The organism is Gordonia sp. GONU (assembly GCF_024733855.1).
Lineage (GTDB): Bacteria > Actinomycetota > Actinomycetes > Mycobacteriales > Mycobacteriaceae > Gordonia > Gordonia amicalis.
Window position 1 is genome coordinate 111,156 of the sequence record NZ_JANRHB010000004.1, and the last position, 115,343, is coordinate 226,498.

General features: G+C 67.7%; 108 protein-coding genes, 3 tRNA genes, 1 other RNA gene and 1 riboswitch (1 of these 113 only partly in view). Of the genes, 48 read left to right on the forward strand and 64 right to left on the reverse strand.

Going from position 1 to position 115,343, the window contains the following annotated elements:
- Positions 1–207 precede the first annotated feature (207 nt).
- The gene (locus tag NWF34_RS05660; RefSeq protein WP_081712496.1) at positions 208–1,707 is read left to right on the forward strand and encodes a bifunctional phosphatase PAP2/diacylglycerol kinase family protein; all 1,500 of its coding nucleotides are present in this window, start codon (positions 208–210) and stop codon (positions 1,705–1,707) included.
- Between the two features lie 84 nt (positions 1,708–1,791).
- Here the strand turns inward: NWF34_RS05660 and NWF34_RS05665 are convergent, their stop codons facing one another.
- Entirely contained in the window at positions 1,792–2,208 is a 417-nt protein-coding gene (locus NWF34_RS05665; protein ID WP_024500415.1) for a cytochrome c oxidase subunit 4, read from the reverse strand.
- 2 nt (positions 2,209–2,210) lie between these two features.
- A complete protein-coding gene (locus NWF34_RS05670; RefSeq protein WP_024500416.1) occupies positions 2,211–3,302 on the reverse strand; it encodes a cytochrome c oxidase subunit II in 1,092 nt (363 codons plus the stop codon).
- Between the two features lie 332 nt (positions 3,303–3,634).
- Here NWF34_RS05670 and asnB point away from each other — a divergent pair, with 332 nt between their 5' ends.
- Positions 3,635–5,560, forward strand: a complete 1,926-nt coding sequence (asnB, locus tag NWF34_RS05675) for an asparagine synthase (glutamine-hydrolyzing) (RefSeq protein ID WP_024500417.1) — start codon at positions 3,635–3,637, stop codon at positions 5,558–5,560.
- A 143-nt stretch (positions 5,561–5,703) separates the two neighbouring features.
- On the opposite strand, the gene NWF34_RS05680 is transcribed toward asnB, so the two are convergent.
- From NWF34_RS05680 to NWF34_RS05695, 4 genes are all read right to left on the reverse strand, one after another.
- Positions 5,704–6,018 (reverse strand): multidrug efflux SMR transporter, encoded by a 315-nt coding sequence (locus tag NWF34_RS05680; protein WP_024500418.1) that lies wholly within the window; start codon positions 6,016–6,018, stop codon positions 5,704–5,706.
- A gap of 10 nt (positions 6,019–6,028) precedes the next feature.
- Positions 6,029–6,096, reverse strand: a riboswitch (guanidine-III (ykkC-III) riboswitch).
- 117 nt (positions 6,097–6,213) lie between these two features.
- Positions 6,214–7,185, reverse strand: coding sequence for a carbohydrate kinase family protein (locus NWF34_RS05685; protein WP_198362465.1), 972 nt, complete (start codon positions 7,183–7,185; stop codon positions 6,214–6,216).
- Positions 7,186–7,307: 122 nt separating this feature from the next.
- Positions 7,308–7,661, reverse strand: coding sequence for an iron-sulfur cluster assembly accessory protein (locus tag NWF34_RS05690; protein ID WP_006434950.1), 354 nt, complete (start codon positions 7,659–7,661; stop codon positions 7,308–7,310).
- 154 nt (positions 7,662–7,815) lie between these two features.
- The gene (locus NWF34_RS05695) at positions 7,816–8,910 is read right to left on the reverse strand and encodes a glycerate kinase (RefSeq protein WP_096274969.1); all 1,095 of its coding nucleotides are present in this window, start codon (positions 8,908–8,910) and stop codon (positions 7,816–7,818) included.
- 148 nt (positions 8,911–9,058) lie between these two features.
- Here NWF34_RS05695 and NWF34_RS05700 point away from each other — a divergent pair, with 148 nt between their 5' ends.
- The 3 genes from NWF34_RS05700 to NWF34_RS05710 are packed head-to-tail and all read left to right on the forward strand — an operon-like array spanning position 9,059 to position 12,349.
- The gene (locus NWF34_RS05700; RefSeq protein WP_006434948.1) at positions 9,059–9,745 is read left to right on the forward strand and encodes a DUF3043 domain-containing protein; all 687 of its coding nucleotides are present in this window, start codon (positions 9,059–9,061) and stop codon (positions 9,743–9,745) included.
- A gap of 3 nt (positions 9,746–9,748) precedes the next feature.
- Positions 9,749–11,527 carry a nicotinate-nucleotide--dimethylbenzimidazole phosphoribosyltransferase gene (gene cobT / locus NWF34_RS05705; RefSeq protein ID WP_096274103.1) on the forward strand — a complete coding sequence of 593 codons (1,779 nt, stop codon included), beginning with the start codon at positions 9,749–9,751 and terminating at the stop codon, positions 11,525–11,527.
- Positions 11,528–11,551: 24 nt separating this feature from the next.
- Positions 11,552–12,349 (forward strand): adenosylcobinamide-GDP ribazoletransferase, encoded by a 798-nt coding sequence (locus tag NWF34_RS05710; RefSeq protein WP_096274105.1) that lies wholly within the window; start codon positions 11,552–11,554, stop codon positions 12,347–12,349.
- A gap of 79 nt (positions 12,350–12,428) precedes the next feature.
- On the opposite strand, the gene NWF34_RS05715 is transcribed toward NWF34_RS05710, so the two are convergent.
- Both NWF34_RS05715 and gcvT read right to left on the reverse strand, forming a co-directional pair.
- Positions 12,429–13,535 carry a branched-chain amino acid aminotransferase gene (locus NWF34_RS05715; protein WP_024500421.1) on the reverse strand — a complete coding sequence of 369 codons (1,107 nt, stop codon included), beginning with the start codon at positions 13,533–13,535 and terminating at the stop codon, positions 12,429–12,431.
- A gap of 89 nt (positions 13,536–13,624) precedes the next feature.
- Positions 13,625–14,728 carry a glycine cleavage system aminomethyltransferase GcvT gene (gcvT, locus tag NWF34_RS05720; protein WP_096274107.1) on the reverse strand — a complete coding sequence of 368 codons (1,104 nt, stop codon included), beginning with the start codon at positions 14,726–14,728 and terminating at the stop codon, positions 13,625–13,627.
- 88 nt (positions 14,729–14,816) lie between these two features.
- On the opposite strand from gcvT, the gene NWF34_RS05725 reads away from it, so the two are divergent.
- The 6 genes from NWF34_RS05725 (at position 14,817) to NWF34_RS05750 (ending at position 21,899) form a co-directional block, all read left to right on the forward strand.
- Positions 14,817–16,370, forward strand: coding sequence for a leucyl aminopeptidase (locus tag NWF34_RS05725; RefSeq protein ID WP_096274109.1), 1,554 nt, complete (start codon positions 14,817–14,819; stop codon positions 16,368–16,370).
- Between the two features lie 217 nt (positions 16,371–16,587).
- Positions 16,588–18,360: a 2-oxoglutarate dehydrogenase, E2 component, dihydrolipoamide succinyltransferase gene (gene sucB / locus NWF34_RS05730; RefSeq protein ID WP_096274112.1), complete on the forward strand. Its 1,773-nt coding sequence runs from the start codon at positions 16,588–16,590 to the stop codon at positions 18,358–18,360.
- 25 nt (positions 18,361–18,385) lie between these two features.
- The gene (locus tag NWF34_RS05735) at positions 18,386–19,282 is read left to right on the forward strand and encodes a TIGR01777 family oxidoreductase (RefSeq protein ID WP_096274114.1); all 897 of its coding nucleotides are present in this window, start codon (positions 18,386–18,388) and stop codon (positions 19,280–19,282) included.
- On the forward strand, positions 19,279–19,995 hold the full coding sequence (gene lipB, locus NWF34_RS05740; protein ID WP_096274117.1) for a lipoyl(octanoyl) transferase LipB: 717 nt from the start codon (positions 19,279–19,281) through the stop codon (positions 19,993–19,995). The genes NWF34_RS05735 and lipB overlap by 4 nt, the downstream gene beginning before the upstream one ends.
- Entirely contained in the window at positions 19,992–21,089 is a 1,098-nt protein-coding gene (gene lipA, locus NWF34_RS05745; protein ID WP_096274119.1) for a lipoyl synthase, read from the forward strand. Before lipB ends, lipA begins: the two co-directional genes overlap by 4 nt.
- Positions 21,090–21,155: 66 nt before the next feature.
- A complete protein-coding gene (locus tag NWF34_RS05750) occupies positions 21,156–21,899 on the forward strand; it encodes a DUF4191 domain-containing protein (protein WP_096274121.1) in 744 nt (247 codons plus the stop codon).
- An 89-nt stretch (positions 21,900–21,988) separates the two neighbouring features.
- Here NWF34_RS05750 and NWF34_RS05755 read toward each other — a convergent pair whose 3' ends face one another.
- Positions 21,989–22,492 carry an RDD family protein gene (locus NWF34_RS05755; RefSeq protein ID WP_096274970.1) on the reverse strand — a complete coding sequence of 168 codons (504 nt, stop codon included), beginning with the start codon at positions 22,490–22,492 and terminating at the stop codon, positions 21,989–21,991.
- 325 nt (positions 22,493–22,817) lie between these two features.
- On the opposite strand from NWF34_RS05755, the gene glnA (NWF34_RS05760) reads away from it, so the two are divergent.
- Together glnA (NWF34_RS05760) and NWF34_RS05765 are read left to right on the forward strand one after the other, a co-directional pair.
- Positions 22,818–24,251: a type I glutamate--ammonia ligase gene (gene glnA / locus NWF34_RS05760; protein ID WP_096274123.1), complete on the forward strand. Its 1,434-nt coding sequence runs from the start codon at positions 22,818–22,820 to the stop codon at positions 24,249–24,251.
- 285 nt (positions 24,252–24,536) lie between these two features.
- Positions 24,537–24,722 (forward strand): hypothetical protein, encoded by a 186-nt coding sequence (locus NWF34_RS05765; protein WP_006434935.1) that lies wholly within the window; start codon positions 24,537–24,539, stop codon positions 24,720–24,722.
- 27 nt (positions 24,723–24,749) lie between these two features.
- Here the strand turns inward: NWF34_RS05765 and NWF34_RS05770 are convergent, their stop codons facing one another.
- From NWF34_RS05770 to glnA (NWF34_RS05785), 4 genes are all read right to left on the reverse strand, one after another.
- Complete coding sequence (locus NWF34_RS05770) at positions 24,750–25,409, reverse strand: heme oxygenase (biliverdin-producing) (protein WP_096274125.1); 660 nt, start codon at positions 25,407–25,409, stop codon at positions 24,750–24,752.
- Positions 25,406–26,356 (reverse strand): endonuclease/exonuclease/phosphatase family protein, encoded by a 951-nt coding sequence (locus NWF34_RS05775; protein WP_096274128.1) that lies wholly within the window; start codon positions 26,354–26,356, stop codon positions 25,406–25,408. The genes NWF34_RS05770 and NWF34_RS05775 overlap by 4 nt, the downstream gene beginning before the upstream one ends.
- 28 nt (positions 26,357–26,384) lie before the next feature.
- Positions 26,385–29,396 (reverse strand): bifunctional [glutamine synthetase] adenylyltransferase/[glutamine synthetase]-adenylyl-L-tyrosine phosphorylase, encoded by a 3,012-nt coding sequence (locus NWF34_RS05780; RefSeq protein WP_258324372.1) that lies wholly within the window; start codon positions 29,394–29,396, stop codon positions 26,385–26,387.
- 67 nt (positions 29,397–29,463) lie between these two features.
- Positions 29,464–30,804: a type I glutamate--ammonia ligase gene (gene glnA / locus NWF34_RS05785; protein WP_096274971.1), complete on the reverse strand. Its 1,341-nt coding sequence runs from the start codon at positions 30,802–30,804 to the stop codon at positions 29,464–29,466.
- A 328-nt stretch (positions 30,805–31,132) separates the two neighbouring features.
- Here glnA (NWF34_RS05785) and panB point away from each other — a divergent pair, with 328 nt between their 5' ends.
- The 3 genes from panB to NWF34_RS05800 are packed head-to-tail and all read left to right on the forward strand — an operon-like array spanning position 31,133 to position 34,530.
- Positions 31,133–31,987 carry a 3-methyl-2-oxobutanoate hydroxymethyltransferase gene (gene panB / locus NWF34_RS05790; protein WP_006434930.1) on the forward strand — a complete coding sequence of 285 codons (855 nt, stop codon included), beginning with the start codon at positions 31,133–31,135 and terminating at the stop codon, positions 31,985–31,987.
- A 24-nt stretch (positions 31,988–32,011) separates the two neighbouring features.
- On the forward strand, positions 32,012–32,977 hold the full coding sequence (pip, locus tag NWF34_RS05795; protein WP_096274132.1) for a prolyl aminopeptidase: 966 nt from the start codon (positions 32,012–32,014) through the stop codon (positions 32,975–32,977).
- Positions 32,978–33,036: 59 nt separating this feature from the next.
- Complete coding sequence (locus NWF34_RS05800) at positions 33,037–34,530, forward strand: CYTH and CHAD domain-containing protein (protein WP_096274134.1); 1,494 nt, start codon at positions 33,037–33,039, stop codon at positions 34,528–34,530.
- Positions 34,531–34,648: 118 nt separating this feature from the next.
- On the opposite strand, the gene NWF34_RS05805 is transcribed toward NWF34_RS05800, so the two are convergent.
- The 6 genes from NWF34_RS05805 to cobC form a co-directional block, all read right to left on the reverse strand.
- On the reverse strand, positions 34,649–36,067 hold the full coding sequence (locus NWF34_RS05805) for an RNB domain-containing ribonuclease (protein ID WP_024500426.1): 1,419 nt from the start codon (positions 36,065–36,067) through the stop codon (positions 34,649–34,651).
- 54 nt (positions 36,068–36,121) lie between these two features.
- Positions 36,122–36,537: RNase P RNA component class A (rnpB, locus tag NWF34_RS05810), an RNA gene on the reverse strand.
- A gap of 67 nt (positions 36,538–36,604) precedes the next feature.
- On the reverse strand, positions 36,605–37,222 hold the full coding sequence (locus NWF34_RS05815) for a histidine phosphatase family protein (protein WP_035761026.1): 618 nt from the start codon (positions 37,220–37,222) through the stop codon (positions 36,605–36,607).
- A 157-nt stretch (positions 37,223–37,379) separates the two neighbouring features.
- Positions 37,380–38,117 (reverse strand): zinc ribbon domain-containing protein, encoded by a 738-nt coding sequence (locus tag NWF34_RS05820; protein ID WP_024500428.1) that lies wholly within the window; start codon positions 38,115–38,117, stop codon positions 37,380–37,382.
- Between the two features lie 92 nt (positions 38,118–38,209).
- Positions 38,210–39,349: a Nif3-like dinuclear metal center hexameric protein gene (locus NWF34_RS05825; protein ID WP_096274136.1), complete on the reverse strand. Its 1,140-nt coding sequence runs from the start codon at positions 39,347–39,349 to the stop codon at positions 38,210–38,212.
- On the reverse strand, positions 39,327–40,421 hold the full coding sequence (gene cobC / locus NWF34_RS05830) for an Rv2231c family pyridoxal phosphate-dependent protein CobC (RefSeq protein ID WP_096274138.1): 1,095 nt from the start codon (positions 40,419–40,421) through the stop codon (positions 39,327–39,329). Before cobC ends, NWF34_RS05825 begins: the two co-directional genes overlap by 23 nt.
- A 30-nt stretch (positions 40,422–40,451) precedes the next feature.
- Here cobC and NWF34_RS05835 point away from each other — a divergent pair, with 30 nt between their 5' ends.
- A complete protein-coding gene (locus NWF34_RS05835) occupies positions 40,452–41,138 on the forward strand; it encodes an HAD-IA family hydrolase (RefSeq protein WP_198362466.1) in 687 nt (228 codons plus the stop codon).
- 53 nt (positions 41,139–41,191) lie between these two features.
- Positions 41,192–41,671, forward strand: coding sequence for a low molecular weight protein-tyrosine-phosphatase (locus tag NWF34_RS05840; protein WP_096274142.1), 480 nt, complete (start codon positions 41,192–41,194; stop codon positions 41,669–41,671).
- Between the two features lie 23 nt (positions 41,672–41,694).
- On the opposite strand, the gene NWF34_RS05845 is transcribed toward NWF34_RS05840, so the two are convergent.
- Positions 41,695–42,699, reverse strand: a complete 1,005-nt coding sequence (locus NWF34_RS05845) for a putative zinc-binding metallopeptidase (protein WP_024500431.1) — start codon at positions 42,697–42,699, stop codon at positions 41,695–41,697.
- Between the two features lie 37 nt (positions 42,700–42,736).
- Between NWF34_RS05845 and NWF34_RS05850 the strand changes: the two genes are divergently transcribed.
- Positions 42,737–43,759, forward strand: coding sequence for an SURF1 family protein (locus NWF34_RS05850; RefSeq protein ID WP_198362467.1), 1,023 nt, complete (start codon positions 42,737–42,739; stop codon positions 43,757–43,759).
- Here the strand turns inward: NWF34_RS05850 and NWF34_RS05855 are convergent.
- The gene (locus NWF34_RS05855; RefSeq protein WP_096274972.1) at positions 43,737–44,714 is read right to left on the reverse strand and encodes a cobalamin biosynthesis protein; all 978 of its coding nucleotides are present in this window, start codon (positions 44,712–44,714) and stop codon (positions 43,737–43,739) included. The two genes, NWF34_RS05850 and NWF34_RS05855, sit on opposite strands and share 23 nt — an antisense overlap.
- A 72-nt stretch (positions 44,715–44,786) precedes the next feature.
- On the opposite strand from NWF34_RS05855, the gene NWF34_RS05860 reads away from it, so the two are divergent.
- Both NWF34_RS05860 and NWF34_RS05865 read left to right on the forward strand, forming a co-directional pair.
- The gene (locus NWF34_RS05860) at positions 44,787–45,614 is read left to right on the forward strand and encodes a spermidine synthase (RefSeq protein WP_096274146.1); all 828 of its coding nucleotides are present in this window, start codon (positions 44,787–44,789) and stop codon (positions 45,612–45,614) included.
- Positions 45,615–45,720: 106 nt separating this feature from the next.
- On the forward strand, positions 45,721–47,745 hold the full coding sequence (locus tag NWF34_RS05865) for a protein kinase (protein WP_096274149.1): 2,025 nt from the start codon (positions 45,721–45,723) through the stop codon (positions 47,743–47,745).
- 104 nt (positions 47,746–47,849) lie between these two features.
- On the opposite strand, the gene NWF34_RS05870 is transcribed toward NWF34_RS05865, so the two are convergent.
- On the reverse strand, positions 47,850–48,674 hold the full coding sequence (locus NWF34_RS05870; RefSeq protein ID WP_096274151.1) for a maleylpyruvate isomerase family mycothiol-dependent enzyme: 825 nt from the start codon (positions 48,672–48,674) through the stop codon (positions 47,850–47,852).
- Between the two features lie 164 nt (positions 48,675–48,838).
- Between NWF34_RS05870 and NWF34_RS05875 the strand changes: the two genes are divergently transcribed.
- The 4 genes from NWF34_RS05875 to NWF34_RS05890 all read left to right on the forward strand — a co-directional run bounded on the left by NWF34_RS05875 (position 48,839) and on the right by NWF34_RS05890 (position 51,939).
- Positions 48,839–49,822 carry a YafY family protein gene (locus NWF34_RS05875; protein WP_096274973.1) on the forward strand — a complete coding sequence of 328 codons (984 nt, stop codon included), beginning with the start codon at positions 48,839–48,841 and terminating at the stop codon, positions 49,820–49,822.
- A gap of 55 nt (positions 49,823–49,877) precedes the next feature.
- Positions 49,878–50,954: an NAD(P)H-binding protein gene (locus NWF34_RS05880; protein ID WP_096274153.1), complete on the forward strand. Its 1,077-nt coding sequence runs from the start codon at positions 49,878–49,880 to the stop codon at positions 50,952–50,954.
- Positions 50,955–50,994: 40 nt separating this feature from the next.
- A complete protein-coding gene (locus NWF34_RS05885; RefSeq protein WP_096274155.1) occupies positions 50,995–51,702 on the forward strand; it encodes a CPBP family intramembrane glutamic endopeptidase in 708 nt (235 codons plus the stop codon).
- Between the two features lie 165 nt (positions 51,703–51,867).
- A tRNA-Val gene (locus tag NWF34_RS05890) sits at positions 51,868–51,939 on the forward strand.
- Positions 51,940–51,993: 54 nt separating this feature from the next.
- Here NWF34_RS05890 and NWF34_RS05895 read toward each other — a convergent pair.
- From NWF34_RS05895 to NWF34_RS05905, 3 genes are all read right to left on the reverse strand, one after another.
- A complete protein-coding gene (locus tag NWF34_RS05895; RefSeq protein ID WP_096274157.1) occupies positions 51,994–52,476 on the reverse strand; it encodes a peroxiredoxin in 483 nt (160 codons plus the stop codon).
- The gene (locus NWF34_RS05900) at positions 52,473–52,901 is read right to left on the reverse strand and encodes a DUF3052 domain-containing protein (RefSeq protein ID WP_005200172.1); all 429 of its coding nucleotides are present in this window, start codon (positions 52,899–52,901) and stop codon (positions 52,473–52,475) included. The genes NWF34_RS05895 and NWF34_RS05900 overlap by 4 nt, the downstream gene beginning before the upstream one ends.
- A gap of 199 nt (positions 52,902–53,100) precedes the next feature.
- Positions 53,101–53,721 (reverse strand): hypothetical protein, encoded by a 621-nt coding sequence (locus NWF34_RS05905; protein ID WP_258324429.1) that lies wholly within the window; start codon positions 53,719–53,721, stop codon positions 53,101–53,103.
- Positions 53,722–53,863: 142 nt separating this feature from the next.
- Here NWF34_RS05905 and aceE point away from each other — a divergent pair, with 142 nt between their 5' ends.
- The 6 genes from aceE (at position 53,864) to NWF34_RS05935 (ending at position 62,447) form a co-directional block, all read left to right on the forward strand.
- The gene (gene aceE / locus NWF34_RS05910; protein WP_258324373.1) at positions 53,864–56,767 is read left to right on the forward strand and encodes a pyruvate dehydrogenase (acetyl-transferring), homodimeric type; all 2,904 of its coding nucleotides are present in this window, start codon (positions 53,864–53,866) and stop codon (positions 56,765–56,767) included.
- Positions 56,768–56,843: 76 nt separating this feature from the next.
- Positions 56,844–58,118: a CdaR family transcriptional regulator gene (locus NWF34_RS05915; protein WP_258324374.1), complete on the forward strand. Its 1,275-nt coding sequence runs from the start codon at positions 56,844–56,846 to the stop codon at positions 58,116–58,118.
- Positions 58,119–58,313: 195 nt separating this feature from the next.
- On the forward strand, positions 58,314–59,222 hold the full coding sequence (locus tag NWF34_RS05920) for an ACP S-malonyltransferase (protein ID WP_258324375.1): 909 nt from the start codon (positions 58,314–58,316) through the stop codon (positions 59,220–59,222).
- 130 nt (positions 59,223–59,352) lie between these two features.
- Entirely contained in the window at positions 59,353–59,655 is a 303-nt protein-coding gene (gene acpM, locus NWF34_RS05925) for a meromycolate extension acyl carrier protein AcpM (RefSeq protein ID WP_006434904.1), read from the forward strand.
- Positions 59,655–60,923 (forward strand): KasA/KasB family beta-ketoacyl-ACP synthase, encoded by a 1,269-nt coding sequence (locus tag NWF34_RS05930; RefSeq protein WP_258324376.1) that lies wholly within the window; start codon positions 59,655–59,657, stop codon positions 60,921–60,923. Before acpM ends, NWF34_RS05930 begins: the two co-directional genes overlap by 1 nt.
- A gap of 72 nt (positions 60,924–60,995) precedes the next feature.
- Positions 60,996–62,447: an acyl-CoA carboxylase subunit beta gene (locus tag NWF34_RS05935; RefSeq protein WP_258324377.1), complete on the forward strand. Its 1,452-nt coding sequence runs from the start codon at positions 60,996–60,998 to the stop codon at positions 62,445–62,447.
- A 198-nt stretch (positions 62,448–62,645) separates the two neighbouring features.
- Here NWF34_RS05935 and NWF34_RS05940 read toward each other — a convergent pair whose 3' ends face one another.
- From NWF34_RS05940 to NWF34_RS05960, 5 genes are all read right to left on the reverse strand, one after another.
- Positions 62,646–63,164: a DUF3145 domain-containing protein gene (locus NWF34_RS05940; RefSeq protein WP_258324378.1), complete on the reverse strand. Its 519-nt coding sequence runs from the start codon at positions 63,162–63,164 to the stop codon at positions 62,646–62,648.
- A gap of 127 nt (positions 63,165–63,291) precedes the next feature.
- Entirely contained in the window at positions 63,292–64,110 is an 819-nt protein-coding gene (locus tag NWF34_RS05945) for a serine hydrolase (RefSeq protein WP_258324379.1), read from the reverse strand.
- A gap of 48 nt (positions 64,111–64,158) precedes the next feature.
- Positions 64,159–65,289, reverse strand: a complete 1,131-nt coding sequence (locus NWF34_RS05950) for an NDMA-dependent alcohol dehydrogenase (RefSeq protein ID WP_258324380.1) — start codon at positions 65,287–65,289, stop codon at positions 64,159–64,161.
- A 258-nt stretch (positions 65,290–65,547) separates the two neighbouring features.
- A complete protein-coding gene (gene fadD5 / locus NWF34_RS05955; RefSeq protein ID WP_258324381.1) occupies positions 65,548–67,152 on the reverse strand; it encodes a fatty-acid--CoA ligase FadD5 in 1,605 nt (534 codons plus the stop codon).
- 85 nt (positions 67,153–67,237) lie between these two features.
- Positions 67,238–68,044 carry an enoyl-CoA hydratase-related protein gene (locus tag NWF34_RS05960; protein ID WP_258324382.1) on the reverse strand — a complete coding sequence of 269 codons (807 nt, stop codon included), beginning with the start codon at positions 68,042–68,044 and terminating at the stop codon, positions 67,238–67,240.
- 199 nt (positions 68,045–68,243) lie between these two features.
- On the opposite strand from NWF34_RS05960, the gene NWF34_RS05965 reads away from it, so the two are divergent.
- Positions 68,244–69,455, forward strand: a complete 1,212-nt coding sequence (locus NWF34_RS05965) for a TetR/AcrR family transcriptional regulator (RefSeq protein WP_258324383.1) — start codon at positions 68,244–68,246, stop codon at positions 69,453–69,455.
- A gap of 252 nt (positions 69,456–69,707) precedes the next feature.
- Here NWF34_RS05965 and NWF34_RS05970 read toward each other — a convergent pair whose 3' ends face one another.
- The 5 genes from NWF34_RS05970 to NWF34_RS05990 all read right to left on the reverse strand — a co-directional run bounded on the left by NWF34_RS05970 (position 69,708) and on the right by NWF34_RS05990 (position 73,557).
- A complete protein-coding gene (locus NWF34_RS05970; protein ID WP_258324384.1) occupies positions 69,708–70,553 on the reverse strand; it encodes a hypothetical protein in 846 nt (281 codons plus the stop codon).
- 42 nt (positions 70,554–70,595) lie between these two features.
- Positions 70,596–71,039 carry a pyridoxamine 5'-phosphate oxidase family protein gene (locus tag NWF34_RS05975; protein ID WP_258324385.1) on the reverse strand — a complete coding sequence of 148 codons (444 nt, stop codon included), beginning with the start codon at positions 71,037–71,039 and terminating at the stop codon, positions 70,596–70,598.
- Positions 71,040–71,161: 122 nt separating this feature from the next.
- Positions 71,162–71,914, reverse strand: coding sequence for an isocitrate lyase/phosphoenolpyruvate mutase family protein (locus tag NWF34_RS05980; RefSeq protein ID WP_258324386.1), 753 nt, complete (start codon positions 71,912–71,914; stop codon positions 71,162–71,164).
- 52 nt (positions 71,915–71,966) lie between these two features.
- Positions 71,967–72,614, reverse strand: coding sequence for a dihydrofolate reductase family protein (locus tag NWF34_RS05985; protein WP_258324387.1), 648 nt, complete (start codon positions 72,612–72,614; stop codon positions 71,967–71,969).
- A gap of 82 nt (positions 72,615–72,696) precedes the next feature.
- Positions 72,697–73,557: an SDR family oxidoreductase gene (locus NWF34_RS05990; protein WP_258324388.1), complete on the reverse strand. Its 861-nt coding sequence runs from the start codon at positions 73,555–73,557 to the stop codon at positions 72,697–72,699.
- Between the two features lie 111 nt (positions 73,558–73,668).
- Between NWF34_RS05990 and NWF34_RS05995 the strand changes: the two genes are divergently transcribed.
- From NWF34_RS05995 to NWF34_RS06040, 10 genes are all read left to right on the forward strand, one after another.
- Positions 73,669–74,058 (forward strand): helix-turn-helix domain-containing protein, encoded by a 390-nt coding sequence (locus NWF34_RS05995; RefSeq protein ID WP_258324389.1) that lies wholly within the window; start codon positions 73,669–73,671, stop codon positions 74,056–74,058.
- A gap of 313 nt (positions 74,059–74,371) precedes the next feature.
- Positions 74,372–75,502 carry a site-specific integrase gene (locus NWF34_RS06000; RefSeq protein ID WP_258324390.1) on the forward strand — a complete coding sequence of 377 codons (1,131 nt, stop codon included), beginning with the start codon at positions 74,372–74,374 and terminating at the stop codon, positions 75,500–75,502.
- Positions 75,503–75,966: 464 nt separating this feature from the next.
- Entirely contained in the window at positions 75,967–76,167 is a 201-nt protein-coding gene (locus NWF34_RS06005; protein ID WP_258324391.1) for an excisionase family DNA-binding protein, read from the forward strand.
- Between the two features lie 85 nt (positions 76,168–76,252).
- A complete protein-coding gene (locus NWF34_RS06010) occupies positions 76,253–76,528 on the forward strand; it encodes a DUF6011 domain-containing protein (RefSeq protein WP_258324392.1) in 276 nt (91 codons plus the stop codon).
- On the forward strand, positions 76,521–76,844 hold the full coding sequence (locus tag NWF34_RS06015) for a DUF2742 domain-containing protein (RefSeq protein ID WP_258324393.1): 324 nt from the start codon (positions 76,521–76,523) through the stop codon (positions 76,842–76,844). The genes NWF34_RS06010 and NWF34_RS06015 overlap by 8 nt, the downstream gene beginning before the upstream one ends.
- Entirely contained in the window at positions 76,841–77,947 is a 1,107-nt protein-coding gene (locus tag NWF34_RS06020) for a helicase RepA family protein (RefSeq protein WP_258324394.1), read from the forward strand. Before NWF34_RS06015 ends, NWF34_RS06020 begins: the two co-directional genes overlap by 4 nt.
- 515 nt (positions 77,948–78,462) lie before the next feature.
- Positions 78,463–78,717, forward strand: coding sequence for a transcriptional regulator (locus tag NWF34_RS06025; protein WP_258324395.1), 255 nt, complete (start codon positions 78,463–78,465; stop codon positions 78,715–78,717).
- Between the two features lie 10 nt (positions 78,718–78,727).
- Entirely contained in the window at positions 78,728–78,988 is a 261-nt protein-coding gene (locus NWF34_RS06030; protein ID WP_258324396.1) for a hypothetical protein, read from the forward strand.
- Positions 78,988–79,254, forward strand: coding sequence for a hypothetical protein (locus NWF34_RS06035; protein WP_258324397.1), 267 nt, complete (start codon positions 78,988–78,990; stop codon positions 79,252–79,254). The genes NWF34_RS06030 and NWF34_RS06035 overlap by 1 nt, the downstream gene beginning before the upstream one ends.
- Positions 79,255–79,600: 346 nt before the next feature.
- Positions 79,601–81,328 (forward strand): HK97 family phage prohead protease, encoded by a 1,728-nt coding sequence (locus NWF34_RS06040; protein WP_258324398.1) that lies wholly within the window; start codon positions 79,601–79,603, stop codon positions 81,326–81,328.
- A gap of 63 nt (positions 81,329–81,391) precedes the next feature.
- Here the strand turns inward: NWF34_RS06040 and NWF34_RS06045 are convergent, their stop codons facing one another.
- From NWF34_RS06045 to NWF34_RS06080, 8 genes are all read right to left on the reverse strand, one after another.
- Positions 81,392–81,652, reverse strand: coding sequence for a hypothetical protein (locus tag NWF34_RS06045; RefSeq protein ID WP_258324399.1), 261 nt, complete (start codon positions 81,650–81,652; stop codon positions 81,392–81,394).
- Between the two features lie 467 nt (positions 81,653–82,119).
- Positions 82,120–82,569, reverse strand: a complete 450-nt coding sequence (locus NWF34_RS06050) for a hypothetical protein (protein WP_258324400.1) — start codon at positions 82,567–82,569, stop codon at positions 82,120–82,122.
- The gene (locus NWF34_RS06055; protein WP_258324401.1) at positions 82,566–82,829 is read right to left on the reverse strand and encodes a hypothetical protein; all 264 of its coding nucleotides are present in this window, start codon (positions 82,827–82,829) and stop codon (positions 82,566–82,568) included. The genes NWF34_RS06050 and NWF34_RS06055 overlap by 4 nt, the downstream gene beginning before the upstream one ends.
- Before the next feature lie 263 nt (positions 82,830–83,092).
- A tRNA-Asn gene (locus NWF34_RS06060) sits at positions 83,093–83,165 on the reverse strand.
- A gap of 159 nt (positions 83,166–83,324) precedes the next feature.
- A complete protein-coding gene (locus NWF34_RS06065) occupies positions 83,325–84,923 on the reverse strand; it encodes a regulator (protein ID WP_258324402.1) in 1,599 nt (532 codons plus the stop codon).
- 75 nt (positions 84,924–84,998) lie between these two features.
- The gene (locus NWF34_RS06070; protein WP_024500454.1) at positions 84,999–85,697 is read right to left on the reverse strand and encodes a cysteine hydrolase family protein; all 699 of its coding nucleotides are present in this window, start codon (positions 85,695–85,697) and stop codon (positions 84,999–85,001) included.
- Between the two features lie 33 nt (positions 85,698–85,730).
- The gene (locus NWF34_RS06075; RefSeq protein ID WP_258324403.1) at positions 85,731–87,152 is read right to left on the reverse strand and encodes an allophanate hydrolase; all 1,422 of its coding nucleotides are present in this window, start codon (positions 87,150–87,152) and stop codon (positions 85,731–85,733) included.
- Positions 87,153–87,216: 64 nt separating this feature from the next.
- Positions 87,217–87,912, reverse strand: coding sequence for a GntR family transcriptional regulator (locus tag NWF34_RS06080; protein ID WP_024500456.1), 696 nt, complete (start codon positions 87,910–87,912; stop codon positions 87,217–87,219).
- A gap of 137 nt (positions 87,913–88,049) precedes the next feature.
- On the opposite strand from NWF34_RS06080, the gene NWF34_RS06085 reads away from it, so the two are divergent.
- A tRNA-Ile gene (locus NWF34_RS06085) sits at positions 88,050–88,126 on the forward strand.
- Between the two features lie 11 nt (positions 88,127–88,137).
- On the opposite strand, the gene NWF34_RS06090 is transcribed toward NWF34_RS06085, so the two are convergent.
- The 6 genes from NWF34_RS06090 to NWF34_RS06115 all read right to left on the reverse strand — a co-directional run bounded on the left by NWF34_RS06090 (position 88,138) and on the right by NWF34_RS06115 (position 95,347).
- Positions 88,138–88,941, reverse strand: coding sequence for an alpha/beta fold hydrolase (locus NWF34_RS06090; protein ID WP_024500457.1), 804 nt, complete (start codon positions 88,939–88,941; stop codon positions 88,138–88,140).
- Positions 88,942–88,978: 37 nt separating this feature from the next.
- Entirely contained in the window at positions 88,979–89,512 is a 534-nt protein-coding gene (locus tag NWF34_RS06095; protein WP_024500458.1) for a dihydrofolate reductase family protein, read from the reverse strand.
- Positions 89,513–89,602: 90 nt separating this feature from the next.
- Entirely contained in the window at positions 89,603–91,528 is a 1,926-nt protein-coding gene (dnaG, locus tag NWF34_RS06100) for a DNA primase (protein ID WP_024500459.1), read from the reverse strand.
- Between the two features lie 487 nt (positions 91,529–92,015).
- Positions 92,016–93,281: a deoxyguanosinetriphosphate triphosphohydrolase gene (locus NWF34_RS06105; protein WP_051349693.1), complete on the reverse strand. Its 1,266-nt coding sequence runs from the start codon at positions 93,279–93,281 to the stop codon at positions 92,016–92,018.
- A gap of 43 nt (positions 93,282–93,324) precedes the next feature.
- A complete protein-coding gene (locus NWF34_RS06110; RefSeq protein ID WP_024500461.1) occupies positions 93,325–93,813 on the reverse strand; it encodes a cold-shock protein in 489 nt (162 codons plus the stop codon).
- A gap of 148 nt (positions 93,814–93,961) precedes the next feature.
- Positions 93,962–95,347: a glycine--tRNA ligase gene (locus NWF34_RS06115; RefSeq protein ID WP_006434883.1), complete on the reverse strand. Its 1,386-nt coding sequence runs from the start codon at positions 95,345–95,347 to the stop codon at positions 93,962–93,964.
- A gap of 164 nt (positions 95,348–95,511) precedes the next feature.
- Between NWF34_RS06115 and NWF34_RS06120 the strand changes: the two genes are divergently transcribed.
- From NWF34_RS06120 to NWF34_RS06130, 3 genes are all read left to right on the forward strand, one after another.
- On the forward strand, positions 95,512–97,044 hold the full coding sequence (locus tag NWF34_RS06120) for a M28 family peptidase (RefSeq protein ID WP_258324405.1): 1,533 nt from the start codon (positions 95,512–95,514) through the stop codon (positions 97,042–97,044).
- Between the two features lie 78 nt (positions 97,045–97,122).
- Entirely contained in the window at positions 97,123–97,494 is a 372-nt protein-coding gene (locus NWF34_RS06125; RefSeq protein WP_024500463.1) for a helix-turn-helix transcriptional regulator, read from the forward strand.
- On the forward strand, positions 97,491–97,922 hold the full coding sequence (locus NWF34_RS06130) for a Fur family transcriptional regulator (RefSeq protein WP_006434880.1): 432 nt from the start codon (positions 97,491–97,493) through the stop codon (positions 97,920–97,922). Before NWF34_RS06125 ends, NWF34_RS06130 begins: the two co-directional genes overlap by 4 nt.
- 95 nt (positions 97,923–98,017) lie before the next feature.
- Here the strand turns inward: NWF34_RS06130 and NWF34_RS06135 are convergent, their stop codons facing one another.
- The 14 genes from NWF34_RS06135 to hrcA all read right to left on the reverse strand — a co-directional run bounded on the left by NWF34_RS06135 (position 98,018) and on the right by hrcA (position 112,164).
- Complete coding sequence (locus tag NWF34_RS06135) at positions 98,018–98,419, reverse strand: hypothetical protein (RefSeq protein ID WP_024500464.1); 402 nt, start codon at positions 98,417–98,419, stop codon at positions 98,018–98,020.
- The gene (locus tag NWF34_RS06140; RefSeq protein ID WP_006434878.1) at positions 98,416–99,237 is read right to left on the reverse strand and encodes an isoprenyl transferase; all 822 of its coding nucleotides are present in this window, start codon (positions 99,235–99,237) and stop codon (positions 98,416–98,418) included. The genes NWF34_RS06135 and NWF34_RS06140 overlap by 4 nt, the downstream gene beginning before the upstream one ends.
- Positions 99,218–100,048 (reverse strand): DNA repair protein RecO, encoded by an 831-nt coding sequence (gene recO / locus NWF34_RS06145; RefSeq protein ID WP_006434877.1) that lies wholly within the window; start codon positions 100,046–100,048, stop codon positions 99,218–99,220. The genes NWF34_RS06140 and recO overlap by 20 nt, the downstream gene beginning before the upstream one ends.
- A gap of 277 nt (positions 100,049–100,325) precedes the next feature.
- Positions 100,326–102,182 carry a pyruvate kinase gene (locus NWF34_RS06150; protein WP_024500465.1) on the reverse strand — a complete coding sequence of 619 codons (1,857 nt, stop codon included), beginning with the start codon at positions 102,180–102,182 and terminating at the stop codon, positions 100,326–100,328.
- Between the two features lie 52 nt (positions 102,183–102,234).
- Entirely contained in the window at positions 102,235–103,653 is a 1,419-nt protein-coding gene (locus tag NWF34_RS06155) for a YhgE/Pip domain-containing protein (RefSeq protein ID WP_024500466.1), read from the reverse strand.
- Between the two features lie 73 nt (positions 103,654–103,726).
- On the reverse strand, positions 103,727–104,656 hold the full coding sequence (gene era, locus NWF34_RS06160; RefSeq protein ID WP_024500467.1) for a GTPase Era: 930 nt from the start codon (positions 104,654–104,656) through the stop codon (positions 103,727–103,729).
- The gene (locus NWF34_RS06165; protein ID WP_006434872.1) at positions 104,649–104,993 is read right to left on the reverse strand and encodes a hypothetical protein; all 345 of its coding nucleotides are present in this window, start codon (positions 104,991–104,993) and stop codon (positions 104,649–104,651) included. The genes era and NWF34_RS06165 overlap by 8 nt, the downstream gene beginning before the upstream one ends.
- Positions 104,990–106,417 carry a hemolysin family protein gene (locus NWF34_RS06170; RefSeq protein WP_024500468.1) on the reverse strand — a complete coding sequence of 476 codons (1,428 nt, stop codon included), beginning with the start codon at positions 106,415–106,417 and terminating at the stop codon, positions 104,990–104,992. Before NWF34_RS06170 ends, NWF34_RS06165 begins: the two co-directional genes overlap by 4 nt.
- A gap of 2 nt (positions 106,418–106,419) precedes the next feature.
- Complete coding sequence (gene ybeY / locus NWF34_RS06175) at positions 106,420–107,001, reverse strand: rRNA maturation RNase YbeY (protein WP_006434870.1); 582 nt, start codon at positions 106,999–107,001, stop codon at positions 106,420–106,422.
- Positions 106,998–108,086: a PhoH family protein gene (locus tag NWF34_RS06180; protein ID WP_024500469.1), complete on the reverse strand. Its 1,089-nt coding sequence runs from the start codon at positions 108,084–108,086 to the stop codon at positions 106,998–107,000. Before NWF34_RS06180 ends, ybeY begins: the two co-directional genes overlap by 4 nt.
- Before the next feature lie 169 nt (positions 108,087–108,255).
- Positions 108,256–109,050: a S9 family peptidase gene (locus tag NWF34_RS06185; RefSeq protein ID WP_024500470.1), complete on the reverse strand. Its 795-nt coding sequence runs from the start codon at positions 109,048–109,050 to the stop codon at positions 108,256–108,258.
- Complete coding sequence (locus tag NWF34_RS06190) at positions 109,047–109,796, reverse strand: 16S rRNA (uracil(1498)-N(3))-methyltransferase (RefSeq protein WP_024500471.1); 750 nt, start codon at positions 109,794–109,796, stop codon at positions 109,047–109,049. Before NWF34_RS06190 ends, NWF34_RS06185 begins: the two co-directional genes overlap by 4 nt.
- Positions 109,793–110,959: a molecular chaperone DnaJ gene (dnaJ, locus tag NWF34_RS06195; RefSeq protein ID WP_024500472.1), complete on the reverse strand. Its 1,167-nt coding sequence runs from the start codon at positions 110,957–110,959 to the stop codon at positions 109,793–109,795. Before dnaJ ends, NWF34_RS06190 begins: the two co-directional genes overlap by 4 nt.
- Positions 110,960–111,129: 170 nt before the next feature.
- On the reverse strand, positions 111,130–112,164 hold the full coding sequence (gene hrcA / locus NWF34_RS06200; RefSeq protein ID WP_024500473.1) for a heat-inducible transcriptional repressor HrcA: 1,035 nt from the start codon (positions 112,162–112,164) through the stop codon (positions 111,130–111,132).
- Positions 112,165–112,269: 105 nt separating this feature from the next.
- On the opposite strand from hrcA, the gene NWF34_RS06205 reads away from it, so the two are divergent.
- Positions 112,270–112,773, forward strand: coding sequence for a type II toxin-antitoxin system VapB family antitoxin (locus NWF34_RS06205; RefSeq protein WP_024500474.1), 504 nt, complete (start codon positions 112,270–112,272; stop codon positions 112,771–112,773).
- Positions 112,774–112,848: 75 nt separating this feature from the next.
- Here NWF34_RS06205 and hemW read toward each other — a convergent pair whose 3' ends face one another.
- The gene (hemW, locus tag NWF34_RS06210; protein WP_258324406.1) at positions 112,849–114,060 is read right to left on the reverse strand and encodes a radical SAM family heme chaperone HemW; all 1,212 of its coding nucleotides are present in this window, start codon (positions 114,058–114,060) and stop codon (positions 112,849–112,851) included.
- Positions 114,061–114,458: 398 nt separating this feature from the next.
- Here hemW and NWF34_RS06215 point away from each other — a divergent pair, with 398 nt between their 5' ends.
- On the forward strand, positions 114,459–115,343 hold the 5' portion of the coding sequence (locus NWF34_RS06215; RefSeq protein ID WP_024500476.1) for a nitrite/sulfite reductase. The gene runs 858 nt beyond the window's last position; the window shows 885 of its 1,743 coding nt (coding positions 1–885); the start codon lies at positions 114,459–114,461; its stop codon lies beyond the right edge, outside the window.

The window sequence follows — 115,343 nt, forward strand, 5'->3', positions numbered from 1 at the left end:
CGAATGAGCCGCTCGACGGGATGAGCGTTCCTTCGCCCGTTGAGCGTTCCTGCGCCGGTTGCGCGTTCCTTCGCCGGTTGAGCGTTCCTTCGCCGGTTGAGCGTTCCTTCGCCGGTTGAGCTTGTCGAAACCCCCCTCTCCCCTCCCCCACCGGGCCTTCTGGCCTCGCTCCGACGGCCGCCCCCCGGATATGGCACGGTGGACACCATGCGCCGGTTACGTCATCGTGGTTCCGGCCTGTCCCAGATCACCCGTGGGATGGGCACTCTGGACGCCGAGATCTATGACACGATCGCCCGCTCGCCGAGTCCGCTGCTCGACTCCACGATGCCGGTGCTGACCCACGCGGCTGATCACTCGAAGCTGTGGATGGCGATCGCCGCCGGATTGGCCGTCTCCGGCCGGCCGTCACTTCAGCGCGGAGCGGCCCGAGGTATCGCCTCGCTGGCCGTTACCAGTCTCGTGACCAACCAGGCCGCCAAGCGAATTCGACGCCGACCACGTCCGCATCCGGGACTCATCCCCGACCCTCGACGCGCCCGCAGACAGCCGACGTCGAACTCCCTGCCCTCCGGACACTCCGCGAGCGCTGCGGCCTTCGCGATCGGTGTCGCCGTCGAGAACCCACCCGCGGGCCTCGTGCTGTCCGGGCTGGCCGCCCTCGTCGGACTCTCCCGGGTCGCCACCGGCGCCCACTACCCCGGCGACGTGGTCGCCGGGCTGAGCATCGGGGCCGCCGTCGCGACACTGGGCACCCGTGTCGTGCCGCCGATCGCCCGGCCATCCCTGTCGCTCGCCGATCCGACACTCGTCGAGGCCGAACCTCGACCCGACGGTGCCGGTCTCGTCGTGGTGGTGAACCCGGCTTCCTCGGACGGGCGCGGACGTCGTGTGCTTAAGGACATCCAGACGGCGCTCCCCGCCGCCGAGATCGTCGAACTCGACGACAAGGACGATGTCGCCGCGGTGTTCGCCGATGTCGCGACGCGCGCGTCGATCATCGGCGTCGCGGGCGGGGACGGCACGGTGGCGTGCGCCGCAGGCGCGGCGGTCGACGCGGAACTGCCGCTCGCGGTGTTCCCGGCGGGCACCTTCAATCACTTCGCGCGTGACATCGGTTGCGGGACAGTCCAGGACACCGTCCACGCCATTGCCTCCGGGTCGGTGTCCAAGGTCGACGCGGTGTGGCTCAACGATTCTCGACTGATCCTGAACACCGCCAGCATCGGCGCCTATCCGCATTTCGTCCGCATCCGGGAACGCCTGCGGCGGCGCATCAGCCGTCCACTCGCCACCGCCACCGCGATCATCCGGGTGCTCCGCGAGGACGCCAACGTACGGATCGAGGTCGACGGCCAGGTGCTCGACGTCTCCCTGTTCCTCCTCGGGAACTCGATCTATCAACCCACAGGATTCCTGCCCACACGACGCCTACGGCTCGACGACGGGCTCCTCGATGTCCGGATACTCGAGATGGGACATCGCTGGGCAACCCTGCGGCTGCTGGGATCTCTCGCCGCCGGCCGCCTGGAACGGTCCCGGCTGTACCACGAGATGCAGGTACCCGAGTTCCGGTTCACGGCCGTCGACGGTCCGGTGGCGGTCTCCCACGACGGCGAGGTCGAGGAGAGCTACTCGACCGCGCACTTCCGCGCCGACTACCGCCGGCTGAAGGTGTACGGCCCGGTTCGCTCCAGGCGGATCTGAAGGGCTCGCCCGGACACGAGACAAGAAAAGACGACGCCCCACCGCATGGGTGGGGCGTCGTCTGTTGTCGGTTCTACCGAAGGCTCAGTGCTTCTCGGGTCCGACGTGGTACTCGAAGACGAGTCCGGCCGCGGTACCCAGGATCACCGCCACGGCGAAGATCGCGAGCCAGAAGTTGCCGGATGCGAACCCGACCGCGAAGGTCGAGGCGCCCAGGGCGATCAGGATCGGCCACCACGAGTGCGGGCTGAAGAAGCCCAGCTCGCCGGCGCCGTCCTCGATCTCGGCATCCTCATAGTCCTCGGGGCGGATCTCGACGCGCCGCGACACGAACCGGAAGAACGTGCCCGCGATCAGCGTCAGACCCCCGGCGAAGAACAGGCCGACGACGCCGACCCACTCGATGCCCTTGCTGGTGAACGCGGTGAACAGCGTGTACGCGACGCCGGTCAGCACGAAGAAGGCTGTCAACATCTCGAAGAGGCGTGCTTCGATCTTCATCGTCAGCTCTCCTTCTTGGTGCAGTTGGCGAGGGTCGGGTCATCCGGGTTGCCGGTGGCACCCACCGAACCGTCGGTCTTGCGACGGGTGTCGAACGGAACCGTGGTGACGGCTTCCGGTGCCTGGCAGATCGACGCGAGCGCCTCGGCGTTGGTGGCCTCCGGATTCGACTGGCGGAATCGGATGTAGCTGTCGAAGTCCTGCGGTGAGACCGCGCGGACCTCGAAGTTCATCATCGAGTGGTAGGTGCCGCACATCTCGGCACAGCGGCCGACGAAAGCTCCGGTCCGGTCGAGCGAGCCGATCTGGAAGATCGGGTCGGTCGAGTTCTCCTTCGGGAACGGCATCACGTCGCGCTTGTACAGGAACTCCGGCACCCAGAACGAGTGGACGACGTCGCCCGAGGCGAGATTGAACTCGATGCGCTTGTCGGTCGGCAGGACCAGGACCGGGATCTCGCTCGACGAGCCGACGGTCTCGATCTTGTCGAACCGCAGGTAATCGCGGATGTCGTCGTCGCGCCCACCGGCCGGACCGGGCAGCTCGCCGCCGTGCTCACCCTCGACAGCCGGCTCGGGCTCGACCTCGCCGCCCTTCTGCTGCTGCAGTTCGAACGGGTTGCCGTCGGCCTCGAAGCCGTCGTAGGTCGAACCGTCGCTGAAGACGACCTTGTTGTAGCCGAACTTCCAGTTCCACTGGAAGGCGGTGACATCCACCACGACCTTGGAGTCGTCGTTCTTACGCTCGACGTCGTTCTGCACGATCACGGTGAAGTAGAACAGCACCGCGATGATGACGAACGGGATCGCCGTGTAGGTGAGCTCCAACGGAACGTTGTACGCGGTCTGACGCGGGAACACGCCCTTCTTGGCGTCGTTCGCGCGGTGGAACGTGATCGTCCAGAAGATCAGTGCCCAGACCAGAATGCCCATGACGAGTGCGGCGATGACGGACCAGGTCCAGAGATCGACCATCTTCTTACCCTCGGGCGTGACGCCCTCGGGCCAACCGAAACGCATCGCCTCATTGGCGTCGCATCCCGACATCAGCAGCGCGCCGAGTCCGAGAGCGACGACGATTCCCAGTCGCTTCATCGTCTGCGACGCGGATGAGACACGCCGCGCTCGGGGCCGTCCACCGTGTGCCAATTTCACGCCTTCCTGCTCGCTCACCGGCGCCCTTGCGCCGCAGTGAGTGCATGCCACATGACCTGCACAGGGCAAGTACCCGTCGTGGACACACAACGAAGTCTTGCACCTAGTACTACGCAGCGTAGACCAACCCGGCGAAGCTTTCGTGATCGGGGTTTGATCCGGCCGTGTCCGAGCACTCCAGGTCGGAATCCCGCTGGTGGCTCAGGCATACTCGGACCCGACCCGACGCCCGTCGGGACCTGTACTCGCGACGAGATTGGGGAGAAGCCAACGTGTGTGGTCTGCTCGGCCTTCTGACATCCGACCGGACGGCCGCCGAGGTCGTCGACGCGGTGGCGGTGGCCTCGCACTGCATGCGGCATCGTGGCCCCGACGAGCCCGGCACCTGGCACGACGAGAACATCGTCTTCGGCTTCAACCGACTCTCCATCATCGACATCGAGCACTCTCACCAGCCGCTCCGCTGGGGCCCGCCGGAGAACCCCGACCGCTACGCACTGGTCTTCAACGGCGAGATCTACAACTACCTGGAGATCCGCGCCGAACTGGCCGAGGACGAGGGTGCGACCTTTCGTACCGAGGGGGACGGGGAGGCCATCGTCGCCGCGTTCCACCACTGGGGTCCCGACGCGGTACGCCGCCTCCGCGGCATGTTCGCCTTCGCCATCTGGGACACCGAGAACCGGTCGCTGTTCCTGGCCCGCGACCCGTTCGGCATCAAGCCGCTGTTCGTGGCATCGGGACCCGGTGGCCTGATCTTCGGCAGCGAGAAGAAGTCCCTCCTCGACCTGATCGAGCGCGTCGGCCTGTCCAAGGACCTGGACCCGCGGGCGGTCGAGCACTACACGGTGTTGCAGTACGTCCCGGAGCCCGAGACCATCCACGCCTCGATCCGCCGGCTCGAGTCGGGCTGTCACGCCACCGCCTCCCCCGGCAGTCCGCTCTCCATCCGCCGCTACTTCACGCCGCAGTTCGGGGTGCGTCCCGTCACCGACGCCACGCGCCAGAAACGCTATGACGAGATCGCCGACGTTCTCGCGGACTCGGTCGCCAAGCACATGCGTGCCGACGTCACCGTCGGCTCGTTCCTGTCCGGCGGCATCGACTCGACGGCCATCGCCGCGCTGGCGATCCGCCACAACCCCGACCTGATCACCTTCACCACCGGGTTCGAGCGCGAGGGTTATTCGGAGGTCGATGTGGCCGCCGAGTCGGCCGAGGCGATCGGCGCGAAGCACGTCGTCAAGGTCGTCGGACCGTCGGAGTTCATCGAGGCGTTGCCGTCGATCGTCTGGTATCTCGACGACCCGGTCGCCGACCCGGCCCTCGTCCCGCTGTACTTCGTCGCCGCCGAGGCACGCAAGCACGTCAAGGTCGTGCTGTCCGGGGAAGGCGCCGACGAACTCTTCGGTGGTTACACCATCTACAAGGAACCGCTGTCGCTCGCGGCCTTCGACCGTCTCCCCCGCCCGCTGCGTCGGGCGGCCGGCAAACTGTCCGACCGCATCCCGGAGGGCACTCGCGGCAAGAGCCTGCTGCACCGCGGCTCGCTCACGCTCGAGGAGCGCTACTACGGCAACGCCCGCAGCTTCGACGACGCCAGGCTGCGTGCGGTACTCCGCGACTATCGCCCGGAGTGGACCCACACCGACGTCACCGCGCCGATCTACGCGATGAGCGAGGGCTGGGATCCGGTTGCCCGCATGCAGCATCTCGATCTGTTCACGTGGCTGCGCGGCGACATCCTGGTGAAGGCCGACAAGATCACGATGGCCAACTCGCTCGAGCTGCGCGTGCCGTTCCTCGACCCGGAGGTCTTCGCGATCGCCGAGCAGCTGCCGCACGACGAGAAGATCTCGCACGGCACCACCAAGTACGCGCTGCGCAAGGCGCTCGAGCAGATCGTTCCGGCGCATGTCCTGCACCGCAAGAAGCTCGGCTTCCCGGTCCCGATCCGCCACTGGCTGGCCGGCACCGAGATGTACGACTGGGCGCACGACACGATCACCGAGAGCCAGACCGACCACATCTTCGACAAGAACGCCGTGATCGCGATGCTGAACGAGCACCGGGAAGGCGTGGTGGACAACAGCCGTCGCCTCTGGACGGTGCTGATCTTCATGATCTGGCACGGCATCTTCGTCGAGGGCTCGATCGTGCCGGAGATCGTCGACCACACCTACCCGGTCCGCCTCTAGCGCCCGCCCTCCCCGGTCCCGAAAAACGCCCCGGAAAAGCGCCCCTGGAAACGACCCTCTCCAGGCTCGCCGACGACATATGGACGTCGGCGAGCCTCAGGAGGGCGCTTGCCAGGGGCGCTTTTCAGTGATCGGGCGCGAGGTCAGTGCGCCAGTTTGAGGCCGATGACCCCGCCGACGATCATGAGCAGGAAGAACACCTTGATCGCCGAGACCGGCTGCTCACCGGTGGCCATGGCGAAGATGACGGTCAGCACCGCACCGATACCGACCCAGACGGCATAGGCGGTGCCCACCGGGAGGTCACGCATCGCGAAGGCCAGACCGCCCATGCTGGCGGCGAGGGCCACGAAGAAGACCACGGACGGCACCATCTTGGAGAAGCCGTCGGACTTGCCGAGCGCGGTGGCCCACACCGCCTCGAGAACACCGGACAGCACGAGTATCAACCACGACATGACAGCCTCCTGCGGGCCGTCTTGTCGCACACCGGGTACAGCACCCCTCGTCCGGGAGTCCAGGAGAGCGGACTCTGCCTCCACGTTGTCACATCACCGATCACGACGGCAATGTCAGACCGGTCACCGACCACTGACGAGCGAAAACGGGTGGTGCAGACCATTGCCCGCACCACCCGTCAGCGAAAGACGTTGTCAGAAAGCCGCTTTGATCTCGGCGGCGGCATTGGCGCCGTAGGCACCCTCGATGCGTGCGAGTGCCGACTCGACGTCCCAGGTCCAGTCCTGCGTCGACACGGTCTCGAGGACGAGGACGGCAACCATCGAACCAACCTGTGCGGCGCGTTCGAAGCCGAGACCCTTGGACAGCGCCGACAGGAAGCCGGCCCGGAAGCCGTCGCCGACGCCGGTCGGGTCCACCTTCTCGGTCTCCGGAACGACCGGGACATGGAGACGGGTCCCGTCGCGCTCGACGATCTCGACGCCGTCCTTGCCGAGGGTCGTGACGCGCACTCCGACCATCTCCGCGACCTGCGTCTCGGACAGGCCGGTCTTCTGGCGCAGCAGGCCCCACTCGTACTCGTTGGTGAACAGGTAGGCGGCGCCGTCGATCAGCGTGCGGACCTGCTCGCCGTCGAGACGGGCGAGCTGCTGGCTCGGGTCGGCGGCGAACGGGATTCCCGCGGCGCGGCAGGCCTCGGTGTGGCTGAGCATGCCGGCCGGGTCGTCGGCGCCGATCAGCACGAGTTCCGGCGTACCGGTCTCGCCGATCACGTCGGCGAGCGAGATGTCGCGGCTCTCGCTCATGGCGCCCGCGTAGAAGGTGGCGAGCTGCGCCATCGTCTCGTCGGTCGTGCACATGAAGCGGGCGGTGTGATGGGTCTCGGAGACCCGCACTCCCCGGCAGTCGACGCCGTTGGACTCGAGCCACTTGCGGTAGTCGTGGAAGTCCGAGCCGACCGCCCCGACGAGCACCGGGTTGCCGCCGAGCTGTCCCATGGCGTAGCAGATGTTGCCCCCGACACCGCCGCGGCGGACGACGAGGTCCTCCACGAGGAAGCTGAGAGAGATGTGTTCGAGGTGGTCGCCGAGCAGCTGCTCGGAGAACTTGCCGGGGAACTTCATCAGATGGTCGGTTGCGATGGAGCCGCATACAACGATTGCCACTGGCGCTCTCAGCCCTTCAGTTGTTTGGTCGGACAGCTGTCCACGCTACCCACTGCCCCGACATACGACACCGGCCGCATCCCGATAAGGGGATGCGGCCGGTGCCGGAAGACGTGTTCGACTCAGTTGAACGAGTCACCGCAGGCGCAGCTGCCGGTCGCGTTCGGGTTGTCGATGGTGAAACCCTGCTTCTCGATGGTGTCGACGAAGTCGATCGTGGCGCCCTGGACGTAGGGAGCGCTCATCCGGTCCACGGCCAGCGTGACGCCGCCGAAGTCCGAGGTGATGTCGCCGTCGAGGGTGCGGTCGTCGAAGAAGAGCTGGTAGCGCAGACCAGCGCATCCACCCGGCTGCACGGCGATGCGCAGCGCGAGGTCGTCGCGACCTTCCTGGTCGAGCAGTGCCTTGGCCTTGCTGGCGGCTGCGTCGCTCAGGATGACGCCGGTGGCAGTGCCCGTTTCGTTCTGCACGGTCATTGATGCTCCTGTAGTGGTGTGGTCCCGGTGTGACGTGGCCCGATAGCGTCGCGAGACCTGCTGCCCGCGCATGATCGGGAAACACCCCGCTCGCCGGGAGGTCGACCGGTTGTGCCCGTGCGTACAACCGTACTCCTTCGAGCTGTATTCCCGCCTACTCGGACGTGCGTTTCCCCCAGTGCGCTGGGTAGGAGCCGGCGACCGTCTCCGCGAGTTTCACGAGTTGGTTCTCGGCGTCGTTCATGGCGACCTCGACCGACCCGGCCACGTCGACGATGGCATGCGCTCCCGCGATGCCGGCCTCCTCGATCTCTGCCGCCGACAGCGCGACCTGTCCGGCGAGGACCAGGGTCCGCGCGCCGGCACCGGATGCACCCGCGGTCGACGCCGCATGGTGCAGGGCCGAGACAACTTTTCCGCGGAGTGTCTGGGAGTCGAACTTCCCCTCGCCGGTGATGACGAGGTCGGCGGCCGCGACGTCGGCGGTCAGGTCGGTCGCCTCGGCGACAACCGTCGCCCCGGACACACGACGGCCACCGAGGGCGATCAGCGCGGCGCCGAGCCCACCGGCGGCGCCGGCACCGGCGTCGGCGGTGATGTCCCGGCGGGCGAGCCCGTTCAGGGTCGCCGACCATTCGGTGAGGCGCTCCTCGAGCAGTTCGACGGTGTCGGGGTCGGCACCCTTCTGCGGCCCGAACACCGTCGCGGCACCGAGCGGGCCGAGCAGCGGGTTCTCCACGTCCGACGCCACGACGATCTCGATGCCGGCCAGCCTCTCTCGCACCCGCTCCGGCCCGCCCAGGGCGTCGACGAGTCCCGCACCGCCATCTGTCGTCGAGCTGCCGCCGAGTCCGACGACGAGCCGTCGGGCCCCGCGTGCCAGTGCCGCCGCCACGAGCTCACCGACACCGTGCGTGGTGGCCGCGACCGCGGTCCGCGGAGTCGGTCGTCCGCCCAGTTGATGGAGACCACACGCCTGCGCACATTCGACGTAGGCCGTCGACGAGGCGTCGTCGAAGAGCCAGCGCGCGGTGACACCCGCGCCGAGCGGACCGTGCACGTCCGCGGTGACGAGAGTGCCGAACCGCGCGGCCAGGACGTCGACGAAGCCGGGTCCGCCGTCGGACTGCGGGGCGAGGACGAGTGTGTCGCCGGGTCGGGCTTCCGCCCATCCGCGGGCGATCGCGGTCGCGGCCACCACGGCCGACATGGTGTCGCCGAAGGAATCCGGCGCGATCAGAACGTGCAAACGCCGACTTCCGTCCCGGGTCATGGGCACGAAGTATAGGGACGCGGTGGCCACCCGGCAGCGTGACCGATTGGGCGACCGCAAGGGTCCACCGAAAAGCGACGACCACGCGTTTCGACCGCAATCACGATCACCTACGCTCGTAGGCGTGAAGCTGCCATGGAAGAAGGACGAAACGTCGGAGGATTCCGGCGAGAGCTCGGTGACCACGTACGCCGCCGACGACGCGGCCACCGAGGACTCCGCGCCGGCCAAGGGCAGCAAGACCACCCCCGGCAAGGGCCGCCCGACGCCCAAGCGTCGTGAGGCCGAGAACCGTCGCCGTGGTCCCGTCGCGCCGCCGCCGACCACCCGGTCCGAAGCGCGCGCACGCAAGAAGGAACTGAAGAACACCCTTTCGAAGGAAGAGAAGAAGCAGCTCTCCGCGGAACGGCGCGCCAAGCGCCTCGAGCAGCGTGAGCGGATGATGGAGGGCGACGAGGCCTACCTCATGCCTCGCGACAAGGGCCCGGTCCGCCGCTACACCCGCGACCTCGTCGACGCGCGCCGCAATTTCGCCGGGCTGTTCATGCCGTTCGCGATCGTGCTGATCGTGCTGATGTTCATGGTGCCGCGGGCGGCCGCACTCACCAACCTGATCCTCGTCGCCTTCGTCGTCCTGATGGCCGTCGACGGCGTGATCCTCGGTCGTCTCGTGAACCGCCGTGTCGCCGAACGCTATCCCGATTCACAGGACGGCGGCTTCAAGCTCGGTTGGTACGCGTTCACCCGAGCCATGCAGCTCCGGAAGATGCGTGCGCCCAAGCCGTCGGTGTCGCGCGGCGACGAAGTCTGATCAATGGCCGATCGCGCTTCGCGCACACTCGTCCTGGGTGGTGTGCGTTCGGGAAAATCCGCATACGGCGAGTCGCTGCTCCGCGCGCATCACCAGATCCGGTACCTGGCCACCGGCCCGGTCACCACGTCGGACGCCGAGTGGACGGCGCGGGTCAACACCCACCGGCAGCGTCGCGATGATCGCTACACGACCATCGAGACCACCGATCTCGCCGACGCCTTGCGCGCGGCACCGGACATCCCGGCACTCGTCGACGACCTCGGGAGCTGGCTCACCGCCCGGATCGACGCCGTCGACGGCTGGGACTCGGGTTCGGAGATCGATCTCGACGCCGAGATCACGGATCTCTGCGAAGCACTGCGGACCATGAACGCCGACGTGGTGCTGATCAGTTCCGAGGTGGGGCTCTCCCTGGTTCCCCCGACCCCGGCCGGCCGGCTGTTCCAGGATCTGCTGGGCACCCTCAACGCCGCGGTGGCGCATGCGTGCGACCGGGTGTCGCTCGTGGTCGCGGGCCGGGTGCTCGAGCTACCGCGCGACGCGGTCGCCGACGACACCTCCGGCGCAACGGTGGCGGCAGCCGCACCGGCCCCCCACCCCGCCATGACTGCTCCGGTGGTCACACCAGCCCCCGTCACGCACGGCCACGTTGTCGAGCCCACCCCCGTCACGACCGCCGGCGAGCTCCCCGATCCCACCGACGCCGAGGTCTTCGAACCGGTCACCCCGCCGAGCGAGGCGATCGCCTTCGAGGCCCGCGAGCGCCAGGCGACGCTCACCAAGCCGCCGGGTTCACTGGGACGCCTCGAGGAGATCGGCGTCTGGATCTCGGCGTGCCAGGGCCAGTGCCCACCCGCACCGATCACGTCGCCGAGCGTCGTCGTCTTCGCCGGCGACCACGGCGTCGCCCGCGGCGGCGTCTCGGCGTTCCCGCCCGAGGTGACCGCGCAGATGGTCGCGAACATCTCCGCCGGCGGCGCCGCGGTCAACGTGATGGCCGCACGTGTCGGCGCCTCGGTGACGGTCGTCGACATGTCCGTCGACGCCGACACCGCTCCCCACCTGTCGACGTTCAAGGTCCGTCGCAGCAGCGAGGACCTGCGTACCACCGACGCGATCACCCTCGCCGAGGCCCGCGCCGCGCTGGCCGCCGGTCGGGCCATCGCCGATCGGCTCATCGACTCGGGTAGCGACCTGCTGATCGCCGGCGAGATGGGGATCGGAAACACCACCCCGGCGACTGTCCTCGTCGGTGCGCTCACCCGCCGCGAGCCGGTCGAGATCGTCGGGCGCGGAACGGGTGTCGACGACCATGGCTGGATGCGGAAAACTGCCGCGATCCGGGACGGCATGCGCCGCGCCCGCAAGGTGGTCCACGACCCGCTCGCCCTGCTCGCCGCGGTCGGCGGCGCGGACCTGACGGCCACCGCGGGATTCCTCGCCCAGGCCGCACTCCGTCGCACGCCGGTGATCCTCGACGGCGTCGTGATCACCGCGGCCGCGATGGTCGCCAACGAACTCGCACCCGGCGCCCTGCGCTGGTGGATCGCCGGACATCGCTCGATCGAGCCCGCACACCAGATCGCGCTCGACCATCTCGACCTCGAGCCGGTCCTCGACCTCTCGATGCGACTCGGTGAGGGCAGCGGTGCGGTTCTGGCGTTGCCGGTCGTTCAGTCGGCCGCCGACATCCTCATCTCGATGGCGACCTTCGCCGAAGCCGGGGTGACCGACCGCGACGACTCGCCCGTACCCGAACCCGTCCCCGAGTCGTCCTGACCGCATGACACGGCCGGTTCAGCGTTGATCTCGCCGTCTCGGGCGGTCCGGACCGCGCTGTGCTGGATGACCGTCCTTCCCGTCGGCACGGATACCGACCCGGACGAGGCGCCGGATCGCGCGCTGGGCGGTGCGGTGATGGCCGCACTCCCCGTCGTCGGCATCGTGGTGGGTGCCGCGGCGGCGGCCCTGGCCGCCGGACTGTCGTTCACCGCCCTCCCGGCCGCGCTCACCGGCATCCTCGTCGTCGTCCTGACAGCGGCGCTCACCCGGGGAATGCACCTCGACGGCCTGGCCGACACCGCCGACGGGCTCGGGTGTTACGGACCGCCGGAGCGCGTCGCCGAAGTGATGCGGAGCGGGACCGTCGGCCCGTTCGGGGTGGCGACCCTCGTCCTCACACTGGGTGTGCAGACCGCCGGATTCACCGGCCTCGTGGGCGAATCCCGCTGGTATGAGATCGCTTTCGCGGTCGCGCTGGGCCGGCTCGGGGCAGTCGTCGGCACCCGGACGTCGATCTCGCCCGCTCATCCGAACGGTTTCGGCGCCCTCGTCGCCGGCACCCAGCGGCTCTCGATCCCGGTGTGGTGTCTGGTCGCCGCAGCGGCGACCGTCCCGATCGGACTGCGCGACAACGGGTCCGGAATCGACCTCGACCTCGCCGCAGTGGCGCAGGGACTCGTCGTCGTCCTCGTGATCGTGGTGTTCGCATGGGTCTTCACCCGGCACTGTGCGCGTCGTATGGGCGGACTGAACGGCGACGTCCTGGGCGCGACCATCGAACTCGGTGTCGCGCTCGCCGTCGTCGGTCTGCTCGTCTAATCCCGCACACAACAGTTCTGGCGCCACGATCCGCCGACCGTGACGCCAGAATGTCTGTGCCGCAGGAGATCCCGGGGACTCAGGCCCGGTACAACTCCGTCATCCACCCGTGGGTGTCGGCGAAGGTGCCACGCTGGATACCCGTGAGGGTGTCGCGCAGGGCCTGGGTGACCTCACCGGTCTCACCGTTGTTGATCGTGTAGTCCTCGCCCACGCCCTTGACGCGGCCCACCGGGGTGATCACCGCGGCGGTGCCACAGGCGAAGACCTCGGTGATGTCACCCGAGGCGACGCCCTTGCGGAGTTCCTCGGTGGTGATCTTGCGCTCCTCGACCGCGAAGCCGGCGTCGGTGGCCAGCGTCAGCAGCGACGACCGGGTGATGCCCGGCAGCAGCGAACCCGACAGTTCCGGGGTCACGAGGCGTGCATCGGCACCGGAGCCGAACACGAAGAACAGGTTCATGCCGCCCATCTCCTCGATGTAGCGGCGCTCGATCGCGTCGAGCCAGACGACCTGGTCGCAGCCCTGCTCGGAGGCCTGACGCTGCGCGAGGAAGGCCGCGGCGTAGTTGCCGCCACACTTGGCGAAGCCGGTGCCACCGGGAGCGGCGCGCACGTATTCGGCGGACAGCCACACGCTGACGGGCTTGATGCCGCCCGAGAAGTACGCACCGGCCGGCGAGGCGATGACGGAGTAGATGTACTGCGACGAGGGCGCGTTGACACCCAGACCGGCCTGCGAGGCGAACATGAACGGACGCAGGTAGAGCGCCTCCTCACCACCTGACGGGGGAACCCATTCGTGGTCGGCGGCGAGTAGCGCCTCGAGCGAGGCGATGAAGTCCTCGACGGGGAGCGCCGGCATCGCCAGCCGCTCGGCACTGAGCTGCAGACGCGCCGCGTTGGCCTCCGGGCGGAACGCCGCGATCGAACCGTCGGGTTGCCGGTAGGCCTTGAGACCCTCGAAGACCTCTTGACCGTAGTGCAGGACCATCGCCGAGGGATCGAGCGCGATCGGACCGTACGGACGTACCTGCGCGTTGTGCCAGCCCTTGTCCGCGTCGTAGTCGACCATCACCATGTTGTCGGTGAAGTAGCGGCCGAATCCCGGGGCGGAGAGGATCTCCGCGCGACGGCTGTCCGACACCGGATGGGGATGCTCGGTACGGTTGAACTCCAAGGTCATGCGGCCCATGGTACCGCTGGCCGCAAAAGCATTATCGAGCCCGTCCGCGAGGCGTGAGACGGCCCACGGAGCAGCGTCACACCGCGGGGTCACACGTGGGAGGGCACGAACGGCGGGATGACGACCTCGCACGTGAGATCACGCCCCCGCACGTCGACGACCACCTGATCGCCCTTGGCGACGCCCGACGCGGTGTCCAGCAAGGCCAGTGCGATGCCCTGCTTGAGGGTCGGCGAGAACGTCCCGGACGTGCACACGCCGATCGGGTTGTCCCCCAACCGGACCGCGCAGTCGGCGCGCGGCACGCCGCGGCCGGTGGCCTTGAGTCCGTAGAGCCGACGCGCCGGGCCGGCCTCCTTCTCGGCGAGCAGGGCGTCGCGCCCGAAGAACGACGGCTTGTCCCAGCCGACCGCCCAGCTCGAACGCGCCTGAACCGGGGTGATCTCCGGGCTCAGTTCGTGACCGTGGAGGGCGTAACCCATCTCGGTGCGCAGGGTGTCACGGGCACCGAGACCGGCGGCCTGTCCACCGGCCGCGGTGATCGCCTCGAGCAGCACGTCGAAGACGGCGCCGGCGTCGTCCCACCGCGGCAGGAGCTCGTAACCGCGTTCCCCGGTGTACCCGGTGCGGCACACGCGGACCGGCTTGTTCCCGTCCGCCGTCGACAGCTCGGCGTCGACGAAGGCCATGTACTCCATGTCGGCGGGCAGGCCCAGTGCGGTGAGGACCTCCGGCGAGCGCGGGCCCTGCACCGCGAACACCGCGAGGTCGCGGTGCTGGTCGGTGATCGAGATCTGTTCGGGCGCAACGGCAGACATCTGTGCCACGACGGCCGCGGTGTTCGCGGCGTTGGGGACCAGGAACACCTCGTCGTCGCTCACGAGGTAGGCGATCAGGTCGTCGACGACGCCGCCGGAGGAGTTGCAGCACAACGTGTACTGCGCCTTGCCGGGAACGATCTTGCCGAGATCGTTGGTGAGGGTGGAGTTCACGAACTCGGCGGCGCCGGGTCCCGACACCAGCGCCTTGCCGAGGTGGCTGACGTCGAAGATCGCCACGGCCTCCCGCACCGCGGTGTGTTCGGCGACGGTGCCCGCGTAGGACACCGGCATGTTCCAGCCGCCGAACGCGGCGAAACTCGCACCGAGTGCGGCATGACGGTCGGCGATGGGTCCGGCGAGGAGTTCACTCATGGGCCATACGCTATCGGGCCACGCACGCCGACCGGAGCGGTCCCGCGGTCGCCGCCGACATGCGGCGCGCTGTGGCAGAGTTGAGCGGGTGAGCAAGAACGACACCGTCGACCGCGTACGCGGCCCCGAATTCGACCTGTCCACCTCGATCGGCAAGGGCGACACCGTCCTGGTCATCGGCCTGATCAGTGCGCCGGAGGGCGACGAGAAGGCCGGCGGCAAGGAGGAGTCCACCGCCGAACCGACGCTCGCCATCGGTGACGGCGTCCTCGACGACGCGCAGGCGGTCGCGATCACCGCAGCCCTGACCGCACTCGGGGCCACCGGTTCGCACGGCGAGGTGACCCGTCTGGCGGCACCCGAGTCGCTGCCGGTCGACCTCGTCGTAGCGGTCGGTCTCGGCGACGCCGACGATCTCGACGACGCCGATCAGGTCCGTCAGGCCGCGGGCATCGTCGCCCGCGAACTCGACGGCTTCGAGTCGGTCGCGACCACCCTGTCGTCGGTGGACCTCGCCGCCGCCGCCGAAGGCCTGTTCCTCGGCGCCTACCGGTTCGACGAGTTCCGCTCCGAGTCGTCGAAGCCGAAGAAGACGCCGCCGCGACACATCACATTGCTGGTCGAGTCGAAGTCCAAGGAGGCCAGGGCCGAGCTCGACCGCGCGATTGCGGTTGCCGACTCCGTGGCCATCGCCCGCGACTTCGTCAACACCCCACCCAGCCACCTCTTCCCCGAGGAGTTCGCGGCCCGCGCCCGCACCCTCGGCAGCAAGGCCGGTCTGAAGGTCGAGATCCTCGACGACAAGGAACTCGAGGCGCAGGGCTACGGCGGCATCATCGGTGTCGGCAAGGGCTCCGCGCGCCTTCCGCGCCTGGTGCGGCTGACCCACACCGGCAAGAAGCCGGCCAAGAAGGTCGCCCTCGTCGGCAAGGGGATCACCTTCGACACCGGCGGCATCTCCATCAAGCCCGCCGCGAACATGGACCAGATGACCTCGGACATGGGCGGGGCCGCTGCGGTCATCGCCGCGACCATCCTGGCCGCCCGCCTCGACCTCGACGTCTCGGTCACCGCGACCGTGCCGATGGCCGAGAACATGCCGTCGGCCACCGCCCAGCGTCCCGGTGACGTGCTGACCCAGTACGGCGGACGCACGGTCGAGGTCCTCAACACCGACGCCGAGGGCCGGCTGATCCTGGCCGACGCGATCGTGCGCGCGGCCGAGGACGACCCCGACTACCTCATCGACACCGCGACGCTGACCGGTGCGCAGATGGTCGCGCTCGGCACCCGCACCCCGGGCGTCATGGGCACCGACGAGTTCCGCGATCGGGTGGCCGCACGGTCGGCCGAGGTCGGCGAGAACGCCTGGGCGATGCCGTTGCCCGCCGAACTGCGTGCCGACCTCAAATCCCGTGTCGCCGATCTGGCCAACATCACCCCGCATCGCTGGGGCGGGATGCTCGCCGCGGGCATCTTCCTCAAGGAGTTCGTGCCGGAGGATGTCCAGTGGGCCCACATCGACATCGCGGGACCGGCGTTCAACACCGGCAGCCCGTGGGGCTACACCACCAAGGGCGGCACGGGCGTACCCGTCCGGACCATCGCCGCCGTGCTCGAGGACATCGCGGCCAACGGCTGACATGACCGGCATCCCACGCTTGAGAATCGTTACCGCCGAGTACGAGCCGAATCCAGTCGGCGACGCGGCGTACGGGTAGGGTGATCCGCGGGGATGAGTGGCTGACCCGCCCCTCATCTCGGCGGTCCCCTGACCGCTTCCCACCCCCGTGCCCACGGAGCACACACCGACGGGCCACATCCACAGACCACCACGTCGAGTTCAGGAGTTCACAACGATGGCCTTCTCCGTCCAGATGCCCGCCCTTGGTGAAAGTGTCACCGAGGGGACAGTCACCCGGTGGCTGAAGGAGGAAGGCGACACCGTCGAGGCCGACGAGCCCTTGCTGGAGGTGTCGACCGACAAGGTCGACACCGAGATCCCGGCTCCGACCGCGGGCGTGCTGACGAAGATCATCGCCCAGGAGGACGATGTCGTCGAGGTCGGTGGTGAACTCGCACTGATCGGCGACGCCGACGAGGCCGGCTCCGACGATTCCGGCTCCGACGATTCCGCGGGGGGCGACGAACCCACCGACGCTGCCCCCGAGCCCGAGCCCGAGCAGGCCGCCGAGGAGCCCTCCACCGAAGAAGAGGCGCCGGCCGAGAAGCCCACCGCCGACACCGGTTCGGGTTCGGCGGAAGGCACCGACGTGCTGATGCCCGAACTCGGCGAGTCCGTCACCGAGGGCACGGTGACCAACTGGCTGAAGGCCGTCGGTGACGAGGTCGCCGCCGACGAACCGCTGCTGGAGGTCTCCACCGATAAGGTCGACACCGAGATCCCCTCCCCGGTTGCCGGCACCCTGCTCGAGATCCTCGCCCAGGAGGACGACGTCGTCGAGGTCGGCGGCAAGCTGGCGGTCATCGGTGACGCCTCGGCGGCCCCGGCGAAGAAGGAGCCCGAGCCGGAACCCGAACCGGAGCCGGAGCCGGAGCCCGAGGCCAAGTCGGAGCCGAAGGAAGAACCCAAGGCAGAGCCGAAGGAAGAACCCAAGGCGGAGCCGAAGCAAGAGCCCAAGGCAGAGGCCCCCGCGAAGTCGGCCCCGCCGACCGTCGAGTCGACCCCGTACGTGACCCCGCTGGTGCGCAAGCTGGCCGCGGAGAACGACATCGACCTGAACTCGATCAAGGGCACCGGGGTCGGCGGCCGCATCCGCAAGCAGGATGTGCTGGCCGCCGCCGAGGCCGCCAAGAAGCCGGCCGCCGCGCCGGAGAAGAAGGCCGAGCCGGCCGCCGCCGAGGCTGCGCCGTCGGCATCGCCGGAGATCCGACCCGAGCTCGCCGAGCTGCGCGGGACCACCCAGAAGATCAACCGCATCCGTCAGATCACCGCCAAGAAGACCCGCGAGTCGCTGCAGCAGAGCGCTCAGCTCACTCAGGTCTTCGAGGTCGACATGAGCAAGATCGTCGGCCTGCGCAAGGCGGCCAAGGACAACTTCAAGGCTTCCGAGGGTGTCAACCTCACCTTCCTGCCGTTCATCGCCAAGGCCGTCGTCGAGGCGCTGAAGGTCCACCCGAACGTCAACGCGTCGATCGACGAGGACGCCAAGGAGATCACCTACTACGACAAGGTGCACCTCGGCATCGCCGTCGACACCCCGCAGGGTCTGCTGTCGCCGGTCATCCACAACGCCGATGACCTGTCGGTGGCCGGTCTCGCCCGCGCCATCGCCGACATCGCTTCCCGTGCACGCTCCAACGGCCTCAAGCCCGACGAGCTCGCCGGCGGCACCTTCACCATCACCAACATCGGCAGCCAGGGCGCCCTGTTCGACACCCCGATCCTGGTCCCGCCGCAGGCGGCGATGCTGGGCACCGGCGCGATCGTCAAGCGTCCGGTCGTCATCACCGGGGAGGACGGCTCGGAGTCGATCGCGGTGCGGTCGATGTCGTACCTGCCGCTGACCTACGATCACCGTCTCATCGACGGCGCCGACGCGGGCCGTTTCCTCACCACGGTGAAGAAGCGCCTCGAAGAGGCCTCGTTCGCCGCGGACCTCGGTCTCTAGGTACACGACGACGTCGAGGCGATCGATGCGCATAGCCGTCGCAGGTTCACAGGGGCTCATCGGAAACGCCCTGGTCAACTCGCTGCGCGCGGCGGGCCACACGGTCATCCGTCTGGTCCGCCGCGAGGCACTCGCCGATGACGAGTTCAGTTGGGATCCCGAGACCATCGGGATGCCCGCCGAGAGTCTCGACGGCGTCGACGCGGTCGTCTCGCTCGGCGGGGTCGGCGTCGGCAACGGTCGATGGACCGGGCGGTTCAAGCAGGAGTTGCGCAACTCCCGCATCACGCCGACCGAAGTACTCGCCGAGGCCGTGCGCGACCTGGGCATCCCGACGTTCATCAGCGCCAGCGCCACCGGTTTCTACGGTGACACCGGGACCCGGGCGGCGGTCGAAACCGATGGTCCCGGTGAGGGATTCCTCGCCGGGCTGGTCGTCGACTGGGAGCGCGCCGCCACCGCCAACGCGGGCCCCGACACCCGGGTCGTCCTGCTGCGGACCGCGCCGGTCCTCAGCGCGCAGGGTGGTCTGCTCGGCAAGTTGCGGCCGCTGTTCAAGCTCGGGCTGGGCGGTCCGATCGGCAACGGCAAGCAGTACTTCTCCTGGATCAGCCTCATCGACGAGGTCAGGGCGATCGAGTTCCTCCTCGACTCCCCCGGCATCGCCGGCCCGGTCAACCTGAGTGCTCCGGGATCCCTGCCGTTCGGCGAGTTCTGCAAGGCCCTCGGCAAGGCCGTGCACCGTCCCGCGGTACTGCAGGTGCCCGAATTCGTGGCACGCCGCGTCGGTGGTGAGATGGCGGAGGAAATGATTCTGTTCAGTCAACGCGTTGAACCCCGCGTGCTCACCGAACACGGATTCACGTTCAACCATCCCGAGATCCGCCAGGCCCTGACCTACGCGATGAAGCCGGCGACATGACCCACCGTTCCGTCCGCGCCGACTCGGCTCCGATCGAGGTCCGGCGCCTGGGCATCGTCGACTACCGTGCGGCCTACGAGATGCAGCACCGTCTGGCGACCGAGCGCGCCGACGGCACGCTCGACCACGACGTGCTCCTCCTGCTCGAACACCCGTCGACCTACACGGCCGGCAAACGCACCGAGGACGCCGACCGGCCCACGAACGGCGCGCCGGTCATCGACGTCGACCGCGGTGGGCGCATCACCTGGCACGGACCGGGACAGCTCGTCGGCTACCCGATCGTGAAGCTGGCGGAGCCGCTCGACGTCGTCGAATACGTGCGGCGCCTCGAGAGTGCCCTCATCTCCGTGTGCGCCGACCTCGGGGTCACCACCGGGCGCGTCGAGGGACGATCCGGAGTCTGGATCGACGACGACGCGGGTGAACGCAAGCTCGGCCAGATCGGCATCCGCGTGGCGCGCGGGGTCGCGCTGCACGGGTTCGCCCTCAACGTCGATCCCGACATGTCCGCCTTCGAGGCCATCGTGCCGTGCGGGATCGCCGACGCGGGCGTCACCTCGCTGGCCCGTGAACTGGCACAACCGCTTTCGGTCGCGTCCCTTCTCGACGCCACCGCGACCGCGGTTCTGACTGCCCTGGACACCCCGCGGGAGGCCGACCCGACGGCAACCGAAGCCGCCACGACCGCGAGCGTAGGATCGGTCCGGTGACCGCGTCCCCTCTCACCCCCGGACCCGGTGCCCCCGACGCCACACCCCCGGCCTCGGCCACCGCACCGGAGACCACCGCTCCCACCTCACCGGCTCCCGAAGGCCGCAAACTTCTGCGACTCGAGGTGCGCAACGCGCAGACCCCGATCGAGCGCAAGCCCAGCTGGATCAAGACCCGCGCGACGATGGGCCCTGAGTTCACCGGACTCAAGGGACTCGTGAAGCGCGAGGGCCTGCACACGGTCTGCGAAGAGGCCGGTTGCCCCAACATCTACGAATGCTGGGAAGACCGCGAGGCCACCTTCCTCATCGGGGGTGAGCAGTGCACCCGACGCTGCGACTTCTGCCAGATCGACACCGGCAAGCCCGCCGAACTCGACCGCGACGAGCCGCGTCGCGTCGCCGAGAGCGTCCAGGCCATGGGCCTGCGCTACTCGACGATCACCGGCGTCGCCCGCGACGACCTGCCCGACGAGGGCGCCTGGCTCTACGCCGAGACCGTCCGCGCCATCCACCGGCTCAACCCGGGCACCGGCGTCGAGAACCTGATCCCGGATTTCCACGCCAAGCCCGACCTGCTGGCCGAGGTCTTCGAGGCCCGGCCGGAAGTGTTGGCGCACAACCTCGAGACGGTGCCCCGCATCTTCAAGCGCATCCGTCCGGCGTTCCGGTACGAACGCTCCCTCGAGGTCATCACCGCCGCCCGGGATTTCGGCCTGGTGACCAAGTCGAACCTGATCCTCGGCATGGGCGAGACGCCGCAGGAGGTGCAGTCGGCCATCGTCGACCTGCATGAGGCCGGTTGCGACATCCTGACGATCACCCAGTATCTGCGTCCCTCGCCGCGACACCATCCCGTCGAGCGGTGGGTCAAGCCGGAGGAGTTCGTCGACCACTCCGAGTTCGCCCAGGAGGTCGGGTTCGCCGGGGTCATGGCCGGTCCGCTGGTGCGGTCGTCCTACCGTGCCGGTCGGCTGTACGCGCAGGCCATGGCTCACCACGGCCGCGAGATCTCGCCCGCCCTGGCGCACCTCGCCGCCGAAGGTTCGGCCAGCCAGGAGGCGTCGAGCCTGATGGCACGGCTCGCCCGCTGACGCATTCGTAGCCGCGCCCGCCGACCATGCGGCAGGTCGCCCGACGACCGGACGTAAACTGGCCATATGGCAAAGGCGCAGTCCGTGAGCAAGGAAGCAAAGGCCGCGAAGAAGCAGGCCCGCAAGGCTGCATCGAAGGAACGGCGCCAGCAGTTGTGGCAGGCGTTCCAGATGCAGCGCAAGGAAGACAAGCGACTCATCCCCTACATGGTGGGTGTGATCGTGCTGTCCATCGCGGTGTTCACGGCACTCGGCTTCCTGCTGGGCTCGCCGTGGCTGCTCATCCCGCTCGGCGTCGTGCTGGGCGTGCTGGGCGCGTTCATCCTGTTCGGCCGTCGCGTGCAGAAGAACGTCTACACCAAGGCCGAGGGCCAGCCCGGTGCCGCCGGGTGGGCGCTGAGCAACATGCGGGGTCAGTGGCGCGTGGCCCAGGCCGTGTCGGGTACCTCGCACCTCGACGCCGTGCACCGCGTGATCGGCAAGCCGGGCGTGATCCTCGTCGGTGAGGGCTCCCCGACTCGCGTGAAGTCGCTGCTGAACCAGGAGAAGAAGAAGGCCGCGCGTGTCGTCGGAGACACCCCGATCTACGAGATCATGGTCGGTAACGACGACGGTCAGGTCCCGCTGTCGAAGCTGGAACGCCACCTCAACAAGCTGCCCAGCAACATCGACCGCAAGCGCATGGAGACCCTCGAGGGTCGTCTCGCCGCACTCAGCAGCAAGGCTCCCGGTCCCGGCATGCCGAAGGGCCCGCTGCCCGGGAACGCGAAGATGAAGAGCATGCAGCGCACCGCGCGTCGTCGCGGCTGACCAACTGCGCAAACCCACCCTTTATGGAGAGATCCACCACCGATCGGGTGGTGGATCTTTCCATTGGTGGTGGTTCTGCGGGGTGGGGCTCAGCGTGTGCGGAGGATCGCCGTCCCGGTCGCGCGATCGTGCAGGGCGCGACCGTTGTAGTCGTTGATCAGGGCCGGCACGAGGAACACCATCAGCAGCTGCCGGAAGAAGGCGCGCACGATGCCGACGGCGGCGGGGCTCTCCTTGCCGGTGGCCTCGGCGGTGTTCCGTTCGGGCCCGTAGTCGACGCGGGCCACGCGCATTCCGAGGACGTACTGGCCGGGGGTGAATCCGAAGAGTGACACCGCGAAGATGCCCATCACGAACCAGATGCCGAGCTGAGTGGTGCCCAGGATCGACGAATCGAAGCCGACGAACAGGATCGCGAGCCCGCCGGCGATCAGCCAGTCGACGAGCAACCCGGCCACGCGCGGCCATCCGGTGGCCAGCGACCCGGGTCCGGACGCGGGCAGACCGAGGTCCTGACCGCGGAAATCATTGTCGACGCCTTCGCCGGGACCGATCTGCGGTCCCGACAGCCAGGAACCGGTGACTCGTCCCATCGTGATGACTCCTCTCGCGACCGCGGCGTCATCGTCGACGACCGCGGCGTTCACTGGTGTCCATCGTAGTCGTGGGCGTCACCCCTTCGGTCTTCCCCGGTCGTCCCAGCGGGCTAGGGTGGGATTCGCCGAGTGCGTTCTCCGAGGTATGAGCCGTGTGTCGCCAAGAACACCGGGTGTGTAACACGGGGGAAACACGGACTTGACGCCTGGGCAACTTCGCCTCCATACGGTTGCCGCTGAGATCCGCTGCTGTTTCTCGGCGGCGGATGTGTGTGGCGTGTCAGTACCACTGACCACCCGATCACGAAGGAGTCACCGCACGGTGTACAGCAGTAAAGAAGAACTACTCGAGGGCATCAAGAAGGAAGGTGTCGAGTACGTCGACATCCGATTCTGCGACCTGCCCGGTGTCATGCAGCACTTCTCGATCCCCGCTTCGGCGTTCGACGAGGACGTGTTCGAGGACGGTCTGGCATTCGACGGTTCGTCGGTGCGCGGCTTCCAGTCGATCAACGAGTCGGACATGATGCTGCTGCCCGACCCGGCCACCGCGCGGATCGACCCGTTCCGCAAGGCGAAGACGATGAACGTCAGCTTCTTCGTCCACGACCCGTTCACCCGCGAGGCCTACAGCCGCGACCCGCGTAACGTCGCGCGCAAGGCCGAGGACTACCTTGCCTCGACCGGCATCGCCGACACCTGCTTCTTCGGTGCCGAAGCCGAGTTCTACATCTTCGATTCGGTGTCCTTCGGTTCGGAGATGAACGGCACCTTCTACGAGATCGAGTCGGAGTCGGGCTGGTGGAACACCGCCTCGCCGAGCGACCCGGACGGCAGCCCCAACCTGGGCTACAAGGTCCGCCCCAAGGGTGGTTACTTCCCGGTTGCTCCGTACGACCACTACGTCGACCTGCGCGACGAGATGTCGACCAACCTGACCAACTCGGGCTTCGAGCTCGAGCGCGGCCATCACGAGGTCGGTACCGCGGGCCAGGCGGAGATCAACTACAAGTTCAACACGCTGCTCCACGCGGCCGATGACGTGCAGCTGTTCAAGTACATCATCAAGAACACCGCATGGCAGAACGGCAAGTCGGTCACCTTCATGCCGAAGCCGCTCTTCGGTGACAATGGCTCGGGCATGCACGCCCACCAGTCGCTGTGGAAGGACGGCAAGCCGCTGTTCCACGACGAGGCCGGCTACGCAGGCCTGTCGGATCTGGCTCGCTACTACATCGGCGGCATCCTGCACCACGCGCCGTCGTTGCTGGCGTTCACCAACCCGACGGTCAACTCCTACAAGCGTCTGGTCCCGGGTTACGAGGCCCCGATCAACCTGGTCTACAGCCAGCGCAACCGTTCGGCCTGTGTGCGTATCCCGATCACCGGCAACAACCCGAAGGCCAAGCGCCTCGAGTTCCGCTGCCCGGACAGCTCGGGTAACCCGTATCTGGCGTTCGCTGCGATGATGATGGCCGGCCTGGACGGCATCAAGAACAAGATCGAGCCGCACGAGCCGGTCGACAAGGACCTCTACGAGCTCCCGCCGGAGGAGGCCAAGTCGATCCCGCAGGCCCCGACCTCGCTGTCTGCCGTCATCGACCGCCTCGAGGAGGACCACGAGTACCTCACCGCCGGTGGCGTCTTCACCGAGGACCTCATCGAGACCTGGATCGCGCTCAAGCGTGAGAACGAGATCGAGCCGGTGCAGATCCGTCCGCACCCGTACGAGTTCTCGCTCTACTACGACTGCTGATCCGGGCAATCGCCTACGACCGCCCCGTCCGCGTTCTCGCGGGCGGGGCGTTCGTCGTCCAGAGCCATCGCGGCGATGTCTCTACTGCGACACGGCGCCGGTTCGCGCCCGGGGTAGCCCGCCTGGGATCGCGGTGACGTCTCGTCCTCCACGATCCCCCTGCCACCCACCGCGAGGTAGTAAAACGTTTCGTTGCCGTGAACTGAACATCCGCTTATGTGATCTGCCGCACAAATGTGACCTCTTGCTCTGCCAAGCCACACTGTCCGGCCTTAATTTGGTCGTATGACCAGAGATGTTTATGTCGAAGATCTTGTCCCCGGGGACCGCATCAGCCTCGAAGGCACCCCGCGCGTGGTTCGCACCACCAGCCGCCTCGACGACAATCAGTTGCGCATCGAACTGGTCAAGGGCCGCGACGACCTCCACGAGGTCGTGCTGGATCGCACCGTCAAGCTCCAGGTGAACTAGAACCCCGACCGAGCTGTCCTGTCACTCTCAGGCGGCGTCGGCCCCGTCGAGATCGCCGAAGACCGCCTGATTGTGGTCGAATGCCGCGATGGCCTCCTCGACGAGTCGTTCAGTGGCCGCGGCGTCGAGCGGCAGGGCGTCGAGTCTCGCACGGTAGGCATCCTTGTAGCGCTTGAGCTTCTCGATGCCGTCGAAGCTGTAGAAGCTCAGAGCCGAGGCATCGACACCGTAGTGCTCACGCATGCGATGGGCCACGACCTGTCCCCCGCTCAGGTCTCCCAGGTACCGCGTGTAGTGGTGTGCCACGAATCGAGCCGGGTCATCTCGCGTGGCCTCGATGGCCTCGACGTACCGCGCGACGGCCGGCAGCGGCGCGCACGACCTCGGGTCGATGCCGAACGACGCTAGATCTGCTCCGAGCCTGGGCAGCCGGCGCAACTTGTCGTCGACGACGGCGCCCGCGACCGGATCATCGGCGAGACCGTCGCCGACGGCTTCGAGGGCTTCGTAGACGAAGTACAACTGCACGGCCAGCCGCTGGTAGTCACCGCTGTCGAGACGACCGGACATGAGGTCGTCGATGAATGGGGCGTGCTCCGCACGCTGGTGGGCGACGGAGGTGGCCTCGCGAAGGCGTTGGGAAATACTGGGGCCCGCGGTGCCGGGTCCGGAGATGCTGGCGCTCATGATGCAACCAGTGTTACCACCAGCGCCCGATGATCGGAACCGGGCAGGTGATGACTGTCCATCGACGTGGCCACAAATCCGCGCAGGATGACCCGATCTATGGCGACGAGCGGGCGGTTGCCGATCCGCTTGTCGGTCGGATATGTCGGCAGGAAGCCCGCACCCGCCACGTCGGTACCGTCGACGAGCCCGTTGCCCAGCAGTTTGCGATACGTCGCGTGGTTCCAGGTGGAGTTGAAGTCACCGATCGCGAGAACGCGCCCCGCGGGCAGTTTCGCGAAGTGGTCGGCCAGGATGCCCATGTCGTGGAACCAGCCGTCCTTCTCGCCCCACAGCGGTGCGGCCGGGTGGATGGCGAGGACCTGCGTCCCGGGCGCACCGGGTAGATCTGTGCGCGCCTGGAGATTGTGGAGGATGGTGTCGGGGATGTTGAACTGCTCCGACAGCGGCTGCCTGGTGAACAACGCGGTGCCCGCGGCCTGCGGATACGGGATCGCGAACTCGTTCGGCAGCCGGCGCGCGATCTCACTCCCGCGAATGCGTTCCAGCGCTTCGGGAGTCACTTCCTGTAGGGAGACCAGGTCGGGGTCCGCGTCGGCCACGATCTTCTCCAGCACGCCGATGTCGCCACCACCGAACAGCAGGTTGGCGGAGACGACGGTGAACTCCTGCCCCTGCGGGGCGCTCGCCGGGATCACCAGCGGGATCTGGGTGTAGGCCAGCACACCGGACACCGCGAGCGCGATCACCAGCATGAACCAGCGACGCAGCGCCGCGAAGATCGCGATGGCCATGAGCGCCGGGATGAGCGCGAACTGCACCCCGCTCGTCAGATACAGGGCGGCACTCCCGCGCGACGGGTAGAAGTGCAGCCACACCCCCAGCAGGACCCCGGCCAGCATCGCCCAGCCGAGGATGTACGCCGACACCCACAGAAACCTCTTCATCTGTCCCCCCGTACACCAGCGGCGGCGCCTATGCGCCGAAGACCTTGCGCACCACGGCCTTCGCCCGGCGCGTCACCCGCAGGTAGTTCTCCAGGAAGTCCGACGCCTTGTCCTCCGGCCAGCCGGCGGCGAACGCGATCTGTCGTAGCTGCTTGCCCGGGCCGGGCAGCTGGTCGACGGGCTTGCCGCGCACCAGAACCAGGGCGTTGCGTGCCTTGGTCGCGGTGATCCACGCGTTCTTGAGCAACGCGACGTCGTTCTCCGACAACAACTCCGCGGCACCGATCGCATCGAGCGATTCGAGCGTCGACGTGTTGTGGAGACTGCGGTAGCGGTGGGCGTAGCGCAGCTGGAGCAGCTGTACCGTCCATTCGATGTCGGCGAGTCCGCCGCGGCCGAGCTTGGTGTGGGTCGCCGGATCGGCTCCGCGCGGCAGCCTCTCGGCGTCGACGCGGGCCTTGATGCGCCGGATCTCCTTGACCGCCTCGTTGCTGACCCCGCCGACCGGGTAGCGCACGTGATCGATCATGTGCAGGAAGTCGATCCCCAGGGCCTCGTCGCCGGCTACCTGGTGCGCGCGCAGCAGCGCCTGCACCTCCCACGCCTGGGCCCACTGCGCGTAGTAGGCGGAGTAGGCGGCCAGGGTTCGCACGAGCGGCCCGTTCCGTCCCTCGGGACGCAGCCCCGTGTCGACCTCGAGCGGCGGGTCGGCGCTGGGACTGCCGAGCGCGGATCGGACGGTCTCGGCGATGGTCTGCGACCACCGGACGGCCTCCGATTCGTCGGCGTCGCGGTTCGGCTGGCACACGAACAGCACGTCGGCGTCCGAGCCGTATCCGAGTTCGCCGCCGCCGAGCCGGCCCATGCCGATCACCGCGATGCGTGCGGGCGCGGGCTTGCCGCGGTCTCGTTCGGAGATTCTGATCGCGACGGTGAGTGCGGCGTTGAGGACCGCGGCCCACACACTCGACAGCGCCTTGCACACGGTCGGCACGTCCATCAGGCCGAGCACATCCGCCGAGGCGACCCGGACGAGTTCGGCACGACGATGCGAGCGGGCAACGGCGACCGCACGTTTCATGTCCTGCTGACGCACGGTCGAGGCGATGAGCCCCTTGGCCACGTCCTCGGGCCGGATGTCGCACAGCTTCGGACCGTCGGGACCGTCGGAGTACTGATGGATCACCTCCGGCGACCGCATCAGCATGTTGGCGATGAACTCCGAGGTGCCGAGCACCTTCATCAGCCGTTCGGCGACGACCCCGTCATCGCGGAGCAGACGGAGGAACCAGTCCTTGTCCTCGAGCGCCTCGCACAGCCGCCGGTAGTTGAGCAGGCCGGCGTCGGGATCCGGGGTGTCACCGATGTGCTCGAGCAGCTGCGGCAGGATGAGGAGCTGGATCTGACCACGGCGTCCGGGTGCGTTCGACAGCGCGCGGATATGGCTGAGCGCACGGTCGGGCATGGCGTAACCCAGTGCGGCCAGACGCCTCTCGGCCGACTCGTCACTCAGGGTCAGCTCGTCGGGCTTGAACCGGGTGACCGCCTCGAGCAGCGGACGGTAGAACAGCTTCTGGTGCAGACGCCGCACGCGGAGGGTCTGATGGCGGATCTGTTCGCGCAGCACGCCGGTCGCGTCGAGTTCACCCTCGCGCCGGATGTGGGCTGCACGCGCGAGCCAGCGCAGGGCCTCGGTGTCCTCGGGCTTCGGGAGGAGGTGGGTCCGCTTCATCCGCTGCAGCTGCAGCCGGTGCTCGAGCAACCGCAGGAACTGGTATGACGCACTGAGATTCGCGCCGTCGTCACGTCCGACGTATCCCCCGGCGGTCAGTGCCGCGAGCGCGTCGACCGTCGGCATCACCCGGAGGTTCTCGTCGACTCGTCCGTGGACCATCTGCAGCAGCTGCACCGCGAACTCGACGTCGCGCAGACTTCCCTGTCCCAGTTTGAGATTGCGCTCGCGCTCCCCCTCCGGAACCAGCGACTCGACACGGCGTCGCATCTTCTGCACCTCGGGCACGAAGTCGGGACGCTCGGCGGCCTTCCACACCATCGGCTTGACCGCCGCGATGTACTCGTTCGCGAGTTCCATGTCACCGGTCATCGCGCGGGACTTGAGCAGCGCCTGGAACTCCCAGGTCTTGGCCCATCGCTCGTAGTACGCGACATGGGATTCGAGGGTGCGGGTCAGCGCGCCGGACTTGCCCTCCGGCCGCAGCGCGGCGTCGACCTCGAAGAAGGCCAGCGAACCGATCCGCATCATCTCGCCCGCGATGCGCGACGCGACCCCGTCGGCGGGATCGCTGACGAAGATGACGTCCACATCGCTCACGTAATTCAGCTCGCGCGCGCCACATTTGCCCATCGCGATGACCGCGATCCGGACGGGGATCGGGTCCTCGCCGCACACCTCGGCGAAGGCGACGGCGAGTGCCGCGGTCAGCGCTGCGTCGGCGAGGTCGGAGAGATAGGCACCAACCTCGGGCAGCCACATCACCGGTTCGTCCTCGACCGTCGAGGCGACGTCGTGCGCGGCGAGCTGCAGGATCAGGTCGCGGTAGGCGCGGCGGAGGGCGACGACGGACTTGGGTCCGGTGAGCTTCGCGCGGTAGACGCGATTACCCTTCTCGATCTCCCCGGGCTCGGGCTCGGCGCCGACGGCTTCGAGCATCCGGCGATCGACCTCGTCCCGGTCGAGCAGCTCGTCGGCGAGCAACAGACGCCAGCTCGCCGGCTCGGCGACGAGATGATCGGCGAGAGCGTCGGAGGAACCGATGAGGCCGAACAGACGACCCCGGAACGACCGGTTGGTGCGCAGCGTCGAGTCGATCTCGGACCACTCGTCCTCGACGGCCCCACGTAGACGGACGAGCGTACGCAGGGCGAGGTCGGCGTCGGGCGCCCGCGACAGCGCCCACAGCACGTCGACGGACTCGGGCGTGTTCCAGCCGAGCTCGGCGAGGTTCTGTGGCGCGGCGGTGTCCAGAAGTCCCAGCCGTCCCGTGCTGGGTACCGCGCTGCGTCCCGATTGTCTTGTCACATCACAAAAGTAGCGGCCCGACCACCGATGATGTCATCGCGGTCGGTGAACGTGACCGGGTTGGTCCCTACAGCGGCAGGTAGTTCTTCAGCTCGTACGGGGTGACCATGCTGCGATAGCCCGTCCACTCGGACCACTTGTTGCGCAGGAAGTAGTCGAACACGTGCTCGCCGAGGGCTTCGGCGACCAGCTCCGAGTTCTCCATCTTGGTGAGTGCTTCCGCGAGGCTTCCGGGGAGCTCCTGGTATCCCATCGCCCGGCGCTCGGCGGACGTGAGGGCCCAGACGTCGTCCTCGGCCTCGTCGGGGAGTTCGTAGTCCTCCTCGATGCCCTTCAGACCCGCCGCGAGCAGGACGGCGAAGGTGAGGTAGGGGTTGCAGGCCGAGTCGGGGCTGCGCACCTCGATGCGGCGCGACGACGCCTTGTTGGGCGTGTACAGCGGCAGCCGGATGAGCGCGGACCGGTTGGCACCGCCCCAGGTCGCGGCGGTCGGGGCCTCCCCGCCGTGGATCAGACGCTTGTAGCTGTTCACCCACTGGTTGGTGACGGCGCTGATCTCCGACGCGTGGTGCAGGATGCCGGCGATGAACTTCTTCCCGGTGGCCGACAGCTGCATCGGGTCGTCGGGATTGTGGAAGGCGTTGATGTCGCCCTCGAACAGACTCATGTGCGTGTGCATCGCCGAACCGGGGTGCTCGCTGAACGGCTTGGGCATGAAGGTGGCCCACACACCCTCGTTGATCGCGACCTCCTTGATGAGGTAGCGGAAGGTCATCACGTTGTCGGCCATCGACAGGGCGTCGGCGTATCGGAGGTCGATCTCCTGCTGGCCGGGTGCGCCCTCGTGGTGGGAGAACTCGACCGATATGCCCATCGACTCCAGCGCCTCGATGGCGTGGCGGCGGAAGTTGGGAGCGGCGTCGTGCACGGCCTGGTCGAAGTAGCCGCCGGAGTCGGCCGGGGTCGGCACCGATCCGTCGAGCGGCGCGTCCTTGAGGAGGAAGAACTCGATCTCGGGGTGCACGTAGCAGCTGAAGCCGAGGTCTGCCGCCTTGTTCAGCTGGCGACGCAGCACGTGGCGCGAGTCGGCCCAGCTCGGGGTGCCGTCGGGCATCGCGATGTCGCAGAACATGCGGGCCGAGTGGTGCCGACCCGCGGAGGTGGTCCACGGCAGGATCTGGAAGGTGGACGGATCGGGCTTGGCGACCGTGTCCGCCTCGGACACGCGGGAGAAGCCCTCGATGGCCGAGCCGTCGAAGCCGATGCCCTCGGAGAAGGCGCCTTCGAGCTCGGCCGGCGCGATCGCCACGGACTTCAGATAACCCAGTACGTCGGTGAACCACAGTCGAACGAAACGGATGTCGCGCTCTTCGAGGGTCCGCAGCACGAATTCCTTTTGGCGATCCATGGTCGCCGACATTAGAAGTCGGCTGTTAAATCTGTGTTACACGCGCAAGTCCAACTCGCTGTCCAGCGAGTTTGTCGGCGCCATCCCATCATCTGGGACAACCACCCGTAGGGCTGGGAAGCCCCCGAACAGCCCGGATGCCGAAGGACCGCGACGGCCGCTGCACAACGGTCCCTGCCCACCCCCGAGCGGGGTGTGACCAATTGCATAACGTACGGCGGTTACACCACAAATCCGCGGTGACACAATGGCGCTTGTCCGTGTTCAACCCGGGTACCCGCCGCGCCCTTCTGGCCAGCCGGGACTCGAGGCAGGAAAAGAGACGACGATGTCCGAAACCTCGGTCTATGGTGCTTCCACCGCAACCCCCGCCACCGACGCGCCCAAACGTCGTGTGACCCGCGTCCACCACCTCGCCCAGATGAAGTCCGAGGGCGAGAAGTGGTCGATGCTCACCGCCTACGACTACTCGACGGCCCGGATCTTCGACGCCGCCGGAATCCCGGTGCTGCTCGTCGGCGACTCGGCGGCCAACGTAGTCCTCGGCTACGACACCACCATCCCGGTCAGCGTCGACGAGATGATCCCGCTGATCCGCGCGGTCGTGCGCGGTGCGCCGCACGCCCTCGTCGTCGCCGACATGCCCTTCGGCAGCTACGAGATCGGGCCGCAGCACGCCCTCGAGAACGCCTTCCGGATCTTCAAGGAGACCGGCGCCCATGCGGTCAAGCTCGAGGGTGGTGAGCGCGTCGCCCCCCAGATCGCGGCACTGACCGCCGCCGGCATCCCGGTCATGGCGCACATCGGGTTCACCCCGCAGAGCGTCAACGGCCTCGGCGGCTTCCGCGTCCAGGGTCGCGGCGACGGCGCCGACCAGCTCATCGCCGACGCGATCGCGGTCCAGGAGGCCGGTGCCTTCGCCGTCGTGATGGAGATGGTGCCCGCCGAGCTGGCCGGACAGATCTCCCGCAAGCTCACCATCCCGACCGTGGGCATCGGCGCCGGCAACGAGACCGACGCCCAGGTCCTCGTGTGGCAGGACATGGCGGGCCTCACCCACGGCAAGACCGCGAGGTTCGTCAAGCGGTTCGCCGACGTCGGCTCCGAATTGCGTTCGGCCGCCGAGCAGTACGCCGACGAGGTCCGTCGCGGCGTGTTCCCCGGCCCTGAGCACAGCTACTGAGCTTCGGCGCCTACGCTGGCGTCCATGCGTGACTTCTATCCGGAGATCGAGCCCTACGAGTCCGGTCACCTGGATGTCGGCGACGGCCAGCAGATCTATTGGGAGACCACGGGCAACCCGGAGGGGAAGCCCGTGGTCTTCGTGCACGGCGGCCCCGGCGGTGGGACCTCGCCGACCCAGCGACGCTTCTTCGACCCCGCGAAGTACCGGATCGTGCTGTTCGACCAGCGCGGTTGCGGACAGTCCCGCCCGCACATCGCCGACGGCGCGGATCTGAGCGTGAACACCACGCCCCACCTCATCGCCGACATGGAGAGGCTTCGTACCCATCTCGGCATCGACCGCTGGCAGGTCTTCGGCGGCTCCTGGGGGTCGACGCTGGGACTCGCCTACGCGCAGACGCATCCCGACCGGGTCACCGAACTCGTTCTGCGCGGCATCTTCCTGCTGCGCCGCAGCGAGATCGACTGGTACTACAACGGCGGCGCCGCGCACATCTTCCCCGACGTTTGGGAGACCTATCTCGACCCGATCCCGGAGAACGAGCGCGACGGCGATCTGGTCGCCGCGTACCACCGTCTGCTGACCTCCGACGACGCCGCGGTCGCCCGGGCGGCGGCCCGCGCCTGGACCGGCTGGGAACAGGCCACCAGCTACCTCCTCCCCCGCTCAGAGGAGGAATCGGGCCAGAACCCCGATGACGCCCACCGCTTCGACCTAGCCTTCGCCTCGATCGAGAACCACTACTTCGTCAACCACGGCTTCCTCGACGACGGGCAGCTCCTCGACAACATCGACGTCATCGCGCACATCCCCGGCGTCATCGTCCAGGGTCGCTACGACGTCGTGTGCCCGATGCGCAGCGCCTGGGATCTCCACCGCGCCTGGCCGGCCGCCGACCTGCGCATCGTCGACGACGCGGGTCACGCGTCCTTCGAAGAAGGCATCCGCCATCACCTGCTGGAAGCGACCGACCGCTTCGCGGAATGATCGGCCGCCGCACCCGCGGCCACTAGACTCGACATCGTCGTAGGCGTCAGGAGGAACAGGTGGCCGCATCCGAGCAGGTCGAGGTGGAACTCAAGTTCGACGTGGACCCCGGCCATGTGGCCCCGGATCTACGGGCACTACCCGGAGTGGTGTCGGCCACCGCACCCGAGACGTTCTCGCTCGATGCCACCTATTTCGACACCGAGAACCTCGACCTCGCCGGCAACAGGATCACCATGCGACGCCGCACCGGCGGCACCGATCAGGGCTGGCATCTCAAGCGCCCCACCGACATCCCCGGAACACGTCGCGAACTCCACGTGGGTTTCGACGAGGCCCCGGCCGACGGTGACGTCCCCGAGGCACTGGTGACCCCGGTCCTCGCACTGACCCGCTGCCGGCCCCTCACGCCCGTCGCCGTCATCTCGACCACGCGCACGGTGACGCGCCTGCTCGGCGTCGACGACGAGCCGCTCGCCGAACTCGCCGAGGATCTGGTGACCACCCAGTCCCTGCTGCCGGGCGGGCACTCCCAGCAGTGGGCCGAATGGGAGTTCGAACTCCTCTCCGGCGGCACCGGCAAGCTGTTGAAGGCCGCCGACAAGGTCCTGCGCGCCGGTGGCGGCCGCTCGTCGTCGAGTGCGTCGAAGCTGGCCCGCGCGATCGGTTCGACGCCGACCGTCCACAAACCCCGGTTGTCCAAGCGCCCCACCGCGCTCGAACTCGTCATCACCGACATCGCGATGCACCGAAACAGCCTGATCGCCTACGACCCGCTCGTCCGCGAGGACGCGGAGGACGCCGTCCACCAGATGCGGGTGTCGTGCCGTCGCCTGCGCAGCGTGCTGTCGGGATACCCGACGGTTCTCGACGCCGAACGCACCGCCCACATCGGTGCCGAACTCAAGCTGCTGGCCCGAATCCTCGGTGATGCACGGGATTCCGAGGTCCAGCTCGAACTCGACCAGTCCCTGCTGCGCGGCGAGAACGCCTCGCCCGAGCTGCTCGCCGCCCTTGCGGGTGCCGAGACCCGGACCCACGATCGCGCGATCCGCGCGGCGCATGCGGCGATGTCGTCGAAGCGCTACTTCACCCTCCTCGACTCCGTCGACGCCCTCCTCGCCTCTCCCCCGCCGGGACCCGACGCGGAACTCCCCGCAACCGAGGTCGTCGACAAGGCAATCGCGAAGAGCCGCAAGCACATCCACAAAGCCCAGGCCGAACTCGCCGGCCTCACCGAAGGATCGGACGAGTGGCAGGAACAGCTGCACACGATCCGTAAACGCGCAAAGCGGTTGCGCTACAGCATCGATGCGACCGAGCCGCTGAACAAGAAGAAGTACCGTGCGATCGGCGCGGTCGCCAAGAAGATCCAGTCCGCCCTCGGCGACCACAACGACATCCGCATCAACCGCGCCCAGCTCGCCACGATCGTCGAGGACGGAAAGCTCAGCGCCGCCGACATGTTCATCGTCGGCCGTCTCGACGCGCGTCTCGAGGCCGCGTCCGACCGCGCCGTCGCGGAGTACCGCAGGGCCGCCAAGGACCTGTGAGCCGTCCCGCTGCTGGTTGAGCCGGTCACGAGCGCAGGGCTGATCCCTTGAACCCGCCCAGCGAGTAACCGTGTCGAAACCACCCGGTGACCCGGCGTCGAAACGAAGTCGCATCGCCCTACGCCGGCCGGAACCTGACCGTTCTCGTCACCTCGTCCGCGGTCACCAGCTCGACCTCGAGTCGGGTGCCCGGACGCAGATCACCTTCGCAACCCGCGACGACGGGCGGATCGGCGATGAAGATCTGGGCCGGCTTGCGTTCGCTGGCCGCCGACATCACCACCGCGTCGAAGCGCTCCCCGACGCGGCCGCCCAGGATGACCGCCTCGGCGAGGTCGATGGCCGCCCGGTCGGCCGTGGAGCTCAGGGTGTCGGCCGAGCGCAGGATCTTCGGGAGGGTCGGCAGGGCACGCGTCACCCAGTCGGGCACGTCGTCGCCGGTGGTGACGGCAAGGCACACCTCGGTGGCGAACCGGTCACCCAGCCGACGCAGGGGTGCGGTGACGTGGGCGTAGACGCCCGCGATCGCGCCGTGCCGCTTCTTGTCGTCCGGGATCGCGCGCGCCTCGTCGGTGCCGTCGAGTGCGAGATAGTTGGCGCCGCGCATGAGACCACTCGCGGCCGACTGGAGGGCCAGGGTGCTCGTCCTATTGCCGGGCAGTCCGGCCAGGAACCAGCCCACCGCCAACCCCTCGGGCCATTCGACGCCCAGCGCTCGTGCGGCGGCGCGCAGGTCCTCGACCGCGTCGGGGTCGGCCGGCGGCAACGTCCGCAACAACCCGACGCCGGCCTCGGCCATGATCGAGCCGGCGCACATCCCGGCGAGCAGGGAGAGCTGCGAGTTCCACATGTCCGCCGGCGTGTGGGCCTGCAGGTCCAACCGCCACCCCGCCTCGGTACGTGACACCTTTTGGTCCGGCAGATCCAGTTCGACGGCGCCGCGGTCGAGCGCCACCTTCTGCCGGAGCTCGCCGAAAGCCGGTAACGCCGCGATCGACGGATGCAACCGTCCGGCCTCGGCATCCGCGCTGACACCGGCGTAGTCGAAGCGCGCCACGGATCGAATCCGCGATCGCCGAACCCGCACATCGATGACCGTGCCGTCCCCCGCCACCCGGATCGTCCATAGCACGCACGGCCGAACCTGTTCGGGCAGAAGCGATCCGATCCCCTCGGACAGTTCCCGCGGATGCAGGGGCACGGAGCCGTCCGGGAAGTACACGGTGGTCCCGCGGCGTCGGCTCTCCTGGTCGAGCGCGCCTTCGGGGATCACGAGTGCCGCGACGTCGGCGATGGCGTAGTCCACGACGAACCCGTCCCCGTCGGCGACGAGATGGACGGCCTGGTCGAGGTCCCGCGACGTCGGCGGGTCGATGGTGACGAACGGGACGCCGGTGTGGTCCTCGCGGGTGTCGGCGAACCGGTCGACGGCCTCCCGCGCCTCGGCGAGCGCGTCGTCGCCGTATGACTCGTCCACCCCGAGTTGATCGCGGATGCCGGCGAAGTCGATGTCGGGGGCGAAGAGGAAGCGTGTCACGTGTCGAACCCTAGCGCGCGGATCCCCCGGTGAACCGAAACCGCGGGCCGAAGGCGAACGAGTCGGCGCGTAAGCCGGATCCTGTACCCGCGAGGCCTCTCGACCATCGCGGGCGGCGACCATCCATCTGGGCACACCGTCGCCGGGTACCTCGAGCGGCCCACCCGCGGGCTGGGGCGAGCAGCCCTCGTAACACCCGCGCACACGCACCGTGAGGTGCGTGCTTCGGCCTTGCTCCGGGTGGGGTTTACCGAGCCGACGCGGTCACCCGCGCCGCTGGTGCGCTCTTACCGCACCGTTTCACCCTTACCGGCCTCGCGGCCGGCGGACTGTTCTCTGTGGCACTGTCCCGCGGGTCACCCCGGGTTGCCGTTAGCAACCACCCTGCTCTGTGGAGTCCGGACTTTCCTCGGTGCGCGGCGTGGCGGTCTTCCGCCCGTTCCGCTCACCGCGGCCGCCCGGCCGACTCGTTCGCGAACCCAGGATACGGCAGCCCCGGCACAGCTCTTCATCCGATGGCGCAGAGCACCCCGACCGTCAGTGGCAGTGCGCGGCGTCGTTGACGAGCCGGACCACGGAACCACCGTCGGGGAAGAACTCCGCGATCGAGACCGACGCCAGGTCGAGGTGGAGCCGAAACAGCAGCTCCGGTCCGACGCCCAGCGCCTCCCGCAGCATCAGCTTGATCGGGGTAACGTGCGAGACGAGCACGATCGTCTGTCCCGGATAACGCTGCAGCAGATCGTCTTTCGTTTCGGACACCCGCTCGGCGACCTGCGCGAAACTCTCGCCACCCGGCGCGGGCACGGTGATGTCCGACAGCCACTTGCGGTGGATCTCGGGGTGCCGTTCGGCGGCCTCGACGAAGGTGAGGCCCTCCCATTCGCCGAAGTCGTTCTCGATGAGTCCGGGATGTTCGACGATGTCGACCCCGGTCACCGCGGCGACCTCCTCCGCAGTGGCGCGGGCGCGGCTCAGCGGCGAGGTCACGATCGCCGAAATGTCCTTTTCACGCATGACCCGCTGGGCCGCCGCACGCGCCTGGCGCCGACCTTCCAGGGTCAGCTCGGGGTTGCCGCGCCCGGAGTACCGGCGATCCACCGACAACGCGGTCTGCCCGTGCCGCAACAGGATGAATCTCGTCGGCGAACTCAGCTGTCCCTGCCAGGACGGCGATTTCCGGCCCGGTGTCGATACGCGCTCGGAGCTCGCGCCCGGCGTCGATACGCGCTCGGAGCTCGCGCCCGGCGTCGACACGCGCTCGGAACCCGCGCCCGGCGTCGACACGCGCTCGGAACCCGCGCTCAAGGCGTCAGATTCCCGATTCGGCGGTGCGCACCAGGATCGCGCCGCATTCCTCACAGCGGATGACCTCGTCGGACAGTGCCGCGCTGATCGAGGCGATGGTGCCCCGGTCGAGTTCCATCCGGCAGGCGCCGCATCGACGTGCACGCAGGAGCCCCGCACCGATCCGACCGTTGGCACGCTGCTTGTCGTAGACGGCCAGCAGGTCGGTGTCGATCTCCGCGGCGAGCGAGTCCCGCTTGTCGCGTACACGGGCCAGGTCCTCGTCGATGGTCGCGAGCGACTTGTCGCGGCGGGTCCGCGCGTCGGCGACCTTCTCCTCGAGGTGGGAGATCGTCGCGGCGGCGCGGCTGCGTTCGGCCTCGACGGCCTCCTGCTGCTCCATCAGCGTCAGCAGTTCGTCCTCGAGCACCGCGCGGCGGCGTCCGAGTCCGGCGAGCTCGTGCTGCAGTTCCGACAGCGCCTTGGGTGCCAACCCGCCGGCGGTCAGGAGTTTGGAGTCCTTGGCCTCACGGTTGGTCATCCCGGTCACCTCGGATTCGATGCGGCGGTACTCGCGGCTCAGGTCCTCGGCGGAGATCTCCGCACGCACCAGATCGTCGCGGGCAGCATCGATCGCCTTGTCGTGCTCGGCGATCTCGGTGTCCTCGGGCAAGTTCTTGCGGCGATGCTCGAGTCGGTTGATCTCGGCATCGGAGTCCGCGAGATCGAGCAGCAGTCGCTGCACACCGGCGTCGACTTTCATTGCGGCCTCCTGTCTCTGAAGTCCCCCTACCGTACGCGGGTGGTCCCGGCGTTCCGGCGGCGGATGGGCTTTGGTCGGCATTCCCTCGGGGGTCAGCCGAAGCTGTGCAGCCCGAAGGGGTCCGTCGGTGTGTCGAACACCGTCACCGGCACGTGGAATTCCTTGCCGAGCAGTTCCGCGACCTGGCCGCACCACGGGAACTCGGTGGCCCAGTGGCCCGCGTCGACGAGGGCCGGCCCACCGTCGCGCAGACTCTCGTCGGCCGGATGGTGCCGCAGGTCGCCGGTCACATAGACGTCGACGCCGAGCCCGCGGACACGACCGAGAAGTGAATCGCCCGCACCGCCGCACACCGCGACCGTGCGCACGAGCGCATCCGGATCGCCGGCCGCCCGGATTCCCGACGGGGCGCGCAGTGCCCGTGCGACAACCGCGGTGAAGTCGCGCAATGTCATCGGCTCGGTGAGCGAACCGACCCGACCCAGGCCCAGGTCGCTGCCGAGGTCGGCGAGCTCGAAGACGTCGAACGCCGGTTCCTCGTACGGGTGCGCGTTGCGCAGTGCCCGCAGCACGGATCCGCGGATGGATCGCGCGGCGACCATCTCCACCCGCGCCTCGTCGACGTGGGTTCGGGTGCCGATCTCGCCGATCGTCGGCGTCGCCTCTTCCTGCGCCTCGAACTGGCCCGTGCCCACGACCGTCCACGAGCAGTCGCGGTAGTCGCCGATCGCACCCGCGCCGGCGGCGAACATCGCCTCACTGACCTGTTCGACGTTGCCCTCGGGCACCATCACCACCCATTTATCTAGGGGCGCAGCAGATTTGGGCTCGATGGGCACGGTGTCGACCACACCGAGCAGGTCGGCGAGTGCGTCGGACACGCCCGGCCGCGCCCGGTCGGCGTTGGTGTGGGCCGACAGCAACGCGATGCCGTGGCGGATCAGGCGGTGCACGATGCGGCCCTTGGGGGTGTCGGCGGCCACCGACGTGACCCCGCGCATCAGCAGCGGGTGATGCGCGATCACCAGGTCCGCCTTCTCGGCCACGGCCGCGTCGACGACGGCGTCCGTCACGTCGACGCACGCCAGCACCCGACGCACCGGTTCGGAGCGGTCGCCGCACACGAGCCCCACCGCATCCCAGGACTCGGCGAGCGCCGGCGGATACGCGCGTTCGACGGCGTCGACCACGTCGCCGACGGTGATGCCCTCAGATGTCGACTCGGTTCCCATCCCTCATCTCCTCTCTTACCTGCTCGATCGCCGCGGTCAACGCACGGACCTGCTCGACCGGACGTACCGCGAGCCGCAGATGGTCGTCGCCGAGTCCGACGAAGTTGGCGCAACTGCGCACCGCGAACCCGTGATCGACGAGACGCCGTTTGACGTCCGTCGCCCGTGGCACCTCGACGAGGACGAACGGCGCGGCCGGTTCCGCCACGACGACGAGCCCGACCCGGGTCAGTTCGTCGACCATCTCGGCGCGTTCGGCCGCGACCCGGCGGGCCTGGTCCGAGCAGTAGCGATGCCCCTCGTCGCCGAGGCACGCGGTCAGTGCGGCCAGAGCCGGTGTGGACAGCGCCCACGGCCGACGTCCCGCACGCAGGCGCGAGATGATCCCCGGTGCGGCGAGCAGGTAACCGGCTCGTAGCCCGGCCAGACCGAAAGTCTTTGTCACACTCCGGATCACAATGAGATCCGGCCAGTCGGACGAGGCCAGTGACTGTGGTTCGAGGGTGCCGTCCGCGCCGAGGGTGAGGTCGGCGAACGCCTCGTCGACGACGATGATGCGTCCCGGACGACGCAGCGCCCCGATCGCTTCCCGCGGGTGCAGCACCGACGTCGGGTTGGTGGGGTTGCCCAGGATCACCAGGTCGGCGGTGTCGGGTACGACCGCCCGGTCGAGCCGCCACGGCTCGTCGAGCGTCACCTGGGTGATGGGCACCGCGGCGGCACGCAGCGCGAGTTCCGGTTCGGTGAACGACGGCTGGATGAGGGCGGCATGGCGCACCCCCAGTCGCGGCAGCATCTCGAAGCCGTCGGCCGCGCCGGACAGCAGCAACACCTCGTCGGGCGACCGGCCGTGGGCGGCGGCGATGGCGTCGACCGCGCGCCGCTCGTCGTCGTGGCCGGGGTACCGGGCCAGATCGCCGAGACCGCGCATGATGGCGTCGAGGACGAAAGGTGGTGGCGTGCCGCGGACATTGACCGCGAAGTCCGCCAGCCCGGGCGCCGCGTCCTGATCGCCGTGCCGGTCCGGGTCGGACAGGTCGGATGTGGATGCCACGCCATACCCAGCTGTCATGTCTACTGACCTTACGTGCACGATGGACGCGTGTTGACGCCGCCAGATCCCCGCCATCCCGACACCGTCCTGCTCGTCGATCTCGACGGCACCATCACCGACAGCTTCGCGGGTATCGCCAACAGCTTCCGGCACGCCCTCGCCGCCGTCGGCGCGGCCGAGCCCGGTCCCGAGGTCGTCGCGGGCATCGTCGGGCCGCCGATGCTCGACACCCTCAACAGTCTGGGGCTCGCACCCGCGGTCGCCGACGAGGCGATGCGCGCCTACCGGGAGCGCTACACCGAGATCGGCTGGCGGGAGAACTCGGTGTACGACGGGATGGCCGACGTCCTGGCCGATCTCGCCGCGTCGGGGCGCACGATGGCGATCGCGACGTCGAAGAACCAGACCACCGCGCGCAGGATCCTCGAGCACTTCGGCCTGGCCGACCATTTCAAGTACATCGCCGGCGCCAGCGACGACGGTTCGCGCCGCCACAAGTCCGATGTCATCGCTCATGCGATCGCGGAGCTGGGACTTCCCGTGGATGCCGACACCGGTCACGTGACCGCACCGGTGGTGATGATCGGCGATCGCAGCCACGATGTGCACGGCGCAGCGGCGTTCGGCATCTCAGCGCTCCTGGTCAGATGGGGTTATTCTCTGCACGGGGAGGAACAGGGCGCAGCCTGGACGGTTGATTCCACAGCCGAATTGCGCGACGTCCTGGGTATGTGACCGACGCCCTGGACCACCGAGCGCGTCGGCATGTCGAGCTGAGGTGGGCACCAGTGACTGAAGAACTACACGTCTGTTTTGTGTGTACGGGCAACATCTGCCGGTCACCGATGGCGCAGAACATCTTCCGGACGGCTCTGGACGACGCCGGACTGGGCGGCAAGGTACGCGTCACCAGCTGCGGGACAACCGGTTTCCACGTCGGCGAACCGGCCGACAACCGCGCCCGCACCGAGTTGCTGGCCCACGGCTACTCCGACGCGCACGTGGCGGCGCTGCTCGGACCCGAACACTTCGACGCCGATCTCTTCCTGGCGATGGACGACGGCCACTTTCGGGAACTCGAACGCAAGCGGCTCGGTGACCGGACGCGACTGCTGCGATCGTTCGATCCGTCGGCACCCGCCGACGACCTCGCCCTCCTCGACCCCTATTACGGCGGCACCGAGGACTTCGTCGCCACCCGCGAGCAGATCGAGAGCGCCGTCCCCGGACTGATCGACTGGGTGCGCCTGCAGCTGGGCGTGGACTGACGCCACGCCCAGCGCGACCGGTCTCAGCCGACCGGCGCCACCAGGTTGTGCACGAAGCGGATCTTCTCGAGCACCGGCGCCGGGAGCACGAACGGGTAGAGGTCCGGGTGACCCATCGACCGGTTGATCTGATTGAGCGCCCACGTCAGCGGTAGCCACTCGTCGATGATCCGATCGAAGCCGACATCGCCGGGCGGCACACTGTCCAGCGTCGTACCCGACGGTGCCATCGCGAACGCCGCGGCGGTGTCGAGGGTGTCGCGGATGTGCAGGTAGTGCGCGAAGGTCTCGGCGAAATCCTCGGCCGGGTGCATCGTGGCGTAGGAGGAGACGAAGTTCTTCCGCCATCCTTCGGGCGCACCCTCCTTGTAGTGACGGTCCAGGGCGGCCTGATAGTCGTCGTCGGGGTTGCCGAACAGCTCCTCGAAGCCGGGGCGGCGGTCGTCGGTGATGAGGACGAGCTGGTAGTAGTGACCGATCTCATGCCGGAAGTGTCCGAGAACCGTGCGGTACGGCTCGTCCAGCTCGACGCGCATCTGTTCGCGGTGGACGTCGTCGCCCTCGGCGAGGTCGAGGGTGATGACCCCGTTGGCGTGACCGGTGATGACGTTCTGCCGAGCGCTGGACAGGAGGTCGAAGGCGAGTCCCGTGTCGGGATTCTCGTCACGGTCCTCGATCGGCAGTCCCAGTTCGGCGAGTTCGAGGACGAGCCGCCGTTTCGCGGTCTCGGCCTGGCCGAACGCGACGAGCGCGTCCGGATCGTCGTCACCCGGACGAGTGCGCGTCAGCCGGCAGGACTGGCACAGCTCCGGATTGCCCGTCCACTTCACCAGCCAATTGCACTGCGCCACCTTGATGTTCGCGCACCGTTCGATGAGGACGCCGTCGACCTGGGCACGCCCCTTGTCGTCGAGCACTTGGATGGAGCGGGACTCGAGCCAGAACCCGAGCGCACTCTTGCAGTTCAGGCAGAGACTGTTTTCGAAGGAGAGACGCTGGCCGCAGTTCAAGCAGATGAAGTCTCGCATTTCGATCACGCTACCCGTGCTCGGTAACCTGGGAGCTGTGCACGTACTGCGAACAATCCTGCGTCCAGGGTGGATTGCCCTCGGAGTCGTGGTCGTGGCGTTCGCAGTGGCCTGCTTCACACTCCTCGCGCCGTGGCAGCTCGGGAAGAACTCGGACACCGAACGCCGCAACGACCTGATCCGTACCGCGTCCTCGCTCGAGACCGTCCCACTGGCCGACGTGGCACCGTCGTCGACCCTCGACCCGTCGACCGAGTGGCGTCAGGTCGCGGTGACGGGCCGGTATCTCGAGGACCGGCAGGCACTGGTGCGGTTGCGCAACATCCAGGAACGTCCGGCGGTCGTGGTCCTCGCCCCGTTCGCCGTGACCGGTTCGGATCGGGTGATCCTGATCAACCGCGGTTTCGTCCGCCCGGTGGAGGGCGGTGTCCCGGCCATCCCGTCGCCGCCGGCCGGTGAGCAGACCGTTCAGGGACGGATCCGCGCGGCAGAGAGTGTCAGCGCCGACCGCGGCTCACGCGCCGACAACGGCGTGCTGACCGTGCCGTCGATCAACCCGGGTCTGGTCGCGACCGCGACGTCGACGCCGATGGACGACTTCTATCTGCAGCTGTCCCCGGATCAGCCGGGCTCGCTGGGCGAGATCCCGCTCCCCCAGCTCGACACCGGCCCCTACCTCTCGTACGGGTTGCAGTGGCTCGCCTTCGGGATCATGGCGCCCCTCGGTGTCCTGTACTTCCTGATCGCCGAGATCCGTTCGCGCCGTCGGGCCGCCGCCGCGAACGCGGCTCCGGTCGCGGAGGACACCGGCGCGGCCCCCGCCGCGGAGTCCGCGCCTCGGCCCGAGCCGAGTACCGCCGCCTCGCGCGCCGAGCGACGCCGGCAGATCCGCGAGGAACTGCGCGCCGCGAGCGGCACCACGATGGTCCACAACGTCGGACGCATCGGCCACGGTCCGGTTGCCGAGGACACGGTCGGCGACGTCCGCGACGTGAAGCCCGACCCCCGGAGTCAGGACGGCGACGTGCGGGACAAGCTCAGCCGGCGCTACGGCGGCTGAGCGCGGCCCGAGCCAGGCAACCCGCGACACACGCGGCCAGCGTTGCACGCTGAACCCGACGCGACAGCTCGACAGCTGCTCGCAGATCGCCGGGTCGTGGCGCCGGCCCCCGTCCCAGCCTCGGCCGTTGTTCGACGCCGTGCGGGTACACCGTCCGGCCCCCGAGCTGCACCCCGAGGGCACCGGCGAAGGCCGCTTCGACGACCCCCGCGTTGGGACTCGGATGTGCACGGCTGTCGCGGCGCCAGGCTTCGGCAGCGCGTCGAGGCGCGCCGGAGACCAGGACGATCAGCGCACCCGCGAGGCGTGCGGGGAGGATGTTGGCGATGTCGTCGAGTCGCGCGGCCGCCCAACCGAAGTCGCGATAGCGCTCGTTGCGGTACCCGACCATGGCGTCGAGAGTGTTGATCGCACGGTAGCCGAGGATTCCGGGAACACCGGCGACCGCACCCCAGAACAGCGGTCCGACGGTCGCGTCGGAGGTGTTCTCGGCGATCGACTCCAGCGCCGCTCGACAGATCCCGCTCTCGTCGAGTGACTCGGGGTCACGCCCGCAGAGGCTCGGGATGAGGGCTCGCGCGGCGTCGATGTCGTCCGATTCGAGGGCGTCGGCGACCGCATCACCCACCCGGCACAGCGAGGTCCCGCCCAGCGCGATCCAGGTCGACGCCGCGGTCAGCGCCACCGCTGTCGGTGCCCGGCGTCCGGTCGATGCGGCAAGTCCCGCTGCCACGACACCGCCGGCCGCCACCGCGACCAGGCCGGCGCCCGCCGCGCGCGAGTCGCGGTACATGCGGCGTTCCAGCGCCGACGTCAGCCGACCGAAACCCGCGACCGGGTGTCCCCGGGACGGGTCACCCAGCGCCTCGTCGAGGAGGAGGCCGACGACGAGACCGGCTGCGGTCGACAACGAACGTCGTCCGGGTCGGTTTCGCTGCTCACTGGTCTTGGACACACAGGCGAGGGGCACCGCGCGATGGTAGCGGCCCCTATCTCCTCCATGATCCGGTCGTGCCAGACTCGACCCGTGGCCAGGTCATCTGCAGAACCGTCGCCGGGTCGGCACGTCATCGACACCGGTGTCGCCGAACTGGCACGTGACACCATCGCCGGCGGCTGGTTGCTGACCGTGAACGGGGCGCACAGCTCGCACATCGATCCCGACGACCCGACCGTGCTCGACTTCGAGTACCTGCGCCAGATGGCCGCCGTCATCGCCGAACGCCACCCCACCTCGGATCGACTGCGCGTCCTGCACCTCGGCGGTGCCGCCTGCGCACTCGCCCGCTATCTCGACCACCAGTACCCCGATGCCCGGCAGGTGGCCGTCGAGGTCGACGGTGAGCTCGCCCGACTGGTGCGCGAGTGGTTCGACCTCCCCCGCGCCCCCCGGCTGCGGATCCGGGTCGGCGACGCGCGTGAGGTGGTGACCTCCCTGCAACCGGGCACGCGTGAGGTGATCGTGCGCGACGCATTTGCCGGTGACCGCACGCCGGCCCATCTGACGACCCGCGAGTTCACCGCCGCCGTCCGCGATGTGCTCGTGCCGGGCGGGCTGTATCTCGCCAACTGCGGGGACAGCCGCGATCTGGCGGGCGCTCGCGCCGAGGCCGCAACCGTGGCGTCGGTCTTCGAGCACCTGCTGCTCATCGCCGACGCCGCGATGTTCAAGGGGCGCCGCACCGGAAACATCGTCATCGTCGGCAGCGACGCCCCGCTCGACGCGTCGGCGACACTGGTCCGCACCCTGCTCAGCGATCCGCTACCTGCGCAGATCCTCTCGGGCGCCAAGGCGCGCGACTTCGCACGCGGTCCGGGACTGACGGACGCCGACGTCGCGTCGAGCAGGGCGTGAGCCGTCGCCGGTCCCGCGTCCGGTCGATGTACGAACCCGCTCGACAGTCGTTAGGGTGGTTTCGACTGCCGGCTGAGGATCTGACGATCGAAGAACCGAGGATGACGTGACCGATCCATCGTCGAGAGCGGGCACCACGCTGGGCCCGTACCGCATCGACAGACTGCTGGGTCGCGGCGGCATGGGTGAGGTGTACGAGGCCTACGACACCGTCCGGGAACGCCGTGTCGCCCTGAAGCTGCTTCCGCCACATCTGGTCCACGACAACGACTTCCGCGAACGATTCGAGCGCGAGTCGAAGACCGCGGCCAAACTGTCCGATCCGCACGTCATCCCGATCCACGACTGGGGCGAGAAGGACGGCGTCCTGTTCATCGACATGCGCCTCGTCGACGGTCAGGACCTGCGCAAGGTCCTCGACTCCGGTCCTCTGGCACCTGCTCGGGCGGTCCACATCCTGGGTCAGGTCGCGGCGGCGCTCGACGCGGCGCACCGCGACGGTCTGGTTCACCGCGACATCAAACCCGACAACATCCTCGTCGACGCCGACGATTTCGCCTACCTCGTCGATTTCGGTATCGCGCAGGGCACCACCGACAGCCGGCTGACACAGGTCGGGACCGCGCTGGGCACGCTGGCGTACATGGCGCCGGAACGGTTCGGCGACGAGCCGGCCGGCCCGGCATCGGACAACTACTCCCTCGCCTGCGTCCTCTACGAATGTGTCACCGGGCAGCTCCCTTTCCCGGCGAAGACCGACCAGGGGCTGATGACCGCGCACATCACCAAGCCGCCACCGCAGACGGGCGGACCGCTCGACCCGGTGATCGCCCGAGGCCTCGCCAAGGACCCCGCGCATCGTTATGCGAGTGCGCGCGAACTCATCCACGCGGCCTCCGACGCGCTGTCTGGCAGCGGGTCCGCATCGGCCGCCCGAGCGCAGACACCTCCGGCCGAGCAAGCCCCGCCCACTGTCGTGCCGCAGCCGATCCCACCGTCGGGCCTGACCCCGCCGACGTATGCGCCGCGTCCACCGCAACAGCACCCGCCGGCCGCCCACCAAACGCCGGGCGGCTCCATGGCATCGGACCCGACGATGGTCCGCGGCCTGAGTTCTGGCCCGACCGCCTCGGGCCCGCAGCATGCGCCCGGCGCGGGTGGCGGATACGGCTCCCCGCCCGGCCATTCCGGGCCGCAGGGATTCTCGGGCCCCCAATCATTTTCGGGGCCATCGCATTCGGGACCCCAGTCGTACTCAGGACCGCAGTCCTACTCAGGACCGCAGTCCTACTCAGGGCCACAGTCCTATTCCGGGCCGCAATCGTATTCGGGGCCCAACCAGTGGGGCATCCCCCCGACTCCGCCTCCACGCAAGTCGCACACCGGACGCAACCTGGCGGTCGCCATCGGCGTCGGTGTGGTGGTGATCGCTCTCGCGGTCACCGGCATCGTCGTCGCGCTGTCGGGCGGTGGCGAGGATCCGCCGGGCCCCGACACCTCGACCCAGGCCATGCCCGCGGGCACCGTCGCCTGTGACTATCCGACGCGGCCGGTGGTCGGCGGCATCACCCAGCCGCCGCCCGCATCGACCCAGCCCAACACCGGCACCGTGGACGCGACGATCCCGATCGCCGCGCAGGGCACCATCAGCATGACCCTCAACCGGGCCGAGGCGCCGTGCAACGTCGGTGCCATGGTCTCGCTGATCAAGTCCGGCTTCTACGACGGCAGCAAGTGCCACCGTGCGTCGGCCAAATACCTGATCTGTGGGTCGTCGGGCGGCAAGGAGGGCACCAATCCCGGCTGGACCAGTCCTGATGAACTGCCCGAGGATCTGCCGTCGGCGGGCACGGACGACAACGGCGTCCCGCAGGTGACATATCCGCGCGGTACCGTCGGCATCCTCGATCTGCCCGACGACGAGGGCGCCACCGGGTCGACGACGTTTTTCATGCTCGCCGACGACACCGATCTCCCGCTGACCTACTCGATCGTCGGAACCATGGACCCCGCCGGTCTTGCCGTATTGGACAGGATCGTCGCGGGCGGGTTCACGCCCGCCAAGCCCGGCGCGCAGTCAGGACCACCGAACCAGAACCTGCTCATCCAGAAGGCGACCGTCGATGAGTAGCCCCGCTGCTCGCCGCTTGTGCGGCGGAGTCAGCAATAGGTATCGCCTGGCGATACCTGTTGCTGACTGAAACCCTCCTGAGCTCGTCACATCTCCGCTCCGGGTCAGATCACGTAGTTCATCCGGTTGAGGATCGCGTTGCCCAGTGCCTCATCGCCGTCGATCTCCACCGCGCCCGGATCGGCGTCCCGCCGGCCACCGGCGCACCGGGCCAGGTTCGCCGCGTCGATCCGGAGCCGCACATCGGCAGAGGCGTCGCCGCCCTCGAACTCCTCGACCGCCGACGCCCGGTCGCCGACCGCGATCCGGACCGTCCGGGGGGACAGGCCGGTGATGTCGAACAGCACCTTGCTGCCCTTGGGCGCGTCGGCTCGCTTGCCGACGACGAACGGCAGTGACGCCCCGATCTCGTCGAGCGCCCACGACGCGGGGACGGGGTCGGTGACGGCCGAACCGTCGGTGCCGTCGCGCAGGTCGATCTCGTGGACCCAGCAGTCGAAGATGCGGATTCGCATGAAGCGCCCGTAGGTGTCGGCTCCGGCCGGGGTCATCGAGGGAGCCTCGAACTGCTCCTGCGTCATCGCCTGCAGCGCTGCGGTACGAATCCCGACGATCTCCTCGAGCGCCGCGAGAACCTCGGCACGCGACTTGGGGCGGTAGTGGTCGACCCACTTCTCGTTGAGTTCGCCGATCGGGTTGCGCACGTGGTCGAGCGCACTCACCGTGCGGGTGGCCTCGACGTCGCGGCCGTCGAGCATGCTCTCGGTGCCGATGATGTGCGCGACGATGTCGGCGTTGGTCCATCCGTGCAACACCGAAGCAGCCGACCACTGTTCATCGGTGAGTCCGCCGGCAACGTCGGCGATCGCGGCCCACTGGGCGATCAGACCCGCGGTGACCTCGTCGAGCGGCAGGATGGTCGTGGCCATGAGAGTGCTCCTTGCGGTCGTGCGTCCGGCGGGACACCGGACCGGGACAACCCTAGCCGGGCAGTTGCGCTCAGCGGCCACATTGACCACGTCGAACCGTTCCGAAACCCGCGCTCCGACGAACAAGGACAGAACCTGTCCGCATCGTGCGGCAGGATGTCTTCATGTTGGAAACCTCGGCCCGGTTGCTCGCTCTGCTGTCGTTGTTGCAGACGCGACGGGAATGGTCGGGCAGGGAACTCGCGGAACGCCTCGACATCACGACCCGCACGGTGCGTCGCGACATCGACAAGCTTCGCGAGCTCGGCTATCCGGTCGACGCGAATGTCGGTGCACGCGGCGGGTATCGCCTCGGCGCGGGTGCGGAGATGCCGCCCCTGCTCCTCGACGACCAGGAGGTGCTCGCCGTCGCCCTGGGGCTCGACGCGGTGACCACTGGAGCGGTCGCCGACATGGCCGAGGCGTCCGCCGGGGCTCTCGCCAAACTGCGCCAGGTCATGCCCTCGCGACTCCAGCACCGTCTCGACGCGCTGCGCATCGAGGCCATACCCAGGGAGGCGCCATCGAGCGCTGTCCCAGCCGATCGCCTCACCGAGATCGCGACGGCCTGTCATCGCCACGAACGCCTGCGTTTCGACTACCGGCGCAACGACGGCGAGGAGGGCCGACGCGAGGTCGAGCCATATCGTCTGGTGCGCAACGGGAATCGCTGGTACCTCGTGGGCTTCGACCTCGCCCGCGCCGACTGGCGTTCGTTCCGCGTCGATCGCATGGACCCGAAGATCCCCACCGGACCGCGATTCACACCGCGCGAGCCGCCCGAGGGCGGCGCGGCAGCCTTCGTCGCCCGCGGTCTCGGCGCACTCCAGCAACGGGCGACGGCCCGGGTACGCATCCACCTGCCGCTGGACGAGGTCGCACCGATGATCCACCAATCGTGGGGCACTCTGGAGTCGGGCGACGAACACACCTGCGAGGTGACCGTCTACAGCACGTCGCTGACGTCGATCGCGCGCTGGATGTACGCCTTCGGGGCCGATTTCACCGTCATCGAACCCGCCGAACTGCGCGTCGAACTCGGCGCCGCCGCGGACTATCACGACCAGGTCGCCGAACGCTATCGGCGCGCGATGACCGCCCAGCCCTAGCTGCGCTGACCTGCTCGTCCGACCGGATCGCCGATTCTTCTCTACGGTCGAAGGCATGAGGCTACTCATCACGGGGGCGACCGGGTACGTGGGCTCCCGACTCGTATGCGCATTGCTCAGGCAGGGCCACGAGGTGGTGGTCACGTCCAGGGACACCCGCAAGCTCGACCGGTTCGGCTGGTCGCCGAACGTCACCAAGGTCGCCATGGACGTCGACGATCCGATCTCGGTGAAGAAGGCGATGTCCGACGCCGGCCCCATCGACGCGATCTACTACCTGGTCCATGCCATCGGGACGGCCGACTTCGCCAGCGGCGATCGGGATGCGGCACGCAACGTCGCCGAGGCGGCACGCGATGCCGACGTCGCCCGGATCATCTACCTGGGTGGCTTCGTGCCGGGGGGAGGCGACCTCTCGTCGCATCTGCAGAGCCGCGCCGACGTCGCCGAGGGGCTGGTCGTCGAAGGCGGCCCGGAACTCGTCTGGTTGCGTGCGGCGGTGATCATCGGCGCCGGGTCGACGTCGTTCGAGATCATCCGCTACATGGCCGACCGCCTCCCGGTGATCCCCGAGCCCGACTGGATCACCAACGAGATGGACCCGATCTCCATCCGCGACGCCATCCACTACCTCGTCGCGGCATGTGAATCATCGCTCCCGCCGGGCGAATACGATATATCCGGCCCCGACCACGCCCGCTACATCTCGATCCTGCACGAGTACATCTCCGCGGTCCGCTTCCCGCGGCTGCGGCTTCCGGTCTTCGGCGTCAGTACCCGCGTCGCGGGCCGGCTGGGTGGCATGTTCGTGCCGGTTCCGGCGTCGCTGACCGAGGAGCTGGTCACGTCGCTCAACCATCCGATGACGGCGTCGGAGCATCGCATCCGCGAACTGGTGCCACCACCGGAGGGCGGTCTGACGCCCATGCGCGATGCCGTGCGGGCATCTGTGGAGTCCCCGTATCCCCGTTCCGTCTGCGATCTGAACGACCTGCACCATCTGGCCGATACCGACCCCGCCTGGGCCGGCGGCGATTGGTTGCGCGTCAAACGCACCATCGGTGAGACGATCGGTGGCACGCTGCGGGTGTCGGCGAAGATCGCCGGAGCTTTTCTGTCGAGCCGTCCCTGAATGATTCGTGTCCATAGACGACCGACCTAGGTGGTGATGAGTGCTGGTGACTGCACTGGCGCGCGACCTCTACAACTCGATAGCCACGGATCGGGATCCCGATCCGGGTTCCCACTACGTCCGACGCCGCTGGATCGTCGGCGTCTTCCTCGTCATCGGGGCCGTGTTGCTCGGCGTCTCGATGCGTGTGGAGCCCGGCGACACCGCGTTCTACCCGCTGACGGCCGGAATGGCCGTGGTGTGGATCGCCGGGGCATTCACCTCCGGCAAACTGCGACTCGGTGCCTACAGCCCGACGACGTCCCGGCCCCCGGATCGTCTCGGCGCCGTGGGACTGGGCGTCGTCGTCGGCCTCGCGGTCGGTGCCGCGTTCGTTGTCGGCGGTCTCATCGCCCGGATGATCCCCGGCGTCAGCGACCTGGCGAACCAGGTGCTCGCCTTCGCCGACTACGGCAGCCTCGCCGTCGTCGCCGCGATCACCATGATCAACGGACTCGCCGAGGAGCTGTTCTTCCGCGGGGCGGTCTACTCGGCGGCCCGCCCCCACAACCCGGTGCTGGTGTCGACAGTCATCTACGTGCTCGTCACCATGGCGAGCGGCAATGTGATGCTCGGCTTCGCCGGTGCCGTCCTGGGCACCGTCTGCGCCATCCTCCGACGCAGCACCGCCGGTGTCCTCGCGCCCGCGATCACGCACGTCATCTGGGGCGCCGTCATGGTCCTCGCACTCCCGCCGGTCTTCGCGTGAATCGCTGATCCGCTGCGTGACCGGTGGACCTCGGCCTCGACATGCAGACCTCGATCGACGTCTGCATGTCGAGGTGAGGTTCGCCGGTCACCGCTCCGCAGTTTGGGCGTTCGGCGTCGACCCGCTAGATTCGTTCTCGCAAGTGCCGCCGCGGAGGCGGCGCACGCGCGTATAGCTCAGCGGTAGAGCTCTGGTCTTACACACCAGCGGTCAGGGGTTCGAATCCCTTTGCGCGCACCGAGATCTATGGCTCCAACCCGCGCTCAGCGCGGCTTGGAGCCATAGGACGGATCAGCCGACCGAGCTGAGAGCCTGGTCCCAGACGTCGTTCTCGCGCACCTCGCCCGGCCCGACCATGTCGGCGTAGACGATGACACCCTCGCGGTCGACGAGGAACGTGCCACGGTTCGCGTAGCCGCGTTCCTCGTTGAACACGCCGTAGGCCTTCGCCACCTCACCGTGCGGCCAGAAGTCGGACAGCAGCGGGAACAAGAAGCCCTGCGCCGCCGACCACACCTTGTGGGTCGGCGAGGGTCCCACCGAGACCGTCACCGTGGTCACGTCGTCGTTCTCGAAACGCGGCTGCTGGTCGCGGATGTAGCCCAGCTCGCCCTGGCAGGTGCCGGTGAATGCGAGCGGGAAGAAGACCACGAGAACGTTGCGCTCGGCGCGCAACGCGCTCAGGGACACGAGCTGGTTGTTCTGATCCCGCAGTTCGAAATCAGGTGCCCGATCACCGACGCTCAGCGGCGCGGTGGGCAGAGCATCGCTCATGCTTTCTTGCCCGAGCGTGCCTTGGGCTGGACGAGCCGGGCGGCCGACCAATCCCCCAGGCTGATCGCCGATGTCTGGGTGAGACCCGCGGTGGGGGCCGCCTCGGCGATCTCGCTCGGATCCACATATCCGGGTTTCCCGGTCTTGGGCGAGAACACCCACACGTATCCGTCTTCGGCCAGCGGTCCGATGGCGTCCATCAGCGCGTCGACGAGGTCTCCGTCGCCTTCACGCCACCAGAGGACCACGACGTCGACGACGTCGTCGGCATCCTCATCGACCATCTCGGCATCGATCGCGTCCTCGATGTCGGCCCGGAGCTCGTCGTCCGTGTCCTCGTCCCAACCGACTTCCTGCACGACCAAGCCTGCCTTCAAGCCCAGTTTTTGGGCGTTGCTGCCCGTACCGTCTGTGGCGGCTACCACCGCGCGTGACCTCCTGAGGGTGATGGGACGTTGTTCTCGTCGCCGGTCTGTACGTCTCTTTTCGCCAACTCGCCTGTCAGCATAGGCAACAGCCTAGAGCCTCACATTGCAAGCCGACCGACGTCACTCGATTTCGGGCGTTTCTTTTCCGACGACGGTTGCACGATCGCACGAACCCCCGACACCGGGCGACGGCGCATCAACGTCCGGGACTCGTCGGAACCGGGGTGGTGGTGACCGAGGTCCGGGGCGTGCCCGAGGAGGCCGCCGGGACGGGCGTGTACTCCCCGCAGACCTCGAGGAGGCGCGCCTTGTCGCGCGTCCACTGCCCCGACACCGGGTTGAGTTCGGTGCGCAGTTCCTTGCGGATCGCGTTCTCGAGACGCGTCGTCGCATCCAGGAACGTCCGCGCCGGCGACGCGATCTCCGGCGGTGAGGTGTCGGTGATCTTCGGCCGGATCTGGTCGGCACCCGCGATGAGGCTCGCCCGCGCCTTGTCGGCGAGGTCCCCGACCTCCGGATACGAATGCGTCGTGTTGAGCCGCTTGATGAAGGTGTTGTAGCCGCGCAGCATCACGACCATCGACGACATCGACTCCCGACAGAGCTCGACGCCCTCGGCACGTACCTGCGCAGCCGCCGAGGCCGACACCTCCGACCGGTAGACCGCCACCTCGCCGGGCGCCGGCACACCGGCACCTCCGACCGTGGACGTGCACGCCGACAACATGATTCCCCCGAATGCCATACCGATGGTCGCGCGCACCCGGACTCCCCGATGTCCTCCGCGGCCGGGCCCGGCCTCCCCTGTGCCCAGCATCGTCATCCCCCTACTCATCGGTAACGCTGCAAGGACGCTACAGCACCTTCGCGATCGCGACAGCCTACACAGATCCACCGGTGCCAAGCCCCCTCACATGGGGCACGATGAGGGGTGACACCGCACAACAAAAGGAGTTGCAGTGTCATACGCCATGCAGCCGGACCACCACCCCGAGTCCGGCCTGTCAGAGGGAGTAGGCATCACCGTGACCGACCAGATGGACCAGGCGACGCAGGACACGATTCCCAGCGAGCACGCCGGCCAAGCCGACCCGAGCTCCAATGGACGTGCTGCCGGACGAAGCGGACACCGGGTCCGCGTCATCCGCGAAGGAGTCGCGTCCTATCTGCCCGACATCGATCCCGACGAGACCACCGAGTGGCTCGATTCGTTCGACGCCCTTCTCGACGCCGCGGGCCCCGGACGCGCCCGTTACCTGATGCTGCGGCTCCTCGAACGCGCCGGCGAGAAGCGGGTGTCGATCCCCGCACTCACCTCCACCGACTACGTGAACACCATCCCCACCGAGGCAGAACCGTGGTTCCCCGGTGACGAGGAGGTCGAGCGCCGCTTCCGCCAGATGATCCGCTGGAACGCCGCGATCATGGTGCATCGCGCCCAGCGCCCGGGAGTCGGTGTGGGCGGCCACATCTCGACGTACGCGTCATCGGCGTCGCTCTACGAGGTCGGCTTCAACCACTTCTTCCGCGGCAAGAACCACTCCGGCGGCGGCGACCACATCTTCATCCAGGGCCACGCGTCCCCCGGCATCTATGCACGCGCCTACCTCGAGGGCCGCATCGACGAGGCCCGGATGGACGGCTTCCGCCAGGAGCACAGCCATGCGGGTGAGGGCGGCGGTCTGCCGTCGTATCCGCACCCGCGCTTGATGCCCGACTTCTGGGAGTTCCCGACCGTCTCCATGGGCCTCGGCCCGATGAACGCGATCTACCAGGCGCGCTTCAACCACTACCTGCACGACCGCGGCATCAAGGACACCTCCGACCAGCATGTGTGGGCGTTCCTCGGCGACGGCGAGATGGACGAGCCGGAATCGCGCGGCTTCGCCAGCTTCGCGGCCACCGAGGGTCTCGACAATCTGACCTTCGTCGTCAACTGCAATCTGCAGCGACTCGACGGCCCGGTGCGCGGCAACGGCAAGATCATCCAGGAGCTGGAGTCGTTCTTCCGCGGTGCCGGCTGGAACGTCATCAAGGTCATCTGGGGCCGTGAGTGGGACGCGTTGCTGCACGCCGACCGTGACGGCGCGCTGGTCAACCTGATGAACACCACGCCCGACGGCGACTACCAGACCTACAAGGCCAACGACGGCGCCTTCGTTCGCGAACACTTCTTCAACCGCGACCCGCGGACCAAGGAGCTCGTCAAGGACCTCTCCGACGCCGAGATCTGGAACCTCAAGCGCGGCGGCCACGACTACCGAAAGATCCACGCCGCCTACGCCTCGGCGATGACGCACAAGGGCCAGCCGACGGTCATCCTGGCGCACACGATCAAGGGCTACACGCTCGGCAAGCACTTCGAGGGACGCAATGCGACCCACCAGATGAAGAAGCTGACGCTCGACGACCTCAAGGCGTTCCGCGACAGCACGCGCATCCCGATCAGCGACGAGCAGCTCGAGAAGGATCCGTATCTGCCGCCGTACTACCATCCCGGCGAGGACTCTCCGGAGCTCCAGTACATGCTGGACCGCCGCAAGACCCTCGGTGGGTTCCTGCCGAGCCGCCGCACGAAGTCCAAGGTGCTCAAGGCCGACACCTCCTCGGCACTCAAGGCCACCGCGAAGGGTTCGGGCAAGCAGCAGGTCGCGACCACCATGGCGCTGGTCCGTGTCTTCAAGGAACTGTTGCGCGACAAGGAAATCGGCAAGCGCATCGTGCCGATCATCCCCGACGAGGCCCGCACCTTCGGCATGGACTCGTGGTTCCCGACCCTGAAGATCTACAACCGTAACGGCCAGCTGTACACCTCGGTCGACGCCGAACTGATGCTCGCCTACAAGGAGAGCTCCGAGGGGCAGATCCTGCACGAAGGCATCAACGAGGCCGGATCGGCGGCCAGCTTCGCCGCGGTCGGCACGTCATACTCCACCCACGACGAACCGATGATCCCGCTGTACATCTTCTATTCGATGTTCGGTTTCCAGCGCACCGGGGACAGCTTTTGGGCGGCCGGCGACCAGATGGCGCGCGGTTTCATCATCGGCGCCACCGCGGGCCGCACGACGCTCACCGGTGAGGGCCTGCAGCACGCCGACGGCCACTCGCCGTTGCTCGCCGCGACCAATCCGGCCGTGATCGCCTACGACCCCGCGTTCGCCTACGAACTCGGCCACATCGTGGACGACGGTCTCAAGCGCATGTACGGCGAGGACCCGGAGAACGTCTTCTACTACATCACCGTCTACAACGAGCCGATCAGCCAGCCGGCGAAGCCGGAGGGCCTCGACGCCACGGGCATCGTCAAGGGCGGATATCTGTTCCAGAAGGCTCCCGAGGGCAAGGAGTACCCGGCCAACATCCTGGTCTCCGGCGTCACGATGCCCGACGCGCTGCGTGCGTCGGAGCTGCTCGCCGAGGAGTGGAACGTCGGCGCGAACGTCTACTCGGTGACGTCGTGGAGTGAGTTGGCCCGCGACGGCATCCGCGCCGACCGGGAGGCACTGCGCGATCCCGGGACCAAGCCCGCGCCCGCCTATCTGACGGAACTGATGGCCGACGCGGCCGGACCGTTCGTCGGTGTCAGCGACTACATGCGGGGCGTCCAGGAGCAGGTCCGTGCGTACCTGCCCGGTACGTACCTGACGCTCGGCACCGACGGGTTCGGCTTCTCCGACACCCGCCCGGCCGCGCGACGTTTCTTCAACGTCGACGCCGAGTCGATCGTGGTCGCTGTCCTCGTCGCGCTCGCCCGCGACGGCCACCTCGACATGTCGGTGGCCAAGGAGGCCGCGGACAAGTACAAGATCGACGACGTGGCCGCCGCTCCCGAGCAGACCAGCGATCCCGGCGTGGCCTGACCCGGAAACCGGGCCGCCGCCGCTCGAGGGGAACCGACGATCCCGGCATGGCCTGAACAGGGACTAGATTGAGGTCGTGTCCGACGCGCGAGTGAATCAGCCCACAACACCGCCGGCTGACGTGTTCGGTGCGCGGGGTGCCCATGTGCCGGCCCCCGCCACCGTGCACGACGCGCTGCCCGACACGCTGCTCCGGCGGGTCAAGCAGTACAGCGGCCGCCTCGCCACCGAGGCGGTCCACTCGATGCAGGACCAGCTGCCTTATTTCGGCGACCTCGATGCCGCGCAGCGCGCGAGTGTGCAGCTGGTCGTGCAGACCGCCGTCGTGAACTTCGTCGAGTGGATCCAGGATCCCGAGGGCAACGTGAAGTTCACGGTCCAGGCGTTCCAGGTGGTGCCGCAGGACCTCGCCCGTCGCATCACCCTGCTGCAGACCGTCGAGATGGTCCGCGTGGCGATGGAGTTCTTCGAGAAGTGGCTGCCGCTGCTCGCCCGCAACGACGCTCAGCTCCGTGCGCTCACCGAGTCGGTCCTGCGTTACGGACGGGAGATCGGTTTCGCCGCAGCGGCGATCTACGCCTCGGCCGCCGAGTCGCGTGGCGCCTGGGACTCCCGACTCGAGGCTCTGGTCGTCGATGCCGTCGTCCGTGGGGACACCGGCCCTCAGCTCCTTTCCCGTGCCGCCGCCCTGAACTGGGATTCCGACGCCCCGGCGACGGTGATCGTCGGGACCCCACCGCCCGAACAGAACGTGTCGGTGCCACTGGCCATCCACAACACGGCACGGCAGTTCGATCGGTCGGCGCTGTCGGTGGTCCAGGGCTCGGTGCTGGTCGCGATCGTGAGCGGACCGGCACGGCCGACGGAGAAGTTCGTCTCGGCTCTCCTCACGCACTTCGCCGACGGCCCGGTGGTCATCGGGCCGACCATGCCGAACCTCGGCAGCGCCCACACCAGTGCCGCCGAGGCCATGGCCGCGATCGAGGCGGTGGTGGGCTGGCCGAGTGCACCGCGGCCGGTCCACAGTCTCGAACTGTTACCCGAACGTGCACTCAACGGTGACGAGTCAGCGGTGACCGCTCTGGTCGACTCGGTGGTCCGTCCGCTGTCGGCGGGAGGCTCCACTCTGACGACGACGCTCGAGGCCTATCTCGACTCCGGCGGATCGGTCGAATCCTGCGCGCGCGTTCTGTACATACATCCAAATACGGTCCGGTACCGACTGAAGAAAATTGCGGAAATCACACGGCGCGACCCGACGAACCCTCGCGACGCGTATGTACTGCGGATCGCGACGACCGTCGGGCGTTTGACACACTTACGGCACAAATCGGAGTCTTCTGCACCATAAGCCACACGAGTAACATGTCCGATTCGCCATTTATGCTGATAGGAGCCTTAAGAACACGGTTCGGTAACGAATCTCAGCCTGATGACGAAGCAGGTGACACTACGGTGAAGTTTGTGGGAACCCTACAAAACCCGGCTACAAGGTTCATGCTTCTCCACACCCACATCGGGCGGGTAAAGGGTGTTCTCTGGTCACGTGCTTTCGTTGCTTGCTCCCGGCCAGGGTTCCCAGACACCCGGCATGCTCACGCCGTGGCTCGACCTGCCCGGTACCCGTGATCAGATCGCCACGTGGTCCAAGCTCACTCAACTGGACTTGGAACGACTCGGTACCACCGCCACCGCGGAAGAGATCACCGACACCGCGGTGACCCAGCCGCTGGTCGTGGTCGCCGCCCTGCTCGCCTTCGACGAGGTCCGCAAGAACGGCGAGCTGCCCGCGGACGCGGTCGTCGCCGGCCACTCGGTCGGCGAGCTCGCCGCCGCCGCCATCACCGGTGTGATCTCGGCCGACGAGGCCGTCACCCTCGCCGCGATCCGCGGCGCCGAGATGGCCAAGGCCTGCGCCCTCGTACCGACCACCATGGCCGCCGTTCTCGGTGGCGACGAAGCCGCCGTGCTCGCCCGCCTCGAGGAACTCGAACTCGTCCCGGCCAACCGCAACGCGGTCGGCCAGATCGTCGCGGCCGGAGCCGTCGACAAGATCGACGAGCTCATCGCCTCGCCGCCGGAGAAGGCCCGTATTCGCAAGCTCGCGGTCGCCGGCGCCTTCCACACCCACTTCATGGCTCCGGCGCAGGACGCCGTCGCCGCGGCGGCCGCGAAGATCACCCCGTCCGACCCGAATCGCACGTTGCTCTCGAACTCCGACGGGCAGCCTGTAACGAATGGCTCCGAAGCACTGACAAAACTGGTGGGCCAGGTGACCAGGCCGGTCCGCTGGGATCTCTGCTCGGCGTACCTGCGTGAGAACTCGGCCACCGCCGTCGTGGAACTGCCGCCGGCGGGCACGCTCGTGGGGATCGCCAAGCGCGAGCTGAAGGGCACCCCATCGCTGGCGCTCAAGGAGCCCGGCGACATCGCGAAGATCACTGAACTTGGATAGCGGTCGCGGTTAGTCCGCGACCCCCGGAAGATCGGCCCCGACGCCGATCTGTCCAAGCGCGCGGACTCTCTCGGGTCCGTCCTGCGCTCCGGAAACTCATCTACCCGATACACGGAAAGGGAACCACACAGTGGCTGCCACCCAGGAACAACTCATTGCCGGCATCGCCGAGATCATCGAGGAAGTCACCGGCATCGAGCCGTCCGAGGTGACCCTCGAGAAGTCGTTCGTCGACGACCTCGACATTGATTCGCTGTCCATGGTCGAGATCGCCGTCCAGACCGAGGACAAGTACGGCGTGAAGATCCCCGACGAGGACCTGGCCGGTCTGCGCACCGTCGGCGACGCCGTCTCGTACATCCAGAAGCTCGAGAGCGAGAACCCCGAGGCTGCGGCTGCCATCAAGGCTCAGGTCGAGGCAGACCAGAACTGATGAGCTCCCCCTCCCTCCGCGACTACTCGACGCTGGGTGGGAACTTCCCGAGCGTGGTCGTCACCTCCATGGTGGCGACCACCTCGCTCGGCGAAGATCTCGACTCGACGTGGAAAGCACTGCTGGCGGGTGAGTCGGGCATCCGCGTCCTGACCGACGACTTCATCACCAGGTACAACCTGCCGGTTCGTATCGGCGGTCGTCTGCTGAAGGATCCGACCGACGAGGTCACCCGAGTCGAGGCCCGCCGGATGGCCTACGTCGAGCGCATCGCCCACGTGCTGAGCAAGCGTCTCTGGACCCAGGCCGGCGAACCCGAGGTCGACCCCGACCGTCTCGCCGTGGTCGTCGGCACCGGTCAGGGTGGCGGCGACGCGATGGTCGACGCCGTCAAGGCCATGGAAAGCACCGGCAACTACCGCAAGGTGTCCCCGCTCGCCGTGTCGATGGCCATGCCCAACGGTCCGGCCGCCGTCGTCGGTCTGAACGTCGGCGCCCGCGCAGGCGTCATCACCCCGGTCTCGGCGTGCTCGTCGGGTGCCGAGGCGATCGCACACGCGTGGCGCCACATCGTCATGGGTGACGCCGACATGGTCGTCACCGGTGGCGTCGAGGGACACATCGACGCGGTGCCGATTGCGGCATTCTCGATGATGCGTGCCATGAGCACCCGCAACGAGGACCCCGCAGCCGCCTCTCGTCCGTTCGACAAGGACCGCGACGGCTTCGTCTTCGGCGAAGGTGCCGCGATGCTCATCCTCGAACGCGAGGAGCACGCTCGTGCCCGCGGTGCGCACATCCACGCGCGCCTCCTCGGCTCCGGCATCACCTCCGACGGATTCCACCTGGTGGCCCCGGATCCCAGCGGTCAGGGCAATGCCCGCGCGATGACTCGCGCCCTGCAGACCGCCGGTCTCCAGAAGTCCGACATCACCCACATCAACGCGCATGCGACGTCGACCCCGATCGGCGACACCGCCGAGTCCGCGGGCATCATCGCCGCCATCGGTCAGCATGCCGCGGTGTACGCACCGAAGTCCGCTCTCGGACACTCGATCGGTGCCGTCGGTGCTCTCGAGTCGGTCCTCACCATCAAGAGCGTCGAGGAAGGCGTCATCCCGCCGACCCTCAACCTCGAGAACCAAGACCCGGAATGCGACATCGACGTCGTCCACGGTGAACCCCGCTACGGACAGATCGACTACGCGATCAACAACTCGTTCGGTTTCGGTGGGCACAACGTGGCGCTCGCCTTCGGTCGCTACTGAGTCCTCGGCCTCCTCGCCGACCTCGGTAGCGCCCGAGACGAACACGCCCCGACACCCTTGGAGGAGACTGCGATGACGACCTTGGCTCCCATGCCCGGCCGCGAAGAAGCCGCCGATCCCCGCGACCCCCTGTTGCGGCTGACGAACTTCTTCGACGAAGGCACCATGTCGTTGCTGCACCCTCGCGACAAGTCCGGTGTCCAGGCCGCTGTCGGCCTGGTCAACGGCGTTCGCACGGTCTCCTACTGCACCGATGGCACCGTCATGGGCGGTGCCATGGGTGTCGTCGGGTGTGCTCACATCGTCAACGCCATCGACACCGCCATCTCCGAGCAGGCGCCGGTCATCGGTATCTGGCACTCGGGTGGCGCACGCCTCGCCGAGGGTGTCGAGGCGTTGCACGCGGTGGGTCAGGTCTTCGAGGCGATGGTCCGGGCCTCCGGGTACATCCCGCAGATCTCCGTGGTCGTCGGCTTCGCGGCCGGCGGCGCGGCCTACGGGCCCGCCCTCACCGACATCGTGATCATGGCTCCGGCCGGTCGCGTCTTCGTCACCGGACCCGATGTCGTCCGCAGCGTCACCGGCGAGGACGTCGACATGGAGTCGCTCGGCGGTCCCACCACACACGGCAAGAAGTCGGGTGTCTGCCACATCGTGGCCGATTCCGAGCCCGACGCCTTGTGGCGCGCACGCCGTCTCGTCTCGACCTTCACCCAGCAGGGCCACTTCAACCGTGAGCTGGCCGCCGCCGGCGACACCGACCTCAAGGCCCTGCTGCCCGAATCCGCCCGTCGGGCCTATGACGTCCACCCGGTCGTCGAGAAGCTGCTCGACACGGCGCTGGCCGCCGACGGCGAGACCGAGATCTCGAGTTTCGAAGAGTTGCAGGCCAAGTGGGCGCCGAACATCGTCGTCGGATTCGGTCGGCTCTCGGGCCGCAGCGTCGGCGTCATCGCCAACAACCCGCTGCGCATGGGTGGCTGCCTGAACTCGGAGAGCGCTGAGAAGGCCTCCCGGTTCGTCCGCCTCTGCGACGCCTTCGGTATCCCCCTCATCGTCCTCACCGACGTCCCCGGTTACCTCCCGGGTGTCGGCCAGGAATGGAACGGTGTCGTCCGCCGCGGCGCGAAGCTGCTCCACGCCTTCGCCGAGTGCTCGGTTCCCCGCGTCACGCTCGTGACCCGAAAGATCTACGGCGGCGCCTACATCGCGATGAACTCGCGTGCGCTCGGTGCCACCGCGGTGTTCGCCTGGCCCGGTTCCGAGGTCGCCGTCATGGGTGCCAAGGCCGCTGTGGGCATCCTGCACAAGAAGGCACTCGCCGCCGCACCCGACGATGAGCGTGAAGCCCTCCACGATCGTCTGGCCGCCGAGCACGAGGCCATCGCCGGTGGCGTGGGACGGGCCCAGTCGATCGGCGTCGTGGACGAGATCATCGACCCGGCCCGCACGCGCAGCATCATCGCCGAGGCACTCGCGGCCGCACCAGCCCGACGCGGTCGGCACAAGAACATTCCCCTGTGACCGCCTGACGGACACACACGTCGACAGACGTACGAAGAACGCCACCGGTTCTCACCGGTGGCGTTTCTCGTATGTCCCTGAGATCGCGGGATGTACTCACCGCGCTCCCTGGGAAGTTCACGCTCCCTGAGGAGCGCCCGAAGCATGCGGAGGGCGCGCCTCTTCGCTCCCTGAGGAGCGCCCGGAGCTTGCGGAGGGTCAGCCCACCCGCTGCTGCAGCCAGGTGACCTCGGCCCCGGCACCGCCCATGCGGTACTGCTCGAGGGCGTCGTCCCAGGCCGTGCCGAGGGCGGCTTCGAGTTCGCCGGCGAGACCGGCACTGTCGGGCTGCGATTCGATCAGCGAGCGCAGTTGGTTCTCGCCGACGATGACGTCGCCGTTGGCGCTGGTCGATCCGCGCCAGAGCCCGAGACCCGGCACGTAGCTGTAGCGTTCGCCGTCGACTCCCTCGCTCGGGTTCTCGGTGACCTCGAACCGCAGCGCCGACCACTCGCGCAGAGCGGTCACCAAACGTGCCGCTGTCCCCACCGGCCCCGCCCAGTCGACAGTCGCACGCTGCATACCCGGCTCGGCGTCCTGTGCCGACCATTTCAGGTTCGCGCGTGCATTCAGGGTCGACGACAGAGCCCACTCCACATGCGGGCACAGCGCCACCGGCGCCGAGTGGATGTAGACCACTCCCGTTGTCATGTCCGCAAACTGGTTCAGATTGCGCACCTTTTCACCTCCGTTGTCGACGAGGAACGTCTTCCCCAACACACCTCGCGACTCCGGATATCACACTCGTGGGATTTATTGTGCCTCAAGATGCACGTGTTGCGCTAGTTTCTCGTGCGAGAAAACTTCATTTCTGTGACGAAAGTTCACTGACGACTCGATCGTTGAACTCACTCCACAACGGCTTCGCCCACGATCCGAACGACCGGTCGGTGAGGACGACGCAGGCGGCCTGCAGATCGGGGTCGACCCAGAGAAAAGTCCCGGCCTGGCCGAAGTGCCCGAAAGTCCGCGGCGAGTTGCCCGCCCCGGTCCAGTGCGGAGACTTCTTCGACCGGATCTCGAAGCCCAGGCCCCAGTCGTTGGGACGATGCCTCCCGTATCCCGGCACGAACCCGTCGAGTCCCGGGAACTGCACCGATGTCGCGTCGGCGAGTGTCTCGGGGGCGAGGATCTGCGGTACGAGGAGCTCCTGCGCGAAACGGGCCAGATCTGCGGTGCTGGATCGTGCACCGTGGCCGGCCGGTCCGTGGAGCTCCGTCGAGTCGAGTCCGAGAGGCGCGCTGACGGCGTCGGCGAGGTACTCCGGAAACGCGATGCCCGCCGCCTGTTCGACGGTCTCGGCCAGGATCTCGAACCCCGCACTCGAATAGATGCGCTTCTCCGCGACCCTCGCCTCGATGTCCCGCGAGTCGAAGGCGAGTCCCGATGCGTGGGCCAGGAGATGCGCGACAGTGGCACCGGGCGGACCGGCGGGGTCGTCGAGTTCGACGGCCCCCTCCTCGACCGCCACCAGAACCGCCTCCGCGACGAGGAGTTTGGTGACCGAGGCGAGCTCGTAGACGCGAGCGGGGTCGCCGAATTCCTCGGCGACCCCGTCGCGGGTGATGATCGCCGCCGACACATTGTCGACGGGCCATTCCGTCAGAGATTCAAGGACCGACACATCGGGTCACGTTACCCGTGGACGCGTGCCGGCCGGTGGGCACAGGGCTCACCAATCCTCTTCGGTGTAGCGGATGACACCGCGAATGTTGCGGCCTTCCAGCATGTCCTGGTAGCCCTCGTTGATCTGGTCCAGGCGGTACTGCCGGGTGATCATGTCGGCGATGTTGAGCTTGCCGATCTTGTACATCGACAGCAGCTTCGGGATGTCGAGCTTCGGGTTGGCGCCGCCGAAGATGGATCCCTGCAGGTTCTTCTGCAGCAGCGTCAGCATCGCGAGGTTGAGGGTCACGTCGCTCTCGAGCATGTTGCCCATGCCGGTCAGCACACAGGTGCCGCCCTTGCCGGTGATCCCCATCCACAGATCGACATCCTTGCCGTGGACCTCACCGACGGTGACGATCACCTTCTGGCACATGCCGCCGTGAGTGGTCTCCGCGATCGCCATGGCAGCTTCTTCGACCGATGCGAACGCCGCAGTGGCACCGAACTTCAACGCCTGCTCACGCTTCCACTCCACCGGGTCGATGGCGAACACGTTGCGGGCACCCGAGATGACCGCGCCCTGGAGTGCGGCGGTGCCGACGCCGCCGACGCCGACGATGGCCACGTCCTCGCCGGGACGGACGTCACCGCTGCGGGTCGACGAGCCGTAGCCGGTGGGGATGCCGCAGCCGCACAGCGCGGCGACCTCGAACGGGATGTCCTTGTCGATCTTCACCGCCGACGCCTCGTGCACCACCATGTAGGGCGCGAAGGTGCCCAGCAAGGTCATCGGGTAGACGTTCTCGCCGGCTGCCGTCTGGATGCGGAAGGTGTTGTCCGACACCGCTTCGCCCTGCAGCAGCATGGCGCCGAAGTCGCACAGGTTGGCCATGCCCGACTGGCACGACGGACACTTGCCACAGGACGGGATGAACGAGAGCACGACGTGATCGCCGACCTCGAAGTCCGTGACGCCCTCGCCGATCTCGGCGACGACGCCGGCACCCTCGTGCCCACCCAGGATCGGGAAACCCGCCATGGGGATGCCACCGGTCACCAGATGGTGATCGGAGTGGCACATGCCTGCTGCTTCCATCTTGATCTTGATCTCGTGCGCCTTGGGGTCACCGATCTCGATCTCCTCGATCGCCCACGGCTTGTTGTTCTCGCGCAGCAGCGCACCTTTGGTCTTCACTGATCTCCTCCGTTCGACCCGGCAACGTCTCGCCCCGGGAGGTCTACCCGCGTCGTTGCCGACGCTTGTGACTGTAGTCACTCAACCACAAAATTGGAACGTGTTCTAGTCCGTGTTCCATCGTCTCCCGACGCCGTTCGACGGACCGTCGAGACACTGGAAACACGGCGACCTGGGCGCGTGGGAACACGCGCCCAGATCGGAGTGTGTGCGCCGATCAGCGCGGGCCCGGACGGGCCGAAGAAACGATCGAAGCGGTCAGTCGGCCAGACCGGCGTCCTTGGACCCGTAGGTCTGACGCAGGGCCGGCTTGACGACCTTGCCACCGGCGTTGCGCGGCAGTTCCTCGACGATGACCAGGTCCTTGGGGTGCTTGAAGCGGGCCAGGTTCTCGTTCAGGTACGGCTCGAGGTCGGCCAGGGTCAGGTCGGTGACGCCTTCGGCGGGGACGACGACCGCGACCGGAACCTCGCCCCACTTCTCGTGCGCGCGACCGATGATCGCGGCCTCGCTGATGCTCGGGTGACCGAACAGCACGTTTTCGACCTCGGCGCAGTAGATGTTCTCGCCGCCGGAGATGATCATGTCCTTGGCACGGTCCACGACGTAGATGAAGCCGTCCTCGTCCTGGCGCACGAGGTCACCGGAGTGGAACCAGCCGCCGGCGAAAGCATCGGCGGTGCCCTGCTCGTTCTGCCAGTAGCCCTTCATCATGTTGGGTCCGCGGTAGACGATCTCGCCGACCTCACCCTGGGCGACGTCGTTGCCCTCCGGGTCGATGATGCGCGCGGTCACCGCGGGCACGACCTTGCCGATGGAACCGATCTTGTTCAGGGCATCCTTGCCTTCGAGCACGCAGGTGATCGGCGACATCTCGGTCTGGCCGAAGACCGCGACGTTCAGCGCGTCCGGGAAGGTCTCGTTCATCGCGCGCAGCACGGTGTCCGAGGCCGGGGCCGCGCCCCAGCTGATCACGCGCAGCTTCAGATCGCGCGGCTTGGCCTGCTGTGCGGCGCAGACGGCCTGCCACTGGGCCGGCACCAGGAAGATCGAGGTGGTGCCCTCTCGCTCGATGGTGTCGAGCATGTCGTTCGGGTCGAACGCTCCGAGCGGGTGGATGACCGACAGCGCCCCCATGTAGAACAGCGGCGTCATGGCACCGAGACCGGCGATGTGGAACATCGGCGCGACGCACGAGCCGATGTCGTCGGACCGGGTGTGCAGCGCCTGCATGCAGGTGGCTGCCTGCGCCTGCAGGTTGGTGTGGGTGAGCATGGCGCCCTTGGGCTTTCCGGTGGTGCCCGAGGTGTACATGATCAGCGCGACGGTTTCTTCGGGGACGTCGATCTCCGGCAGATCCGAAGAGTCCTCGGCGACGAGCGCCTCGTAATCGAGGTGGTTGTCCTTGTCGGATCCCCCCACGACGACAATGTGGTCGATCGCGTTGGTCGAGGCCGCGACGGCATCGACGAGCGGGGCGAGCAGGGTTTCGGTGACGACGACCTTGGCGCCGCTGTCGTTGACCAGGAAAGCGATCTCGGCGGGACTCATGCGGATGTTCACCGGCACCGGGATGGCGCCGATCAGGTTGGCACCCAACGTCGCTTCGACATACTCAGTGCGGTTGAGCAGGACGATGAGGATTCGGTCACCGAACTGGACGCCGCGACGGGTCAGCGCCGCGGCGAAGGCGCGGGTCCGTTCGTCGAGCTCCTTCCAGGTGGTGACCTTCCCGAGGAACTTCAGGGCCGGGCCGTCGGGGTTCATGAAGGCGTGGCGCTTGACCTGGTTGTTCCAGTGGTTGCGGCGCGAGCGCAGCGGCTCGGTGGCGAGGTCGGTGACGGTGTCGACGGTCGCGGTCATACGATCGGTCTCCTTGTTGTCTTTCATCGTGTCGAGCGATGGGTGAAAACGTGTGTGGTGGTGAGTGTTCGGCGTGTGCCGAGGTTCACTTCTGGGCGCCCGCGAAGGCGGCGATGGCGGCCTGGAACTCTGGCGACTGCAGCAGTTCGGTCTGGCCTTCGAGTTCCCGCTCGATGGCCGCTTCGAAGCCGGACATCGTGTGTGCGTCGAGGGCCGACTTCGTCAGGCGCAGCGCGGAGCGGCTCTTGCCGGCCAGCTTCGCGGCGACCTTGTCGACAGCTTCGTCGAGTGCGGCGCGATCGTCGTAGACCCCGTTGACCAGGCCCGCGGCGAGAGCCTCGGGCGCGCGGAGCTTCTCACCGAGGAGAGCGAGCTCATTGGCGCGGACCCGGCCCACGGCCGAGGTGAACAGCATCGACGCGCCACCGTCGGGCATCAGACCGATGTTGATGAAGGCGAGCAGGAAGTAGGACCGTTGCGTCGTGTAGATGAGGTCGGCGGCCAGAGCCAGCGAGGCGCCGATTCCCGCAGCCGGTCCGTCGACGGAGGCGATGACCGGCACCTGGACCGACCGCACCGCGCGCACGAGTTCGGAACCGGCGGAGATGATTCCGCGGGCCTGGTCGGGGTCGAGCCCCGACGAGCCGTTGGCGGTCGACTGCGAGTTGATGGAGACGACATCGGCCCCGGCGCTGAAGCTTCCGCCCGCACCGTCGATCACGATGACCCGGACGTCGTCACTCGACGACCACTGCTCCATCGCAGCCCTGATGCCGAGGTTCGCCTCGGTGTCGAGAGCGTTCATCTTCCCCGGGCGGGAAATCGTCAGCCGCGCAACCCCGCGGTCGTCGACCGAGGTCACGATTGCGCTCTGGCTGGTCTCGTCGCTCACTGTTCTCCCCACTGGTGACCGGACAGATAGACACAGGTGATCCCATCTGTGCCATCGCCTAGATTACTACCACAGTGCGACGCAGATCACGAGAATCCTGGTTAACTTATTTTCACGGTCCAACGATTCTTCCTGGACTTTTCGGTCGTAGCACCGGAATGCGTCTCGTGAACGTCGTATCCGGCTAGAGTGGGTCGCCATGACCGTGCGCCCGGGGACGCCGCCTTCCGAGACGTCCCAGACCGATGCTCCGGGCACCCGACGCCGCCGCCCCGCCGACCGGAGACGCCTCATCGTCGACGCGTCGGCCAAGGCATTCAGCGACGGCGGCTATCACGCGGTCCGGCTCGAGGACATCGCCGACGCGGTCGGGATCTCCGCGCCCGCGCTGTACCGGCACTTCCCGAACAAGTACGCGCTGTTCGCCGAGACGACCGCCGTGCTCGCGCAGTCGCTGCGGTCGGCGCTCGACGCGGTGGAGACCGGTGGCGACGACGAGCTGCACGCCCTTCTCGTGGCGATCACGGCCGCCTCGTTCGAGAACCGTCGCAAGGGTGGCCTCTACCGGTGGGAGTCCCGGTATCTCGAGCCGGACGATCGCGCCATCGTCCGGGATGTCGTCGTCCATCAGCACCGGCGTGTCCGAGCGGCTGCGCAACGCCGCCGGCCGGACCTCGGGGACACCGACGCCAATCTGATCGTCGCCGCGATGACCAGCGTCGCCGCGAGCCCGACGACCCACCGCGCCTCGCTGCCCGCCCGTGAGGTCACCAGCCTCATTCCCGACGCCGCGATGAGCCTGCTCGACGTCGACCTCCCAGATCCGGTGGAACCGGTGGCCGCCGGCGTTCACGGCCTCGCGCCGGCCGCGAAGCGCGAGATCATCCTGACCGAGGCGATCAATCTCTTCGCGGCCCGCGGATTCCGCGACGTGACCATCGAAGACATCGCACATGCCGCCGACCTACCGGCATCCGGCGTGTACCGCCACTTCCCGAGCAAGGTCGCCATACTCGAGGCCGCGTTCTGGCGGGCGACCGATCGCGTCACCAGCGCCATCTCCGACGCCCTGGCCAACTCGACGACACCACGCGAGGCAATCGTCGGCATGGTTCACAGATACGTCCGGTTGACTTGCAGCACAACCGATCTGATCAGCGTCTACGAGACCGAGATCGGCCACGCCACCCCGGAGGCGCGGAACGCGCTGCGCAACCAGCAGCGCATCACCGTGGAAGAGTGGGCGACCTGGGTGAGCCGGGAACGCGAGAGTCTCTCGATCACCCACGCCCGGTTTCTGGTGCACGCCGCGCTCAACGTCGTCACCGACCTGACGCGATTGAGACCACAACCCTCCCCAGAGCGCATCGAGGCGCTGTCGACGCGAATTCTGTTGGGCGAGAACGACTGAGTCGAAGCCCCGCTCCTGAGCCGACACCGAGCGACGCGAGGCGTCGCGTCGAAACCCCGTTCGCCGCACCCCCTAGCCGGTCGAGCCGACACCGAGCGACGCGAGACGTCGCGTCGAAACCCCGTTCGCCATCCCCTGCCGGTTGAGCCGACACCGAGCGACGCGAGGCGTCGCGTCGAAACCCCGTTCGCCGCACCCCCTAGCCGGTTGAGCCGACACCGAGCGACGCGAGGCGTCGCGTCGAAACCATCCCTACAGCACCGCGAAGTCGTCCATCAGCCAGCGACCGTCGTTCTGGACCAACGTCACCTTCACCCGCGACTGGTACGGGAATCCCTCGGGGAACTGTTTCGCGGTCTGCGGCGATTTGACGGTCTGGTCGAGAGTGACGAGCACGACGGCCTTTCCCTCGTCGAGGGACATGATGCCGGCGTTGTCGGCTTTCGCGGTCGACACCGCTTCGGCCTCGGTGGAGCCGCGTCGGGCGTCCTGCGAGGACTCGATGTAGGTCTGGGTGAACGCGGGGGTCGAGATCTCCCGGATTCGACGGTCGAGGTCGGAATAGTCGGCCGAGTTGTAGGTCGTGATCTCGGTGGCGTACTTGCGGGCGGTGTCGAGGATCGTCGTGTCGATCGTACTGACCGCGGTGTCGGCCCGGCGGTCGGCGTCGACGTAGGCGACGGCCAGGACCGCGGTCGACGCCGTGAGCACCACGGCGACGGCCGTCAACGCGACGACCGCCCACGTCTTCTTGCCGAGACGGGTCGCCCAGCCCGTCCAGCGATTGTTCTTGCCGGTGGCGGCTTTCCGGTCGAGCTTGCGGGGTGTGCGGTCCTCAGCGGACTCCCCCGTGGCCCCTGCTTCCGTGCTGTCCGGCTCGGTCTCGCCCTCGACGACGGCGTCGTCTCCTTCCCCACGACGCCCCGCCTTGCGTGCGGCCTTTGCCGCCCTGGCCTCCGCCTCGGCCCGGAACTTCTCCCGGTTCGTGCGGTTGGCCTGCAGGAACTGCTCGCCGTCGAGCGGGGTCACGCCATCTTCGACGTCGGTCGTCGCCGGGGTGGCGTCGGGGGCGTCGGAGGTCTGACGAGGCTTCGGCATGGGTTCAATGTAGCGATGCCGCGTCGGGCACTGTGTCCGGCGTCATATGACCGGCAGATCTCCGAGGCTGCCGAGGTCCAGTGACACCCACTGCTCAGGGTCGAGGTACAGCTTGGTCTGCGGGCCGTGCTCCTTCTCCGCCATCTCGATGTACGGTTCGACGGCCTGAGGCGGGAGGTACCGAGAGGCCATCTCGCGCAGGTCGTCTCGGGTTCCGGTGACCATGTCGACGGCGTTGCCGGACACCGATACGTACTTCAGCCGCGGCGACACCTCGTCGACCATGAGGGTGAACCTCCCCGCTGCCCGGATGAGATTCAGCTTCCGGGACTCGGTGCCGGTGAGCACCCACGGTCTTCCGCCGGGTGTGTAGTGGTACCAGATCGGCACCGTCAGCGGCGCCCTCCCCGGTTCGGCTTCCACAGACAGCGCCGCGACATGCGGTTCTGCCAGAAACGCTTCTCGTTCGCTCTTGGTGAGTGCCATGTCCCGACGGTAAACCCGACCTCCGACACTCGTGCCGGATTCGCGCGGCACCGTTTCCGGCCGGTCTGCAGATGTCGCGGAACGTGACGTCGACCGTCACGATCCGCGACATCTACGTCGGACTACTTCCAGGGAGCGAGGATCTCGGCCGCCCGTTCGGCGAGCACCTTCTGGAACAGCGGCCCGAAGCTCACGCGTCCGACGCCGAGCGCGGCGAGTGCCGCCTTGTTGTTCTTGGTCGGGTGCCCGATGGCGTTGACCGGAAGCGGCAGTTCGTCGGCAAGCCGCTTCTGCGTGGCGTCGTCGTGGAAGCCGACCGGATAGAGCACGTCGGCTCCGGCCTCCGCGCAGAGCTTCATCCGCGCGATGGCGCGGTCGACGCGGTCGGATTCGTCGCCGACCTGCTTGAGGAACAGGTCGGTGCGGGCGTTGATGACGACGTGGACGTCGGTGGCGTCCGACGCGGCGCGCAGAGCACCCACGAAGTCGGCGTGCTCCTGGGCCTCGCGAAGTCGGCCGCCCTCGCTGTGCACGGTGTCCTCGATGTTGAGGCCGACGGCCCCGGCGTCGATGAGGCCGTCGATCAGCGTCTTGGGGTCCTCGCCGTAGCCGGATTCGATGTCGACGGAGATCGGGACGTCGACCGCTGCGGTGATCTGTTTGATCCGAGTCGTCAGCTCGTCGAAGGTGATTCCCTCGTTGTCGGGTTTGCCGATCGAATCGGACACCGGGTGGCTGCCGACGGTGAGTGCGGTGAACCCGGCGGACACCGCCAGGTTCGCCGACCATGCGTCCCACACGGTCGGCAGGATCACCGGGTCCCCGGGCTTGTGGAGTTGGAGTAGAGTCGCGGCCTTGTCGGCTAGTTCCGTCATGACCCCTACAACTACCCCGCTCGCAGCAGACATTCCGGGGCTTGGCGAAAAACTACTTCCGCCAGAACAAATGGTGGGTGACTCCGCTGGGACTCGGGACGACTTCATGCTCGAAGCGGTCCTCGAGGTCCTCCGGCGAGTCCCACAACCGGAGTCCGCTCCCGTACGTGACGGGCGCGACCGAGACGTGCAGGGTGTCGATGAGGTCGGCGTCGAGGAACTCCCGCACCGTGCTCACGCCACCGCCGATCCGGACGTCTTTGCCGTCGGCTGCCGCTTTCGCCGTCTCGGCTGCCTCCGCCGGTGTGGCATCGAGGAAATGGAAAGTGGTCTCACCCAGGGTGAACGACGGTCGGAGGTGGTGAGTCAGGACGAACACCGGGGTGTGGAACGGCGGTTCGTCGCCCCACCACCCCTGCCAGTCGTGGTCGGTCCACGGGCCGCGCTGATGCCCGAACTTGTTGCGGCCCATGATCTCCGCGCCGATGTTGTGCGTGAAGTCGCGGGTGAAGTAGTCGTCGAGTCCCCGCGAGCCGCCGGGGTCGGTGCGGTTGGGCCAGCTCGCGGTGGCTCCGGCCCACGACATCAGCTCCCAGGGTTCGACAGTGTCGCCGAACGGCCTCTCGAAGGTCTGATTCTCACCGGCACCGATCCCGTCCTGCGAGACCCCGAAGTTCTGCACTCTGAGTAACTGCGGCATGGCCATCCATTCCTGTCGTCGTCGGGCAATCCAACCAGGACAGACTCGAAACCGCAGCGAAACTCATCGGTGCAGCGCAGCGTCAGGCGATGGCAGCCTTCACGATCTCGGCGAACGGCGTCGACGACCGGCCGATCAGGGTTTGCAGGTCTCCGGACGTGGTGTCGAGTTCCCCGCGGGAGATGCCGACGTCGGAGCCGGCCAGCACAGCGGCGAACTGCTCGGGAATGCCGTTGTCGGCGAGCACCTTGGCGAAGTCGGCTTCGGCAAGATCCCGGTATTCGACGGTCTTGCCGGCGACATCGCCGATCACCTTCGCGAGTTCGGCGGAGGTGAGCCTCTCGTCGCCGCCGAGTTCGTAGATCTTTCCGCCCTGATCGGCGTCGGAGGTGAGGACCGCGGCGGCGGCCGCGGCGTAGTCGACGCGGGCCGCCCCGGCGATCTTGCCGTCACCCGCCGCACCCAGCAGCGTGCCCGACGCAACTGCCTGGCCGATGGCCTGCAGGTAGTTCTCCCAGTACCAGCCGTTGCGGAGGAACACCGCCGGCACCGACGACTCGTCGAGCCGCTTCTCGGTGGCGACGTGTTCGGGCGCCAACCCGAGTCCGCTCCTGGCGGCGTTGAGAAGGCTGGTGTACGCGATGAGCCCGACGCCGTTCGCCTCCGCCGCCTCGATCACGTTGGTGTGCTGAGGAACTCGACGTCCGACCTCCGAACCCGAGACCAGGAGCAGCTTGTCAACGCGTTCCAGCGCACTGCGCAGAGCCGCCGGATCGTCGTAGGAGGCAACCCGGATCTGGACGCCCTTCGACGCAAGGTCGGCAGCCTTCGCCTCGTCCCGAACGATCGCCACGATGTTCGCGGCCGGCACTCCCCGGGCGAGCAGCTCGCCGATCGCCAGTCCACCGAGCTGTCCGGTTGCGCCTGTCACTGCTGTGGTCATGTCTGTTCTCCCTGCTTCATGTTCCGATTCCCCCACACCGTACGCACTTACTTTTCGTAAGTGCAACACTGATCGTTAGCGAATCGCTGTCACCTTCGGTAACCTGTGGTCATGTCCGACCACGACCCGACCCTCGAAGCCGACGTCTTCGCGCGCGACTGCTCCTCGAGGTCGACGCTGCAGACGGTCACCGGCCGCTGGGGCACGCTGGTCCTGATGGCGTTGGGCGAGAGCAACTATCGATTCAGCGCCCTGCGACGCCGCGTCGACGGTGTGAGTGAGCGGATGTTGTCGCAGACACTTCAGAATCTCGAGCGCGACGGCATGATCGTGCGCACCGTCCTGGAGGCGATCCCGCCGAAGGTCGAGTACCACCTCACTCCCCTCGGCCGACAGGTCGCCGATCAGCTGCAAGGGTTGATCGATCTGGTGCAGGGCAGCATGCCGACCGTCCTCGAGTCGCAGGCCGAGTACGACGAGCGGCACGGGGCGAAAGCCTGATCCCCCGCCAAACCCACCACTCTTCGGTGTTTCCACCCCGCCGCGGGCCGGTGATTCTGCGGAAGAAGGGTGGGTTTGCGTGAGCCGACGAAAAAGCCCGCCGCCTGCTTTCGCAGGGGCGGGCTCTAGTTCTGCTCCCCCAACTGGACTCGAACCAGTGAACGGAGCCAAGTACCGATCGGGCCGTCTGTCAGCGGTTTCACTGCCGTGACCTGCCAACACGCCTGACAGTAGCTGCGGAATGTCCCGGAAGCAAGCGGGAACATTCTGTAAGCTGATTCTGCACGTATTCCGCACGCCGAGAGGTTTTCGCATGGCACAGAGACGCACTCGGCGCGCATTCGGCGGCCTCCGCAAGCTCCCGAGCGGCCGCTGGCAGGCCAACTACACCGGCCCCGATGGCGCTCTCCACAAGGCCGCATCGACGTTCGAGACGAAGCTCGACGCCGAGGCGTGGCTCGCCGACCGCCGGCGCGAGATCGACCGGGATCTCTGGAATCCGGCCACCGCGGACAACCGCACCTGCCCGCTGTTCGGAGACTATGCCGACGAATGGCTCGAGACCCGCACCATTCGGGGTCGCCCCCTCAAGACGCGGACCCACGACCACTACCGCGAGCTGCTCGACAGACACCTCATCCCAGAGTTCGGGGACTCGCCACTCGACGCGATCACACCCGCAATGGTCCGCCAGTGGCACGCGCACCTGTTGCCCAACAAGGCGACGATGCGCGCGCACGCATACAGCCTCATGCGCACGATCATGAACTCGGCCGTTGGCGCTGAGTACATCGACGCGAATCCGTGCCGTGTCGAGGGAGCCGGGTCCGCACAACGCAAGTCGCGCACCACGCCCGCAACGGTCGAGGAGCTCGCGACGATCGTCGAGAACATGCCTGAACGCCTGCGCCTCATGGTCCAGCTCGCGGCATGGTGCGCGCTGCGATACGGCGAGCTGATCGAGTTGCGCCGCAAGGACGTTGACCTCGTCGGCGGCACGGTGGCAGTCACCCGCGCAGCGGTCCGGCGTGCAGACGGACAGTACGTCGTGACGACACCGAAGTCCGAGGCCGGCGTCCGGGTCGTCCACATGCCGCCGCACGTGATCCCGCTCGCGGAAGAGCACCTCGAGACCCACGTCGGCCGCGGCCGCGACGCACTGCTGTTCGAGGCCGGCAACGGCGGCTACCTGACACCGACGTCTCTGTACCGCTGGTACTACCCCGCCCGGCGCGCGGCCGGCCGTGACGATCTCCGGTTCCACGACCTCCGCCACACCGGCGCCGTCCTGGCCGCCCTCACCGGCGCAACTCTCGCCGAACTGCAACAACGACTGGGACACTCCACCGTGTCGGCCGCGATGAGATACCAGCACGCAGCGAAGGGCCGCGACAAGAAGATCGCCGAGGCGCTCTCGAAACTCATTGAAGGGCAGGACAAATGACAGACATCTTCGGACCACAGGGCGACGAGATCGCCGCTCAGATCACCTACCTGATGAAGAATCGACGCCTGTTGGAGCGATGCTTAGCAGGCCGCGAGTGGTGCCCCACCTGCAAGGGGGTCTTGTGGCAGGTGATCGACCTGCCAGGGTACCGAGTTCTCTGTACGCGACAGATCGAAGCTGACGAGAAACCGCCGTACCGAGTCCGCTTAGACCGGCGATGGTCGTTCGGGGTCCTCACTGGCAACGACCCGGCCGACCATGAGACCTTTTCGGCCGCCTGCCGCTGCGGGTGGACCGACTACCGACTTCGCGATGTTCTGACGCGCGTCAAACCGAGAAGCTAATCGAATTTGGTGTAACGTCGATTCAGGTCATGATGCCACTGAGTTGGCGGAAGCTCCGATTGGGCCTGGAGCCGGAAACCCGAAGGGGGAACCGACAACCATGCCCAGGAGCATGTCATGGCATCTGCCACTCTCCCTGGCCCACGACGTTGGGCCTCTATTCAGGACGCTGCCGAGTACCTTGGCGTAACTGACCGCACAATCCGAAACATGATCGCGGACGGCCGAATCCGCGGATACCGCAATGGCCGCCGGGTGATGCGCGTCGATCTCAACGAGGTCGACGCTTCGATGACCCCGTTCGGTGGTGCAGCATGAGCGGCCCCGACTACGAACAGTTCACCGAGATCGAGGATCTCGGCGTCACCGATCACCAGGCCGACGCAATCGGCGGTGATGTCGAATGAGGTCCGGAAATGCCGCCGCCCCCGGCCGTGACACCGAGGGCGAGCGAGAGAATCAGGCGGGCGGGCGTGTTCTCGACGTCGATTCTATCACCGAGATCGACCTCGACCACTATCTCGAACCGGCCGACCGGCTGATGTTGGCCGCCCTGCGTGATGGTCGTTACGTCCTCGCCGTCGTGTGCCTCGTGTGCGGAAAACCGTTGACGTCCAAGCGGTCTCGCGCCCGTGGTGTCGGCCCCGCATGCCGGAAGCGGGTGGCCGGAGATGACTGACCGATACATCGCTGTCCGCACCTACGTGCAGCGCCTCGTCGGAACCGCCGGAGGTCCGTCACCCGCAGCCGGGTCACCCGAGTGGTGTGCCCTCCCCGACGACGACGGGGCCAAGCTGCTCGCCGTGCTCACCGCCGGAACTCTCGCAGTCCTCGAGCAAGAACTCGCCGCCCTCGACGACCGCCGCCATGCCCAGAAGGCCGCTGCACTCGAGGTTGCCCAGGCCGCCGACTGGTCGGCTGTGGCTCGTCGTGTGCGAGACCGGGATCAGGCGTGGAAGTCCGGCGCCTACATCGGCCGGGAGGTGCACGCATGAGCCTGGCAGAGTACGGAACCGAACTCGACGAGAACGGACACCCAGCCACTCCAGACGACGCGACAACCAGGGCACCGGCGCGCGTCCCGCTGCGCGATCGCCTGCTCACCCTCGACGAGCTCGGCAACCTCGCGCCGCCCGAGCCGCTGATCGACGGCTTTCTCTACCGCAACACCCTGGCGCAGCTCTCGGCCACAGCCGGCAGCTACAAGACCTTCGCTGCGATCGCCATGAGCTGCTCTGTGGCTCTCGGCGAAGCGTGGGAGGGCCACCGGGTACCGAGCGCCGAAAAAGTCATCTACGTTGCAGCTGAGGGAGCCTCAGGGCTCCGCTCGCGCATCCTGGCGTGGTGTGAACTGTCCGGCTATGACCCGGACAGGCTGTCCGATCAGCTTTACGTTCTTCCCTGTCCAATCCAGCTCGGCAACTTCGCCGACGTCAGCGAAGCGTGTGACATGGCGCGCGAGATCGGCGCCGGACTCGTCGTCCTCGACACCCGAGCGAAATGCACGATCGGGCTCGAGGAGAACAGCGCCACCGAGCAGGGCCGGGCGATCGCCGCCGCCGAACGCATCCAAGAGGCCGCGGGCTGCACGGTCCTCGACATTCACCACGCCGGCCGATCCGGTTCGACCCCCCGAGGCTCCACCGCGTGGGATGGCGGCGTGTGGTCGGATCTGCGGATGGAGGGCTCGGATCTGGTCGCCAAGATCTCGTGCGAGAAGCACAAAGACGCCCCGTCGGGGTGTGAGCATCACTTCCGCGCGGTGCCTCACACAGTGTCCGAAACCCTCATGCCGGGAGTCCCAGAGACCGCCCGACAGACCCTCGTAGTTGTCTCATCAGACGGTGAGACTGACCCCCTCAGTCTCACGGGTTCCGTGAGACAGCTGTGGGACGCGGTTGAGACAGCCTCGACGAGCGCAGGCATGTCCCCAGCAACCCTGCTGGACGTATCCGACATCAGCCGCGCCACCTTCTACCGCGCCCTCAAAACCCTCCAGACCAGGGGGTTTATCAAGAACGCGGGCACCGAGAAACGGCCTATGTGGGTGGGTACCGCACTCGGTCGGCAGGCTTTCAAAGGCGGGGCTGTCTCATGAGTCTCACGCCTGTCTCACGGAATTCTCACCAAACCGGTGTCAGTCTCACGCTCTCTCCGCCCCTTAGGGCGGAGAGAGTGAGACACCCGAGACACCGAGACATGAGACGAGGTGTTCGATGAACCGCCGCGACCGCCGCCGAGCGGCCCGAAAGAACAGGCATCAGTACCTCATCGCAGACCCGGCGACAATCGCCTCCCTCGACGTCAGCTGCCCGGACTGCACCAGCGAGACCGAACGGTGGACTGACGCGCTGGGACTACCTCACATGACCATCCGCCACGACGACACGTGCCCGACATGGAGGTCAATGCAATGACCGTCACCAACCGCCTGACCATGCAGTCACCGAGCACCGAGCAGCAGGGCGCTACACGTAGGGATAGGGGGTGGATATCCCTACCGACACCGGGGCCGGACACCGCCGGGGGAGCGATCTCTTTCTGCGCTCAGATTCGGCCCCGCGGGGGGTTTTCGAGGTGAATAGACACGCGTCCTCGGCCGAACCTGGCCTGTTGTCTCTGCTCGTCGCGGTCTTCGACGGCACACGCGAGCTCGCGGGCACGACTGCCGCTTGTAGTGGCCGTGCTGAGCTGTTCGAGCCGTCCTGGCCGTCCGAGCACCCCGACATCCGCCAGTACCGCCGTGAGGCCGCTCTGGCCGTGTGCGCCGACTGTCCAGCCCTGCCGTCCTGCCGCCAGTGGATCACCAACGAACCCCGCACCCGCTGGCACGGCTGGGTCGTGGCCGGCGAATTTATCAACCATTGAGGAGCATTCCATGACCATCGACCACCAGAGCCGCGCAGAACGCGCCGACTATCTGACCAACCTCCACTTCAGTCTCGTCGCGCTTCTCGCTGAGGGCCGCCGCGATGACGCCGCGGCCCTGCTTCGGACGCTGCGGGCCGACGATCAGGCGGACATGTGGGCGCGCAGTCTGTTCGACACGCTGTTCATGGCTACGGCCCTCGCCGCCCACCTGGGAGTCGATGACGTCCCGGCGTGGCTGCGTTCCTACGGCACCGCGGAGGACGTGTGATGACCGATCAGACCACCAACCGACTCCGCGCAGCTCGTATCCTGCGCGCACAGCTCGACGACGACTCCGATACGGCCCGGTCGGTGCTCGATGAGGCGTACGGCGCCGATCAGGAGAACGGACTGGCCGGCATCATCTCCGCGCTCGTCGTCGCGATGATCGAGCAGCTCGCCTACGCAACCGGCGGGGATCTCGAGGCCGCGCGAAAGATCGTGGATCTGACGCTGCTGGACCTCTCGATGGGGGGCGGCACCGATGGCGCATGACGACGTCCTGGTCGCGGGAGATCCGAACGATGACGAACCGCCACGACCGCCGCAGCGGCTCGTTTTCTCTGCGACTGCCGGGTGGATCTGGGTCGACGCGGACAAGGTTGAGCACTGGGCGGACCGCGATCTGTGGCACGACCGGCCGCCTCGGTGAGCCGGAATGTCGCTGCCCACTGGTAATCTCCACATCGGAGGCGTCGCCAGCTCCCGCGGCCGGCACACAGCGTGTGTCCGCCAGCACCGAGCCCGCGAACGAATCCAGCATCGCCCGCCAGCGACAAGCGGCCAGCGCGATAGCTGTTGACTCAACTCCAATTCTGTTGCCCTGAAAGGGTATTCATCTATGAACCACAAGACACTGAAAGTCGAGGGCATCAAGACGGCCGGCCTCGACGAAGGGACCTTTGAAGGATTCGCGAGCTGCTTCGACAACGTCGACTCTGTCGGCGACGTCGTCCGCCGCGGCGCATTCGCCAAGGCGCTCAAGTCCGGCCGCGTCACCCCGCTCATCTGGGAACACCGCTCCGAAGACCCCCGGGCCTACGTCGGTGAGGTCGTCGAGGCCCGCGAAACCGACGAGGGCCTGGCGATCAAGGGCCGCTTCGACCTCGACACCGAACATGGCGCCGCGGCCTACCGACAGGTCAAGGGCCGGCGCGTCGAGGGCCTGTCGATCGGCTACTACGTCAACCGCTCTCAGAAGGCGGCCGACGGCAGCACCGAGCTGCTCGACCTGGATCTCCTCGAGGTCTCCGTCGTCGCCCGCGGTGCCAACGACCGCGCCCTGGTCACCAACGTGAAATCCCGTCCCACTGCCCCGACCAAGTCCTGGCTGGCCCGACGCGCCGCCGACACCCTCCTCGCCACGAAAGGCACCACCACCATGACCAGCACCGCCCGCATCGAGGCTCTGACCAAGGGCCGCGACGAACAGATCAAGCTCATCACCGAGATCGTCGAGACCGCCGACAAGCTGCAACGCGACCTCACCGGGGAGGAGGCCGAGCAGGTCCAGGCCGCGACCGCCAAGGCCACCGACCTCGACAAGAAGCTCAAGACCGCTGTGGCCGACGAGGACGCGATCTCCGACGCGCTCGCACTGGCGAAGTCGATCGGCCAGCCGTTGCGTGCCGGGGACGACGACGGCGACCGCCCGAAGACCGGGCACCTGCCGCTGACCGGCAAGGGCGCGAAGTCCCTCGCGCGCAGTATCGCCCGTAGCTCGCTCGACCCGCAGACCAAGGCACTCGTCGCCTCGGGTGCTCGGACCACCGCGGTCGAGCTGCGTAGCGAGATCGCCGAGCAGGGCCGGCCGCCGCAGTCGATCCTCGACGTCCTGCCCTCGCGGGTCGTGAGCGCGACGTACAGCTACCTGCGTCAGACGGTGCGCACCAACAACGCCGCACCGGTCGCCACGGGTGGCACCAAGCCGACGTCGACCTACACCGTCGAGTCGGTCGACGGGAAGCTCGTTGTCGTCGCGCACGTGTCGGAGCAGATCGACCACTACACGCTGAGCGACAACTCCAACCTCGAAGGGTTCGTCGAGTCCGAGATGCTCTACGGTCTGCGGACCGCGCTGGAAAACCAGATCATCAACGGCTCAGGCACCGCCCCGAATCTGCGAGGCCTGTTGAATACCAGCGGCATTCAGTCGCAGGCGTTCGCCACCAACGCGTTGACGTCGATCCGCAAGGCGATCACCAAGCTCGAATCCCAGGGCTACACGCCGGGCGTGCTCGCGGTGTCGGCCGACGACTGGGAAGCCATCGAACTGCTGACCGCGACCAGCGGGGCGACCGACGTCCGCGGCGTGCCGATCGACGCCGTCACCCGCCGGCTGTGGGGCGTGCAGGCCGTCGTGTCGACGGTCCTGCCGGCCAAGACCGCGGTCCTGCTCGACGGGTCGGCGCTGGCGGTCGACACCGACGGCGCGATCGACACCAGGTGGTCTGACGCCGTCTCGGATGATTTCGTGAAAAACTACGTCCGGGCTCGTGTTGAGAGCCGGTTCGGTCTGTCGGTGTTCAAGCCGATGGGCATCGTCAGCATCGCCACCGCGGCCGCCTGATGACCTGCCCCCGCGCGCGCTTGGTGAGGTCGCGCGCGGGGGCAACCCTCGGCGGTTGCATCTTCAGCTAAGAAGCTGCTGGTGGGCCTCGTGGAGACTGAGCCCGTAGCCCGACTGAAGGCCCCATGCCTCGAGCTCGTTGGTCGTGGCGTTGACCAACATATAGGTGCCGTAGTCGACGGCACGCGGGTCTCGTGTACGACTCTTCGCGAGGCGAAGTCCTTGCCGAGCAGCGGCGCGGCGCAGCATGTTCTCGTACGTCTTGTACTGGTTAGGCGTCATGTTCTCGATGTCGTCAACCGAGGGCAGGTCATCTAGTTTCATGCTGGAAAGCATACCAGAACATATGCCCTGAATGATGCTGGAAACTATGCGCGATGAGCTGCCGACGGTGAGCCAGCCTCTCGGGTCCATGTGCATAGCCAACGGGCTGCCCTACGGGCAGACTGGGGCCGGTGTCGTTGACCCCATCCCGTTCGACCCACGACAACCATGCCCCTATCGCGTCCGGCCACGACCGATTGCCACCTGACCCGACGGGTAGGCGGAACCGCTGTGGCACCTGCTCGTGTTTCGCGACGACGCGAGTGGTGGCCCTCGTCGACTGCGAGGGACTGAGCTGAGTCGAGCGGGCTGGTTTGCGTCGGGCTCCGCGAGAACGACGGGCGCACAGTTGAATTGGTCGTGCGCGCTGAGTGCCCTGGCCGGGAGTCGAACCCGGCGCCGGATGGCAGGAGAAGGTGGTGCGTGTCGCGCACACCCCACGACCGCCTCAGGGCTGCGGACAGGGGCTACAGGGAGTCGAGAAGGTCCGCGGCCTCGCGCAGACGGTCGGCAACCTGCCGGGCCTCGGCAGCGGTGAGGGTGGTCAGCTCGCGTGAGCTCAGATACAGGAACGACCGAAGCAGGTTTCCATCGAGGTCGACCTCAGCCATCGTGTCGACAGTGACCGAGTCATCCTCAGCCGTTTCGACGACCACCGACGCAACCGTCACCTCTCGGTAGGTCTGGGGGTTGCGATCATCAGGCATCAACCACGTCGTCTGCGACCCGTCGACCTCGGCGATACTCGGATCGTCGGCAACCGTGCTGCACGCTAGCTGAAATGACTCCTGGTCCAGCACGCTCTCGGCAAATCGCCTCAGCTCGTCGGGATCTTCACCACGAAGCTCTGCGGTCTCAAGTAGAGCGCGCGTCCGGTCGGTCATCTGGTCGGCGAAGTCACGCCATGAGTTGCTCATACGTTCAACTCCAACCACACCGCGACGGCCGGCATAGGGGCGAGTACCTCGTCGACCTCGTCGCCGGTCGCGATGGTCAGCGCCTGCACGACGCGGCGAGCCAGCAGCTCGACGCCGGGGCGCTGGTAGTCGACGGCCTCTTCGAGCTGCCACAGCGCGATGCGGAGCTGTTCTGCGTGGCTGCACTCGGTGTCTTGCTCGTAGACGTCCCACCCGTGGCGGATCAGGGTCTCGACCGGCTCGGTCGTCGGGGCGCTCATGCGTGCCACCCGAGTTCGATGCAAGCGGCCATCACGGCCAGCGGCGCGAAGTAGGCCGCGAGCAGGAATGTCGCCAACCAGGCGACGAGGGATAGAGTGCGGGAACGGTTCACGGGTGCCTCCGTGGATCGAGGCCCCGACGGTGTTCGTAGCACCGAGCGGGGCCGACTTGTATGTCGGCGACCCGCTCGGACATTCCGCACGTATTCCGTACGAAACAGAAAAGGCCCGGTGGAAACCGGGCCTGACCTGCTATTTCTCTGCTCCCCCAACTGGACTCGAACCAGTAACCGTTCGATTAACAGTCGAATGCTCTGCCAATTGAGCTATGGGGGATTGCTCCGGCCCTCATTCGGCGCCGCGGGCGCTTCACTTGAACCGAGGACAGACTCTAGCGCATGCCGCTACCGGACGACAAAACGGCAGGTCAACGGCATACGACGTTGCGGCAGTTGTGTCCGAATACCGGACACAACTGCCGCAGATCCTACGACTTCAGTGACAGGCCACGACGTCGGATTCGTCGACCTCCACCGGCGTCCGCGCACCGGGCAGGAACCAGTAGGCGAAGCACACCGCCCCGAAGAACAGGTAGCCCAGTGCGACCTCGGGCGCGGCCGCCCACGACACCTCCGGCGCGTGGATGAGGCCGATGAACGAGAGCACCGCCCCGACCGCCGCGGCGATGGCCGCGAAGTGGAACTTCTTCTCCAGGATGAAGGTGACGATCGTGCCGAGGATCAGCCCGACGAGCACCGCTCCCTCGCCGAGCGTCTTGAGGCCCTCGTAGATCACGCCGGCACCGTTCATCGCCTCCATGCCCACCTCGTCGACCGTGGTTCCCGCCGCCGAGAGCGCGTTGTCGATGAGGCCCCGTCCCCACTCGGCGAGGTTCGGCAGCAGTGCCGCGACCACCGCGACCGCATGCAGGCGCGGCACCGCCTGGAAGGCCTGCGCCCCGATCAGCAAGCCGATGAACAGCAGGATCGGCACGATCGCCGGCACCGGTAGCAGGTAGTTCAGCACCCCGAACAGACCGAGGAAACACAGCAGACCGATCGCTGCTCCACTGGCCAGCGAGTAGCTCGCGCGACCACCGGCGTCCTTCCAGCCGGGATGACCGATGTACACGGCCGGCGGGAAGGGCGACCCGAACGCCGCACCGATGCACGCCCCGGCACCGTCGGCGAGCAGCACGCTGCGCAGGTTGTAGTTGTCCCCCGCCGCCGCGGCGCTCTCCACATTGCTCATCGCCTCGGTGAAGTTGTAGACGCCGAGCGGTATCGCGGTGCCGAGCAGGGGCGCGAGATCACCGAGACCGCTGAACAACAGATCGAATCGCTGATCCGGGATGCCGACGGCGATGTCTTCCACCGCCGCGGTCAGGTCCGGCACCGACATGAACCCGCCTGCCCAACCGATCGCCGTACCGACGAGCAGCGCGGCGAGTCCGACAGGGACGTTGCCCGGCAGCTTCACGTCGGTGAAGAAGCCGATGAGGATGATCGCGAGCACCGGCAGACCGATCCACGCGGCCTCCCAGATCTGCCCTGCCGGACGCATCGAGATGAACGTGATCGAGATACCGGCCAGGGTGCCGAGCATCGCGGCGCGCGGCGTCAGTTTGCGCACATAGGGTCCGACGAACGCGCCGATCATGACGATGACACCGATCATGAATGCCCACGCCAGACCGGCCTGCCACGCCTGGATGGCGTCCTTGGTGTTCAGATACACCGGCAGCATCACCACGAACACCACGATGAACATGTGCGGGACGCTCGGCCCGTACGGCAGTGCCGTCACATCGTCGCGTCCCTCCCGCGCGGCGAGGCGTCGGGCCAGGAACGTGTAGTACAGGTTGCCCAGGATCAGCGCGACGCCCAGCGCGGGCAGCACGGTGCCGAGGACGTTGTCCGGACTGAGACCGATCACGCCGATCATCAAGCCGGTCAACGTCAACACGTTGACGAGGATGTTGAAACCGAGACCGAAGAAGGCGTTGGTGTCTCCGCGCGTCCACCACGCGACCTTCGGGGTCGTAGCCGGTGACGGCGGGTCGGTGGTCGGGGCTGGATCGGTGGTGGCGCTCATGAATTCCTCCGGACTGCTGGGGTTTGATGGGGAAACGAGACGCCGATGTCTCGCATGGGTGGGTTGGATCGTTTCTCAGACGGCGGGTTCCACCGGCGCTCGCCCGTTCAGCAGCGGGATGATCGCCGTGCCGGGCGCGGTCCACCCGAAGATGCCTCCCTGCGCCGTGATCATCTCCAGGCCGACGCGCTGGAAATCGGGGAAATACGAACCGACGCAATCGGATACGACGACACATTCATAACCTCGGTCGTTGGCCTCACGCGTGGTGGTGTGGACGCACACCTCGGTGGTCACGCCGGTCACCATTAGTTGCGTGATCTCGTTGTCGGCCAGCACCTTCGACAGTTCGGTCGCATAAAATGCCCCCTTGCCGGGCTTGTCGATGACGACCTCGGTGTCGAGCGGGGCGAGTTCGTCGATGATGTCGTGCCCGTACTCACCGCGGATCAGGATGCGCCCGAACGCACCCGGATCGCCGATCCGCTTCGACGGTTGGCCGCGGTTGAGCTTGGCCGGCGGGCAATCCGACAGGTCTGGCAGATGCCCCTCCCGGGTGTGGATGACGAGCATCCCGGCCGCCCGCGCGGCGTCGAGCAGAGCAGCAAGGGGTTCGACGACGCGCCTCAGTTGCGAGACGTCGTTGCCGAGGGTTTCGCCGAAACCGCCCGGCAACAGGAAGTCCCGCTGCATGTCGATGATGATCAGCGCGGTCTGGTCCAGGTCGAGTTCGATCGGACCGGGCAGCGCGTCGAGGGTGACGGTCGTGGGCATCGAATGGCCTTCCGAGGTGGGTGTTCGCGGGTTTCAGGACGAGGGAAGCGTGATCGAGGTGCGGACCTCACCGGCCGACGACGACCGATCGCGCGGTTCGTCGAGCAGAGCGGCCGCCACCTGGAGCACGGTGTCGTCGGTGAGTGCGGCCCCGAGGAGCATCGCGCTGTGGGGCCGACCGTCGGATGTCACGCCTTGGGGAACCGCGATCCCGGTGAGGTCGAGGAGATTTCCGAAATGTGTGTAGTGGCCGAGCATCGTGTTCGTCGCGATCGGTTGCGCCAGCACCTCGTCGACGGTGAACGTCCGTCCGATCGTCGGCACCACGAGAACATCGATCCCCTCCCACACCCGACCGACCTCGGACCTCAACTCCTGCAATCGCTGCAGCGCAGCGAAAGCGTCGACGGCCGTGTACTTCTCGCCGCTGCGGAGGATGTCGCGGACCACGGGGTGGATCTCGTCGGGCCTCTCGGCGAGGAAGCCCCCGAAGACGACCAGCCGTTCCGCGACCCACGGTCCCGAGTACAGGAGTTCCCCGGCGGCCAGGAACGGCGCCAAGGAGACGTCGACGATCTCGACGCCACTCGGTAACGCCAGATGTGCCAGTCGGTTTCGGAATGCGAGGTGTGCCTCGCGCATGGCGTCGTCGCCGAAGAACTCCAATTCCTCGACCGGCGGGAGGCCGACCGTGATCGTCGATCCGTCGAATCCGGGTCCGCGATCGCGGGACCACGGATCGGCGTCGTCGCGGCCCATCATCACGCTCATGACACGATCCATGTCGTCGACGGTCGCGGTCATCGCCGTGATGCAGTCGAGGGACTTGCAGGCCGGGACCAGCCCCACAGTGCTGATCAGACCGCGCGACGGTTTGTATCCGATGATGCCGTTGAGCGCGGCAGGAACCCGCCCCGATCCGGCGGTGTCGGTGGCCACGGCGAAGGGAACGTCGCCGCGTGCCACCGCGAGGGCTGAGCCGGAACTCGAACCGCCGGAGATCATCTCGTTGCCGTAGACCCCGCGCGGCATCGTGTACGGGGTCCGCGTGCCGTTCAGGCCGGTGGCGAACTGGTCCAGGTTGGTCTTGCCGATGAAGAGCGCGCCGGCGTCGAGCAGGCGCTGGACGACAGGCGCGGTCGTGTCGGGGACGTACGCGTAGCCGGGGCAGGAGAGAGTCGTCGGGACGCCGGCCACGTCGATGGAGTCCTTGACGCCGAACGGCACGCCGTAGAGCGGGAGGTCGCGTGCGTCGGGGCGACCCTCGAGTTCCGCTGCCGCGGCGAGCACCTCGTCGCGCGGCACGGTCGACAGCCAGGTCCCGTCGTCACCCCGCCCCTCGATGGCGTCGAGAACCATGCGTGCGGTCCGCGTCGGGGATCCGCTCCCGTGTAGGTGCGAGTCGAGGATCTCGGCAACCGTGGGACCGGTGGTGGGCCCGCCCAAAAGAGTCATACCGTCGATTGTCGACAGAATCATGGCGCCTGCGGAACGGCTGTGTGTCGATTGTGTTAGCTGGTCAGCGCGGCTGTTCGTCCCCGGCTGTGGCCGAAACCAGGTTCAGGTAGTGGAGGTGGCCGTGATCGTGGAGGGCCGCGATCGCCGCCGCGGCGTCGTTGCGTTCGAGTGCGTCGAGGATCGCCTGGTGCCGGTGAAACCCGTCGTCCGGGCCGTGGTGGTCGGCGGTCTCGGTTCGCAGGTTGACCGCCATCGGCAGCTGTAACTTCAGCAGGATCGGTTCGAGGGTGATGTCGAGCTGTCGATTCCCGGCCAGTCCGACGACGGCGGCATGGAATCGACGGTGCGCGTCATCGCGCGCGAGATCGTCTGTGGCACGGCGCATCGCATCGATCGCCGCACGAACAGGCGCGAGCTGAGATGCCGGATCGGTCAACGGCAGGGCGGCCTCGACGGCATACCGTTCGAGCACCTGGCGCAGCTCGAACAGCTGCAGGATGTCCCGGGGCGACCACTCCGCGACCCGGACCCCACGACGCGGCTGGTGTTCGACGAGCCCCTGCTGGGCGAGCAGCCGTAACGCCTCACGTACCGGCGCCCGACTGATCCCGAGGTCGGCACACAGCGTCTCTTCGACGATCTTCGCACCAGGCGCAAGAGCACCACTCAAAATGGCGTCCCGGATACGCCGGCCGGCCACGTCGACAAGACTCTCCGGCAGCTCACCGCCACCGTGAGACGCCTCCCCGACCGTCATCCGCGCACCCTCCCGTCCGCCGTGTCCGATTTTGCGCCAGTGTAGCGCCGTCGACTGTCGACCGTTTTCCATGACAGTTGGCTGCAGCCGCCGTAGCACGGTGCGGTAATCTCCTCCCGCGGGCCGGGTGCCCGTACGGGGAGTTAGCTCAGTTGGTTAGAGCCGTCGACTCATAATCGATTGGTCGCGGGTTCAAGTCCCGCACTCCCCACCATTCGGCGACGATCAGTCGTCGCCCGTGATCGCCTCCCGCAGCGCGGCCGTCACCGCCGCGGGGTTGTCGACGTTCATCAGGTGCCCGGCGTCCGGGATCACGCGGTAGGTCACGTCCGCCAGTCCGTCGACGATCATGCGGGCGGCCTTCTCCGGACACAGAGCGTCGCTCGACGCCGCGATGACATCGACATGCTGACGGATCTCGGAAAGCCGTGGGGTCAGCGGTTGCTCGCGCACCCGGGCCATCGCGCGTGCCGCGTTGGCATAGCCGGCACCGTCCCCGATCGCCTCGAGTCTCCTGGCCGCGATCTCGTCGACGCGATCATGGGCGGACACCAGCCCGGAGACGGTGTCGTCGCGCATCGCCGCCCGGAATTCGTCGCTCGAGGTGTCGGCGGCCTGACCGGCGCGCTGCGTGTAGAACTCGGCCGCGGCTCGCCCCACCACCGACGACGTACCGAGCACGATCGCCCGGCTCACCAGATCCGGCCGCTCGGCAGCCGCCCAGAGGACGATGGTCCCACCGGCGGAGAAGCCGACGACGATGGCCGGCCCGGTCACGGCCTCGAGGAACCCGACGAGATCTCGGCCGAGTTGCTCAAGGGTCCCCTCGGCCTCCCCGACCGTCGTCGCGCCGTGTCCGCGGAGGTCGACGGCGAAGGTGTGCTGGTCGGCGAGGTCGCGCTGCGTGTGCGCCCAACTCCGACCGTCTTCACCCAATCCGTGGACCAGAACGATTGGCGCCGAGGTTGATTCGTCGCTCCCCTGTTCTGAGTAGTTCACCGTGAGATCGCCGATCGACACCATCGTCATGGATCCAGGCTCTCACACGCGCGACACCCGGACCCGCTCACCTCTCGACCCGGCACCAGAACTCGGCTTCGCCCGGAATCCGCATCAGCCGCACCTCGCCGCCACCGGGACGATCGAAGAGCCGGACCCCGTCGCCCAGGAAGACCGGGACGTGGAAGACGAGGACCTCGTCGAGCAAGCCGGCGTCGATCATCTGACGCGCGACGTCGGCGCCGATGACCGTGACGTACCGATCTCCCGCCAGCCTCGTGGCCTCCTCGACGGCGCGGTGCAGGTCGGTGACGAAGGTGACACCCTCCACCGGGTCGGCGGGCGGATTGTGCGTGAGAACCACTGTCGGGCACTGGTATTCGCCCTCGAACGCACCTTCGCGGTCGGTGCCCTTGTTCGGGTCGTCGCCCCCGAAACTGCGATTCCCCACGAGCAGGGAGCCCGTCCCGTCCCGGAGCCGCCGGGCGGCGGAATTGTCCTCGTCCTCGCCGAAGAACCGCGTCAGCCAGGACATGTCTCCGCCGGGACCGGCGATGAACCCGTCGAGGGACGCGGTCGCCGAATAGATGGTGGTCGCCATGGTGTTCTCCGTTCAGACGTGGTCGATGTACAGACCGCCTGAACCGTTCCGACTCATCGCGCCCGGCGTAAGGCCTCTGCCGAGAGCGACTCAGCCGACGTCGACGGTCGGGTCGAGGGCCTGCTCCAGCAGGCTACGGCGATAGGCCTCCAGGGCCACCAGATCGCCGAAGACGGCGTTGTAACCGTCCGGGTCGTCGCTGGGTGCCATCCGACGCAGTCGTGACTTGATGTCGGCGATCTGCGAACCGACCCACACTTCCTGCAGTCGAGCGAGGACGCTCGTGATGTAGCGGGCGATGTTGTCCTCGTCGACGGGCATCGACTCGACGGCGAGCTCGGTGACCAGCGGGTCGATGACCGGGTCGTCGACGGCGTTGCGCACGGAGTCGACCCAGGCGGCCCCGCCCAGACCCGACGACGTGCCGCCGATGCTGATCATCGCCTGTCGCACAATGGCATACGCGGGCTCGTCGAAGCATTCGACGGGTAGCGAGTCGAAGACCGTCCCGGCGATCGCCGGGTACTGCAGCGCGGCCTTGAGGGCTTCACGCTGGGGCCACAGCCGCGGGTCGTTGGGCTGGGGGCGTGCGGACGTCGGTGCCGTCTCCGCTTCCGGCCGGTTGCGCGCGGGAGCACCGCGTCGACCGCCCCGCCCGGAATCCGTACCGCCCTTGGCCTTCCGGATCTTCGCGCCTTCTTCGCGCACCCGACCGAGGACCTGGCTCACTTCTTCCCAGCCGACCCAGCCGGCGAGCTGGCGGGCGTACTCGTCGCGCAGCGCGACGTCTTTGATGCGGGCGACCACCGGGACCGTGTCACGCAGGGCGTGCACGCGGCCCTCCGCGGTGTCGAGGTCGTGTTCGGTCAGCAGCGTCTTGATCGCGAACTCGAACATCGGCACCCGGCGGGCGATGAGGTCGCGCACCGCGGCGTCTCCCCTGGCCTGACGGAGCTCGCACGGGTCCATGCCCTCCGGTGCGATCGCCACGAACGTCTGACCCGAGATGGACTGTTCTCCCTCGAAAGCCTTGAGCGCGGCGGCCTTTCCTGCGGCGTCGCCGTCGAAGGTGTAGATGACCTCACCGCGGAAGTACGAGTCGTCCATCATCAGGCGCCGGATCAGCGCGAGGTGATCCTCCCCGAAGGCGGTGCCACACGAGGCGACGGCGGTGGTGACGCCGGCGAGATGCATGGCCATGACATCGGTGTAACCCTCGACCACGACCACCTGATGGCCCTTGGCGATGCTCTTCTTCGCGTGGTCGAGACCGAACAACACCTGAGACTTCTTGTACAGCATGGTCTCCGGTGTGTTCATGTACTTGCCGAGGTTATCGTCGTCGAACAACTTGCGGGCGCCGAAGCCGATGATGTCCCCGCCGAGATTGCGGATCGGCCAGAGCAATCGACGATGGAATCGGTCGATCGGTCCCTTGCGGCCCTGCTTGGAGAGACCGGCCGCCTCGAGTTCGCTGAACTCGAAACCCTGCGACAACAACGCCTTGGTCATCGTGTCCCAGCCGGCGGGCGCATAGCCGCACCCGAACTGGATGGCGGCCGCGGCGTCGAAATCCCGCTCGGACAAATAGTCCCGCGCCGCTTGCGCCTCGGGGGTCTGCAGGGCGGCCTGGTAGAACTTCGCGGCGGCGGCGTTGGCGGCGACGAGCCGGGCACGCGTACCACGGTCCCGCTTGATCGCGGTGCCGCCGCCCTCGTAGTTGATCTGGTAGCCGAGCCGGTCGGCGAGCTGCTCCACGGCCTCGACGAAACTGATGTGCTCCTGCTTCTGCAGGAAGCTGTAGACGTCGCCGCCCTCCCCGCAGCCGAAGCAATGGAAGTGGCCGTGGTTGGGACGAACGTGGAACGACGGCGACTTCTCGTCGTGGAACGGGCACAGACCCTTGAGGCTGTCGGCACCTGCTCGCCGCAGTGCGACGTAGTCGCCGACGATGTCCTCGATCCTCGTCTGCTCACGGATCGCCGTGATGTCACGATCGGGAATTCGGCCTGCCACGCGTCCAGTGTAGTGACCCCGGTCGATCGGTCCGGCCGGGCACTCGACACATGCCGTCCACGAGACGGATCCGACGTCTCGGCAGGTCCCCGGCCCGCAAACCGCCCCGGAGAAGGGCCCCGGAAATGCGCCCCCCGAGTTCCGCCCCGCGCCGAAACCGCCCCTCATATCCGCCCCTGGTTTCCGCCCCGGCCGGAAAACCACCCCTGATATCCGCCACCGAGTTCCGCCCCGGCCGGAAAACCACCCCTGGAAACAACCCGACAGCGCCGCGCCGCAACCCATATGTCGCCGCCGGGGCTGTGGAGGGCGTTTCCCAGGGGCGCTTTTCGACGCGGGGTGGATTGTAGGGGCGCTTTTCGGGGGCGGATCTCAGTGCCGGGCGGATACCAGGGGCGCTTTCCAGGGGCGCTTTTCGATGCCGGGCGGATTCCAGGGGCGGTTTCCAGGGGCGCTTTTCAGGCCCGGCCCAGCCCTGCCCACGGCCTCACCCCAGGTGCGCTTGAGCCCCGGAGTTCTGCTTGTCCGTGCGTTCCAGACGGCCCTCGGTCATCGACGCGATCTGATCGACGATGACCCGCATCCGGGCCGCGTCGTCGGCCGCTGCGTTCCACCGGGGCACGAAGATCGGGTCGAGTCCACCGGGAGCGGCTTCGACGAACCAGTTGGCGACGCGGTGAATCCGCTCGCGCTGCCGCTGCTGGGTCGCCTTGTGTCGTTCGTTGGAGAAGATGAACCGCAGCGCCATGGTCTTGAGCATCGGGACCTCGGCGGCGATGAGCGGGGGCACCTCGAGATCGGCGTCGTAACGTGACACCGGCCGGTCCCCCACCATCGCGCGCGTGCCGGTGATGGCGGCCGACGCGAATCGTCCGATGAGCTCACTGGTGAGACGTTTGAGGGCGACATACGAGTCGAGGGTGCCGTCGAAGACTCCGACCGCCCGCACGATGTCCATCTCGTGGAGTCGCCGAGCGGCGTCGACGAGTGCCTCCGGGTCCAGGCCGGGGAATTCCTTGGCGCCGATCTCGGCCATCTCCCGGCGGTCCTGCGGGTCGCCGAGGCTACGCAGGTCGATTCGGCCGCCTATGACGCCGTCCTCGAGATCGTGCACCGAATAGGCGACGTCGTCGGACCAGTCCATGATCTGGGCTTCGATGCACTTCCGGGTTCCGGGCGCGTTCCGGCGAACCCAGTCGAGCGTCGCGGCGTCGTCATCGTAGGCGCCGAACTTCCCGCCGGGGGTGCGTCGAGTCCACGGGTACTTCAACGTCGCGTCGAGCGAGGCACGCGTCAGGTTGAGGCCCGCGCTGTGGCCGTCGGCGTCGAGCAGCTTCGGTTCGAGCCGGGTGAGGATGCGCAGGTTCTGCGCGTTGCCCTCGAAGCCGCCGTGGTCGGCGGCCACCTCGTCGAGGGCGCGTTCGCCGTTGTGCCCGTAGGGCGGGTGCCCGATGTCGTGGGCGAGGCCCGCGAGTTCGACGAGGTCGGGTTCGGCGCCCAACCCGATGGCGATACCGCGGCCGATCTGCCCGACCTCGAGCGAATGGGTCAGGCGGGTACGCGGGGTGTCGCCCTCGCGGGGCCCGACGACCTGTGTCTTGTCGGCGAGGCGACGCAATGCGGCGGAATGCAGCACGCGAGCGCGGTCGCGGGCGAAGGCGCTGCGGTGATCCGTCCGGGTTCCCGGCAGGCTCGCGACCTTGGCACCCTCGGGGACAAAACGTTCGACGGCCTCGTCGCCGTAGGTGGCCATGTCCGGAAGGACATGACCCGCGGCGCCGGAACCGGATTGACTGCTAGTCAAGCACCCAGCCCCGGCCGACCGCGAAATCGGTGACCCGCTGACGGATGGCCACGATCTGGCGCGCGGTCAGGTCGTCGTCGGCGTCGAGGAGAAGCTCGGTCAGCTCCTCGGTGAACGCGCCGGCGTCGAGCGATCCACCGCCGCCACCACCGCGCGGACGCCGACCGTGATCGTCACGACGATGCCCGCGGTCACCACGATCGCCCCGGTCGCCACGTCCGTGGTGATCGTCGCGGCGATGCGCACGTGCACCCGCCGAATCGTCGGCCGGAGCCTCCTCGGTCACGGCGACGTTGATCGCCTTGGAACCGCGGTCGGTCTCCTCGACGTCGAAGGTCACCTTGGCACCCGGTTTCAGCGAGTCCTCGTCGATGTCGATGTCGTTGATGTGAAGGAACACATCGGCACCGCCCGATTCCGGTGCCAGAAACCCGAATCCCCGATTCGCGTCGTAATGGACGACTTTCCCGCTGACAGACACGACTCCACTCACTCTCTCGTCGCGCGCATGACGGGCCCCATGCCCTCCTCCGCGCGACAACTCGCCCTCAATTGTGACAGACAACCGCAGGTCAGGCGGAATCGTGCCCGTCCCCCACAGCGGGGGTACCAGGTGTGGCGGGCGGTGGTCAGGCGCCGAGCAGCTTGCCGCCGAGGTATTCGGCGACCTTGTCGAGGGCGACGCGCTCCTGGCTCATGGTGTCGCGCTCACGCACGGTCACGGCCTGATCGTCGAGTGTGTCGAAGTCGACGGTCACGCAGAACGGCGTACCGATCTCGTCCTGGCGGCGGTATCGCTTGCCGATGCCCTGCGCGTCGTCGAACTCGACGTTCCAGTGCTTGCGCAGTTCGGCGGCGAGGTCGCGTGCCTTCGGCGACAGTTTCTCGTTGCGCGACAACGGCAGCACCGCGACCTTGATCGGGGCGAGACGACGGTCGAGGCGCAGCACGGTACGGGTGTCGGTGCCGCCCTTGGCATTCGGCACCTCTTCCTCGGTGTACGCGTCGCACAGGAACGCCATCAGCGAACGGGTCAGGCCGGCTGCGGGCTCGATGACGTACGGGGTGTAGCGCTCGCCGGTGGCCTGGTCGAAGAACGACAGGTCCTCGCCGGAGTGCTTGCTGTGGGTGGTGAGGTCGTAGTCGGTGCGGTTGGCGACGCCCTCGAGCTCACCCCAGGGGTTGCCGGCGAACCCGAACTTGTACTCGACGTCGACGGTCCGCTTGGAGTAGTGCGACAGCTTCTCCTTGGGGTGGTCGTAGAGTCGCAGGTTCTCCGGATCGATGCCCAGATTGACGTACCAGTTGAAACGCTGGTCGATCCAGTACTGGTGCCACTCTTCGTCCTCGCCCGGCTTGACGAAGAACTCCATCTCCATCTGTTCGAACTCGCGGGTGCGGAAGATGAAGTTGCCCGGTGTGATCTCGTTGCGGAAGCTCTTGCCGATCTGCGCGATGCCGAACGGCGGCTTCTTGCGCGCGGTGGTCATCACGTTCTTGAAGTTCACGAAGATGCCCTGCGCGGTCTCCGGACGGAGGTAGTGCAGTCCCTCTTCGTCATCGACCGGGCCGAGGAAGGTCTTCATCAGCCCGCTGAACGCCTTGGGCTCGGTCCAGTTGCCGGGCTGGCCGGTCTCCGGGTCGTTGATGTCGGCGAGGCCGTTCTCCGGCGGGTGCCCGTGCTTGGCCTCGTAGGCCTCGATCAGGTGATCGGCGCGGTAGCGCTTGTGGGTGTGCAGCGACTCGACGAGCGGATCGGTGAACACCTCGACGTGGCCCGATGCCTCCCAGACCTGACGCGGCAGGATGACCGACGAGTCGAGACCGACGACGTCCTCACGGCTGATGACCATGTTCCGCCACCACTGCCGCTTGATGTTGTCCTTGAGCTCGACGCCGAGCGGGCCGTAATCCCAGGCCGACTTGGTGCCGCCGTAGATCTCACCGCACTGGTAGACCAGACCCCGGCGCTTGGCGAGGTTGACGACGGATTCCACTTTGGACTGGGCGGCCACGGTTAACTGCTCTCCACGGGTTGAGGTTCTCGGCTTCGAACTGTTCTGCGCATGCGCGTGCGACCGGGTGTGGTCGGGCGCGCACGGCAACCCCTACAGACTACCGAGCGGGCCCTCCGTTCGACCAAACCAGTCGCCCCGGCAGGCCGATCGCGGCCCGGCCGATGCCGCCCCCCCGGAACTGTCACAGTGGCAGGGTGATCAATCGAGCACGACTGCTGCCCGTCGTCGCCGCGACCGCGGCCGCGGTGGCCTTTCTCGCCGGTTGCGGCGGAGACCAACGCGAGGGTTCGGCACGCAGCGTGTCCTCGGCTCCGGTGTCGACGCCGGCCGTCGGCCCGCCGGTCGTCGAGGTCACTCCGGGTGGGCTCGCCGACGCGGTCACCCTCGACCGTGTCATGGGTCATGTCCGGGCGTTCCAGCAGATCGCGGACAACCACGGCGGAACCCGGGCGTCGGGCACACCCGGACATGCCGCGTCGGTGGATTACGTCGCCGGGCTCCTGCGTACCGCCGGGTTCGAGGTCACCACACCCGAGTTCGGCTACCAGCGATTCGACGCTGGGCCCGTCGAACTGACGGCCGACGGGGACAAGATCGATGCGCACGTTCTCGAGTACTCGGCAGGCACCGGCGGCAAGCCGGTGACCGGGGCGCCGGTGGAGGTCGGCGCACTCGGATGCGCGCCCGGCGACTATCCGCCGGCCGTGCGCGGCTCCGTCGCGGTGGTCACCCGAGGTCAGTGCACCTTCGCCGACAAGGCGCGCACCGCAGAAGCGGCCGGCGCGGTCGGGGTCGTGGTGGTGAACAACGAGCCGAAGCCGATGCTCGGCTCGACCCTCGGACCCGACGACCGGCCGGCGATCCCGGTGGTCGGGATCAGCTCCGACGACGGGCAGCGCGTGCGGTCGTCATCAGAGGTGAGCCTGTCGGTCGATGCCGAGACGACCCCCGTCACCACCCGCAATGTCGTCGCCGAGACGCGCACCGGGGCCACCGACGACGTCGTGATGGCGGGCGCCCACCTCGACAGCGTCGTCGAGGGACCCGGCATGAACGACAACGGGAGCGGCAGCGCGGCAGTTCTCGAGACCGCGTTGCGACTCGGGTCGTCGCCGCGCGTTCCCCACCGGGTGCGTTTCGCCTTCTGGGGTGGCGAGGAGGACGGGCTGGTCGGCTCCACGGAGTACGTTCGTGGACTCGACGCCGCCGAGCGACGCGCCGTCGCGCTCTACCTGAACTTCGACATGCTCGCCTCACCGAACGGCGGGTACTTCACGTACGACGGCGACGACTCCGAACACCAGGGTGCCGGCGCGGGGCCCGGCGGCTCCGACGGCATCGAACGCGTCTTCGCGAAGTTCTATGCCGATCGCGGAATCCCGTTGGGCCCGAACGACTTCGACGGTCGATCCGACTACGGCCCGTTCATCGCGGTCGGCATCCCGTCCGGTGGCGTGGCGACCGGCGCAGAGCAGAAGAAGAGCAAGGAACAGGCCGAGATGTGGGGCGGTACGGCCGGCGAGCCCTTCGACCCGAACTATCACAGCCCACGCGACACCGTCGACAACATCAACACCGAATTGCTGGCCGTCAACGCCGCCGCCGTCGCCCATGCGGTCGCCACCTACGCGCTCGCGACGAACGGTCCCGACGGCGTTCCGGCGGTCGGCGTGCGGCAGCGAGCCGAGGGCTGAGTCCGCCGTCGCTGTTTGAAAACGATTTCCGTTAGAATGGCGGCAGTGCTGTGACGCGAGCAGTCCGGGAGGAGTGACATGTCGACCGAACCGATCGAAGGGTCCGGGCAGTTCGGCGCGTCCGGGCCGGTCGCGGACTCCGACGCCGCCGCCCGTGAGGCCGCTGCCGATCTCCTGCGAGCCCTCGCCTCCCCCACCCGCGTCGCGATCGTCCTGTCCCTGCGCGAACGTGTCCAGTGCGTGCACGAACTCGTCGGCCACCTCGGCCTGAGCCAACCGCTCGTCAGCCAGCACCTCCGCGTACTCAAGGACGCCGGCGTCGTCCGCGGCCACCGCAACGGCCGCGAGATCACCTACGAACTGCTCGACGACCACGTCGCCCATATCGTCGTCGACGCACTGGTCCACGCGAACGAGACCAACCGCGGCCCGTCGGTGGTGAACGAGTGACCGGCGTCGAGGCCACCGGCCCGCAGCCGGTCACCGGAATCCGCTCCACACGTCAGCGCGCGGCCATCGCCGACGCGCTGGCCGGCACCGACGACTTCTGCTCGGCCCAGGAACTCCACGAGATCCTCAAGGGCCGGGGCGAATCCATCGGCCTGACCACCGTCTACCGCAACCTGCAAGCACTGAGCCAGGCCGGTCAGATCGATGTCCTGTGGGACGGTTCCGGCGAGACCCGCTATCGCCACTGCTCGTCCGGACACCACCATCACCTGGTGTGCCGCAACTGCGGCACCACCGTCGAGGTACAGGCCGATCCGGTCGAGAAGTGGGCGGCCACGATCGCCGCCGAGCACGGCTTCACCGACATCAACCACACGGTCGAGGTCTTCGGCCTCTGCGCCGATTGCCAAGGGTGTCAGGACAACTGACCCAGCGGTCGGCTCTCGAGTCGCGGTTGCCCTCGTGCCCGATCGCCGGGCGAGGACGCAACGAGATCGTGCGGAGCGACCAACCGCGCGACCAGCTACGTGGCCACCAGCCGCTCGGCGGCGTCGACACCGGCCGCCAACACGATGTGCAGGACCGTCAGCAACGGCAGGTCGTCGAGTCGACCGGCGGGAAATGTGTAGTACTGCAACACATCTGTGGTGACACCGGTCGGATCGGAACGACGCAGACTGCCGAAGCTCAGCTGCGCGCCGAAGGTCTCCACATCGTCACGCAGGGTCGGGGTGTTCGGCAGGTCCATGGCCACCATCTGGGTCACGGCGAGCACGTCGAGACCGTCCGCCAGGGTGAGCACGCGGAGCGACGCTCGAGTCGGGCCGACTTGCACCACAACGGATTCCGCATCAGGGCGATCGGTGGGGCCGAGCTCTGCCACGATGACGGCGGCACGCTCGAGCAGCGCGGCGGCTTCGGTCACGACGGCTTCACCCCACCGAAGCGCCGGTCACGGGAGGCGTACTCCAGGCAGGCATCCCACAGGTCCCGACGGTCGAAGTCGGGAAAGAGTTTCTCCTGGTAGACCATCTCCGCATACGCCGACTGCCACAGCAGGAAGTTCGAGATGCGCTGTTCACCCGAGGGACGCAGGAACAGATCGACGTCGGGCATGTCGGGCTCGTCGAGGTAGCGGGCGAAGGTCGACTCGGAGATGCGTTCGGGGTCGATCTCTCCGCGCGCAGCGCGCCGGGCGATCTCGCGGGCGGCGTCGGCGATCTCGGCGCGGCCACCGTAGTTGACGCACATCGTCAGCGTCATCACGGTGTTGTCCTTCGTGAGTTCCTCGGCGATCTCGAGTTCACGGATGACGCTGCGCCACAGGCGGGGTCGGCGGCCGGCCCAGCGGACGCGGACACCCATCTCGTGCATCTCGTCGCGCCGGCGACGGATGACGTCGCGGTTGAAGCCCATGAGGAAGCGGACTTCGTCGGGGCTGCGTGACCAGTTCTCGGTCGAGAAGGCGTACGCAGACAGCCAGCCGACGCCCAACTCGATGCAACCGCACACGGTGTCCATCAGGACGGCTTCGCCCCGCTTGTGCCCTTCGGTGCGGGGCAGTCCGCGGTCGGTGGCCCAGCGGCCGTTGCCGTCCATCACCAGAGCGACGTGCCTGGGCACGAATTGGGCGGGGATGGCCGGGGGTCGCGCTCCACTGGGATGGGGATCGGGGGGACGAACCTCCGTGCGTGGACTCGTCGGCTTGCGACCCTTCGACGAACTACCCGGCCGCAACGCCATCGTCGACTCTCCTCACCCCGTTGTCCCGCATACCGCCGACCGCACCTGGTTCGACACCCGTTTCCATCAGCCTATGAGGCGCGGTGCGTTCGATGAGCGGCAGGGTTCGCAGCTGACGTTCGAGATGCCACTGCAGATGCGCGGCGGTGAGGCCGCTGGCCTGGCGGCGCAGCGAGTTCGAGGACTCCTCCACGTGGTCCCACTGACCACGGAACAGTGCTTCCATGAGATCGAGAACGCCGGGCGACGGCGTGGCCGAGCCCGGCGGACGGCAATGCAGGCACACTGCCCCACCGGCGGCGACATGGAAGGCGCGGTGCGGGCCGGGGGTGGCGCAGCGCGCGCACTCCTCCAACGCGGGCATCCAACCGGCGCTGTACATGGCGCGCAGCAGGTACGCGTCGAGGATCAGTTCCCGCGGCCGGCGGTCGTCGGCCAGCGCCTCCAGCGCACCCACCGTCAGGCGGTGCAACTGGCGGGTGGGGGCGCGCTCCTCGCCGGCGAGCCGTTCTGCGGTCTCGAGGACCGCGCAGGCCGTCGTGTAGCGGCCGTAATCCGCGACGATCGCGTCGGCGAAGGCGTGCAGACTGTGCACCTGCGTCACGACGTCGAGGCTGCGGCCCGGATACAGATGTACGTCGATGTGTGCGAAGGGTTCGAGACGGGCACCGAACTTCGACCGTGTCCGACGCACCCCCTTGGCGACCGCGCGCACGAGCCCGTGCTCCGCGGTCAGCAGGGTGATGATGCGGTCGGCCTCGCCCAGCTTGTGCTGACGGAGCACGACGGCCTCATCCCGGTAGAACCTCACCCGCCGATTGTCCCACTGTGTACCGACACCACCGGGTACCGACACCGGCAAGGTCCTTTCGATACGCCCCTCCGCAAGCTCCGGGGCTACTCAAGGAGCAACAAGCACGCCCCTCCGCAAGCTCCGGGGCTACTCAAGGAGCAACAAGCACGCCCCTCCGCAAGCTCCGGGGCTACTCAAGGAGCAACAAGCATGCCCCTCCGCAAGCTCCGGGGCTACTCAAGGAGCAGCAGACCAGCCCTCACACGCCCCGGGACCACCCGAGAAAGGAGTGACGTCAGTCCAAGCCGATGTCGAAAGAGCTCAGGGGTCGCAGCAGCGACCGCTTCTTCTCGACGTGACCGCCCATCCGGTCGAGAATCGAGGTCAGCGCTTCGATGGCCTCGACGATGTAGGGGCCCTTGTTGAGCATGACCCCCTCCGCGCGTCGACTCATCGCGGCGTCGGTGACCTCCGCGCGCGTCGGCACACCCGTCTTCGCCAGACCGTCGAGCACCTGCGTCGCCCACACGACCGGGATGTGGGCGGCCTCGCACAGCCAGAGGATCTCCTCCTGGACCTCGGCGAGTCGCCCGAAACCGACCTCGACGGCGAGGTCTCCGCGCGCGATCATCACCCCGACCTCGTCCCACCGCATCGCCTCGAGCAGCATCTGCGGCAGCGATTCGAACGCGGCGCGGGTCTCGATCTTGAGGACGATCCCGACGTTCCGGGCGTCGAGGCGCTCGAGTTCGGCGATGAGGTCGGCGACATCCTCCGGCGACCGGACGAACGAGTAGTTGACCATGTCCGCGTGCGTCGCCACGAACTCGAGAGCCGCGCGGTCATCCGGTGTCAGCGCGGGAATGTGGAGGGTCGTGTCCGGGAGGTTGACACCCTTCTCCGCACGCAGTTTGGAACCCTTCGGGCCGGCACGTTCGACGTCGACGACGATCTCGTCGTCGAGCCTTTCACGCACCCGTCCGGCGATCTTCCCGTCGTCGAACAGCACTCGGTGTCCGGGCTCCACGTCGTCGAAGGCGTCACCGAGTTCACACCCGATCCGATGCGGCCCGACCCTGGTCGCGGGCATGGGCGACAGGTCGCGCCGGAGTCGGATCTCATCGCCGGTGCGGATCAGCAGATGCTGTGGCTTCTCCGGCAGTTCACCGATGACGAGCGTGCCGCCGCCGAACCGTTTGACCCTGATCGACGCGCCCGTCCGGTAGTAGACGGTGCGGTCGCATTCGGCGTCGATCCCGTCCTCGGAGACCCCGACGACGTCGAGGCGTCGACGCCTGCCCCGCGCATCGCGCAACACGAGTCGGTCACCGTCGGACAGGCTACCGAGGTCGTCCACCGGGATGACGGCATCGATGCCGTCGGGAAGGTCGTGGTCGGCATCGTGGGGGGTTGTACTCAACCGCACCCGTGACCGCCGTTCGACGGTCCCGTCGTCGGCGCGAACGGGTTTGACCTTCACAACCTTCGGTCCCGGCTCGAGCGGTCCGGTCCGGAGTTTGGGTCCGGCCAGGTCCATCGCCACGCGCACCCGTCCGGGGAGTGCACGCACCGACTCGATCATCCGCGCCCATTCCGCGGGTCCGTCGTGGGCGCAGTTCACCCGCGCCACATCCATGCCGGCCGCGCCCATGCGTCGCACCAGGTCCGGCTCGTCGGCGGCCTGCGTCGGCATCGTGACCATCACCCGACTCGTCCGCTCACCGTGCTCGTCGCCGGACCGATCGGCGGTGACGTCGTCGACCCCGCCGGGGTGCACACTCCCCAGCAGTCGGTCCCGGTTGGCGCTGAGAACCCGCACGCCGTCGGAGAGATCGCCCCAGATCGGTTGTCGCCGTCGGCCTTCGGCGAGGGCGTCAACGGTTTCGATGACCGTCTCGATCCAGGAGTAGACGATCGACTCCATCCTCCCGAGACTCGACAGCCCGTGAGCGGCCATCGACGCCTGCAGCGGTCGCAGGTCACGACGACGGACGGTGACGTAATGCACGAGATTGCGTGCACTCTGCCGATGCTGTACGGCGACCGCGGAAATCAGCGGACCGGCGTGCTTCTCCGCGCGGTCGAGCTCGTCTCGCAGGTCGTGCAGAGCGTCCGACATCTCCTCGATCGACATCTCCACCGGGAACCCCATGCCTCCACCCTGCCAGGTTTCCGCCTCGGGGGGCGCGGCGACAGCGGCCTGCTCATCCAGCGTTCACGATCTTGTCGAGTTTGGGCGGCAGCGTCATGCCCCCCGGGTAGCGGTGCCAACCCTTGCGGTCGTAGTACTTGGTGCCGAGCAGACCCAGCAGGACACCGATGCACAGACCGATCAGGCACTGGATGACCGACCGTGCGAGCCCCGCCGACAGGTCGGCGTCGAAGTACAGGACCGACCGCACCCCGAGGTAGATGACGTGCATCGGTTCGATCGCGGCGATCCACTCGAAGATCCGCGGACTGGCCTCCAGCGGCAGGGTCCCACCCGACGACGGCAGGCCGAAGACCACGAAGAACAGGAGGTTGAACAGCAGACCGGCGTTGCCGAAGACGGCCATCATCGCGCTCGCGCTCACGCCGACGGCGAAGATGCCGAGGATCGAGATCACCCACAGCACGAAGGCATTCGGCAGGGACGTGCCCACCCAAGCGCCCACCACGATGAACAGGGTCGAAAGGACCACCGCGACGAGGAACATGATCGTCCATTTGGCGGCGAGGGTCGCCCAGCGGCTGATCGCCAGACGTTCACGGAGTTGGTAGAACGGGCCGTACTCGATGGGCGTCTGGCCGAGCATGCCGTCGACGACGATGCTCACCATCATCGCGCCGGTGAAGCCGGCGAGCACCAGGAGCAGCGTGAGGTAGAACGCCGACAGTCCGTTTCCGGCACCCTGGGGCAGCGGCGTGGGCTCCGACACCGAGACCGCGACCGGATCGGCCAGGGCGAGCTGTGCGGCACCGGTGAACGTGACGTCGTTGCGGTCGAGCTGATCTCGGACCTGTGCGGTCAGCTGCGCGCCGACCTCGGCGTTGACCCGCTCGGTCAGTTGTTCGGCGAAGGTCGAGGTGATCGACGACGCGAAGGCGCCCGAGCCGCGGTTGATGAAGATGTCGATCGCCGGACGCGTGGGCTGCGCCGGAAGGACCGTCGAACGTCCCAGCGCGACTGCGCGATTGGTGAAGCTCGAGCCGATGACGACGACGCCGTACACCTTGCCGCTGTTCAGTTCGCCGAGCGCGGTCGAGCGGTCGGTGCGCCGGACGACGATGCCGCTGTCGGCGGCCGACGCGATGATCCCGTTCGCGACCTCGTTCCCGATGTTCTGCTCGGTGGCCTTTCCGTCCGCGCCGGTCACCTCACCGCCGGAGTCCTCGTTGACGAGGGCGACCGGGAAGTCGTGGAGGTGGCGCTGCGGGTCGACGACGGCCGACATGTAGAGCGCGGCCATGAGGGAGAACAGCACCGCCACGAGGACCAGTGGGGCGAGCCAGAACCGGGGTGACCCGAGTACGCCGGCGATCGTCCGGCCGGTTGGCTGTTCGACCTCGGGTGCCTCATGCGCTCCGCGACCGGTGTCGGCGTCGGAATCCGAGACCTTGTGCGACTCGTGCGTTCCCATCGACGTACCTCCCCCGCAGGCGCGTGCCCGCCGTCTGAACACCGTCGCGAGGACGGTGCCGGCATTCTCTCCTCTAGAAGCCCAGTCGGCGTAGCTGCTTGGGGTCGCGCTGCCAGTCCTTGGCGACCTTCACGTGCAGATCCAGGTAGACCTTGGTCCCCAGCAGCCGCTCGATCTGTGCGCGCGCCACTGTACCGACCTCTTTCAGACGCGCCCCCTTGCGCCCGATGATGATGCCCTTCTGGCTGTCCCGTTCGACGAAGAGCACGGCGTGGACGTCGACCATCGGCGGCTGGTCCGGGCGCCGGTCCTCGCGATCGATGACCTCCTCGATGACCACCGCGAGCGAGTGCGGCAGTTCGTCGTGGACGCCTTCGAGTGCGGCCTCCCGGATGAACTCGGCCATCAGCACCTGTTCGGGTTCGTCGGTGAGCTCACCGTCGGGATAGAACGCCGGGCCCTCTTCCATCAGGCTGACGAGAAGGTCGCCGAGGATGTCGACCTGCTTGCCCGACTTCGCCGACACCGGGACCACCTCGGACTCCGGGCCGAGAAGCTCGGAGAGCGCCATGAGCTGCTTGGCGACCTGTTCGGGGCCGACCCGGTCGATCTTGGTGACGATGCCGAGAAGCGTCGTGCGCGGGGCCATCTCGCGGACCTGGGAGATGATCCAGCGGTCGCCCGGGCCGATCGCCTCGTCGGCCGGGATGCACACACCGATCACGTCGACCTCGGAGTACGTGTCGCGCACCAGGTCGTTGAGCCGCTGCCCCAGCAGCGTGCGGGGCCGGTGCAGTCCCGGGGTGTCGACGAGGATCAGCTGGGCGTCGGGCCGGTTGACGATTCCGCGGATCGTGTGGCGGGTGGTCTGCGGCCGGTTGGAGGTGATCGCGATCTTCTCCCCCACCAGCGCGTTGGTGAGCGTCGACTTGCCGGTGTTGGGGCGGCCGACGAAACAGACGAAGCCGGAACGGAATTCAGGAGCGGAGCCGGACTCAGACATCGGCGCCGCCCAGTCGCTGCTGCGGCCGCCCGGCGGCATCGGTGACGTACGCGTAGGCCTGCGGACTCAGTTCGTGCAGGGTCGCGAGACCGGGATCGTCGGCGTCGCCGTTGACCAGGACGGCGGCCTCGAAGGAGCCGGCCCCGCTCGAGATCGCCGAGGCGACCGCGACCTGCAGACCGCTGAGTGTGAGGGTCTTGGTGCGGACTTCGGCACCCGCGTAGGTCCGACCGTCGCCGTCGCGAACGGCGGCTCCCGATCGCGCTTCGGCACGCGCGAGCGCGCCGCGAGCGAGCACCACGAGCTTCTGATCCTCGTCTGCGAGGGTCTCGGTCACTGATTCATCCTTGCTGTCGTCTGCTCGTGTGTACTGCGATGGGATTCGTCCTCGTGTTCACGCGCCGCGGTGCGGTCATGACGTCCGGAACGGCCGGAGTGCCCACGACCACCCGAGGATTCGTGCCGCTGCGGGTCCGGTCCGTCGGCGCCCTCCCCGGGTACCCGGGTGACGAGGACGGTGATGATGCGTTGGCGCCCCTTGCGATTGGGACCGCCCTCCGCGACGAGCTGCAGGCCGTGGGACTTGACCCGGGCGCCGGGCAGCGGGACGCGGCCGAGTTCGAGCGCGACGAGTCCACCCACCGTCTCGACCTCTTCCTCCTCGATCTCGACGTCGAACAGCTCGCCGAGATCCTCGACCGGAAGACGCGCCGACACCCGGTACGACCCGTCGCCGAGGTCCTCGACCGGTGCGAGTTCGTCGATGTCGTACTCGTCGGTGATCTCACCGACGATCTCCTCGAGGACGTCCTCGATCGTCACCAGGCCGGCGATGCCACCGTATTCGTCGACGAGGATCGCCATGTGGTTGCGCGTGAGCTGCATGTCGGCGAGGACCTTGTCGAGCGGTTTGGAGTCCGGGATGAACTCGGCGTCGCGCATGATCTCGGAGACGCGCAGCGTGGTGGGGTCGGTGCGTTTGGCGACCGTCCGCTCGACCATGTCCTTGAGGTACACGATCCCGAGCACGTCGTCGGTGTTCTCGCCGATGACCGGGATACGCGAATGTCCCGATCGGGTTGCGAGGTTGGTGGCCTGCAGGACGTTCTTGTCGGCCTCGATCCACACCATCTCCGGACGCGGCACCATGACCTCGCGCGCGCTGGTGTCGCCGAGGTCGAACACCGAGTGGATCATCCGGCGCTCGCCGGCCGCCACCACCCCGCGGGCCTCGGCGAGGTCGACGACCTCACGCAGCTCGATCTCGGTGGCGAATGGGCCGTTTCGGTAGCCGCGACCCGGGGTCAGCGCGTTACCGATGAGGATGAGCAGCCGCGTCACCGGCTTGAGCAGGATGCCCAGCGCGAACAACAGATACGACATCGACAGTGCGATGGTGTACGCGTGCTGCCGGCCCAGGGTGCGCGGCCCGACGCCCATGGCGACATAGGAGATGACCGTCATCGCGGTGATGGCGACGACGAGTCCCCAACCGACGCCGAGCCATTCGGCCGCGGACAGGGCGATGAGTGCGGCGGCCGCGGTCTCGCAGACCACGCGCAGCAGGACCACGAGTCCCACGTAGGTGGCACGGGCGTCGAGGATGATCGCGAGGCGTCGTGCACCGCTGCGGCCCTCCCGGACCATGTCGTCGACGCGGGCGTTCGAGACGGTGGACACGGCGGTGTCGACGGCGGCGAACAGTCCGCCGAGCCCGATCAGAACGACTGCGGCCACGATGAACCAATAGTCGGAGGACACGCTCAGTCCTCCTCGGACCGTCCGGTCGCCCCCGCGTCCCCGGTTCCCTGTTCGGTCCCGGTGAATCCGATGTTGGACAGCAACCGCGAATCACGATCGGTCTGCCGCTGTTCCTGCGCGCGCCGGTTCCGCTCGGCATAGAACGCGTCGAGGATCTCGTTCTGCAGCCCGAACATCTCGCGCTCTTCCTCGGGTTCGGCGTGGTCGTAACCGAGGAGATGGAGCACACCGTGGATGGTGAGCATCGCGAGCTCGTGTTCGAAGGACCTGCGCGCCTCGCGGGCCTGCTTCCGTGCGAACTCGGGGCACAGGACGATGTCGCCGAGGATGGCCGGTCCCAGATCGGTGGCGTCGGGTCGGCCGCCCGGGACGAGCTCGTCCATCGGGAAGCTCATCACGTCGGTGGGTCCGGGCAGGTCCATCCACTGCACGTGCATGTCGGCCATGGTGTCCTCGTCGACGCAGAGGACCGACAGGAGCGCGCCGGGGTTGACGTCCATCGCGTTCACGGCGAAACGTGCGGCGTCGATGATCAGCTCGGCCGGAACCTCGACCCCGGACTCGTTGGCCAGTTCGATGCTCATGAGCGACGTCCGTGGGAAGCCGCACGACGCGCCGCGCGGTTGCCGCCGATCGCGGCATCGATGCGTGCACCGGCTCGCTGGGATTCCTCCGCGCGCCCGTAGGCGTCGACGATGTCGGCGACCAGACGATGCCGGACGACGTCCTGGCTGGTGAGACGGGAGAAGTGGATGTCGTCGATGCCCTCGAGGATCGCGGTCGCCGCCATCAGACCGCTCTTCGCGCCGCCCGGCAGGTCCACCTGGGTGACATCGCCGGTGACGACGACCTTGGAGCCGAAGCCCAGGCGCGTCAGGAACATCTTCATCTGTTCGCTCGTCGTGTTCTGCGCCTCGTCGAGGATGATGAAGGCGTCGTTGAGGGTCCGCCCGCGCATGTAGGCCAGCGGCGCAACCTCGATGACCCCGGCGGCCATCAGCTTCGGGATCGCCTCGGGGTCCATCATGTCGTGCAGCGCGTCGTAGAGCGGCCGCAGGTACGGGTCGATCTTCTCGCTCAGCGTGCCCGGCAGGAAGCCGAGACGTTCGCCGGCCTCGACGGCGGGACGAGTGAGGATGATGCGGTTGACCGACTTCGACTGCAGCGCCTGCACGGCCTTGGCCATCGCGAGGTAGGTCTTGCCGGTACCGGCCGGCCCCAGACCGAAGACGATGGTGTGATTGTCGATCGCGTCGACGTAGTGCTTCTGGTTCAGCGTCTTGGGTCGGATCGTCTTGCCGCGGCGCGACAGGATGTCCAGCGACAGCACCTCGGCGGGCGACTCCTGGCTGCCGTCGGAGAGCATCGACACGCTGTGCCGGACGAGGTCCGGGGTCAGCGGGGTGCCACGTCCGACGAGGTCGGTGAGTTCGGCGATGACACGTTCGGAGGCGGCGACATCGGCGGGCTCGCCGGTCAGCGTCACCTGGTTGCCACGCACGTGGATGTCGGCGGGCAGCAGCTGCTCGAGCGTCCGAAGGTTGACGTCACTGGCGCCGAGCAGCCCGAACACCACTCCGGGAGAGACTTCGACGGTGGATGTGACCCCAGACCGGCGCGGCTGCGTACGGCTGGATTGCCCGCTCGGGTCGGGGTTGTCGTCACTCACGTATGAAATCACTCCTGGTGGTCTGCGGTTGTGGGCTGCGCGTCCGTCACCTCACAGTGAGAATTCACTGAAGGAAACACACAGCTGTGTGAACAGTGTATCGCTATGCAACGGCCGGTCAGCAGGCAATATTTCTCAGCACGGCCACGTCACCGCCGGACCGCGTGCTTCAGATCCCCAGGACCCGGATCGTCTGCCGGGCGCACCCGCTGCGCGGGTCGACGAAGGCCTCGTGACCTTCACCCGGTACGACGATCAGTTCGGCCGACTGTCCGCGGGAGATCGCGTCGTCGACGTAGCGACGGCTCACCACGTCGGGTACCAGGTCGTCCTCGTCGCCGGTGATCGCGACCACGTGCGCGTCGAAGACCGGCGCGAGCATGGGCGAGGCCTCCTCGTAGCGGCGCGGCGACGCGCTGTACGGCCGCCCCATGAGGGCCCGTAGGGATTGTTTGTCCGCCGCGGAGACCGTGTCGAGGACCGCTGCCTGGGCGACGACGGTGGTGATGGTGGTCGAGGCGGTCCGCGCCCCCAGCTTGCCGACGGCCCACACCGCGAGCTGGCCGCCGGCCGAGTGCCCGACCACGCCCACGGTGGAGAAGTCGACTGCGGCGAGGTCGACCTCCTGCTCCTGCAGCGCCTCGCGCACCGGGCCGTCGAGGGCACGGATCGCGTCGACCACGTCGCGGCCGGTGTTCGGCCAGCCGCCGCCGGGCTCCCCGACGCGGCGATATTCGATGTTCCACACGACCGCACCGCGCTCGGCCATCGTGCGGGCGACCGCGGTCTGGATCGTGGAGCCGTACTCCACCGACCACGAACCGCCGTGGACGAGCACGACCACACGGGCCGGGGTCGCGGGGTCGAGAACGTCACGCGGCACGTAGAGGTGGCCGAATTGTGAAGGCTCGGTGCCGTATTCGATCTTGGTGCGGCGTACGGCGCAGCGTCGGACGGCACTCACCGCGACCACCGTCGGGTCAGTACACCGATCGCACCCAGCGCGACCGCGGCCGCCGTGGAGGTCCGCAGGACCTCCGGGCCGAGCACCACCGAATGCGCTCCGAGCGCGGTGAGGTCAGCAACCTCGGTGTCGTCGAGTCCGCCTTCGGGACCCACGACGAGCACGATCTCGCTCGCATCGGCGAGCGGCAGCTCGGCAAGGGGCCGGGCGGCCTCCTCGTGCAGCACGGCGACGACACCACCGCCGGCGACCGCGTCGGCACACCGCGCGCGGACGTCGATGGTCGAGGCGAGCTCGGCGACCTCGGGGATCCACGGCCGCCGGCTCTGCTTCGCGGCGGTCGACGCGGCGGCTCGCCACTTGGCAACGCCCTTGTCCGCCTTGCCCGTCCATCGGGCGACACAGCGCATGGACTGCCACGGCACGATGACGTCGACGCCCGCTTCGGTCGCGAGGTCGACGGCGAGTTCGGACCGTTCGGACTTCGGCAACGCCTGGACGACGGTCACCTGCGGGGTGGGGCGCGCCTGGAACGAGAACTCACGCACCGAGGCGACGAGGGTGTCCTTCCCGGTGATCTCCCGGATCTCGCACCCGGCGACCGAACCGGCGCCGTCCCCGACGAGGATGCGCTCCCCCGCTCCGAGCCGCGCGACCGTCACCGCGTGCCGGCCCTCTGGTCCGCTGAGAACGAGGTCGGCTCCCGGGGCAGGGACGGAGTCCGCCCAGAAAAGCGGTGGGCTCACTTGCCCGCGAACGCGTTGCGCAGTCGTGAGAAGAGGCCGCCCGGAGCGGACGCGGCCGAGGTGTTGACCACCTCGATCTCGTCCTGCGCCACCGTCTTGAACTTCTTGAGGGCGTCGGTCTGGGCACCGTCGAGCTTGGTCGGGACGACCACGTCGAGGTGGACGTGCAGGTTGCCGCGGACACCCGAACTGACGTGCGGCATGCCCTGGCCGCGCAGCTTGACGACCTGACCGGGTTGCGTCCCCGGTGCGATCGTGACGGTGACCGGGTCGCCGAGGATGGTCTCGACGTCGAACTCGGCGCCGAGCGCGGCGTCGACCATCGGCACCTTCACCGTGCAGTGCAGGTCGTCCTTGTCACGCAGGAAGACCTCGTGCGGGCGTTCGGTGACCTCGACGTAGAGATCGCCGGCGGGCCCGCCTCCGGGACCGACCTCGCCCTGACCGCTGAGCCGGACCCGCATGCCGCTCTCGATACCGGCCGGGATGCGGACGGTCATGGTGCGGCGCGAGCGCACTCGGCCGTCGCCGCCGCACTTGTGACAGGGGTCGGGGATGACCTCGCCGACGCCGTGACAGGTGGGGCACTCGCGCACGGTCATGACCTGACCGAGGAACGACCGCTGCACCGACTGGATCTCGCCGGCCCCGTTGCAGGTGTCGCAGGCAACCGGCTTGCTGTCGCCGTTGGTTCCCGACCCGGTGCACGCGTCGCACAGGATCGCGGTGTCGACGGTGATCTCCTTGTTGACGCCCTTGGCACACTCGGCGAGATCGAGTTTGACGTTGACCAGCGCGGGCTCACCCGGCTGGACGCGCGAGCGGGGACCGCGCCCCGAGCCGAATCCGCCGCCGCCACCGAAGGCGCCGCCGTTGCCGAAGAACGCCTCGAAGACGTCGCCGAAGCCGCCGCCTCCCCCGCCGAAACCGCCGAAACCGCCGGCGCCCGCACCCGCCAGGGGGTCGCCTCCGGCGTCGACGATGCGACGCTTCTCCGGATCTGTCAGCACCTCGTAGGCGGTGCTGACTTCCTTGAACTCGTCTTCCTTGCCCGGGTTGACGTCGGGATGAAGTTCGCGGGCCTTCTTGCGGTAGGCGCGCTTGAGCTCCTGGTCACTGGCACCCTTCGCCACACCCAGGATTGCGTAATAGTCACGTGCCACGGTTGTAGTGATCCTTCGGTTCAGTTTGGTACCCAAGCGGTCTCGGGTGGTGCCCACGCGGTGCGTGCCTCATCGGGGTGGACGTCTGTCCGCGCGGTACGCAGTGGAACCACTCGTTCTGCCGACGACCGGTCGATGCCCTCACCCGACGTCCGTCGCCGGGGCGGCGGTCATCGTTCGGCGAGCACCTCACCGATGTATTTGGCAACGGCTGCGACCGAGGCGATGGTTCCCGGATAGTCCATCCGTGTGGGGCCGAGCACACCGACGCCGCCGAACACGGTTCCCGATGCACCGTACCCTGTGGACACCACCGAGGTTCCACGCAGGTTCTCGGTCTGCGTCTCTTCTCCGATCTGCACTGTGACCTGGCCCATGTCCTGCGTCGTGGCCAGGATCTTGAGCACGACGACCTGCTCCTCGAGTGCTTCGAGGACGGTGTCCATGCCGCCGACGACGGGCGTGAAGTCGGCCGCCGACCGCGCGAGGTTCGAGGTGCCGCCCAACACGAGACGGTCGTCGCCGCGTTCGACGAGGGTCTCGACGAGAACCGTCGCGATGTTGAGGACCGCGCCGCGGATGTCGTCGGGTGCGGAGTTGGCGAGTTCCGCGACCGCCGCCGACGCTTCTTCCAGTCGTTTGCCGTGGAGTGCCGCGGAGAACATGTCGCGCAGGCGCGCGATGTCCCCCTCGTCGTGATCCTCGTTCAGCGCGACCATGCGCTGTTCGACCCGGCCGTTGTCGACGATCACCACGAGCAGCAGTCGCGACGGCGAGAGGGACACGACCTCGAGATGCCGAACGCGCGAAACCGACAGGACCGGGTACTGGATGACCGCCACCTGACGGGTCAGCTGGGCCAGCAGCTTCACCGAGCGCCGCAGCACGTCGTCGAGGTCGACTCCGGAGTCGAGCACCGACAGGATGGCCCGTCGTTCGGCGGAGGAGAGCGGTTTGATCTCGCTGATGCGGTCCACGAACATCCGGTAGCCCTTGTCCGTGGGGACGCGGCCGGAGCTGGTGTGCGGCTGGGTGATGTACCCCTCGGCCTCGAGCACCGCCATGTCGTTGCGAACGGTGGCGCTCGATACCCCTAGCTGATGTCGTTCGACGAGTGCCTTCGATCCGATGGGCTCCTGCGATTCGACGTAGTCGGTCACGATCGCGCGGAGGATCTCGAACCTACGGTCGTCCGTAGTGGACACGCGGTACACCTCCTGATCCGAGTCCCGGTCCATGGAGTTGGGCCATAGAGTTGGGTACGTCCCATACTGGGTAGGTTCCATACTACGAAACCGGCGCGGAGTCACATGATCTTCAAGGGGGTACGGGAGGGTAAGCCCTATCCCGACCACAAGCTGTCGACGCGGGGCTGGGCGAAGATCCCGCCGCGTCAGCTGCGGCTCGACCAGCTGACCACGCTGACCAAAGTCTTGGCCCTGGACAAGCTGCTGAGCGAGGACTCGACGTTCTACGGCGACCTGTTCGCGCATGTCGTGCGCTGGGAGGGCGAGCTCTACCTCGAGGACGGACTGCATCGCGCCGTGCGCTCGGCGCTGCGGAACCGCAACATCATCCACGCGCGCACCCTCGACCTCGACGCCCTCGACCTCTCCGAGGGCGCCCGCCCTCTGGAGGAGCAGCTCGACGACACCGCCGAGATCCCGGCGCGTCCCCGCGTCGTCGACGTCCCGTCCGAACCGGTCCGACCGAACCGTGGCGCCCCCGACCCGCACAGCAGCGGCGGCGCCCATCGTCGAGGCCCCCAGTCCACGGGCTGGACGAGGCCGACTCGCCCCGACCGACCCTGGTAGAGCCACCACTTTTCGCCGAACCCACCCGCCACGCGGTGGAGGATCTGCCGAGAAGTGGAGGGTTTGGGGAGCGGGTCAGCCCCAGAGGACGCGGCGGATCACACCGTCGGCGAGGAGCCGGCCGGCGTCGGTGAGGACGTAGGCGTCCCCGGTCGGGGTGAGCAGGCCGTCGGCGCAGAGTGCGTCGGCGTTCGCGCGTTCGGTGTCGTCGAGCAGCCCGCCCGGCGGTCCGGTACGGCACCGTGTGGTGAGCATGACCGCCTCCATGTGGCGGTCCTCGGCAGTGAGTTCCTCCGACGACGCGACGGGCAACACACCCTCACCGAGCGTCCGCGCATAGCGCGCCGGATGCTTCACGTTCCACCAGCGCATCCCGTTGACATGCGAGTGCGCGCCGGGACCGATCCCCCACCAGTCGTGACTGTTCCAGTAGGCGATGTTGTGCCGGCACGCACCGGCGTCGTCGAGTGCCCAGTTCGACACCTCGTACCAGCCGAAACCGTTGGCGCTCAACCGGTCGTCGAGGATCTTGTAGCGGTCGGCGAGGACGTCGTCGTCCGGTGCGGGCATCTCGCCGCGCCGGATTCGACGCGCCAGGGCCGTGCCGTCCTCGACGATGAGCGCATAGGCCGACACATGGTCGACACCCGCGGACAGCACGGCGTCGAGGGTGGCGTGCAGGTCGGCGTCGGTCTCGCCGGGCGTGCCGTAGATCAGGTCGAGGTTGACGTGGTCGAAGCCGGCCGCCCGGGCCTCCCGCGCCGCGGCGACCGCCCGTCCCGGTGTGTGGACCCGGTCGAGGACCTTGAGGACATGCTGGGCCGCCGACTGCATGCCGAGGGAGATCCGGGTGAACCCGGCGGCGCGCAGCTGCTCGAAGAACTCCGGCGACGTCGACTCCGGGTTCGACTCGGTGGTGACCTCCGCGTCGGGAGCGAGGTCGAAGTGGGCGCGCACTGCGTCGAGCAATCGCGTGAGACCGTCGGCACCGAGCAGCGACGGCGTGCCGCCGCCGACGAAGATCGTCGACACCTTCCTCGCCGGCTGCAACAGCCGCGCGGCCGACTCCAGTTCCGCGGCCACGGCCTGCTGCCACGACTCCGGCGACGACGTCGAACCCAGCTCCCCCGCGGTGTAGGTGTTGAAATCGCAGTAGCCGCAGCGGGTGGCACAGAACGGGACGTGCAGGTAGAGACCGAACGGCACCTCGGGGTCGACGTCGCGGCAGGCCCCGGCGACGAGCTCGGTGGTGAGCTCTCGGGTGGGCGCTTCGATGTCGACGTTCACCGTTCCATCATGCCGACCTCGGCGTCCGCACCGAAATCGTCGCGTTCTGTCCCCCTCGTCGGTGGGGCCGGGGAACAACCAGGCGGCCGGGCTGCTTGACCGGCTCAGGTAGGACCTCCGGCCCCACCCGCGCCGCCGCGTTTTCCATCATCGTGATGGAAAATAACCCCAAGTAGACGAGGCGATGATGATCGTGGCACTATGGACCCCGTGATTTTCCCCGGGGTGTGGCTCGCAGCGCGTCGCCACATTGATCTCAAGCGCGTCAACAGCGCTTTCTGTCGCGTCTAGCGACGTCTCGGCCCCGATTGATCCCTGAATCCAGGGATGCCGGCACGTTTCAGCCCACCTTTTCGTGCGATTGAAGCCGGCCCCTGTGCGCCGGCACAGGAGATTTCATGACGTCCACAACTGATGCCCCAGCTGTGCCCGATGCCGTTCCCGCTCCGGCCGCCGAGAAGCGCGCTCGTCCCGCCCGCAAGGCGCGCCCGGTCAAGCGCCGCGCCGAAGGCCAGTGGAAGCTCGGTTACCGCGAGCCGCTGAACCCGAACGAGCAGGTCAAGAAGGACGACAACCCGCTCAACGTGCGCGCCCGCATCGAGAACATCTACTCCAAGCAGGGCTTCGACTCCATCGACAAGCAGGACCTGCGCGGCCGGATGCGCTGGTGGGGCCTCTACACCCAGCGCGCCGAGGGCTACGACGGCACCTGGACCGGCGACGAGAACATCGACCTCCTCGAAGACAGCCACTTCATGATGCGCGTGCGCTGCGACGCCGGCGCGCTGAACGTCGAGCAGCTGCGCACCCTCGGCGAGCTCTCCACCGAGTTCGCCCGCGACACCGCCGACCTCTCCGACCGCCAGAACGTCCAGTACCACTGGATCCGGATCGAGGACGTCCCGACGATCTGGGAACGTCTCGAAGGTGTCGGACTCAAGACCACCGAGGCCTGCGGCGACTGCCCCCGCGTCGTGCTGGGCTCGCCACTCGCCGGTGAATCCCTCGACGAGGTCCTCGATCCCACCCCGGCCATCGACGAGATCGTCCGCCGCTACATCGGCGACCCGAAGTATTCGAACCTGCCGCGCAAGTTCAAGACCGCGATCTCGGGCCAGCAGGACGTGGTGCACGAGATCAACGACGTCGCCTTCGTCGGCGTCGTACATCCCGAGCACGGCCCGGGTCTCGACCTCTGGGTCGGTGGCGGACTGTCCACCAACCCGATGCTCGCCCAGCGCGTCGGCGCCTGGGTTCCGCTCGACGAGGTGCCCGACGTGTGG

Coding starts and splice junctions, on each gene's coding strand:
- NWF34_RS06150 (WP_024500465.1), bottom strand. CDS start 102,182: ATGGGGTTCCCGGTGGAGATGTCGATCGAGGAGATGTCGGACGCTCTG.
- fadD5 (WP_258324381.1), bottom strand. CDS start 67,152: ATGACCGCGACCGTCGACACCGTCACCGACCTCGCCACCGAGCCGCTG.
- cobC (WP_096274138.1), bottom strand. CDS start 40,421: ATGACAGCTGGGTATGGCGTGGCATCCACATCCGACCTGTCCGACCCG.
- NWF34_RS05690 (WP_006434950.1), bottom strand. CDS start 7,661: ATGACCGTGCAGAACGAAACGGGCACTGCCACCGGCGTCATCCTGAGC.
- gcvT (WP_096274107.1), bottom strand. CDS start 14,728: ATGAGTGAACTCCTCGCCGGACCCATCGCCGACCGTCATGCCGCACTC.
- NWF34_RS05755 (WP_096274970.1), bottom strand. CDS start 22,492: ATGGGACGAGTCACCGGTTCCTGGCTGTCGGGACCGCAGATCGGTCCC.
- NWF34_RS06090 (WP_024500457.1), bottom strand. CDS start 88,941: ATGACGATGGTGTCGATCGGCGATCTCACGGTGAACTACTCAGAACAG.
- NWF34_RS06045 (WP_258324399.1), bottom strand. CDS start 81,652: ATGAAACTAGATGACCTGCCCTCGGTTGACGACATCGAGAACATGACG.
- NWF34_RS05665 (WP_024500415.1), bottom strand. CDS start 2,208: ATGAAGATCGAAGCACGCCTCTTCGAGATGTTGACAGCCTTCTTCGTG.
- NWF34_RS06055 (WP_258324401.1), bottom strand. CDS start 82,829: ATGAGCGCCCCGACGACCGAGCCGGTCGAGACCCTGATCCGCCACGGG.
- NWF34_RS06070 (WP_024500454.1), bottom strand. CDS start 85,697: ATGCCCACGACCGTCACCCTCGACGCGCTGCCCGGTCCGATCGAACTC.
- glnA (WP_096274971.1), bottom strand. CDS start 30,804: ATGGATCGCCAAAAGGAATTCGTGCTGCGGACCCTCGAAGAGCGCGAC.
- NWF34_RS06030 (WP_258324396.1), top strand. CDS start 78,728: ATGACCATCGACCACCAGAGCCGCGCAGAACGCGCCGACTATCTGACC.
- NWF34_RS05935 (WP_258324377.1), top strand. CDS start 60,996: ATGACGACCTTGGCTCCCATGCCCGGCCGCGAAGAAGCCGCCGATCCC.
- pip (WP_096274132.1), top strand. CDS start 32,012: ATGCGTGACTTCTATCCGGAGATCGAGCCCTACGAGTCCGGTCACCTG.
- NWF34_RS06020 (WP_258324394.1), top strand. CDS start 76,841: ATGAGCCTGGCAGAGTACGGAACCGAACTCGACGAGAACGGACACCCA.
- NWF34_RS06095 (WP_024500458.1), bottom strand. CDS start 89,512: ATGGCGACCACCATCTATTCGGCGACCGCGTCCCTCGACGGGTTCATC.
- NWF34_RS05905 (WP_258324429.1), bottom strand. CDS start 53,721: ATGCTGGGCACAGGGGAGGCCGGGCCCGGCCGCGGAGGACATCGGGGA.
- NWF34_RS05970 (WP_258324384.1), bottom strand. CDS start 70,553: ATGCCGAAGCCTCGTCAGACCTCCGACGCCCCCGACGCCACCCCGGCG.
- sucB (WP_096274112.1), top strand. CDS start 16,588: ATGGCCTTCTCCGTCCAGATGCCCGCCCTTGGTGAAAGTGTCACCGAG.
- NWF34_RS05985 (WP_258324387.1), bottom strand. CDS start 72,614: ATGCCGCAGTTACTCAGAGTGCAGAACTTCGGGGTCTCGCAGGACGGG.
- NWF34_RS05750 (WP_096274121.1), top strand. CDS start 21,156: ATGGCAAAGGCGCAGTCCGTGAGCAAGGAAGCAAAGGCCGCGAAGAAG.
- NWF34_RS05775 (WP_096274128.1), bottom strand. CDS start 26,356: ATGAAGAGGTTTCTGTGGGTGTCGGCGTACATCCTCGGCTGGGCGATG.
- NWF34_RS06120 (WP_258324405.1), top strand. CDS start 95,512: ATGCCGCCCCCCCGGAACTGTCACAGTGGCAGGGTGATCAATCGAGCA.
- NWF34_RS05980 (WP_258324386.1), bottom strand. CDS start 71,914: ATGACGGAACTAGCCGACAAGGCCGCGACTCTACTCCAACTCCACAAG.
- NWF34_RS05765 (WP_006434935.1), top strand. CDS start 24,537: ATGACCAGAGATGTTTATGTCGAAGATCTTGTCCCCGGGGACCGCATC.
- NWF34_RS06075 (WP_258324403.1), bottom strand. CDS start 87,152: ATGACTCTTTTGGGCGGGCCCACCACCGGTCCCACGGTTGCCGAGATC.
- NWF34_RS05965 (WP_258324383.1), top strand. CDS start 68,244: ATGACCGTGCGCCCGGGGACGCCGCCTTCCGAGACGTCCCAGACCGAT.
- NWF34_RS05680 (WP_024500418.1), bottom strand. CDS start 6,018: ATGTCGTGGTTGATACTCGTGCTGTCCGGTGTTCTCGAGGCGGTGTGG.
- lipB (WP_096274117.1), top strand. CDS start 19,279: ATGACCCACCGTTCCGTCCGCGCCGACTCGGCTCCGATCGAGGTCCGG.
- NWF34_RS06050 (WP_258324400.1), bottom strand. CDS start 82,569: ATGAGCAACTCATGGCGTGACTTCGCCGACCAGATGACCGACCGGACG.
- NWF34_RS06140 (WP_006434878.1), bottom strand. CDS start 99,237: ATGGCGTTGCGGCCGGGTAGTTCGTCGAAGGGTCGCAAGCCGACGAGT.
- NWF34_RS05875 (WP_096274973.1), top strand. CDS start 48,839: ATGTTGGAAACCTCGGCCCGGTTGCTCGCTCTGCTGTCGTTGTTGCAG.
- NWF34_RS06005 (WP_258324391.1), top strand. CDS start 75,967: ATGGCATCTGCCACTCTCCCTGGCCCACGACGTTGGGCCTCTATTCAG.
- NWF34_RS06065 (WP_258324402.1), bottom strand. CDS start 84,923: ATGAGCGCCACCACCGATCCAGCCCCGACCACCGACCCGCCGTCACCG.
- NWF34_RS05990 (WP_258324388.1), bottom strand. CDS start 73,557: ATGACCACAGCAGTGACAGGCGCAACCGGACAGCTCGGTGGACTGGCG.
- era (WP_024500467.1), bottom strand. CDS start 104,656: ATGTCTGAGTCCGGCTCCGCTCCTGAATTCCGTTCCGGCTTCGTCTGT.
- NWF34_RS05670 (WP_024500416.1), bottom strand. CDS start 3,302: ATGAAGCGACTGGGAATCGTCGTCGCTCTCGGACTCGGCGCGCTGCTG.
- NWF34_RS05820 (WP_024500428.1), bottom strand. CDS start 38,117: ATGAAAGTCGACGCCGGTGTGCAGCGACTGCTGCTCGATCTCGCGGAC.
- panB (WP_006434930.1), top strand. CDS start 31,133: ATGTCCGAAACCTCGGTCTATGGTGCTTCCACCGCAACCCCCGCCACC.
- NWF34_RS05845 (WP_024500431.1), bottom strand. CDS start 42,699: ATGCGAGACTTCATCTGCTTGAACTGCGGCCAGCGTCTCTCCTTCGAA.
- NWF34_RS05715 (WP_024500421.1), bottom strand. CDS start 13,535: ATGACCTTGGAGTTCAACCGTACCGAGCATCCCCATCCGGTGTCGGAC.
- NWF34_RS05975 (WP_258324385.1), bottom strand. CDS start 71,039: ATGGCACTCACCAAGAGCGAACGAGAAGCGTTTCTGGCAGAACCGCAT.
- NWF34_RS06105 (WP_051349693.1), bottom strand. CDS start 93,281: ATGGCCACCTACGGCGACGAGGCCGTCGAACGTTTTGTCCCCGAGGGT.
- NWF34_RS05880 (WP_096274153.1), top strand. CDS start 49,878: ATGAGGCTACTCATCACGGGGGCGACCGGGTACGTGGGCTCCCGACTC.
- NWF34_RS06015 (WP_258324393.1), top strand. CDS start 76,521: ATGACTGACCGATACATCGCTGTCCGCACCTACGTGCAGCGCCTCGTC.
- ybeY (WP_006434870.1), bottom strand. CDS start 107,001: ATGAGCATCGAACTGGCCAACGAGTCCGGGGTCGAGGTTCCGGCCGAG.
- NWF34_RS05660 (WP_081712496.1), top strand. CDS start 208: ATGCGCCGGTTACGTCATCGTGGTTCCGGCCTGTCCCAGATCACCCGT.
- NWF34_RS06000 (WP_258324390.1), top strand. CDS start 74,372: ATGGCACAGAGACGCACTCGGCGCGCATTCGGCGGCCTCCGCAAGCTC.
- NWF34_RS06155 (WP_024500466.1), bottom strand. CDS start 103,653: ATGGGAACGCACGAGTCGCACAAGGTCTCGGATTCCGACGCCGACACC.
- NWF34_RS06125 (WP_024500463.1), top strand. CDS start 97,123: ATGTCGACCGAACCGATCGAAGGGTCCGGGCAGTTCGGCGCGTCCGGG.
- NWF34_RS05735 (WP_096274114.1), top strand. CDS start 18,386: ATGCGCATAGCCGTCGCAGGTTCACAGGGGCTCATCGGAAACGCCCTG.
- NWF34_RS05825 (WP_096274136.1), bottom strand. CDS start 39,349: ATGGGAACCGAGTCGACATCTGAGGGCATCACCGTCGGCGACGTGGTC.
- NWF34_RS05895 (WP_096274157.1), bottom strand. CDS start 52,476: ATGAGCGATGCTCTGCCCACCGCGCCGCTGAGCGTCGGTGATCGGGCA.
- NWF34_RS05995 (WP_258324389.1), top strand. CDS start 73,669: ATGTCCGACCACGACCCGACCCTCGAAGCCGACGTCTTCGCGCGCGAC.
- NWF34_RS06040 (WP_258324398.1), top strand. CDS start 79,601: ATGAACCACAAGACACTGAAAGTCGAGGGCATCAAGACGGCCGGCCTC.
- NWF34_RS06010 (WP_258324392.1), top strand. CDS start 76,253: ATGAGGTCCGGAAATGCCGCCGCCCCCGGCCGTGACACCGAGGGCGAG.
- NWF34_RS06205 (WP_024500474.1), top strand. CDS start 112,270: ATGATCTTCAAGGGGGTACGGGAGGGTAAGCCCTATCCCGACCACAAG.
- cobT (WP_096274103.1), top strand. CDS start 9,749: ATGGCCGATCGCGCTTCGCGCACACTCGTCCTGGGTGGTGTGCGTTCG.
- NWF34_RS05930 (WP_258324376.1), top strand. CDS start 59,655: ATGAGCTCCCCCTCCCTCCGCGACTACTCGACGCTGGGTGGGAACTTC.
- NWF34_RS06080 (WP_024500456.1), bottom strand. CDS start 87,912: ATGACGGTCGGGGAGGCGTCTCACGGTGGCGGTGAGCTGCCGGAGAGT.
- NWF34_RS06035 (WP_258324397.1), top strand. CDS start 78,988: ATGACCGATCAGACCACCAACCGACTCCGCGCAGCTCGTATCCTGCGC.
- NWF34_RS05770 (WP_096274125.1), bottom strand. CDS start 25,409: ATGAGCGCCAGCATCTCCGGACCCGGCACCGCGGGCCCCAGTATTTCC.
- NWF34_RS05870 (WP_096274151.1), bottom strand. CDS start 48,674: ATGGCCACGACCATCCTGCCGCTCGACGAGGTCACCGCGGGTCTGATC.